Genomic DNA, 114626 nt, shown 5'->3' with positions numbered 1-114626 from the left:
GGGCTTCACGATCCACTACGTCTCGGATGTTCCGCTGACCACCCGCAGTGTGCTCGATCTGAAGAACGGGCGGCTCTACCTTTCGAGCACGATTGCGAGCAAGCGGGATGCCCGCACCGCCGTGCTGCAGTCGTTGGCGAGCCGTATTCTCGGCCACGACGAGCCCGCCAGTTACGGTGACTTCCTGCGCCAGCGCGTGGAGATCAACTACCTCACGGGTGCGCTCCTGATGCCCGAAGATGACGTTGTGCCCTTTCTGCGGGAGGCCAAGACGCGCCGGGCTCTCTCGATCGAGGACCTCCGCGACGCGTACTCCGTCTCGTACGAGACGGCGGCGCACCGCTTCACGAACCTCGCCACCGTGCACCTGGACCTACCCGTGCACTTCCTGAAGGTCCACGAGTCCGGCACGATCACGAAGGCGTACGAGAACGACGACGTGAACTTCCCCACCGACCGGTTCGGTTCCATTGAAGGCCAGATGTGCTGCCGGAAGTGGACCAGCCGCGTCGTGTTCGACATCCCCGACCGGTTCAACCCCTACTTCCAGTACACCGACACCGGCAACGGCACCTACTGGTGCACGGCCCGCGTCGAACCGTCATCCGAGGGGCTGCACTCGATCAGCGTGGGCGTGCGCTTCGATGACACCAAGTGGTTCATCGGGCGCGAGACCACGAACCGCGGGGTGTCGCGCCACTCGGTCGAGGTGTGCTGCCGCCGCGCGCCGGCAGATCTCGAGTCATCCTGGCGCGGTCACTCCTGGCCGAACGTGCGTACCCCCGCACCCTGCTGGCCACGCTCCCCACCGGGGCGTTCCCGGGTGTTGACACGACGGATGTCTACGAGTTTCTTGAGGCCCACGCACCCGACTGAGCCCGCGGCCACGTGTCGAGGTCAGCGACCGGCGATGAGGTCGGCGACCCGGGCGAGCGCCGACGTTCTTGCCCCACCCCGCGCCTCGATCCGGTCGGCGCTGCGGTAGGCGGTGTAGATGGCATTCACGGCGCTCCAGCGCAGGGGCTCGATTTCCCAGCGCCTGGCGCGATGGTCCACCCAGGGCAGCCGGGCGAGGTCGGTGTCGCGGCGCAGCACGAGGTCAGCCAGGGTCCGTCCCGCGAGGTTCGTCGCCGTTACTCCCGTCCCGACGTAACCTCCGGCCCACCCGAGCCCGGTTGCGAGGTCGAAACCGACGGTCGCTGACCAGTCGCGCGGCACACCGAGGACGCCCGCCCACGCGTGGGCGAGAGGTACACCGCGCGTCGCGGGGAAGAAGTCGTGCAAGAGACCCGCGAGCGAACGGATCGTGCGCTCCTGCGTCCGACCATCCGTGTCGACGCGAGACCCGTAGCGATACGGAACCCCTCTGCCGCCGAACGCGATGCGATCGTCCGCGGTGCGCTGCGCGTACATGTAGACGTGCGCCGCGTCGCCGAGGGTGTCTCTCCCCGCCCAGCCGATCGTGTCCCACACCCCGCTCGGCAGCGGCTCGGTGACGATCATCGACGAGTTCATCGGCAGCCATGTGCGGTGCTCGCCGCGTAGGTTCGCCGTGAAACCCTCGGTGGCGCGGATGACGGCATCCGCGCGCACGGTACCGCGATCCGTCTCCACGCGTCCGGGCTCGATGGACCGAGCCGTCGTGTTCTCGACGATCGTGACGCCGGACCGCTCGACCGTGTCGGCGAGACCGGCAGCGAGCTTTGCCGGGTGGATGCGGGCGCAGTGCGGATGCCAGAGGCCGCCCAGGACCCCGGCAACCTCGACGCGGTCGCGCGTGGCTGCGGCATCCAGTTCTGTCACGTCAGTGTGCGGCCACGACAGCTCTTCGGCCGCGGTCGTCCGGAGCCTGGCGAGCTGCGCCGGCGTGCGGGCGATCTCAAGCTCGCCGCCCTTGACGATGTCGGCGCCAATTCCTTCGCGCCGCGCGACCTCGATGACCTCGTCCACGGTGTCATTGAGTGCTCGTTGCTGAGCGATCGCCGCGTCTCGACCGTGACGAGCGACGTACTGCGCGCGTCCGCCCGTCACGGAGTTCGTGAGCCAACCGCCGTTGCGACCGGATGCCCCGAAGCCGGCGAATCTCTGCTCGACGATGCAGATCCGCAGGTCGGGCTGTGCCCGCTTGAGGTAGTACGCCGTCCACAGTCCGGTGTAGCCGGCGCCGACGATGCAGACGTCGACGGCGAGGTCGCCGGAAAGCGACGCGCGCAGGGGTGGGGTGCCGCCGAGGTCTCGCCACCACCACGACACGTCGCCATTGATCACCCGACGATTCTCCCACGACGGGAGCCGTCGCGTCAGTGGCAGTCGACGACGGATTCCGACGTTCAGGTCGCGCGGGTCGCGCGCGATCGATCGTCCAGCTATTCTCACGACATGAGCCAACTCGATAGCCCCACGGTTCCGCTCGGCGGCCCCACACTCCCGCAGGAGCGGCGTCTAGTCACGCCCATTCCGGGACCGCGCTCGCAGGAGCTGATGGCGCGCAAGGCTGCTGCCGTGTCGGCAGGCGTGGGGCACACGGCTCCGCTGTCGATCGTGGCTGCAGGCGGAGGCATCCTGCTGGACGCCGACGGCAACTCGATTGTCGACCTGGGCTCGGGCATCGCCGTCACCTCCGTCGGCAACGCGCACCCCGCCGTGGTGGCTGCCGTCCAGGAGCAGGTTGCTCAGTTCACGCACACGTGTTTCATGGTCGCGCCGTATGAGCCCTACGTCGCCGTCGCCGAGGCTCTCAATCGCATCACTCCGGGCGAGCACGACAAGAAGACTGCGCTGTTCAATTCGGGAGCCGAGGCCGTCGAGAACGCGGTCAAGATCGCGCGCAAGCACACCGGGCGTCAGGCCGTCGTCGCCTTCGACCACGGCTACCATGGCCGGACCAACCTGACGATGGCCCTCACCGCCAAGCACATGCCCTACAAGGCGGGGTTTGGGCCGTTTGCCCCGGAGATCTACCGGGCTCCGATGTCCTATCCCTATCGCGACGGGCTCGACGGTGCCGCGGCCGCCAAGAGGGCGATCGGTGTCATCGAGAAGCACGTCGGCGTGACGGATGTCGCGGCGATCATCATCGAACCCATCCAGGGTGAGGGCGGGTTCATCGTCCCCGCCGACGGCTTCCTTCCCGCCCTGCAGGAGTGGGCGAACGCCAACGGTGTCGTCCTGATCGCCGACGAAATCCAGACCGGCTTCGCCCGCACCGGAGCCATGTTCGCCAGCGACCTGTTCGGTATCGTCCCCGACCTCATCACGACCGCCAAGGGGATCGCCGGCGGACTGCCGCTTGCTGCCGTCACCGGTCGAGCCGAGATCATGGATGCCTCGCACACGGGTGGCCTCGGCGGCACCTACGGCGGCAACCCCGTCGCGTGCGCCGCCGCGCTCGCCGCCATCGAGGTCTACGAGACCGAGGATCTGTCGGCCCGGGCCCGGCACATCGGTGAGGTTCTCGAGGGGCGCCTGCGGGAGATTCAGGCATCCGACCCGCGCCTGGGCGACATCCGGGGGAGGGGAGCCATGATGGCTGTCGAGTTCATCGACCCCGCCACCGGTGACCCGGATGCCGCCCTCACCTCCCGCGTTGTTCGCGCAGCCCTCGACGAGGGCGTGCTGATGCTCACCTGCGGGACCTATGGCAACGTCATTCGTTTCCTGCCGCCCCTGGTCATCGGTGATGACCTGCTCGATGATGCTCTGGACGTGTTGGCGCACGTGCTGACATCGTCGTGATCAACCGACCACCGTTCGCTGCCGACCGAGGAGGACCCATGAGTACCTACGCCGTCGTTAACCCCGCCACCGGGGAGACGCTTGCCACCTACCCCACCGCGACGGATGCCGAGGTCGACGCGGCGATCACGTCGGCCGAGGAGGCGTACCGCACCTGGGGCCGCACCTCGACAGCCGCCGAGCGTGCCGCCCTCGTGCGCCGCGCGGCGGAGCTGCACCGCGAACGGCGCGACGAACTGGCCGAGATCATCGTGCGCGAGATGGGAAAGCCGTTGTCGGCGGCCATCGGTGAAGTCGACTTCGCGGCCGACATCACCGAGTATTACGCCGACAACTACGAGAAGATCACCGGCGATACGCCGATCGACATCCTCGGTGAGGGAACCGCCGTCATCCGTCGTTCGCCGCTGGGTGTGCTGCTGGGCATCATGCCCTGGAACTTCCCCTACTACCAGGTGGCCCGGTTCGCGGCCCCGAACCTCGTGATCGGCAACACGATCCTGCTCAAGCACGCCCCGCAGTGTCCCGAGTCGGCAGCGGCGATTGCCGCGATCTACCGGGATGCCGGCTTCCCGGAGGGGGCCTACGTCGATGTGCGCCTGACTAACGAGCAGGCAGCGACAGTCATCGCCGACCCGCGGGTGCAGGGAGTTTCGGTCACCGGTTCGGAGCGCGCGGGTGCCGCTGTGGCCGAGATCGCTGGTCGCAACCTCAAGAAGGTCGCGCTGGAACTCGGTGGCTCGGATCCCTTCATCGTGCTCTCCACCGATGACCTCGATGCGACGGTGCAGATGGCTGTCGATGCGCGGCTCGACAACAACGGGCAATCCTGTAATGCGCCCAAGCGCTTCATCATCATCGACGAGCTCTACGACGCGTTCCTCGAGAAGTTCGTGGCCGCCATGGCGGCTGCGCCGCTGGGGATCCGTTCGCCGAGGACACGGTGATCGGACCGCTCTCGTCGCTCGCGGCTGCCGAGCGGCTCGAAGAGCAGGTGAACCGTGCCGTCGCGCAGGGCGCCACTGTCGAGCTCGGCGGGGCCCGAGACGGGGCGTTCTACCCCGCGACGGTGCTCACCGGTGTGTCAGCCGACAACGACATCTACCGCGAGGAGCTCTTCGGTCCTGCGGGTGTCGTCTACCGGGTGGGCGATGAGACGGAGGCTGTCACGGTCGCTAACGCAACCAGCTACGGACTCGGGTCGTACGTCTTCACGACCGACCCGGCACAGGCCGAGCGGGTGGCCGATGCCGTCGATGCTGGAATGGTGTACGTCAACATCGCCCTCGCCGACAGCCCCGAGCTTCCCTTCGGGGGCGTCAAGCGCTCCGGTACCTCGCGCGAGATGGGGTTGCTGGCTGCAGACGAGTTCGTGAACAAGAAGCTCATCCGCGTCGCCTGAGCCTGAGATCTCTGACGGCGTATCGCGGGCGGCGCCAGGGCCAAGGGTCCCTAGCGGCGCCCGCGACGCGCCCCCACAATGAGGGCATGGAAGAGATGATGGACGATGTCGTCGCCACTCTCAGCGATGCCGAGTGCTGGCAGCTTCTGGCGGGCGAAGAACTCGGCCGCCTGGTCACCCGGGTCGGAGATGTCCTGGACATCTTCCCGGTCAACTACGTGATCGATCGCGAGAGCGTCGTGTTCCGCACCGCCGAGGGAAGCAAGCTTGTCGAGCTCACCGTCAACGACGAGGTGCTCTTCGAGGTCGATCACTACACCGAGACAATGGCCTGGAGCGTGATCGTCCGCGGGCGCGCTCATCGGCTCGCGAGCGAAGAAGAGGTCGAGGCTGCTGACGAGCTTCCGCTGCGCCCGTGGCTTCCCACGTTGAAGTACCAGTACGTCCGCGTGCGCGCCGAGTCCATGTCGGGTCGTCGCTTTCGCCGCGGACCGGAGCCGGATCGGTACGGCATCGCCGACTATTGAGTCCGGCCTCAGGCATCCGCCCGGTCAGATGCCCGATCATGGTGAGGTGAACCCCGCACGCCTGTGGATTCCGGTGCTGGCCGGAGCGCTCACGGTCGCGCTCGGAATCACGGCGGTCGTCGGGGTCGAGTGGCTCACCGCTGACCGTCGACCCAGCGCGATCACCGCGTCCCAGGCGGGAGTCATCGCCGACGTCCTCGCCGAGAACCGGGCCTTCGCCGCTGACATCCGCGGAGCCCGAGGGGAGTACGTCGAGGCAGCAGCGGCCTGGGAAGCCGACGCGACCTGGATCCTGCACTGGCTGGACGAGGATGCGGCTCCTCAGCCCGCGGTCGCCAATCCCGGCGGACAGAGCTTCCCCGGAGATGACCCGCAGGGCCGGGCGTTCCTGGACTCGATCGGAGCGACCGATGTCCAGGTGATCTTCGACGCGGGCGCCGAGAACTGCGGCTATGCCAGCCAGGACGATGGCCCCGGACGCTCGTGGTCGGCGGCTGCTACCAGACCGCCTACCCCGACTGGCTCTTCGTTGCGTGGGAGCCGGGCATCGAACGGCTGGTCTGGCCGATGTTCGTTCACGAAGCCATGCACTGGTACCAGTATCAGAACTACTTCCCGTATCTGCTCGCGGCCGAACGAGCTGGCGTTTCGGACGAGGACTACGAACGGGCGCTCGAGACGGATGCCAGTTGCCGAGCCGTCTACCAGCACGGCATCGACCGCTCCGCGTTCGCGAATTCCTCGTCGCCGTGCGACCTCGAGGACTGGTACGAGGGGTGGTTTGTCGACCAGCTCGCCGCGCTCGGCGTGCGCACGAGCGCCCCGACACCGGAAGAGTTCGAAGTGAGCGGCGTGGTGCGCCCGTGATCGGTGAGCGGCGGTCGAGACCGGCGCGGAGAGCGACACTGCTCGCCGTGTGCCTGGTGTCGGCATCCGTGATGCTCGCTGCCTGTGCCGGTCCCAGCATCGATGAGCTCGAGACGGATGCCGAGAGAGCGTTTCGGGCCCTCGTCGCAGCCGCCGACGGGGTCGAGGAGGGTGTGCTGCGCACGCTCGAGGTGACGGGCCCAGACGAGCAGACCTGCGGCGACCAGGGACGCGGGCTACAGCGAACGTACGTCGCGGTCGGTTCCGTTTCGGTGGGGGCAGACTATGCCGCCGAGGATGCGCTCGTCGATGCCGTTACCGCGGTGATCGATCCCGAGGAGTGGACGCCCATCGCCGCCGACGGGATTGCGGGCCGGGATGGCGCCTGGGTCGATGAGAACGGCGTCGTCGCGACCGTCACCTATGACTCGCCACTTCTCGTGATCGCAACCTTCACGCCGTGTCGCGACGCATCGTGACGCTCGGGGGCGGTTCGCCCGCCCGGAGGGCATGCCGTACACTTGACCTGCAGTAGAAATCTGCATTCTTTCGCCGTGCCCGCGATCGGGTAGCCTCCCTTCTTCGGTGTCACGGCAGAAGACTGTAGAGACCTCGAGGTCTTCGGGCCTTTAGGGCGGTAGCTCAATTGGCAGAGCAGCGGTCTCCAAAACCGCAGGTTGCAGGTTCGATTCCTGTCCGCCCTGCGCGTCAGCGCAAGCTGGCACAACAGAAGCAACCAGGTGGGATACATGGTCCAGGATGACGCCAAGGGCGAGATCGTTGCCGGCGGCAACGCTCCTCGCGAGAAGAAGCTGAACGTCTTCGCGCGGATCGCCCTGTTCATCCGTCAGGTGTTTGCCGAACTCCGCAAGGTCGTCACTCCGACGCGTCAGGAGCTCGTCAAGTACACGCTTGTCGTGCTCGGGTTCGTCGTCATCATGATGGCTCTCGTGTGGGGAATGGATTACGTGTCCTCGTGGCTGACGACACAGGTCTTCGGCGTTCCCGCCTGATCTGTTCGTCCTCCCGGCGCGGAGCCTTCGGCTATGTCGCGCCCGATCAAATGGAAGTGAACGAAATACGTGTCTGAACGATTTCTCGACGATGCCGACTGGGCGCCCTCGGCCGAGCAGTCCTCCGAGGAGGACGAGGCCCAGGAGGGCAACGAGCTCGCGCGTGAAGAGCACCAGAGCGATGCGGCCGAACATGTCGCGATCCACATCGAGGATCAGGACGGCGATGTGGACTACTCGGACGACGACGACGTCGAGGTGAGCGACCCGGAGGCTGATGCGATCGTGAACGATGCACTCGAGATCGACGAGGCGGCAGAGGCACAGGCCGCTGCCGAGGTCCTGACGGACGACCTCGCCGAAGAGGAAGCCGAGCGCGCGGCGCACGCTGCCGACGAGGTGGCTCCGTACGACGGGCCCGAACTCGGTGACGATGAGGCCGACAAGGACGAGACCGACGAGGACGAGACCGAGGAAGACCCGTACGAGGCCTTCCGTGCCGAGCTGCGGTCTCTGCCGGGCAAGTGGTACGTCATCCACTCGTACGCCGGCTTCGAGCGCAAGGTCAAGGCCAACATCGAGCAGCGCAAGTCGACGCTCGAGGTCGAAGAGGACATCTACCAGATCGAAGTTCCGATGGAAGATGTCGTCGAGATCAAGAACGGCCAGCGCAAGATGGTCACCCGCGTGCGCATCCCGGGCTACGTGCTCGTGCGCATGGAGCTGAACGAAGACACCTGGTCGGTCGTTCGTCACACCCCGGGTGTCACCGGATTCGTCGGCAACGCCCACAACCCGACGCCGCTGCGCTTCGAAGAGGCCTTCACGATGCTGAAGTCCCTCGTCGAGGTCAAGGAGGCGGCTCCGGTCAAGGGCGGCGCCAGCGGAGCCAAGGGTCAGCCCGTTGCACGCAGCATCGTCACCGAAGTCGACTTCGAGATCGGTGAGACCATCACGATCAAGGAAGGCTCGTTCGCGGGCCTGCCCGGCTCGATCAGCGAGATCAAGCCCGAGAGCGGCAAGCTCACGGTTCTCGTTTCCCTGTTCGAGCGCGAGACCCCGGTCGAGCTCAGCTTCGACCAGGTCACCAAGCAGTAACAGTCACCAAGCAGTAGCGTCACCGCGCTTCAGCGCGACACAGACCACCGCTCCCGGAACGGCCGGGCTGCGGGAGAGCGGATGCCGACAGCATCAGCTCGATGAAAGGAAAGAAACATGGCACCGAAGAAGAAGGTGACCGGCCTGATCAAGCTTCAGATCAACGCCGGTGCCGCCAACCCGGCGCCGCCGATCGGGCCCGCGCTCGGTCAGCACGGCGTCAACATCATGGAGTTCTGCAAGGCGTACAACGCCGCGACCGAGTCGCAGCGCGGCAACGTCATCCCCGTCGAGATCACCGTCTACGAGGACCGCAGCTTCACGTTCATCCTCAAGACCCCGCCGGCCGCCGAGCTCATCAAGAAGGCTGCGGGCGTGCAGAAGGGCTCGAAGACGCCGCACACGGCCAAGGTGGGCAAGCTCACCAAGGACCAGGTGCGTCAGATCGCCGAGACCAAGATGCCCGACCTGAACGCGAACGACATCGAGGCTGCCTCGCTGATCATCGCCGGCACCGCCCGTTCCATGGGCATCACGGTCGAGGACTGAGGGGGAGAAGAGTCATGGCTACCAAGTCCAAGTCCTACAACGAAGCCGCCGCGAAGATCGAGGCCGGCAAGTTCTATTCGCCCACCGAAGCGGTGAGCCTCGCGAAGGAGACGGGATCGAAGAAGTTCGATTCCACCGTGGAGGTCGCCCTCAAGCTCTCGGTCGACCCGCGGAAGGCAGACCAGATGGTGCGTGGCACCGTCATCCTGCCCCACGGCACGGGAAAGACCGCGCGCGTCATCGTGTTCGCGACCGGTCCCGCCGCTGAGGCAGCTATCGCTGCCGGTGCGGATGAGGTCGGCGGCGCCGAGCTGATCGAGAAGGTCGCCGGCGGCTACACCTCCTTCGACGCTGCAGTGTCGACCCCGGAGCTCATGGGCCAGGTCGGGCGCCTCGGTAAGGTGCTCGGTCCCCGCGGTCTCATGCCGAACCCCAAGACCGGCACCGTCACTCCGAACCCTGCCAAGGCGGTCGAGGAGATCAAGGGCGGAAAGATCGAGTTCCGTGTCGACAAGCACGCCAACGTGCACTTCGTCGTCGGCAAGGCCTCGTTCTCGGCCGACCAGCTCGATGAGAACCTGAAGGCCGCGCTCGACGAGATCGTGCGTCTGAAGCCTTCGAGCTCGAAGGGTCGCTACATCCAGAAGGGTGCGGTCTCGACGACGTTCGGCCCCGGCATCCCGCTGGACGTGAACAGCATCGCCTGATCAGGACGAACCAGCACAACGGCCTCCGCCTCGGCGGGGGCCGTTGTCGTTCATCCGCCGACGACGAGGCTCACGCTCAGGGCGATCATGACGACCGCGATGACCGCGTCCAGGATGCGCCATGCCCGTGGTGTCGCGAGCCAGCGTCCGAGGTATCGTGCGCCGAACCCGAGCACGCTGAACCAGACAACGCTGGCGATGACGGCGCCGAGCGCGAAGATCCAGCGGCTATCGCCGTACGTGGTGGACACGCTCCCGAGCAGGAACACCGTGTCGAGGTACACGTGCGGGTTGAGCCACGTGAGCGCGAGGACCGTGAGAACAGTCCCCGCTAGCCGTGTGGGGGCGACGGCAATGCTCTGCGGGGTACCCGCCGAGGGACGGGTGTCAACGCCGGCGGAGTTCGCGTGGTCGTCCGTGACCGCGAGCACCCCGGACGGGCGCCACGCGCGCCTGGCCGCCAGGAGACCGTATCCCCCGAGGAACGCTGCGCCGGCCCACCGCACCGCCGTCACCAGCCACGGCAACGCCGTGAGGGCGAGCCCGACTCCCGAGACGCCGAGCGCGATGAGGATGGCATCCGAGGTGGCGCACACCACAACCACCGCCAGGACGTGCTCCCGGCGGATCCCCTGGCGGAGCACGAAGAGGTTCTGTGCTCCGATCGCGACGATCAACGACAGCCCGAGTCCGAGGCCGGCCAGGAGGGGAGTGAGCACGACTCGACGTTAGTTGTCGGGCGTCATTCACTCCAGCTCATTATTCTGCTCGAGCATTAGCATTGCTTCATATGAAGATCGACTTCGAACTGGCCGACACCGTGGCGATCATCGCCGAGGAGGGGACGCTGGAGGCTGCAGCCCGACGAATGCAGATCACCCCGAGCGCCGTCAGCCAGCGACTGCGCACGATCGAAGATGAGGTCGGACGTGTGCTGCTCGTGCGCTCGAAGCCCGTTCATCCCACGGATGCCGGGGATGCGGTCATCCGGCTGGCCCGTCAAGCACGTGTCCTGGAACACGACGCACTCGCGGGCATCGGCAGTGCCAGCAGCGCCGGCGACAGCACGAGCGGCGCGCCGGAGCCCGTGTCGGTGCCGCTGGCGGTCAATGCTGACTCGCTCGCCACCTGGTTTCTGACGCCGCTCGCGCGCCTGAGTGCGCGGCATCCGATCGTGTTCGATCTCCATCGCGATGACCAGGACTTCACGGCGGCTCTCCTGGAGGGCGGCACCGTCATGGGCGCTGTGACCTCCCGCGCGGAGCCCGTCGCCGGGTGTCGCGTCACCGCCCTGGGCGTCATGCGGTACGAGGCTGTCGCAACACCGGCGTTCATCGATCGATACCTTCCCGCCTCGCTCGATGACCTCGTCGCGCTGGCTGCGGCCCCGGTCGTCCAGTTCGATCGTCGCGACGACCTGCAGGACAAATGGGTCAGAGAGCGGGGGATTTCCGGCTCTCGCGCGCCGCGGCACTACGTGCCTGCATCCCATGACTTCGCCCAGGCGGTGAAGCTCGGGTTCGGCTGGGGGCTGCTTCCGAGCTTCCAGTCGGCTGCCGAACTCGAGCACGGAGCGCTCAGACACCTCGGTGGTCCGCCGATCGATGTTCCGCTGTATTGGCAGCAGTGGAACCTGCGCTCGCCCCTGCTGGACGCGGTTGCCGCCGAGATCGTCGAGGAGGGCCGTCGCGTGCTTCGGCCCGAGCCCAGCGTCAGTCGTCGCTGACGCGCAGGACGATCTTGCCGCGGGTGTGTCCGCCCTCGATGTCGCTGTGAGCTTTTGCCGCATCGGACAGATCCAGGACGTGGTCGATGTACACCTGGATCGACCGGGAATCCAGCAGGCGGGCGATCGTCGCCAGGGTCGCGCCTTCCGGAATCACCTTGTAGCTGGTCGCACGCACGCCGGCCGCTGCCGCAGCCTCCTGATAGTCCGGCCACGATCCCGTGGGCACCAGGATGTAGATCCCGCCGGGGCGCAGCACCGACATCGATCGCGAGCCGATCGAGTCCGTCACGTTGCCCACGAGGTCGATGACGACATCCATATCGTTCACGACCTCTTCGAAGCGCGTCGAGGTGTGGTCGATGACGACCGAGGCGCCGAGGTCACGGAGCCACGGAGCGTTGGCTCCGGATGCCGTCGCGGTCACGTGAGCTCCGAAGTAGGCCGCGAACTGCACGGCGAAGTGCCCCACACCCCCGCTACCGGCGTGGATGAGGATGCGCTGCCCTTCGTGGGCATGAGCGGTCTCGACGACCAGGCCCCAGGCTGTGAGCGCTGCAACCGGAACGCCCGCCGCCTCGACGTGCGAGAGCGAGGCAGGCTTACGCGCGATCGACAGGGTCGGTGCGACGACGTACTCGGCGTAGCTTCCCGGGGTTCGGGGGAAACCGGCCATGCCGAACACCTCAGTGCCGACGGGGAACGGATGCGTCTCGAAGGGCGACTCGACCACGACGCCGCTGAAGTCGAAACCGAGAATCTCCGGCAGCGCGTCGACGGCGGGAGCGAGCCCCTTGCCCGCCCGGGTTTTGGCGTCGATCGGGTTCACCCCGGCCGCGACGACCCGCACCAGGACCTCGCTGAGAACCGGGCGCGGCACGGGAACGCTGGCTTCGGTCAGAACACGGGGAGCACCCCACTGCGCGACGGTGATCGCCCGCATCACCTCGGGGACCTGCGACGGTTCCGTCGAGAATGCCCGGGTTTCCGGGGATGGGCGTAGCGGCCGGAATCGCATCGGTCGCTCCTTCCGCGAATTCGTCGTCAGCGGACCGTGCACATCGGCATCGATGTGGCACATGACGACCAGTGGAACCCCGCCCTCCGCGAGGTGTTCTCAGTCAATCGCGCGATTGTCTCGCTCGTGTTACGCCGGTGTCACCGGACCGATAAGACCCGCTCGTCAGCGCTGGGGGATCTCGCCCGACGCGAAGGCGGTGAGCAGGTCGGTGAGTTGATCTATCGACGCAGTAGGCCACTCCGCGAGAGTCTGGGAGAGCATCTGCTCGTAGGGTCCTCGTGCAGCATCCAAACGCTCCCGCCCGCGCGGGGTGAGGGAGATCAGCCGCGAGCGACGGTCGTCAGGATCTGCGGTGCGCTCGATGAGGCCGAGTTTTTCCAGGTCGGTGATCTGCCGGCTGATCATGCCCTTGTCGGCGGTGAGTCGGTGCGCGAGGGCAGAGGACGTCGTGGGTCCGATGCGACCGATCGTCGCGAGGAGCTTGAACGTCCCGGGCAGCATCCCGGGGCTCACCTCGTCAGCGATCTGGGCATAGAAGCGCCGGATGCGTGAGATGAGTTCAGCGATGGCGCCCTCGAGCCGGTCGACAGCCGCGCGGTGATCGCGGGCCTCGGCGTCGACCGGTTCGGGTGCGTCAGTCTCGCTCACCGTGGCGACTCCGGGCGGGAAGCCGCGCGGGACTCATCCGAGTGGCGGTGGCGGTCGGAATCCACCGGAGACGCGGCCGTCGCCGTGAGTGTGTCCATGCCTTCGCTCACTGACACGGTAGCCAGGTCGGCTTCGCCCGCTTCCAGTCTTTCGCGGTTCGTCATCCGGGTGAGAGGAACGTTTGGCAGGAACACGATAGCGATAAGGCTCATGATCGCGAACGGGACGAGGATCAGGAAGGAATGCGAGATCCCCTGGGCATAGACGTCTTCGAAGATGACGCGCAGCGCATCCGGCATGGCGGAAACCTGGGGGAGCGAGCCCGACTGCAGCTGTTGAGCCCACGTCGGTGCCTGATCGCCCAGCGTGGCCAAGGCTGCCGTGATGTCAGCCTTGCGTCCGCCCAGGAGGTCAGTGACCTGACTCGCGAGCGCCGCACCCATAACCGAGACGCCGATACTGCCGCCGAGGCTGCGGAAGAAGGTGACCCCGGAACTTGCGACGCCGATCTTGGTGGGCTCCGTCGTGTTCTGCACGATCAGCACGAGGTTCTGCATCGTCATGCCGACGCCCGCGCCCAGCAGGAACATGTACACCGACACGAGCGCGAAGTTGGTGTCGTAGTGGATGGTCGTGAGCAGCCACGATCCTGCGATCAGGGACACACCGCCGCCGATGAGGTAGGGCTTCCAGTGGCCGAAACGGGTGATGAGTTGTCCCACGCCCACCGACGCGACGAGGAGCCCGCCGATCATCGGGATCGTCATGAGGCCCGCCTGGGTGGGAGTCGCGCCCCTGGCCAACTGCATGTACTGGCTCAGGAACACTGACGCACCGAACATCGCGATACCGGTCGCGATCGAGGCGAGGACGGCGAGGGTGAAGGTCCGGTTGCGGAACATCGACAGGGGAACCAGCGGCTCGCGAGAGCGGAGCTCGACGAGGATGAACAGCGCCGCGGCGACGATGGCGCCGCCGACCATGAGGAGGGTGGGAATGCTCCACCAGTCGAAGGAGTCGCCGGCGAGTGTCACCCAGATGAGCAGCAACGACACCGCGGTGGAAAGAAGGATGATCCCGACGTAGTCGATCGACACCTTGCGAGCCGTGAACGGCTTCAGATGAAGTGTGCGCTGCACGATGATCAGGGCGGCGATGGCAAACGGGAGCGCGACGTAGAAGTTCCACCGCCAGCCGAGGCTGTCGGTGATGAGGCCTCCCACGAGAGGCCCGCCGATTGTCGCCAGCGCCATGACCGCGCCGAACAGACCCATGTAGCGTCCGCGTTCGCGCGGGCTGATGATGTCGGCCATGATGACCTGGCTGAGTGCCGCAAGACCGCCGGCGCCGAGGCCCTGCACCGCGCGCATGGCGATGAGCCACTCGGGGTTCTGGGCGAACCCTGCCGCAGCGGTTGCGACGACGAAGATGCCGATCGCCAGCTGGAACAGCAACTTGCGGTTGACCAGGTCGGCGAGCTTTCCCCAGACCGGTGTCGAGATCGCTGTGGTGAGCAGGGTCGCGGTGACGACCCAGGTGAACGCTGCTTGGTCGCCGCCCAGGTCGTGGATGATCACGGGGAGCGAGGTGGAGACGACGGTCGATGCCAGCATCGACACGAACATGCCGAGGAGCAGGCCCGAGAGAGCCTCGAGAACCTGTCGGTGCGTCATGCCGGACTCGGTGAGCGCGGCGGGCGCGGGGGAAGAGGAGGATGCCATGGGTGCCTTCACAACGACGGAGATGCGGCTGCGCTCGTCATCGCGCAGTCATTGACAAATGTCAACCATACGCCGACTAGTTGACAAGAGTCAAGTAGTTAGCGGGTGCGCGGTTCAGCGCGACTCCCGCGGTGGCGGAGTCGACGAGCCGTGCCCGTCACCGTGCGGTCAGTCCGAGAGTGCCAGGGCGCGGTACGGCTCGCGGGAAGCGGCGGCGGTGACCGGCGCGGCGGGCAGGCTTCGCGTGCGCTGCGTGCGCATATACAGTTCGTCGATCAGGGCCGTTGCCAGGCCGACCAGCCGCGCGATCTCGGTATCGTCGCGGTCGACCCACGCGCATTGCGGCTCGTCGCCGACGGGAACGAAGCCGTCGTGCTCCTCCCAGGCGACGAGAGTCCGCTCCGCGCCCAGGACGTGCTGCTGCCACCACACCTGCCGTAGGTACGACCGGGGAATGGAGCGCCACGCCTTCTTCGTCGTCTTGATCTCCGCGAGGATCACGCGGCCCTGGCTGTCGACCATCAGTCCGTCGGGGGTTGCGAGGTGGCGTTTCTCGACCTCGGCATGGAAGAGCGCGGACGACGGGAGGATGCCGTGCGTTGCAGCGACCCAGCGGGCGATCTCGGGTTCGCGCAGTCGCCCGTGGGCCGTGTATGCGTTGCCGGAGAACCCCGAGCCCATGAGCTTCGCGTCGGCGGCGCGGGGAATCACGCGCTCGGACGTGAGCGCCGCGACATCCGTTGCCGTGATCCCTCGTGATCGGGCCCGAACCCAGGCCACCCGGTCGCGCGAATCGGCGACGATGCGCGCTTGGAGTTCGGGGGTCACCCCTCGACCCTAAGCGCGGGCGCCGACGCCCGCTGCCCGTACACGCGAGGAATCGCGATCACCCCGACGCCGATTTGTCGCGGCATCGAACAGGCGCGTACACTTGTCGAAGCCAAAGACCGCCGGTCATTGGCGTGTGCGCAAGCACTCGTCAATCGAAGCACTGCATCGCAGGGGCCCGCGCAGGTGTCACAGAACGATTCTCCGGAATTCCGGATCACTCAGCTCCGTGCGCTTGCGCCGGAGCTTTTTTGTGTTCCGGGGGTGTGAGGCTCACGGCCCGCCACCGCGGACCGTGGACAAGACACAAGGAGTGGCCATGGCGCAGAAGGAAGCGACGGTTGCCGAGCTCACGAAGAACTTCGAGGACTCGACCGCTGTTTTGCTCACCGAGTACCGCGGCCTGACGGTTGCCGAGCTCAAGGAGCTCCGCAACAGCATCCGTCAGGACGCTGAGTACGCCGTGGTGAAGAACACGCTCTCCAAGATCGCCGCGAACAACGCGGGGATCACGTCGATGGATGAAGACCTCAAGGGGCCTTCGGCTATCGCGTTCGTGCACGGTGACCCGGTCACCGTCGCGAAGGGATTGCGCGCCTTCGCCAAGGCACACCCTCTTCTCGTGATCAAGGGCGGATACTTCGACGGTTCCCCCCTGAGCGCGGAAGAGGTCAACAAGCTCGCCGACCTCGAGAGCCGTGAAGTCCTGCTGGCGAAGCTCGCCGGCGCGATGAAGGCAACGATGACCAAGGCAGCATTCGTCTTCAACGCGCTGCCGTCGAAGGCCGTTCGCACGGTCGACGCGCTGCGCGAGAAGCAGGAGTCCGCGGCCTGAGACGGGCCCCGGCAATAACCACACCCATCAAGGAGAATCATCATGGCAAAGCTCAGCACTGAAGAGCTGCTCGACGCGTTCAAGGAGCTCACCCTCATCGAGCTCTCCGAGTTCGTCAAGGCGTTCGAGGAGACCTTCGACGTCACCGCCGCCGCGCCGGTCGCGGTTGCCGCTGCGGGTGCCCCCGCCGGTGGCGCGCCCGCCGAAGAGGCCGAGGAGAAGGACGCGTTCGACGTCATCCTCGAGGCCGCTGGAGACAAGAAGATCCAGGTCATCAAGGTCGTCCGCGAGCTCACCTCGCTCGGCCTCGGCGAGGCCAAGGCCGTCGTCGACGGTGCTCCCAAGGCTGTCCTCGAGGGCGCCAACAAGGAGACCGCCGAGAAGGCGAAGGCTGCTCTGGAAGAGGCTGGCGCCAGCGTCACCCTCAAGTAAGTCCCTGCGACTTTCCCCGAAGGCTCCGGATGCTGCGGCATCCGGAGCCTTCGTCGTTTCTGCGCCGGGCGGTCGTATTCGCCTCGCTGCCGGGGCGCGGCGGCCCGCTAGGGTGAACGCATGACCAGCGCCACCGACGCGGCGATGCAGCCCGGGCCAGAGCCGGCCCGGAGCGCCGAGGAGATCACCGGGTTGACAACGGCGGAGGTCGCGCAGCGCGTGGCCGATGGCCGCACCAACGACTATCAGGCCGACTCCAGTCGGAGCATCGGCAGCATCATCCGCGCCAACGTCTTCACGATCTTCAACGCGATCGTCGGGTCGTGCTTCGCCGTGCTCCTTCTGCTCGGCAGGTGGCAGGACGCGATCTTCGGACTGAGCGCCCTGGCCAACACGATCATCGGGGCCTGGCAGGAGTTCCGGGCCAAGGCAGCGCTCGACCGCCTCGCACTGCTCAACGCGCCGACCGCACGCGTCCTGCGAGACGGTATCGAGGCCGAGATCCACCCGACCGACGTCGTGATCGACGACATCCTCGTGCTCCGCGCCGGCGACCAGATCGCCGCCGATGCCGAGGTCGTGAACGCGCGCGGCCTGCAGGTCGACGAGTCGATGCTCACGGGCGAGTCGGACGCCGTCGACAAGCGGCCCGGTGATGACGGCGGGAGTGGCTCCGAAGCGCTGTCGGGATCGATCGTCGTTGCGGGGGAGGGCCTGGCGCGCGTCATCCGTGTCGGTGCCGATTCCTACGCCAACCGCTTCGCCGCCGAGGCCAAGCGGTTCTCGCTCGTCTCGAGCGAGTTGCGCTCCTCGATCAACCTCGTGCTCCGCGTCGTCGGCTGGGCGATCGGGCCCATGGCGCTTCTGGTTCTGAACGCGCAGATGATGGTGTTCGGCGGATGGGTCGCAGCCTGGGAGAACGGCGACTGGGTGCAGGCCGCTGTCAACACCATCGCCGCGGTCACCGCGATGATCCCGCTCGGGCTCGTGCTTATGACGAGCATCGCCTTTGCGGTGGGTGCGGCAAAGCTCGCCTCTCGCCAGGTTCTCGTGAACGAACTGCCTGCCGTCGAGGGATTGGCCCGCGTCGATGTCGTCTGCCTCGACAAGACCGGCACTCTCACCGCCGGGGAGATCGAGTTCGATGCCGTCCACCCCGTCGGCGCCGAATCGGCTCCCGGGTGGGGCGAGGCGCTCGCCTGGTACGGCGCTGACCCCGCGGCAAATGCAACGGCGCGGTGCTTGCGTGACCCGTATCCCCTCGAGCGTCCCCTCGCGCCGGGAGCTGTCATCCCGTTCTCGTCGGCACGCAAGTGGAGCGCCGTGTCCTTCGTCGACGGCCCGGGTGGGGCGTGGGTGCTCGGCGCTCCGGAGATGGTCTTTCCCGACACATCCGGACCAGGGACCGAACTCGGATCGCTGGTCGCAGAGCTCGCCGCGACGGGGCGGCGCACCCTCGTGCTCGGTCACTCGCCGCATCAGATCTCGGATGAGCAGGCGGAGGCGGAGCGCATCCCCGAGGACCTCGTGCCGATCGTCGTGCTCACCTTCCGCGAGCAGGTGAGGCCGGATGCCGCGCAGACGCTGGCGTACTTCCGGGAGCAGGGCGTCGGCATCCGTGTCATCTCCGGAGACAATCCCCGCACCGTCGCGGCCATTGCCCGCGAGGTCGGGGTCGATACGCCGGAGGGGTTCGACGCCCGAGAGCTCCCCGACGACGACGAGGCGCTCGCGGATGTGCTCGAGCAGTACCACGTGTTCGGTCGGGTCACGCCGGAGCAGAAGAAGCGGATGGTGACGGCCCTGCAGTCACGTGGCCACACCGTGGCGATGACCGGTGACGGGGTGAACGATGCGCTCGCGATCAAGACCGCCGACATCGGTATCGCGATGAACTCGGGGGCCGCGGCCACGAAGGCCGTCGCGCGCCTCGTGCTGCTGGATGGCCAGTTCTCGCACCTGCCCGACGTCGTCGCCGAGGGCCGTCAGGTGATCGCCAACATCGAGCGCGTATCGATGCTCTTCCTCACCAAGACCGCCTACATCTTCGTGCTCTCGATCGTCTTCGGCATCCTGGTGCTGCAGTTTCCGTTCCTGCCCCGGCAGCTCTCGATCACCGACGGCCTCACGATCGGCATCCCGGCGTTCTTCCTGGCCCTCATGCCCAACCGGCAGCGCTACATCCCCGGGTTCCTGCGGCGCTCGCTGAGCTTCGCGATCCCCGCCGGTGTCGTCGTCGGAGCGGGGCTCACGCTCTATACGCTCGGTGCGCAATCCCTCGGTGTCACGGAGGAGCAGATGCGCACCGGCGCCACGATCATCCTCGCGATCGTCGGCATCTGGATACTCACGGTGCTCTCGCGCCCGATCAACCGCTACAAAGGGCTCGTGATCGGCGCGATGTTCATCGGACTGGTGCTGATCTTCTCGGTGCCCCTGGCGACGGATTTCTTCCAGCTCGTGGACCCGGGTGAGGGAGCCGCGTATTTGCTCACCGCGGTGATCGTCGCGACGATCGGGGGCGTCGAGGTCGTGCGCTTCATCCACCGCCGCTTCGTGGCGCGAGACACCGCTGCCCGAACGGCGGGGGGAGTGGGTGTTAGCGCCCGGCGCCCGCGGCGGCGCGGAAAAAGCGATTCGTCGGTGGAAGCCACAACACCACGAGGGTGAAGACCTCCAGCGCGAGCTGCACCGTGGCGATCCAGTCGAAATCGGCGGTGGCGATGGCCAGGACGTGCAACGGCACCTGAATCGCCAGATAGACCGTCAGGGTGATCCGTGACAGCCGGCTGCCGCGCGCGACGCCCGAGGCGATCCCGATGATCAGAAGTCCGAGAAGGATGATGGCCGCCCCGATGAGCGACACCGCGAGCACCTCGCCCGAGGTGGACTGGTCGTAGCGGCTCAGCAACACCAGGATGCCGAGCAGGATGCTCAGCAGTCCCGTGACGTACACGAAAGCGACAGCCACCGACACCACGATGGGCCGGCGGGCGGCATCCGTCGTCGCGGTGACCGCGTCCGCGCCGGTCGTCGTGTCGTCCACGGCACCAACTGTAGCGGGATGCCCCCGCGCCGGATGCAGAACCTGCGGACGCGGCGCAGGGACGGCCCGCAGCGCGAGACACCGCGCTCCCAGTGAGACACCGCGCGCCGGGTGAGACACCGCGCGCCGCAGGGTGCCTCACCGGCTGCGGGGTGTCTCGGGGAGAGTGAGGTGCCCCTAGGGCACGCCGACTCCGACTGTCACTGAGGGCGTCCCGGGCGGCGGGGCTGTCGAGCTGCGCACGATCAGGCGGGCCTGGATGCTGACATCCTGGGGAACCTGGCCGGGATTCGCGAGCTGCTCCAGCAGCATCCGCGCCGCCTGGGCGCCCTGATTGCGCGGCGACTGCTCGAGCGTCGTGAGGGCGAACATCTCCGCGAACTCGTGATTGTCGATCCCGACGACGCTCAAGGAGCCCGGCACCGGGATGCCGAGGCGACGGGCGGCGATGATGGCGCCGATCGCGACCTCGTCGCAGGTGGCCACGAGCGCGGTGGGGCGGCGCTCGGCGTCTCCGAGCAGATCGACCGCCGCCGCGTAGCCGCCCGGGAGGGTCACCTCAGACCTGACGTGCGTCTCGGGCAGGCCTGCCTCGGCCATCGTCGCCCGGTAGCCCGCCAGGCGCGCCCGGTCGACGTGGGGGCCTTGGGAGACCGAGATGCCGCCGACGAAGGCGATCTTGGTGTGCCCGAGCTCGATGAGATGGGCTGTCGCGCGCCGGGCGGCGTGCTCGTCATCCAATCGCACGACGCCCGCGCTGTCACCGATGGCGACCACACTCACGACCGGACGGCCGATGGCGACGAGTCTCTCGAGCTCGTGATGGTCGGGCTCCAGGCCGACGGCGATCAACCCGTCGAATCTCTTCCTGGCCAGGAAGTCGTCGAAGACACGTCGCCGGCCCTCCGTCCCCGGCTTGGCGTCGTAGAGGGTGAGGTCATAGCCGGACTCGAGCAGCACCTCTTGAATGCCCTCGAGAACCTCGGCGAAGAACCACCTGTTCAGGTAGGGCATGACGACACCGATGTTGCGCGTGCGTCCTGTCGCGAGGCTCGCAGCGCTCGAAGACGGAACGTATCCCAGCTCCTGGGCGACGCGAGCTACGCGCTCCCGGGTGGCCGCCGAAACGTACCCGTGCCCGGTGAGAGCACGACTTGCCGTCGCTTTCGAGACTCCCGCAGCGCGGGCTACGTCCTCGATGCCGCTCACGTCCTTGTACCTTCCGGCAGTTCTCTGCGGTTACCGACACCGCATGTCCGATCGATCGTCGATCTGTTGTAGGGACAGGCTAAACGACATCGACCAAAAAGCGGAACCGGTTCCACAGGATTGCTGTGTCGTCAATGCCTATCTATGTAGGCAAAGGAGCGCTCCCAACCGCAGTTATCGGCTCGTAATGGTTCATCTGTTGTGTCCGGGGGAAGAGGGCGATACGGTGTCATGGAAACGGTTCCGGAGAGGCTCTTACGAAGGAACCATGTTTGCGCTCAACGAGGAGGAATCATTCATATGGGCATGACACAGCGTCACAAGGTGCTCGGTGCCGTGGCTATCGCCGGCGTCGCGGGCATTGCGCTCGCGGGCTGTAGCGGTGACGGCGGCGGTGGCACTGACGGTGGTGGCGGCGACGTCGACAACGTCGTCACGATCTACGGCACGATTTCAGACACTGAGGCGGAGCTGCTCGACCAGTCGTGGGCCGACTTCGAAGAGGAGTCGGGAATCGACATCAAGTACGAGGCATCGAAGGAGTTCGAGTCTCAGATCGGCATCCGCGCCCAGGGTGGCAACCCGCCCGACATCGCGATCTTCCCCCAGCCCGGTCTGCTCGCCGACCTCGCGTCGCGCGGCTACCTGGTTCCGGCTCCCGAGGCCGTGCAGCAGAACGTCGCCGACTACTGGTCGGACGACTGGGCTGCCTACGGCACCGTCGACGGTACGCTCTACGGTGCGCCGCTGATGGCATCCGTCAAGGGCTTCATCTGGTACCAGCCGGCGAAGTTCGCCGAGTGGGGCCTCGAGGTTCCGACGACGCTCGATGAGCTCATGCAGGTCACCCAGACGATCCAGTCCACGACCGGCAAGGCGCCGTGGTGCGCCGGCTTCGGCTCGGGCGACGCGACCGGCTGGCCGGGCACCGACTGGGTCGAAGACATGGTGCTTCGCGACTCGGGACCCCAGGTCTATGACCAGTGGGTTGCCAACGAGGTCAAGTTCACCGACCAGCCGATCATCGACGCGTTCGACGCGACCGGTGAGTACCTGCTGAACCCCGACTACGTGAACGCCGGCTTCGGTGACGTGCAGTCCATCAATTCGACCGAGTTCGGCGACCCTGCGGCCGCCCTCGTCTCGGGCGACTGCGCACTGCACCACCAGGCATCGTTCTTCACCGGGTTCATCGAGGATGCCGGTGGCACCGTCGCTGAGGACGGCGACGTGTGGGCGTTCATCATGCCCGGTCAGACTGCCGGTGCTCCGGCCGTCACCGGCGGTGGCGAGATCGTCGGTGCGTTCAATGACGAGTCCGACACCCAGGCTGTGCTCGAGTACCTCTCGAGCCCGGAGTGGGCGAACAACCGCGTCTCGCTCGGTGGCGTCATCTCGGCCAACACGGGCCTCGACCCGGCGAACGCCTCGTCGGGCATCCTGACCCAGGCGATCGAGATCCTGCAGGACCCGAACACCACGTTCCGGTTCGATGCATCCGACCTCATGCCCAGCGCCGTCGGCGCCGGGACCTTCTGGAAGGGCATGGTCTCGTGGATCAGCGGTACCCCGGTCGACGAGGTCACCGCACAGATCGAAGCCGGCTGGCCCGCCAGCTGACAGTGACAGCAGAGGGCCGCCTCGCTCAGGCGGGGCGGCCCCTTCGCCGTCTTCCTGGCTAGGATTCCAGCGAGTCCGCTGACGTACTCGAAAGGAGCGACGTGACCGCTTTCTTCAACTGGGTCGGCACGATGCACCCGATTCTGCAAGCGATCGTCGTGGTCGTTGCATTCCTCGCGGTGATCGGCCTGATCCTCTTCCTCGTCGACATTGCGCCCCGGTCGGGGCCCGTCTATACCTGGATCCGGCTCGCAATGTGCGTGCTCATCCCGGTCGTGACGGTCGTTCTCTTCAATTCCGTCTGGTGGGCCGCGATCGTTGCGGCGCTCATCGGTGCACTCTTCTTCCTGATCGACTTCCGATCACGAAACGGCAAGGGCTATTTCATCCAGCTGGTGGCCTTCATGACGCCAGCAGCGCTGCTGTTGCTCATCGGCCTCATCCTCCCGTCGATTCAGACCTTCGTGGCGTCGTTCATGAACGCTGCGGGCAACAGCTTCGTCGGTCTGGACAACTTCGTCTGGATCTTCACGCAGCCGGACGGTATCCGCACGGTGGTCAACACGATCATCTGGGTTCTGATCGCGCCTACGGTCTCGACAGTCGTCGGACTTGCCTACGCCGTGTTCATCGACAAGACACGGGGTGAGAAGGTCTACAAGGTTCTGGTGTTCATGCCGATGGCGATCTCGTTCGTCGGTGCGAGCATCATCTGGAACTTCGTATACGCCTACCGCGGCCCGGAGTTCACACAGATCGGCCTCCTCAACCAGATCGTGGTGTGGTTCGGCGGGGACCCCGTCCAATGGCTGCTCAACGAGCCCTGGAACACGCTGTTCCTGATCGTCGTGCTGATCTGGGTGCAGACCGGTTTCGCCATGGTGATCCTGTCTGCGGCGATCAAGGGCGTCCCGACTGAGCAGCTCGAGGCGGCGCAGTTGGACGGGACGAACGCGTGGCAGCGTTTCATCAACGTCACCGTTCCCGCGATCGCCCCCGCCATCATCGTCGTGCTCACCACGATCTCGATCGCTTCGCTGAAGGTCTTCGACATCGTGCGCACGATGACCGGCGGAAACTTCGGGACCTCGGTCATCGCGAACGAGATGTACACCCAGTTCACGAAGTTCGAGGCCGGCCGAAGTGCCGCGTTTGCCGTCATCCTGTTCCTCCTGGTGCTGCCGATCGTCATCTACAACGCCCGGCAAATCCGCAAGCAGAAGGAGATCCGATGAGTATGCGGTACGCATCCGGCGCGCTTGCGTGCGCTGATCGCCGGAAGGGGGCGATCCGATGAGTGAGGTCATGCCGGTCGATCTCCCGCTGGACAAGGAGACCGAAGAAGAACTCGAGCGGGGGATGCGCCGCAGCCAAGGCGGCGGTTCCCGCCGGGCGGGGCGCGTCCGTCGGGTGCTCTCGAAGCCGTGGGCGACGGTCGCGTCGATCATCATCGCGCTCGCGTGGACGATCCCGACCTTCGGCCTGTTCATCTCGTCGTTCCGCCCGGAACAGCAGATCAAGACCACTGGCTGGTGGACGTTCTTCGCCGACCCGCAGGTAACGCTGGAGAACTACATCCAGGTCCTGCAGGCGGGCAATACCCAGCTCACGATGGCCGAGGCGTTCATCAACTCGATCGCCATCACCATCCCGGCCACGATCGTGCCGTTGACCCTCGCGGCGTTCGCTGCCTACGCGTTCTCGTGGATCGACTTCAAGGGCCGGGACTGGCTGTTCATCTTCGTGTTCGCGCTGCAGATCGTCCCGATCCAGATGGCGTTGATCCCGCTGCTGAGCTCGTTCTCTCGTGGGCTCAACATCTTCGGGGTTCAGATCACGGGACCACTGGGAGCTGCCGGCGGATATGCGCAGGTGTGGATCGCGCACTCGATGTTCGCGTTGCCGCTGGCGATCTATCTGCTGCACAACTTCATGTCGCAGATTCCCGCTGACATCATCGAGGCGGCGCGGGTGGATGGCGCGTCACGCGGACAGATCTTCTTCCGGATCGTCCTGCCGCTGACGATGCCGGCGCTGGCATCGTTCGCGATCTTCCAGTTCCTGTGGGTGTGGAACGACCTGCTCGTCGCGTTGATCTTCGCTGACGGGCCGGTCGCGCCGATCACGAAGCTGCTGGCGGAGATCACGGGAACGCGTGGCAACGAGTGGCAGCTGCTCACAGCAGGTGCGTTCGTTGCGATCATCGTTCCGCTGATCGTGTTCTTCTCGCTCCAGCGCTACTTCGTCCGGGGTCTGCTCGCAGGCTCCACGAAGGGCTGATCGCGAGAGCACCAGCTCGAAGGGGCGTCCCGGGAGGGGCGCCCCTTCGTTGTCGTCCGTCCCTGGGCGAGCATCGGATATCATGGAGGTCGAATCGATTCGACGCCGATCGGGGTGTCGATCCCCGAGCGCCGAGAATCCTCCTCTTTCGACTCCCCCTGAACGGAACCCGTGCTCGACACTGCCTCCATCCCCGCCACGTCCGCAGCGGATTCCGCTGCCGATCGGCCCGACAGCACGACCTCGACGGGATCGGTGCGACTTCGCACCGCGACCGGCGCGATCCGGACCCTCGGACCCAACCCGGCCACCGCGCCGGTCATGCTGCACCCGGGCGATGCCCTGCCCGCGCGCCGCCGCGTGCTGTACATCATCTTGCTCGGTGCGCTTACGGCGCTCGGCCCGTTCACGATCGACCTCTACCTTCCGGCGTTCCCGGTGCTCGAGGCGGACTTCCAAACGACCTCGGCGGCTATTCAGCTCACCCTTACGGGAACGATGATCGGATTCGCGGTCGGGCAGCTTGTCGTGGGTCCCCTCAGCGACAAGGTCGGCCGCCGGATGCCGTTGATCGCCGTGACGGCGCTGCACGTGCTGGCCAGCGCCGCAGCGGCACTGGCGCCGACACTCGTCACGCTCGGCGCCGCTCGGTTCTTCATGGGGGTCGGGGCTGCTGCCGGTGGCGTCGTCGCCATGGCGATCGTGCGCGACCTGTTCGGCGGCAAGCGGCTCGTCGTCATGCTCAGCCGCCTCGCGCTGGTGAGCGGCGTCGCCCCCGTCATCGCGCCGCTGATCGGGTCGGCGCTCCTGATCGTCATGCCCTGGCAGGGGATCTTCGTCGTCCTGGCCGTCTACGGCATCGTGATGCTCGCCAGCACCGTCTTCCTCATCCCCGAGACACTCCCGCCCGCGCGCCGCCACGACCGCGGCAGCACGACGACCTGGCAGCGCTACCGCTCGGTGCTCAGCGACCGTGTCTTCCTCGGCGTTCTCGTGATCGGCGGGATGAACTTCAGCGGACTGTTCTCCTACCTCTCAGCCTCGCCGTTCCTGTTCCAGGACGGCTACGGGTTCGATCCGCAGGCCTACGGTCTGCTGTTCGCTGTCAACTCCCTCGGCATCGTCTTCGGTGTGCAGACCGCGTCGCGGCTCGCCGCCCGGTTCGGCCCCCAGTGGGTTCTCGCGTTCTCGACGGCCGGCACCGTGGTGTTCGGTACCGGGATCGTCGTCGCCGACAGCATGGGACTCGGTCTGTGGGGGACGATGGTTCCCCTGTTCCTGTTCATCACCTCGGTCGGATTCGGCTTCCCGTGCGTGCAGGTGCTCGCCCTCGACCGTCACGGCAAGGCGGCGGGAACGGCGGCATCCATCCTCGGCGCTGTCAACTTCGGTGTCGCCGGCGCGGTCTCACCCCTCGTCGGATGGCTCTCTGCCAGCGCCGGCATCACGGCCACCACGATGGCCTCGGTGATGGTCGGATGCGGCGTCATCGCCGTTCTCGCGCTGTGGCTGATCGTGCGGCCACGCACCGTGCAGGCACTTACGCCGTAGGGGGACGATCGGTATTCGCCGCCGCGGACGAGTGCGCGCGCACCGGCTGCAGGCGAAACAACCGCACCGTGCGGTGGGACTCGCGCTCGTAGGCGCGGTAGCCAGGCCATTGCGACTCGATGCGCGCCCACACGGCGTCGCGCTCGTCCTCGGCGATGACCGTCGCATGGACCAGCATCCGGTTCCCCCGCACCGTGATGGCGGCATCTGGATGCGCCAAGAGATTCGTCGTCCACGCCGGGTGGCGCTCGCCGGCGAAGTTGGTCCCCGCGACGATCGCGCGTCCCTGCCCGTCGGGGGTGTACATCAGGGGGACGTCGCGGGCCAGGCCGCTCTTGGCTCCGGTCGTGTGAAGCACGAGCGACGGCACGAGCACCGCGCTGAGTTGGAGCCGGCCGCCGCTCAGGGCGGCGAAGACCCGCTCGACAGGGGGGAGGATGCGTGGCCCAGCGCGGCGGAAGAGTCGCGTGCGTGTGAGCGGGGCGAGCAGGGCGCGAAGCAGATCACGCAGGGGTCTGGCGACGCGGTGCGGGACCTTCGCGGCTCCGCCCGCGGTCATCGGCACGTGTTCGTCCCTCACGCGATCATCCTCGCAGCCTCATCGCCGATCGGCCAGCCCGCGTCTACGATCGGTGCGTGGCCCAGATACGACCTTTTCGCGACGAGGATGAGTCGGCGCTCGCGTCGGTGTGTATTCGGACCGCGGATGCCGGACGCGACGCCACCGGCCTGCTCATTGACGACGAGATCTGGCCCGCGGTGTTTCTTCGCCCGTACCTCGTGCGACACCCCCGCTACGCCTTCGTCGTCGACGCCGACGGGTCGCCGGCTGGCTACGTGGTCTGCGCACCCGACACTCGGTCTTTCGAGGAGTGGTTCAGCACGGCCTGGTGGCCCGAGCGCGCCGCACGGTGGTCTGTTGAGGCTGACAGTGTCGATCCCCGTGCACCGCGGACAGCCGGCATCCTTCGCTACGCCTCGAGTCGGCGTGCAGGCGCCGAGCCCTACGGGGACACCTATCCCGCGCATCTGCACATCGATCTGCTGCCGCAGCTGCAGGGACAGGGGTGGGGGCGGCGCCTGATCGACACGCTCATCGAGCTGCTTCGCGCGCAGGGGGTATCGGGCATGCATCTGGTCGCCGACGCGTCCAACGCGGCGGCGCTCGCGTTCTACGATCGCCTCGGATTCGTGCGGCTCCCCTCGCACGAGGGCGTCCAGGCCTTCGGAATGTCGCTCAACGGCCCGGCGAGCTCAGGGCCGGGATAGCCTGCCGGTGTGGATGACCTCACCGCTCCCACGGGACGCGAACCCGCTCTCGTCGCACAGCCGCGTACGGGCGGCGAGAAGCCGCGAGCGCTCGTGCTCGGCGCCACCGGGTACCTCGGCGGACGCCTCGTGCCGCGGTTGCTGAGCGCGGGATACCGCGTGCGCGTCCTCGCCCGGCATCCGGAGCGCGTCGCCGCCTTCGCCTGGGGAGACCGTGTCGAGGTTGTCGCCGGCGACGCGAAGGACCCGGATGCCGTCTCGGATGCGGTGCGCGACGTCGATGTGCTCTACTACCTCATCCACTCGATGATGTCCGGTCGCGCCTTCGAACAGACCGACCGCGACGTCGCCACCACGGTGGCTCACGCCGCAGCGGAGGCATCCGTGGCTCGCATCGTGTATCTCGGCGGGCTCCACCCGGATGACGCCCCGCTGTCGCCGCACCTTCGCAGTCGCGTCGAGGTCGGGCGCATTCTGCTGGACTCGGGTGTGCCGACCCTCGTCCTGCAGGCCGGTGTCGTCATCGGATCGGGTTCCGCGTCGTTCGAGATGGTGCGGCACCTCACCGATGTTCTGCCGTACATGCCGGCGCCCAAGTGGGTGCGGAACCGGATCCAGCCGATCGCGGTGCGCGACGTGCTGCACTACCTGCTCGGTGCCGCGCATGTGCCGGCGACGGTCACCACGGCCGTCGACATCGGTGGTCCGGACGTGCTGCGGTACGGGCAGATGATGAACGGGTACGCGGTTGTCGCGGGGCTCCGGCAACGAGCGATCGCCGCCTTGCCGGTGCTCACGCCGCGCCTCGCCTCGCTCTGGGTCAACCTCGTCACCCCGATCCCGGCAGCGATCGCGCGCCCCCTGGTCGAGTCGCTGCAGGTGGACTGTGTCGTGCGGTCATGGGAGGTCGACGACCTCATTCCCCGCCCGAGGACGGGCTCATGCGGTATCGGGATGCGGTAGCGCTGGCCCTCAGCCGCGAGAAGGACGACACCGTCGAGACGAGCTGGGCCGACACCGAGATTCTCGATGTGCCCTCGAGTCCATTACCGAGCGACCCGGACTGGGCAGGGCAGGTCGTGTTCGTGGACGCGCGTTCCGCGACAACGTCCGCTCCGGCATCCGCGCTGTGGCGGGTCATCGAGGGCATCGGCGGCCAGAACGGCTGGTACTCGTCGCCGTTGCTGTGGGCGGTTCGCGGCTGGATGGACCGGATCGTCGGTGGCGTGGGGCTTCAACGCGGGCGCCGGAGCAAGGGCCGGCTCTCGGCCGGGGACGCACTCGACTTCTGGCGCGTCGAAGCGATCGAGCATGGCAGCTTCCTGCGTCTGCGGGCAGAGATGAAGGTGCCGGGTCTTGCCTGGCTCGAGTTGCGGGCTACCCCGACCGAGACCGGATCGCGGTACGAGCAGCGGGCCGTGTTCTTCCCGCACGGGTTGGCCGGACGCCTTTACTGGTTCGCGGTGCTGCCCTTCCACGGGTTCATCTTCAGCGGAATGGCCAATCGAATCGCCGCGACCGCCGAGACCTTCGCAGACGACGCGGAACCCGCGACCGCCTAGACCAGGGCGCCGCGTTCGAGGCGCACGACGCGGTCGACCAACCCGTCGGGCACGGTGACGTGGGAAATCAGCACGACGCACTGGTGCGGCTCGACGGCGGAGAGCAGGTCGGTGAGCAGCGCATCGGATGCCGCGGGATCCACACCGGCTGTGGGCTCATCGAGGACGAGCACGGGGAACCGATGCAGCAGGGCGCGAGCGAGGGCGATGCGCTGCGCCTGACCACCGGAGACCAGCTGGCCGCGCTCGCCCACGCGCGCATCCAGGCCGCCGCGTTCACGCAGCCACGGTCCCAGGCCAACGCGTTCGAGTGCGGCCTCAAGGTCGGCATCCGTGGCATCCTCGCGCGCGAACAGCAGGTTCTGCCGGATGTTCTCGTCGAACAGCATGGGGTCCTGCTCGCACAATCCGACAGTTCTGCGCAGGTCGTCGGAGGCGATGCCGTGCGCGTCAGTCTGCCCGATGCGGTACTCACCGGCGCTGTCGAGGAAGCGCACCAGCGCATGCGCGAGGGTCGACTTTCCCGCGCCGGACGAACCGACGACCAGCAGCCTCTCGCCGGGACGGATCTCCAGGGTGACCTCCCGCAGCGCCGCGCTGTCAGTGTGCGGCCACGTGGCGGACAGATCGCGCAGGACGATACCGTCGCCGAGCGCCGGGGCGACCCCGGTCGCGGCCGGCTCGTCCCGAACGATCCCCGCCGGCGGCTCGGCGGGAAGGGCCTCAGCGATGCGCTGGGCCGAGGCGTGCACCTGGCGCCAGGAGGCGGCCGCCAGGGGGATCGCGGCGAAGACCTCGAACACCGCCATGGGAACGAGCGCCGCGACCGCGAGGTCGGGGCCCGTGAGGGTTCCTGCCGCCGCAGACGGAGCAGTGACGAGGATCGCGGCGAGCGAGGCGGCCCCGGCGAGCAGGGAGATGATTCCCGCGGCCCCGGCCTGAGCCCCTGCCCTGCGGACCACTGCCCGGCGCAGCGTCCGGTCAGCCTCGCGGATCCGGGTTCTGCTGGCCTCCTCGGCGCCATAGGCCAGGAGGACGTCGAGGCTGCCGAGGTGGTCGAGGAGGGCATCGGCGAGCCGGGACCGCAGTGGCGCGATCGCGCGCTCGGCTCGGGCTCCGGCCGCCCAGCCCCAGCCGACGGCGACGAGGGCGGCGACGACGAGGGAGGCAAGCAGTGTCAGCCCCGCGGGCCACGAGATGATCGTCACGAGGATCACGGCGGCCAGGGCCACGGTCGCTGATGCGACGAGGGGCTGCACGACCCGCAGGGGCAGATTCTGGAGGTCGTCGACGTCGTCCACGAGGGCGCCGAGGACCGATCCGCGCTTGGTGCGCGTGAGTCCGTCGGGTGCGAGCGGGATGAGTCGGCGGACCATGTCGGTGCGGGTGGCGGCGAGCTGGCGCAGGGCAGCATCGTGGCCGGCGAGCCGGTCGAGATAGCGGAAGACCGATCGCGTCAGCGCGAAGAAGCGCACGCCCACGACGGCGACAGAGATATAGAGCACCGGCACCATCTCGCTGGACCGTACGATCAGCCAGGCGCTCGTCGCAAGGAGACCCACCGCTGATGCCTCGGAGATGAAGGCGGATGCCGCGCCCGGCCAGAACCGGCGCACCGGCGGCATTGCGCCGCGGAGGACCTCGCGCGCCGTGGTCATGCCATCACCTCGCTCGCCCGGAGAGCCACGACCTCGTCGGCGATCTGCCGGGCGCTCTCGCGATGGGAGACCAGGATGACCCCGGCGCCGTCGTCGGCGACCTTTCGCACTGACGCCCACAGTCGCGCTTCGGTCTCGGCATCCAGGGCGGCGCTCGGTTCGTCGAGAGCGATGACCGTGGCCTGTCCGCGCAGATGACGGTAGAACGCGCGCGCCACCGCGACGCGCTGCGCCTGGCCGCCCGAGAGTCCCGCCCCCTGTGTTCCCAGTTCGCGAGTCGGGGTGATCTCATCGGCACACGCCAGACGCAGGGATGCTTCGATCAGTGCCGCGTCGGGGTTCGCGTCTCCCAGCGCAACGTTGTCGGCTACCGTGCCCGAGATGAGACCCGCGCTCTGCCCCGCCCATGCAAGCCAGCTCGCTGATGAGATCCCTCGGACATCTGCGCCGTGGATCGTCGCCGACCCCTCGAAGGGGGCAGCGCCGCGCAGTGCGGCCAGGATGCTGGACTTGCCCGCGCCGCTCGGTCCTTCCAGGAGGATGACCCGGCCCGGTTCGAGTTCAAACGAAACGGGCGGCAGGACACTGTCCCCGCGCCGCACGCGGAGCTCGCGGGCAACAAGCCGTGCGCCGGACCCTCGTGACACCGCCGTGGGCGTTGCAGGCTTCGGAGCGGATGCCGCGGCATCCAGCACCGCGAAGATGTCTTCGGTTGCGGCTACCCCTTCGGCTGCCGCATGGAACTGGACTCCGACCTGGCGCAGGGGGAGGTAGGCCTCGGGCGCGAGGAGCAGAACGAACAGACCCACCGTGAGAGCCAGGGAACCGTCGAGGAGTCGGAACCCGATCGTGACGGCCACGATCGCGACGGCGATCGAGGCGAGGAACTCGAGCATGAAGCCAGAGAGGAAAGAGACGCGCAGGACTTTCATGGTCTCGCGCCGATAGCGCGTCGTGACGCTCTCGATCGAGTCGGCGGCGCGGTGCTGGCGTCCGAAGACTTTGAGTGTTGAGAGTCCTTGCACCGTGTCGCTGAAGCGCGCGGCGAGCTGACCGAGGGTTCTCCACTGCCGCTGCTGCACGGCGCGGGTGGCCAGCCCGATCAGCACCATGAAGATCGGGATGAGGGGGAGGGTCAGCAGCACGATGAGGCCGCTCAACCAGTCCTGCCACCACATGATCGCCACGAGGATCGGTGTCGCGATCGCGGTGAGGACCAGCTGGGGCAGGTAGCGGCCGAAGTAGGCATCCAGCGCTTCCAGTCCGCGGCCGGCGGTAACGGCGAGCTGCGCCGTGTTCCGGGTGGAAATCCACTCCGGGCCGAGCGTGCCGACGGCGCCCACGAGGTTCTCACGCAGCTCGCTCTCGACGCGGGCTGCTGCTCGGGAAGCAGCTGCCTCGCGTGCCCAGATCAGCACAGCTCGAACGGCGATGGTGGCGCCGAGCGCCGCCAGTGTCGGGGCGAGTTCGTTGAGCGATCGTCCGTCGATTGCGCCGACGATCCCGGTCGTGAGGAACCAGGCGAACGCGATGATGGTCAGCGTTTGGGCGAGGCCGACGGCGGCAATGAGAGCGAAGAAGCCGCGGGAGCTCCGCGCGTAGCGCAGGAGGCGCGGATCGACAGGTCCCCGACGCGCGGGTCGATCCTGCTCGGCGGGCATGAATCGAGTCTGCCTCATTTCCGCAGGGCGACGCCCCGGCGAACCGTGCCAAAGGTCCCGGTCCGTGGGTGTCAGACTTCGACGCATCAGCGGGGGAAAGGCGGATACGCATCCGCTTGAGCGGAACACACGATCGATAATGACCGCATATGCGGATGCTAAAGTTCGAGCATGCGCACCTATCGCATTGCGGATGCCGCCCGACTGCTCGGCGTCAGTGACGACACCGTCCGGCGATGGATCGAGGCCGGCCTGCTCGCGACGACCGGAGCCTCACCGGCAGAGATACCCGGCGACGCGCTCGCCCAGCGTGCCGTGGAGCGCGCGCAACAGGGGTCAGACGCCGCTGACGTGCTCTCGAGCGCGCGCAATCGCTTCGTCGGTCTGGTCACGCGCGTGCAGGTCGACGGCGTCATGGCCCAGGTCGACATCCAGTCCGGCCCGCACCGCGTTGTCTCCCTGATGTCGGCCGAGGCCGTGCGCGACCTGGACCTGCAGGTCGGTTCTCTTGCCGCCGCGGTCATCAAGGCGACCACCGTCATCGTCGAAGCTCCGAAGGACTGATCGGTGATGCGCGCCGCCGTGCCCCGCGTCGTTCTCGTCGCCGCATCCGCCCTCGCCCTGTCCCTCGCCGGATGCTCAGCCGGTGCCACCGACGCCTCGCCCAGCACAGCGGTGACCGGTGCCTCGGCTCCGGCCGTATCGGGAGAGGTGACGATCTTCGCCGCTGCGTCGCTGAAAGCGGCCTTCGATGAGATCGCCGTGGGCTTCGAGGCCTCCTACCCCGACGTCGACGTCCGGCCCATCACCTATGACGGTTCGTCGACCCTGGCCACGCAGATCATCGAGGGCGCGCCGGTGGACGTCTTCGCGGCTGCGAACGAATCGACGATGGCCACGGTGGTGGATGCCGGGCTCGCCGAGACGCCGCAGCTGTTCGCCTCCAACACGCTTGTGATCGTCGTCCCGGCCGGCAACCCTGCGGGGGTGTCGCGTCTCGCGGACCTCGCCGATCCGGATCTTTCTGTCGTGCTGTGTGCGCCGGAGGTGCCGTGCGGGTCCGCGTCGCAGAAGCTCCTCACGGGCGCGGGCGTCGCGGTCACTCCCGCGAGCCTGGAGCAGAACGTCGCGGCCGTGCTCACGAAGGTCGCCGCCGGGGAAGCCGACGCCGGTCTGGTGTACCGAACGGATGTCGCGGGCCGTGCCGATGTCGAATCGATCGTGCCCGAGGGTGCAGCGCTCGTGGTCAACCTCTACCCCATTGCCGCGCTGCGTTCGGCTACCACGCCCGCGGCGGCGGCAGCGTTCATCTCCTATGTGCGGGGGCCCGACGGGCAGGACGTGCTCGCATCCTTCGGGTTCGGAGCGCCGTGAGCCCGCGCCCCGGGACGCTCCTGCCGCGCTCGCTCCTCGTTCCGGCGCTGCTCGGACTGGCGTTTCTCGTCGTACCGCTGCTGGCGCTGATCGCCCGAGTGCAGTGGGACACCTTCTGGGTCGACATCTCCTCGCCGCAGGCCGTGCAGGCTCTCGTGCTGTCACTCGGAACCGGTCTTGCCGCGACCGGACTGTGCGTTCTTCTGGGTGTGCCACTGGCGCTGCTGATCGCTCGGTCGGCGCCACGGACCGCTGCCGTGCTGCGAGCGCTTGTCACGGTGCCGCTGGTGCTTCCCCCGATGGTGGGGGGAGTGGCGCTGCTCTTTCTGTTCGGGCGACGCGGATGGGCGGGGGGTCTGCTCGCCGAAGCCGGGCTCACGCTGCCGTTCACGACGACAGCGGTCGTCATGGCCCAGACCTTCGTCGCGCTGCCGTTTCTGGTTCTTGCCGTGGAGGGTTCCCTCCGGGCCACGGGCACCGATCTCGAAGAGGTCGCTGCGGGGCTCGGCGCCCGGCGTTGGCTGATCCTGCGGCGCGTGACGCTCCCGCTCGCAGCCCCGGGGCTGATCGCCGGCGTCGTGCTGAGTTTCGCGCGCGCGATCGGCGAGTTCGGCGCGACGGCGCTGTTCGCGGGCAACGCACCGGGAGTGACCCAGACGATGCCGCTGGCCATCTACACCGCCTTCAACGGAGCCGGCGTCACGCAAGGAACTGCCGTTGCCCTCTCGCTCCTGCTGTTGGTCGCCGCGCTGGCTATTTTGCTGCTTGTCCGTGGCTGGCGCGCCGAGGGACCGAGGCGGGGGGTTCCCGGATGACGGCGGCACTGTCAGCACAGATGCGGGTTGTCCGCTCCGCGACCTTCGACCTCGACATCGACCTCGACCTGGCGTCCGGCGAGCGCGTTGCGGTGATGGGGCCGAGCGGTGCGGGCAAGTCCACGCTGTTGGCGGCGCTCGCCGGGTTCCTCCGTCTGGATGCCGGACGCATCGAGCTCGACGGCACTGTTCTCTCGGATGCCCCCGCGGGCGGCATCCGTCCGAGACGAGGCATCCACGTGGCGCCGATGGATCGCGGCGTCATGCTTCTCGGCCAGGATGCCCGCCTCTTCCCGCACCTGAGCGCACGCGAGAATGTCGCGTTCGGACCCCGCGCCCGCGGCGCCTCCCGCCTCGAGGCTGAACGCGTCGCCGAGGAGTGGCTCGACCGGGTCGGGCTGGCCGGGTTCGCAGAACGGATGCCCGCGCACCTGTCCGGCGGTCAACAACAGCGCGTGGCGCTGGCTCGGGCGCTCGCGGTGGACCCGCGTCTCGTGTTGCTGGATGAGCCGCTGACCTCACTGGACCTGCAGACGGCGGCGGAGATCCGGATGCTGCTGGCCGACCACCTGCGCAGCACCGCCGTCGTCATCACTCACGACCCCGTGGATGCCGTCGCCGTGGCCGATCGCCTTCTCGTCCTCGAACGGGGGCGGGTGGCGCAGCAGGGCGCGGTCCGTGATGTGCTGCGCCACCCGGCCACGCCGTTTGCGGAAGCGCTGGCAGGCCACGTGCGGATCGCCGGGCAGGTCAGCGAGGACGGATAAACACGGTACCCGGCGGGCTCAGTGCCCGCCGGGTACCGTGTCTGACACGCTCAGTGATTGACGAGTTCGGCCTTCTCGATCCGTGACCGGGTGACGCGCTTGCGGAAGACCCAGTAGGTCCAACCCTGGTAGGCGAGGACGAGGGGGAGGAAGATGAGCGCTGCCCACGACATGATCGTGAGGGTGTAGTCGGTGCTCGAGGCGTTCTCGATCGTCAGGCTGAACGCGACATCCGTCGACGAGCGCATGACGTTCGGGAACATCGACATCCACAGCGTCAGCACCGCGAGAGCGACGGTGAAGATCCCCGCCGTGAACGCCCACCCTTCGCGCTCCTTCACGTGGAAGAACATCGACAGCAGGAGGGCGACGGCCGCGAGAGCTGCTGCCGCGATGACGAACGGCAGGAGCGGAGCCTCGTGGGCGGCGGCGATGAAGATCGTCCAGATCAGGAACGCGGCAGCGACCACGACGGTGATGAACCCGACCCGGGTCGCGAGGCGCTTGGCATCCTCGTGTACCTGACCGTCGGTCTTGAGTCCGATGAAGTACAGGCCGTGCAGGAACAAGACCAGGACGAGCGTGATTCCGCCGAGCAGCCCGTAGGGGTTGAGCAGCGTGAGCAGCGACCCGGTGTACTCGTGGTTCTCATCCAGCGGCACGCCCTGGACGAGGTTCGCGACGGCCACGCCCCACAGCAGCGCGGGGAGCACCGACCCGATGACGATCATCGTGTCGAAGCCCTTCTTCCAGCGCAGACCCTCGCGCTGGTGGCGGTACTCGAACGAAACGCCGCGCAGGATGAGGGCGAGCAGGATCAGCAGCAGCGCGAGGTAGAAGCCGCTGAACAGCGAGGCGTACCACTCGGGGTAGGCAGCGAACAGGCACGCGCCGGCGACGATCAGCCATGTCTCGTTGAAGTCCCAGACGGGACCGATCGTGTTGATGATCTGACGCTTGCCGACCTCATCCTTGCCGAGGAAGGGCAGCGACATTCCCACGCCGAAGTCGAAGCCGTCGAGAACGAAGTAGCCGACGAACAGGACTCCGACGATCCAGAACCAGAGGTATGCGAGATCCATGATGATCAGCTCCTAGTAGACCGTCGTCGGGGTGTCTTCGCGGGAGGTCGGCTCGGCATCCGTGCTGCCGGGCTCGGGGAGTGGGTCTGGCCCCTTGTGCACGGTCTTGAGGATGAGGCCGAACTCAACGACCGCGAGGGAGGCGTAGATCGCGGTGAAGGCGACCAGCGAGATCAGCACCGACCAGCCGGGGACGCTCGGTGAGACGCCATCCTCGGTCAGCATGAGGCTGAACACGATCCACGGCTGACGCCCCATCTCGGTGAACACCCAGCCCACGAGCGAGGCCACCAGCGCGATCGGTGCGGTCCAGATCGCGACGCTCCAGGCCCACCGGGGCACATCGCGCTTGGCGTTCTTGCGGGTCAGCCACAGGCCGACGATCGCAATGAAGGTCGCGAGGAAGCCCAGGCCCATCATCCAGCGGAAGGACCAGTAGGTGATCCACAGCACCGGGTTGAAGACGCCGTCGACCTGCGCGGCAAGGTCCGGCCACTGCGCTGCATACTGCGCGTTGAGGTCGTTGATGCCTTCGACGCATCCGTCGAGAGTATGGGTCGACAGCAGCGACAGGAGATAGGGGACGCGGATCGACCAGATCTCGCCCGTGCCGTCGGGCGTTCCGATCGAGAAAATCGAGAAGGACGCGTTAGCACCGCACGCCGAGTTGTAGAGCGCCTCCGCGGCAGCCATCTTCATCGGCTGGGTGCTGACCATCACCAGACCCAGCTGGTCACCGGCGAGGAACGTGCCGGCGAACGCGATGATCATGCCCCACAGACCGAACTTCAGGGCGGGGCGCATCATCTCGATGTTGCGCTTGCGAGCCATGTGCCAGGCTGCTGCCGCGATCACGACGCCCGACGAGAACATGAAGGCCGCGAAGATCGTATGTGGGAACGCCGCCAAGGCGATCGGGTTCGTTACCACCGCAAGGAAGTCGTTCATCTCGGCGCGACTGCCGTCTTCGGCCATCTGGTAGCCGACCGGGTTCTGCATGAACGCGTTGGCCGCGATGATGATGTAGGCCGACAGGAGCGCGCCGATCGAGGCGATCCAGATGGATGCCAGATGCAACCCCTTCGGGAGCTTGTCCCAGCCGAAGATCCAGAGGCCGATGAAGGTCGCTTCGAAGAAGAAGGCCATGAGCCCTTCGAAGGCGAGGGGTGCTCCGAAGACGTCGCCGACGAACCGCGAGTAGGACGACCAGTTCATACCGAACTGGAACTCCTGCACGATGCCGGTGACCACGCCCATCGCGAAGTTGATCAGGAAGATCTTCCCGAAGAACCGCGTCAGGTGCAGCCACTTCACATCGCCGGTGCGATACCAGACGGTCTGGAAGATGGCGACGGTGACCGACATGCCGAGCGTCAGTGGCACGAACAGGAAGTGGTACAGCGTCGTGAGGCCGAACTGCCAACGGGCTAGCAGCAGCGGATCGAGCAGATCCATGATCATTTCCCCCCACATCGAGGTTGTCTACTGGTGGTCACGCTACTCTCGGCCCCATCAGTCGGGGTGAAAGTTGAGGCCGTGAATAACAGCCTCGGGTTCGGCATTGTCAAATGACGTCCGCCACTCCACCTGCTTGGCGCTCATCACGGTACCGCGGCGGTCGCGGTACTCGCGCGGGACCTTGGTCCGTCATCGCAGCCCTCGCTCGGCCGGCGATCACTGTGGCTGCTCCTCATGCTGGAGCGATGATGCCGAGCGGCGGCGCCGCAGCAGGAGAAGCAGCCCGGCGCCGACAATGACCGACGCGGCGACGGCGATGGGGGCCGGGCTCTCTGCCCCACCCTCGGCGAGGGTAGCGCCGCCGGCCGCCGCCGTGGGCTCGGGTGTCGGTGCGGGAGCGGGATGTACGGCATCGATGAAGGCGACCGGTGCGATGAACCCGGCGCCGGCAGCGGACGCGCGTGTCACACCGTTCCACGGCATGGGTGCGGCCCGATCGCTCGCCGTTTCCTGCAGGGCAGCCACCAGGTCTCCGACGCGCGCGTCCGGCGCCGCCTGCATTCCGAGGGCCAACACGCCGCCTGCGGTTGGCGTCGCAGCAGAGGTGCCGTAGAAGAGCCACTGGCCACCGACGTCCATACCGAAGAAGGTCGTGGGGATGCCGTCGTACGCCGTGATCGTCGGCCCCACGCGGGTCTCGGGTGCCGGCAGGGGAGCAGGCGGCACCTGGGCGAGGTTCAGCGCACCCCAGTAGCGAGTCTGCGGGCCCGTGGAGCTGAAGCACTCGAGGCCGAAGACGCTCGGATCCAGCGGGGGACAGATGACATCCAGGGCCGGGAACAGCGGTCGTGCCGCGATCGTGATGGAGCTCGGGTTGGCCGAGCGGCCGACAATGGTGCTCCCGAACGTGTCGGTCGTCGTGGAGGTGAACCACTCGGCGGCGGCGACGACACGGGGACTGTTGTTGGACCAGAACTCGAAGCGGATCGGCAGATCACCGGTCAGCGCTGTGTCGGCTTCGCGCACGATCAGCAGGTCCCGGCCCGGGTAGATCGCTGCGGGCGGTCCGGTGTAGCCGAGTGCGCCGAACACGGTCCCGGTCGAGAGGGGTGCGCCCGCAGCTTCTGTCGTGCCGGGAATCAGAAGGTCCGTGAGCGCGCCGGTCGAGGCATCCGTGAACGCACCGTACAGCGTGTTCGACAGGTTGTACGGCTGGTCCCCCATTCGACGAGCGCGTACAGCTCGGGAGACCGATCGCTCTGCACCTCCAGCGTGTAGCTCTGCGTCGTATCGACGCCAGGCCCCGGGTCGAAGTCGTGGCACTCCACGGGCATCGGAGCAGCGTCGGCGATGATCTCCGCTGGGCACGGAGCCCCGCGAAACGCGGTGCTTGTGTAGCTGGCGATCTGGTATCCGCCGCTCGGTGCGGGGCTGGTATCGACAGTGCTCGCCCCGACGAATCCCAGATTGCCGGCCAGGACGACGTACGCGATGCCCGCCTCGCTTGCGCGGCGAGCTGCTGCCGCCGACAGACCCTCGGAGAAGGCGGTGTCGTAGACCTCCATCATGTCGTCGACGATGATGTCGACACCTGCCGCAATCATGGAGTCGATCGCGTCGGCTATGGACTGATCAGAGGAGACGGTGGCGCTCTCGGTGACGTCTGCGGTTGCGAAGTACAGCTCGGCCGCGGGTGCGATGGCGTGCACGATCTGCAGCATCGCGCGCCCCTCATCATCGTTGGGGGAGTTGTCGCTGAGGACGGTGACGGGACGCTCCCACCCGCAGGGGTTTCCCGGACCGGGAAGCGCCCCCGCGGCGATATCTTGCGACTCCGTCGTCGGCTGCGGCGTGGTGGCGTTGTCGAAGGAGGTCGAGATCACGCCGATCTTCACACCGGCACCGGTCAGTCCACGGGCGTGCAACTCATCGATATCGAGCGCGTCCACCACGGCGGCAGCAGGCGGTGGTGTGCAGGCAGCTGCGGCGGGTTCCGGCGAGAGCGCGGACAGGCTGGCGAGGGAGACGGTTGCGAGGGCGGACGAGAGCGCGATGACGATGATGCGCTGCATCCGTCGGGGATCGGTCACTCGGCCACGCTATCGCGCGTGCCGCGACCTTTCACAGCGCGGCGGGGGCGCCGTCAGCTCGCAGCGAGCGCAGCCAGCACCGAGGCCCGCCGGGGCAGGAGTTTGACCACGCACCGCTCCGGATTCCGCGACGCTGCCATGCCGTCGACCCGCAACGGCCCCCGGCCTGAGAGAGCACCCCGTCCATCAAACCCAGATGCACCGCGCACAGGGTTTCGCGGTCGCGAGCGCTCGCTGACGCGTGGGGGCACGGCGACAGGTCCACGGTGAGCGTCGACTCGTCGACGATCGGCTCGAATCCGGCATCCCCGAGGTCCTCCACCAGTGCGTCGAGCTGATGAACGGCATCCGTCGGCAGATCGTCGACATCGGTCCATGGCATCACGCGACGCATGAGATCCCCGCGCCGGGCGGCGGCCGCCGCCTTGTGGCGGGCGACAGAGCTGGTCGAGTCGCGGTCCCGACCCGTTGCTGCCGAATAGAGCACCCGCGGGCGGCCCCGGGTTGTGCGATGCTCGGTCTCAGCGACGACATACCCGCCGTCCACGAGACGCTGAAGGTGCTCGCGGATGGTGTTCGCGTGCAGGCCTGTCGCCTCACACAGTTCGGTGACGGTGCGTTCGGGCCGCTCCTGCAACAGGAACAGGATGCGCACGCGGGAGAAGCTCGAGATCGCACTGTAGGTGACGCGGGTCATAGCAGGATTATGGGTCGGCGAGCGGGCCGCCTAACCGGGAATAAGGTCCCATGCGCGGGCGACGCGTCGATGTTTGCGACAATGGGTCCATGTCCCGATCGCGAGCGACCCGCGTCATCCGCGCGTCAGTTGCCGCATCGATCGCGACGTTCGTCGCCCTGTTCTCGCATGTGGCGGCGGGCGGGGCGATGCCCCAGTGGCTCGGGATTGCCGTGCCGTGGGTGCTCTCGCTTGCCGTGTGCACGGTTCTCGTGGGTCGCGCGCTCTCGCTGGTCCGACTGAGTGCCGCGGTGCTGGTGAGCCAGCTGCTGTTCCATCTGCTGTTCGTGCTCGGCGCCGACACGGGAGCGGCCGGAGCGACAACGGCGACGGGGCACGTTCACGGTCTTCCCGGTCTCGACCTGTCGACCAACACGGTGGTCGTCGCCGCAGACCTGTCCATGTGGCTCGCTCACCTCGTCGCCGCTGCACTGACGGTTGCCGTGCTGTACCGAGGCGAACGACTCGTCATCCGTCTCGGGGTCTTGGCCCGCGAGATCCTCTCCTGGGTGCGCCGTCGCATCCTCACGGGCGACATCACGCTGCCCGCTGTCGCGGGGCGACCGGGCCTCGTCTCGGCTTGCGCCGCACCGATCCGTTCCGCTCGCGTTGCCACGTTCGTGCGCAGGCGTGGGCCGCCCCTGTCTTTCGTGGTCTGACTCTCTGTCTCGACTCCCGCGGCTGCCGGTCGGCGCCGGGGGAGGCGTATCGACGTTCACTCACGAAAGGCGTTTCCATGTCGTTGTCTCTCCGCGCGCGCGCCGGGGCTCTCGCGGCCTCGGTCGCGGTTGCCACCGTCGCCCTGTCGCTCGTCGCCGCACCCGCCTGGGCGCACGACGAACTCGTCGCGAGCTCTCCGCAGCAGAACGAGCAGCTTGCAACGGCCCCCACCGCGGTCGAACTCACGTTCTCAGCCGAGATCATGCAGATCGGTGCGGCGGTGATCGTTGCGGATGCTGACGAGAACGACTGGGTCGCGGGCGACATCCAGATCGACTTCGACACCCTGACGGTTCCCCTCGCCGAGGGGATGCCGAACGGGGCATACGAAGTGCGCTGGCGGGTCGTCTCGTCGGACGGGCATCCGATCTCCGGTCTCATCCCCTTCACGGTGGATGACCCGGCAGCGGTGTCGACGCCGACGGCGACTCCGACCGCGGTGAGTTCATCCACGCCGACAGCAGATCAGACCACCGGTGGTCCTTCGGACGAAGCGACCACCCTGCCGCACGAGTCAGCGGCAGAGGACGGCGGCATCCCGCGCGTCGTTCTGATCGGCGCGATCGGGGCAGCGTCAGCGCTCGCCCTATTCGCGCTGGTTCTCTTCTTCCTTCGCGGTCGCGCTCGGCGCGCCCGCCGGGGCTCCGATGAGGAGCCCCCGAAGCCCTGAAAGGGACACCTGTGAACACCCGTATTTCCACCCGATTCGGCGTCCTGCTGGTCGCCGCCGCTCTCGGACTCGCCGGCTGTGCGTCCACGGACACCAGCACGACGACCGCCGCTGAAGCGGACTCCGTCACGATCACCGATGCCTGGGTCAAGGCAGCCGACAGCGGCATGTCGGCAGCTTTTGGAGAGCTCGAGAACGACGGCGACTCCGACGCAACGATCGTCTCGATCACCTCGGACGCTTCCTCGATGATGGAACTGCACGAAGTCGTGGACGACGGCAGCGGCAGCATGGTCATGCAAGAAAAGGACGGCGGTTTCGTCGTGCCCGCCGGTGGCAGCCTGACGCTCGAGCCCGGTGGCTACCACTTCATGCTCATGGACCTCACGGCGCCTCTCGTCGCGGGCGACGAGGCGACGTTCACCGTCACGTTCGAGGACGGCTCGACGATGGAGTTCACGGCTCCTGTGAAGGACTTCACCGGCGCTGACGAGAACTACAACGACGGTGGCATGGACATGGGCGACGACCATTCCGGCATGGACATGGGCGGCGACGACCAGTAATGACCGCTGATCGGAATCGTTCCGATCGCCCCGGGTCGACCCGGCGACAGTTCCTCGTAGGAGGAGCTGTCGCCGGCGTCGGCGCGGCCGCAGCGATCGGCATCGACCTCGCCCTCACCGCCGAGAAGGATGCTGCTCCCGTGGCATCCGGGTCCACCCCGCTGGACGGGGCGGAGATCGTCCCCTTCTACGGCATCCACCAGGCCGGCATCGACACGGCAGCTCAGACTTACGGGACATTCGTCGCTCTCGACCTGCTGCCCGAGGTGCAGCGCGAGGGTCAACGGCGCATGATGAAGGTCCTCACCGACGACGCCGCCCGTCTGACCCGCGGCGAGCCGGCGCTCGCTGACTCGGAGCCCGAGCTCGCGATCGCCAAGGCCCGGCTCACTGTCACGTTCGGCTTCGGGCCGCAGTTCGTCGCGCGCGCAGGTGGCGTCGGACCGAGCTGGCTGAAGCCCCTCCCCGCGTTCTCCATCGACAGGCTCGACCCCGCGTACACGGGGGGCGACCTGCTGATCCAGATCGCCGCCGATGACCCGCTCGTCGTCGCCCATGCGACGCGGATGCTGCTCAAGGACTCGCGCTCGTTCACGACGGTGCGGTGGGTGCAGCAGGGCTTCCGGCGCTCCGCGGGCGCCTATCCCGAGCGCAGCATGCGGAACCTCTTCGGGCAGGTCGACGGCACCGTCAACCCCGAGGCAGGAACAGTCGACTTCGATGAGGTCGTCTGGAGCTCGGACGGTTGGCTCGCCGGCGGCACCGGGATGGTGGTTCGGCGCATCCGGATGACCCTCGATACGTGGGACAAACTCGATCGCTCGGGTCGTGAGCAATCGGTCGGCCGCACACTGGACAACGGAGCGCCGCTCACGGGAACCCAGGAGACTGACGACCCGGACTTCGACGCACGCAACGCTCTCGGTTTCCCGGTGATCCCGGAGTTCTCTCACATCCGCCGTGCCCGCAGCGAGAATCCGCGGGAGCGCATCCTGCGTCGTCCGTATAACTACGACGATGCTCCGACGGGTGGCGACCTGTCGGACTCGGGCCTCATTTTCGCCGCCTTCCAAGCTGACGTCGATGAGCAGTTCGTGCCGATGCAGCGCCGACTCGACGAGTTGGACCTGCTCAACGAGTGGACCATCCCGATCGGTTCGGCGGTCTTCGCGGTGCCCCCGGGATGCGCGGAGGGCGGCTTCATCGGAGAGACCCTCCTCGCGTAGCGTCGCGCCCGCTACAGTGATGCCGACGGGACGGATGCCGCGCCGTGCGGCCGTCGCGCTGGGGAGGGAACATGGCAGGTAGACGACCTTTCGGAGTCACCCTGGTAGCGATCATCGCCTGGATCACGGGTGCGCTGCAGATCATCGCGGGAGTTCTCCTGATGATCGGCGGAGAGATCACCCTGGGAATCGTGGCGATGCTCATCGGATTCATCACGATTCTGGTGAGCCTGGGGCTGTTCGGCGGGAGCAACGGCGCGCGCATCCTGACGGCGATCGTCTTCGTCTTGAACATCGCGGGGTCGGTCTACCTCATGATCACGGAGCCGGCACAGCTGTGGTCAGCGATCGGTTCGGCGGTGCTGCCGCTGATCGGTCTGCTGCTGTTGTTCACGTCCCGCGCGAACAGCTTCTTCCGCTGAGTGCCGTGTCGCGCCTGACCGAAGCGCTCATCCCCCCGTCGCAGCGACTGACGCCCGACGAGCTCCACGATGCGTTGAACCTCGGCGCGGGTGAGGTGGGACGCAAGCGTTCCGCGTTCCTGATCATGCTCGTCCTCTCGGCGATCATCGCCGCGGCGGGCGTCCTCGGAGACTCGACGGCCACCGTGATCGGGGCGATGATCATTGCGCCGTTGGCGACCCCCATCCTCGGGATCGCGCTCGGGATCGTCGTCGGCCAACTGCGACTCGTGGTGACCTCGCTGCTATGGGTCGTGATCGGCGTGGTCGTCGTGATCGCGATCGGTGCGATGTTCGCCGTCTTCGTCGCTGATCCGACCGCGTTGCAGAGCAACTCCCAGATCACCGGACGGACATCGCCGGGGTTGCTCGACCTCGCGGCAGCCCTGGCGACGGGAACCGCCGGGGCTTTCGCGATGTCGCGGCGCGACCTGAGCACGGTGCTTCCCGGTGTCGCGATCGCGATTTCGCTCGTCCCGCCGCTGGGGGTCGTCGGCGTGTGCGCCGGTGTGGGCGAGTGGGATGAGGCGATGGGCGCCCTCTGGCTCTTCCTCTCCAATGTCGTGGCACTGATCATCGCGGGCAGCATCGTGTTCACCCTCGCCGGGTACGCCCGCGAACCGAGCTCGCTGCCGACGGCACGTCGCCGCCGCGCCTACGTCATCGTCGGAATCGCCGCCGTCATCGTCGTCATTCCGCTGGCGTTCAACACCGCAGTGTCCTTCGCGTTGACCTCCTGGGGGCTGACGATTCGGGACGCGGCGCAGGACTGGGTGAGTTCCGATTCGTCGGCATCCGTCACCGGGGTCCATTGGGTGGGCGTGAACGCGACGATCGACGTCGTCACCGATGACGGGAACATCCCCGACACGGGGGATCTCGCGACGGCGCTGGACGGGCTGCCCGATTTCGTCGGCGTCTCAGTCCGGGTCCAAACCGAGGCCGACTACGTGATCCGCTAGATGCACCCGGGCGGATCGTCGCCGGCGGTCAGATCCGGATCGGGAAGGTCGAGAGGATGACGACCCCGACGGCGCCGAGGGCCGTCGCTCCGATCAGCAGGAACCGTCGCGCCCACGGCGCGAGGTCGCGCTGGGACATTGCGGTGAGGAAGAGGACGAGGGCGAACAGCACCGTGAGGAGCGAGTAGTTGTCGCCGCGCTGGTTGTTGGTCAGCGCCTCCTGGAACTTGGCATCGGCGCGTTCGGTCAATTCCGCAGCCTCGACCGTGCCTGGGGGAACATACTCTGGCACGGCGAACGGACCGGCTTCGACGCGGCCCCCTGCAGTCCACGCGTCGAACGCGATGGTGAACTCCGGGGTGAACCGCTCCTGGATGTACTCGGCGAGATCCTGCTCGCCGTTGTAGGTTGCCCGCACCCACTCGGCGTACACGCTGAGGTCGAACTGGCGCGCATCGCGGGCCTCGCCTTCAGCGCTGGTCGCTTGCACGCGAGCGCTGGATGCCTGGCTGAACGCGATCGACATCTCGCCTCCCCACTTGGAGGCTTCGAACCCGCACCACGCGGTGAGTACCGCGGTGATCGAGAGAACGAACACCGCCATGATGTCCAGCCAGTCACGTCGTCGTCGCGGCACGGAGGAATCTTCACTCACGCGGTCATCATATGGCTCTCTAGACTGCGAGTGAGTCTCTTCTCGCTGATACCAGCGCCGCTCGACACCGACAAGGTTAGGAATCGAACATGCAGCTCGGAATGGTCGGACTTGGACGAATGGGCGCGAACATCGTGCGCCGCCTGATGAATGACGGACATGAGTGCGTCGTCTACGACGTGAACCCGGATGCCGTCACCGCCCTCGCCGGCGAAGGCGCCACCGGCGCCTCGTCTTTCGCCGACATGGCCAGCAAGCTGGAGGCGCCGCGCGCGATCTGGCTCATGATCCCCGCAGGTCTGACCGGCCAGGTCGTCGACCAGGTCGCCGAGGTGCTCGAGCCCGGCGACATCATCATCGATGGTGGCAACTCCAACTACCGCGACGACGTGCGTCGTGCGGCGAAGCTCAAGCCGAAGGGCATCCATTACGTGGATGCCGGGACCAGCGGCGGTGTCTTCGGTCTCGAGCGCGGCTACTGCCTCATGGTCGGTGGTCCGAACGAGGCGTTCGACCGCATCGAGCCGATCCTCAAGACCATCGCGCCGGGCAAGGGCGACATCGAGCGCACGCCGGGACGCACCGGCGACTTCGCCCCCGAGGAGCTCGGATACCTGCACTGCGGTCCGTCGGGTGCCGGCCACTTCGTCAAGATGGTGCACAACGGCATTGAGTACGGAATCATGGCCGCGCTCGCGGAAGGCATGAACATTCTCAAGAACGCCGACGCGGGCGTGCGCGAAGCCGAGCACTCCGCTGAGATCGCACCGCTGGAAGAGCCGGAGTTCTATCAGTTCACGATCGACACACCCAAGGTCGCGGAGTTGTGGCGCCGTGGATCGGTGATCTCGTCGTGGCTGCTCGACCTGACGGCTGCCGCCCTCGAAGAGAACCCCACGCTGGATGGGCTTGCCGGTCGGGTCTCCGACTCGGGAGAAGGTCGCTGGACCGTCAAGGCTGCTGTCGACACGGGGGTTCCGGCTCCCGTGCTTGCCGCCGCACTGTTCGAGCGGTTCGCGTCCCGGGACGAGGATCACTACGCCAACCAGCTGCTGTCGGCGATGCGCCTGCAGTTCGGTGGACACCACGAGCTCCCGACCGGGGATGTGCTGGAGGCCGGCGCCCGCAAGTCCGATCAGGCCGGCTGAACGTCCAGCGCGGGAAGACTCGCTTCGAACGTCGTGCCCTGACCCGGCGTGCTCGTCACCCGCAGGATGCCGCCGTGCGCGCTCACCAGGGCATGAGCGATCGCGAGCCCGAGGCCTGAGCCCGCGGAATGGCGGGAGCTGTCGCCGCGCCAGAAACGTTCGAACACGCGCGGCAGCTGCTCGGACGGAATACCCGGGCCGGTGTCGTGCACGCGCAGGATGACGCGACCGTCGCTCGATCGGATGCTGACGGTGACGTCGGCATCCGGAGGTGTGTGCTGCAACGCATTCCCGACGAGGTTGCGCGCGACCTGTGTCAGGCGTGGCTCGTCGCCGAGCACCACCGCGGGACCGTCAGTTTGGACGGTGAGTCGTCGCTCGGGATGCAGCACGCGGGCATCGGACACGACTTCGGCGGCGACCGCCGCTAGATCGACTGGCGCATTCTCGAGGGGCCGACCTGCGTCGGTGCGCGCGAGCAGAGACAGTTCGTCGGTGAGGAGTCTCATGCGCCCCAGCTGTCGTTCCACGCGCGCCATCGCCTCCGCGAGCGCCTCGGGGTCGGTCAGACCGCCTCGCAAGTACAGCTCGACCCAGCCGCTCGCGGTGGTCAGCGGCGTGCGCAGCTCGTGCGAGGCATCGGCGACGAACGAGCGCATGCGGTTTTCGGCGTCCTCTTGCACGTCGAAGGCCAGGTTCACGGTGCTCGCCATGCGTGCGATCGCCGGATCCCCGCTGCTCTCAACCGGAAGGCGCAGGGTGCGGTCGCCCTCGGCGATGCGTTCGGCGTGCTCGGCCATCGCCGTGAGCGGGCGAAGTCCGCGCCCCACGACAAGGGCCGCCGCGATGATGAGGATGATCGTCGTGGCAACCGCGGTCACCGATAGCGCCGTGATCAGCAGGACGCCGTTGGCCTCGCGATCGGCGGTGCGCACCACGAGCACTGCCGAGGTCACCGGAACCTCGGTCCCGTCTGCGCTGAATGTCAGCGAGAGCCCCGACGTGTCGATCGTCTCGGCGAGGTATCGACCGTCGATGTCGGTCGGAGAGTCCTCAGCGCGAGCGAGGACCGTGGCGACGTCCTCATCGGGGATGCCGGCAGCGGCGAGGATACCGGTGTCGTTGCTCAAGATGACGCCGATCGCGTCCGCCGCAATGCGCTGAATATTCTCGTCGGAGGTGACGGCACCGCCGGTCGCGTCCAGACCGGCTGTCAACCGCTGCGCCGTGTTCTCCAGTTGGCTGAGGTCTTGCTGACCCAGCAGCGGGAAGATCGCGAGCGAGAGAATTGTCGCGCCGCCCAGCACGACAGCCACCATGACGGCGGCAAGAGTGAGGGTCAGTCGCGCCTGGAGTGATCGCACGTCAGCGACCGGCATCCGTGCGCAGGACGTAGCCGAAGCCGCGCACCGTCTCGATCAGCGGATCGCCGTGGGCATCGAGCTTGCGCCGCAGGCTCGAGATGAACCGCTCGACGACGTTCGCTTCACCGCCGAAGTCGTAGAGCCACACTTCCCGCAGGATCTGGCTCTTGGACAGGACGTGGTCGGCGTTGTCCATCAGCATCCGGAGCAACCGGAATTCCGTCGGCGAGAGGTCGATGCGCGTTCCACCGCGCTCGACCAGATGGCGCTGTTCATCGAGCACGACATCGGCGACCCGGATGGCGGCGTCGTCGCTCGGTGCTTCGGTCGGCGCAGCGCGGCGTAGGAGCGTCTCGATGCGTGCCACGACCTCGACGGCGCTGAAGGGTTTGGTGACGTAGTCGTCACCACCCAGCCGCAACCCTCGCACGCGGTCTTCCACAGCATCACGGGCCGAGAGAAACAGGACGGGAAGGGTCGCGTCTCGTCGGCGGATCAGCTGCACGACCTCGAACCCGTCGACGCCCGGCATCATGACATCGAGCACCACGACGTCGGGAGGCGCGGCGGCGAGGGCGGCGATCGCGTCGGCCCCGGTGGAGGCCTGGGTGACCTCGAAGCCGCTGAATCGCAGCGTCGAGTCCAACATCGCACGGATCTCGTCGTCGTCATCGACCACGAGGATGCGGGCGCTCATGCCGTCATCCTGCCACGGGCTGCGCGGCAACAGCCCCACCGGCCACCGTGATGGCACTCCGGCGGCTCCCGGTGAGGGCACGCCGGCGACGGATGCCCCACCTCACGCCCACGGCGCCCAGGACGCTCCACACCAGCAGCACCGTGATGGCGCCGAGTGCCGAAGACCCGTCGGGGTCGCCAGCGAGGCTTGCCGCGAGCGACGTGAACGCGGTGCCGGGAAGCAGCTGGTTCAGTGTCCCGAAGACCGGCGGAGCGGTCTGCAGCGGGAGCACCGCGGAGCTGGCAGCTTGAGCGGCCGTGAGGATGCCGAATCCGACGAGTCCCCACCGTCCCCAGGCTCCGTCGAGTGCGGAGGCCAGCAGGGTGAAGCATCCGGCGGCCAGAAGTGCCACGCCCGTGAAGCCGACCGCGGCAGTGAGCGGGAGCCCGAACATCCCGATCACGCCCACTGTTACGAGAGCTTGGATGCCCGCGATCGCCAGCCGGGGACGAAGGAGCAGCCAAGACAGCCTGCCGGTGGAGGCCGGGGAATCCAGGGATGCGCGCGAGTACACGCGTCGGCCGGCAACGAGGGTGGCAAGCGACCCGAGCCACAGGACGAGCGCGGCGATGGTCGCGGCGAGCCATCCGTCTGCCGAACTCGTCGCGTCTGTGGCGACAGTGACGGGGGTGGTCACGACCGAGGCCAGAGTCTCGGCATCCTCGTCGGAGGTCACCGGCACCTGGGCTGCGCCCTCGGCGAGACCGTCGGCCAGGCTCTCGGTTCCACCGGCCAGTTCTGTCGCCGCCCCCGCGAGAGTGTCGGCCCCGCCGGCCAGCTGAGAGGCTCCGGACGCTGCCGATGAGACACCAGCTGCGGCTTGCGCTGCCCCGTCTGCGACCTGGGCTGCGCCACCGGCGAGCTGGGCCGTCCCCGCGGCAAGCTGCGAGGCTCCCGACGCGAGGGATGCAGCAGCGCTCGCGGCGGTCGCGGCGCCGCCCGCGGTCTGCGTGGCAGAGCTCGCAAGGGTCGCCGCTGCCTGCGCGCTCGCCGACAGCGAGGCGCAGAACTGGGGGGAACTCGACACGGCTGGGCAGGTCGCGGCAAGACTGGCGAGACTCGACGAGAGCTGCTGACTGCCCCCGGCCACTCCCGATGCCGCCGCGCTGACGCTGCTCGAGCCGGAGGCCAGCTGGGAGGCTCCGCCTGCTAGCTGTCCTGCGGAGGATGCGAGAGTCGACGATGCCGACGCCGTCTGTTGTGTTCCTGTCGCAAGGCTCTGAGTACCGGTGGCCGCCTGCGACAGACCGCTCGCCAGTTGCGCGCTGGAGTCGGCGAGCGTTGCCGTACCGTCGGCAAGCTGCCCCGCCCCGGAGGCGAGCTGTTCGGCGCCGTCGGCGGCGTCGGTCAGCGACTGAGAAATGCTGTTCATACCCGCGATCGTTTGGGTGACGAAGGCGTCAGTGACCTGTTCTCCCAGCGTCTGGGTCGCCGCCAGCGTGACAGCCTCTGCCGCCAGCGCCCCCACCGCCGATGCCGCCGGGTTGGTCTCGAGGGTGACCTCGGCGCTGGTCGGCGCGTCGGTGCCCACCGAGAGTACGGACTGCGAGAAGTCCTCGGGGATGGTCAGGACCGCGTAGTACTCGCCCGCGGCGAGGCCGTCCGCGGCATCCTCGGCGCTCGTGAGCGTCCAGCCGAGTCCGAACGTGTCATCCTCCGGATGCACGAGTGCGCTCGAGAGTGCCCGCCCCGCGGCCATAGGGGTGTCGCCGGTGACGATCTCGTCGTCGTTGACGATCGCCACCGGAACCTCTCCCACGCGATCCGCGCGGTCGGTGACACTCCAGCTCAGGAGCGCGGCAGCTCCCAACGGAATGACCAGAGCGGCGATGAGAAACAGGGTGAGGGCGCGGGGCGTGACGCGCTCATGCGGGGGCTCCGATCGAGGCGAGGGGGGCGGATGCTGTCAGGGCTGCGGGCGCGACGGTGAACATGACGACCGTGGCGCCCGCGCTGCGGAGGGTCTCGGCGAGACCTCGGTCATCGCACCCGGGAAGGAAGACGATCTGTGCGCCGCAGGCTAGGGCGACGGCGGCCGCGAGCTGTCGCCGAGCGGCCAGATCGAGGCGCGCGATCGGCGCGTCGGCTGCGGGCGCAAGGCTCACGGCGCGAGCCAGGCGCGCAGCGCGATCTTGTCGTCGTCCTCCGACCGTCTCGAGCGTCGCGGCGAGGTAGTCGGCTACCGCCCCATCGCTGGGGCTCACGTCGTCGGCCGTGACGATCGCCGTCACGCGACGAACGGCCTCGGCGCGCTCAGGCAGCACCTGACCGTTCACGGCGAGTGTTCCCGAGACCGGACGGGTTCTGCCGGCGAGAACATGCGCGAGCGTCATCTCGTCGATACCGCCGGGAACGGGGACGCTCACCACCTCGGCGGTGCCGATCGCGAGGCTGAGAGGAGCCGCTCCGGGTTCGACAACGAGATCATGCGCGCTGATGGCAAGGGTGCTGCGCCCGCTCTCGTCTAGCGCAACCTGACGTCCGAGAGCGTCACCCTCGATGTCGACGGCTGGCAGTATCCGCTCCAGCCAGGCGGGGATCCACCAGGCGCGGTCGCCGAGCAACGTCATGACGGCGGGCACCAGCGTCATCCGGACGAGGAACGCGTCGACGAACACACCGACGGCCAGGCCGAAGGCGATCGGTTTGATCGTCGCGCTGCCGGCGGGGATGAACGCGACGAACACCGCGATCATGATCAGCGCCGCCGCCGTCACCACGGGGGCGGAGTGCCGGAACCCGCTCATGACGGCGCCACGGGCATCATGGCCCTGGCTGAAGTCCTCCCGCATCCGGCTCACCAGGAACATCTCGTAGTCCATCGCCAGGCCGAACAAGACGCCCATCACCAGGATCGGCAGGAAGCTCACCAACGGCCCCGGGAGGGCATCGCCGAGCACGGCGGGAAACCACCCCCACTGGAAGACCGCCACGATTGCTCCGAACGCGGCTCCGACCGACAGGAGGAAGCCGGCCGTGGCCTTGATCGGCACCCAGATCGAGCGGAAGACGATCATCAGCAGCACGATCGACAGCCCCGCGACGGTGAGGGCGAACGGCAGCAGGGCGGCTGCCAGGCGCTCCGAGGTGTCGATGTTGATGGCCGTGGTTCCGGTCACCCGGATGTCGCTGACCCCGTACTGCTCCTCCAGGTCGGGAGCGCGCTCGCGCAACTCATGGACGAGCTCCGTCGTAGCCGGATCGTTCTGCCCTCCCTCGGGAATGACGCGCAGCAGGCCCGTGTCGGCTCCCTCGTTGGGCGATGCGAGCGGTACCGCCGCAACACCCGGGATCTCCGCGACCGCTGCTGACAGGTCGTCCATCGTCTCGACGGGATTGGCGGACTCCAGGATGTCGACGGTCACCAGCAGCGGGGCGTTCCAGCCGGGGCCGAACGTTTCAGCAACAGCATCGAAGTGGTCACGGCTGTTGGTGCCGACCGGCTTGGTGCTGGCATCCGGCAGGGCGAGCGTCATCTGGGCGGCGGGGATCGCGAGCGCGCCGACACCGAGAACCACGATCACGACCGTCAACGCGGGCACACGTGTGACCAGCCGCAACCACCGGCTCGAGAGGGAGTTTCGGCTGTCGGGCGCCGGGGACGCGGCACGTCGCCGAGCACGGCGAGGGCGGGGTGTCAGTCGCGTGCCGGCGAGCAAGGCGATTGCCGGCAGCAGCGTCAGGGCGACGAGCACAGCTGTGGTCACCGCGAGCGACCCGCCGAAGGCCATGACGGTGAGAACGGGAATTCCGACCACCGAGAGCCCGAGGAGCGAGATGATCACCGTCAGCCCTGCGAACACGACGGCGCCGCCCGCCGTTCCCAGCGCGCGGGACATCGCCTCGCGCGGCTCCAGGCCGGCTGCCAGTTCCTGCCGATGTCGCGACAGGATGAACAGGGAGTAGTCGATCGCGACGGCAAGACCCAGCATCGTCGAAAAGGACGGGGTCGCCGTCGATATGTCAGCGACGTGGGACGCCAGGCCCAGGACGCTGATCGTCGCCCCCACCCCTGCGATGGCGGCGAGGATCGGCATCCCGGCAGCCAGGAACGATCCGAACGTCACGAACAGAACCAGAAGCGCGACCGCGATGCCGATGACCTCGGACAGGTGCGCCATCTCGGGTTACCTTCGCCGTAGGCCGATCCTCCGATGGTCGAGGTCACGCCGGCTTCGTCGACAATGGCTGTCTCATACACGGCATCCAGCGCTTCGTCGCTGGGTTTCTCGTCCTCGAACTGCACGCTGGCCAGCGCCGCATCGCCGTTCTCGTCGATCTGCAGGCGGTCCATGCTGCTGACGTTTGCCACGCCGGGGATCGCCTCGATCTCGGCCAGGGTGTCTTCGATGACCGCCGTGGCTCCGGCATCCTCGATGGACCCGGAGTCCGTCCGGAAGAGCAGCTGCGCGCTCGCGCCCGCTGCAGTCGAGCCGAAGCGTTCCTCCAGGACGGTCTGCCCAACCTGAGACTCGGTGCCGGGAACGGAGAAGTTGTCGGCGTAGGCGGTTCCGGCGACGCGGCTGGCCCCGAGCAGAGCGAGAATGACGACCAGCCAGCCGATGATGACGAGCAGGCGATGGCGAGCGACCAGGTGGCCGAGCCGGTGAAGGGCGAGTGACATGGGGGCCTTCCGGGCGAGCGGATGCGATAGCCACCAGTCGATCTGGTCGACCTGACCGCCCGAGCTCACCGAACCTGACGGGAAGCTGACGGTTCAGTCGACACAGCCGTTCACGGGTCCGGCATGACCACGCGCGCCGGATGCCGAAGCCGGTGCCGTCAGCGACATCTCTAGCTCGTCCTCGGCCAGCGAAACGGAGGTCACGGCGATCGACTCGGGGTCGTGGGGGTGCGCAATTCCGCGACATTTCGGGTCGCGAACCGTGCGCTGACGGGTGACTGACATCGCGCTGCCAGGCCAGACCTATGCCCCGCGCGTGCTCGGCTAGAGTGCCAGAATGCGGAGCAGGTGCACGTGAGCGGAGGCATCCGTTTCGCCCTGCGCCGGGCCTCGGCGGCGCGCGCGCCGCTTGTCGCGATGGCGGTCTTCGCCGCGGTATCAGGCGGTCTGGTCACTGCGGCGACCACGGTGGATGCCGCTCGGGCCGCACGTTCGGCAGCTGACGGGCTGGCCAGCGACGGGTCAGCCGGGATTGCCGCCGTCGCGGTCGGGTTGCTCGCGCTTGCTGTCGCGGTGGCCGCGGTGGTCTCGGCAGCCGAGGTGACGCGGTCCCGCACCGGCGAGACGAGGCTGCTTCTGGCTCGTGGCATGGCGCCGCGCCGGCTGGTGACGATGGCGGTGATCGAGACCGCCCTCATCGCGACAGTGGCTGGCCTTGCCGGCGCAGCCGGGGTCGCCGCGTCCCTGGGGACGCTGATGGCGGCGGCTCCGCCGATGACCGTGGCGGCCGCGGGTGTTGCGGTGATTGTCGTCGTCACCTCGGGCGCCGCCGGTGTGCTCGCCGCGCGCGAGGGTGCGTCGACCAGGGTCATGGCGGTCTCCGTGGCCGCGATCATTGTCGGTGCCGTCATCACGGGCGTGGCAACGTGGCGACTTCTGACGTTCGGTCTTGATCCGATCTCGTTCCTCGCCCCTGCGCTGCTCCTGCTGACGGTCGCCGCAGCATCGACAGTCCTCGCTCTTGCCGCGCTTCGGGCGCTGAGCCGTTCCGCTGCCCGGGCCCGGGGCCTTGTGGTCGTGACGGCATTGCGGCGGCTCTCCCGCCGGCCCGGGCCCTCCGCAGCCTCGATGATCGCTGTCGCCATTGCCGTGGGAATGAGTGTCGTGGCAGCCTCGTACACCTCGAGTGCTGACGGTCTGGGAGAGGGTCCGGAGTCGTTGCGGGTCGGCGCGGACCTTCGCGTCGTGACCATCCCCGCCGATGTCCCGCCCTCCGCCCTTGTTGCCGCGGCTCACGCCGGCGCGGCGATGGAAGCCCGCCAACTGGTCGCCAGCATGCCCTCCACGCGTTCGGACCGTGACCGTGTTCCGATCCTGGCGCTGGAGTCGCAGAACATGCCTGCGGTGATGACAGAGATCCCCGGTGTCGTCGAGCCCGACGCGTGGTCCGAACTCCTCAGTCGACGGTCCGATCCAGGTCGGATTCCCGCTCTCGTGTCGCAAGACGTCGCCGACGACCTCGGGCTCCGGGAAGGCGACACTGTGGCGCTGGATGCCTCCTCGCCCTCGCTCACGGCAGACCTGGTGATCGCTGGCGTGGTCCCCGTTATCCCGGGCACACCCGGCTCCCGGGTTTCCTTGTAGACCTCGCGCGGCTGGCTGTCGTGTCGGGGGAACCGGTCGAGCCCAACCAGGTCTGGCTCACCTCCGACGACCCCGGCGCCTCCGGCGCCTCCGCTGCTCTGATCGAACGGGACTACCCGCAGGTCGTGGTACTCACCCCAGACCCGGCGATCGCCGCAGACCGCGTCGCGCAGGGAACAACCCTGCAGGTCTCGGCGATCGGGTCCGTCCTCATCGCGCTGATACTTCTCATGCTGCGCGCAGGCGTCAGCGGCACGGAGGCGCGGGAGGCAGCGCTGCTTGCGCTCGTGGGGGCGGGGCGCCGCACCGCGACCAGGACGGTGGCCGTCGAGAACACGACGGCGCTCGTCGTTGGCTTTGTTGCCGGGATCGTCGGGGGAGCGGTCACGGCGGTGGTGATCGTCCCGCCTGCCGTCAGGTGGGCATCCGGCGAGCTCCCCGGCGCCTACCCGGTGGGCATCCACGCCGACGTCCCTCTCCTCCTGGCCCTTCTGGCTGTGTTGCTGATCGGCGGGCTCGTGGTGGCGTGGTCCGTGCGTCTTCCGCGAGCTCTGGCGCGGCTGGTCCGAGAGGACGAGTGAGGGATGTCGCCTGATCGTGTCTCGCTTCTCCGCCTGCTGCGGCGGCGCTTCGGCGTGCCCCGTGGTGCGGCGACCGTCATCATCGTGCTCGCAGCGATGACGGCCTTGCTCGTGTCAGCCAGTCCACGACTGCTCGTGCAGGTCACTCGGGAAGAGGTCGCGCACCAGGCGGGTCAGCTCGCCCCGACGACGCGGGATCTGACGGGATCGGTGGTGTCGACGTTCATCCCCGACGGAGGCGTGAGCGGTCTCGAGCGAGCGCTGGCGACTGCCCGTGAGCAGTGGCCGCCGCTCGTCCACGGTCTCGTCGGTGAGGGACAGGTCGCTGTCTACACCGTCCCGTTGCGGGTTGCGCCCGAGGCGTTGCCGCCCACCTCGCCCGACACCGACATCCAGCTTCTGGTCGAACCCGACGCGCAAGAGCATCTGGAGATCGTCGGCGGAACATGGCCGCGTGAGTGGTCGGGTTCCGGGCCGATCGGGATCGCGCTGACCGAAGATGCCGCGGCCACCATGGAGTGGCCGCTCGGGCAACGCCGCTCGATCACGGCGACCGACGTCGTTGAGGTCCAACTGACGGCGATCGTTCGCCCGACCGAGCCGGATGATCCGCGCTGGCTGCATCTGCCGACCGCGCTCACGGCATCCGTCTTCGACGACGGGAACCGGCGGCCGGTCGCAACCTCGGCGGCGTGGGTGAACCCCGCCACCTGGGAGGTTCTCGACCCGCCCGGGACGATCGTCGCGTGGTATCCCGTCGACGGGGCGGCCCCCGAGGGCCTCGATGTCGCGCAGGTGCTTCCCGCGATGCGCGCGATCGTCACCTCGCCACTCTCGCTGGACCCCGCCGGGAGCGTTCGCGTCTCGCTCGAGTCCGGCCTGGTGACCGCGCTCGGTGTCGCTGTCGGGCGCACCGAGGCCACGCGCGCGATCCTGACTGTGGCCGCGGTGGGCCCGATCGTGGTCGCCTTCTCGCTCGAAGTTCTCGCCGCAGCACTCATGGTTCGTCGACGCCGTCCGCAGTTGGCGCTGCTCTCGGCCCGAGGTACGCCGTCAGCGCAGTTGCGCCGCCTGCTCGCTCTCGAGGGTCTCCTCCTCGGCGTCCCCGTGAGCGTGATCGCCGCGGCGGTTGGCGTGGCGGTCACACCCGCGGATGCCGGTTGGCTCCCCGTTCTGGTTGCCGTTCTCGCGGGCACGGTCCCGGCTGCCGCGCTCGCCCTCGCGCTGCCGCGCGATCTTCTGGCCGTGCGCCGGGAGGATCTCGACCATCGGCGTCGGAGCCTGTCGATGGCGGCGACGCAGATCCTCGTCGTCGTGCTCGCCGCCGTCGCCGTGACCGTCTTGCTGGTGCGCGGCGCCGGTGAGGGAACTCTGGACCCTCTCGCTGTGGCGGCGCCGCTGCTTCTGACCGTGGCGCTCGCGCTGGTGGTCGTGCGGCTGCATCCGATCCCCCTCGCCCTCGCGTTGCGCCTGCAGCGGCGTCGCCGCGGGGTGACAGGCCTCGTGGGCGCTGCCCGCGCCGTGCGAGAGCCCGTCGCAGGCACGGCGGCGGTACTCGCGATGCTGGTCGCTGTCGCGATCGCGGTCTTCTCGTCGATCGTCCTCGCCACCGTCGACCGGGGAGCGGTGGTGGCCGCCCAGCGCGCGGTCGGGGCAGACATCCAGATCTCCGGCCCCTACGTAGATGCCGATCGGCTCGACGAGATCCGCGGGATCGAGGGCGTTGCAGCGGTCGCGGGTCTGCTGCGGGGCGACTACCTCCCCGTCGTGGGACCCGGTGGGCGGATCACCGCTGAGGTGATCGCGACCGATCCGACGGCCCTCTCCGCCGTCCAGCAGGGGATGGTCGGAGCCTTTCCCGCGGGCATCGCCGACGCGGCATTGCCCCTGGATGTCGTCCCGTCGACGTCGTTGGAGGTGCAGCTGGGCGGTACGGTGAGCGACATCGCGGGTACTCCCGCCGTCGGTGCAGAACCCCTCGAGCAGATCCTGGGTCTGACGGTTTCCCCGGAGTTCGTCGTCGTCGGAGCAGACGCCTACACCTCGCTCACCGGCAAGGGGTTCTTTCCTCGGACAGTCTTGATCGACCTCGCGCCCGGCTCGGACGCTGCCCCCGTGGTCGAGCGCATCGGCCAGATCATCGACGGCGCGTACTCGGTGAGTCTGCTGGATGCGTCGACCGACGAGATCCGCAGCTCGCCGGCGGTCACGGCGTTGCGGATCGCGTTGCTGAGCGCCGTCGTCATCGCCATCGCGCTCTCGGCGGTGGCTCTCCTCCTGGTGGCCGGGGTGACTCGCGACGCGCGGTCCCGGGTCATCGCGCTGCTGCGCACGATGGGGATGAGTCGGCGCGCGACGCGCGGCATCGTGGCGTGGGATTTCGTTCCGCTGGGAGTCACTGCGCTGGTGGGAGGAGGCGTTCTCGGCATCCTGCTGCCCCTCCTGATCGTGTTCTCGATCGATCTGCGGCCCTTCACCGGTGGCGGTGACCAGCCCTCGCTCTTCGTCGATCCCGTCTTGAGCGCTACGCTCGTCGCGATCGTGCTGGCCGCTCTGGCCCTCGCTGTCGTCGGCGGTGTGCTGGGAGCCCGCGCCACCTCGATGGCGGCAGTACTGAGAACAGGGGAGGACTGACATGACGCCAGTGCCCTCGGGTGAGCCCGACATCCAGTGCGAAGGCCTCGTGCGGATCTTCGCCGTTGCCGACATCGAAGTTCAGGCACTGCAGGGACTTGATCTGTTCGTCAGTCGCGGCGAACTGGTCGCGCTCGTGGGAGCGTCCGGCTCGGGAAAGTCGACGTTGCTGGCGATCCTGTCCGGACTCGACATGCCCACAGCAGGAAAGGCCGTGGTCGCTGGCCGCGATCTTCCCTCCCTGACGAGTCGGGATCGTGTCACATATCGGCGCGATGTGGTCGGCTTCGTCTGGCAGCAGACTGCCCGAAACCTCCTTCCCTACCTCTCTGCTCTGGAGAACGTCGAGCTCGCTGCCGCCATCGGACGGCGGCCTCGGGCGCACGAGCGGGCGCGGCGCATGCTCGAGCTGGTCGGCGCGGCCGAGCTCGCCGAGCGTCACCCCGCAGAGCTCTCGGGCGGGCAGCAGCAGCGCGTGGCGATCGCGGTCGCGCTGGTCAACGAGCCTCGGGTGCTGCTGGCGGATGAACCGACCGGTGATCTCGACGAAGAGGCATCCGTGGAGGTGTTGCGCACCTTCGAGCGGGTCAATGCTGAGCTGGGCACCACCGCGCTGATCGTCACGCACGATCCGGCAGTGTCCGAGCATGTGCAGCGCACGGTCCAGATCCGCGACGGGCGCACCTCGAGCGAGGTGCTGCGCTGGACGCACACGGACGACGAAGGGCGTCAGCACGCCATGGCCGAAGAGTTCGTCGTGCTGGACCGGGTCGGGCGGATGCAGTTGCCGGCCGGCTATATGACGAGTCTCGACCTCAGAGATCGCGTGCGTCTGCAACTCCAGGTCGACCACGTCGCCGTGCGACCGGGCCACGAGGGCGGCGCCTCGCGTCCGTCCTCCGTCGGGGAGGAGGGCGCCGATGGCTGAGCGCTTCGCGGATGCCGTCGTGACCGCATCCGATCTCTCGGTGACCCATGTCACCCCTGCCGGCGACGTCCATGCGCTTGTGGATGCGTCTTTGAAGCTCTATCCGGGAGAGCTGGTCGTGCTCATCGGCCCCTCGGGTGCGGGAAAGACCACTCTCTTGCACGTGCTCGGCGGCATCGAGGCGGCCTCGAGTGGTTCCGCGCGGGTCGGAGACGTCGTCATCACGGATGCCTCGGAGCGCGAACTCGACCGCCTGAGGCGCGAGGACGTCGCCTTCATCTTTCAGTCGTTCGGTCTGCTTGACGCACTCACCGCCGCCGAGAACGTGGAGATTCCGCTGCGGATCGCGCGTGCCGAGCCTCTCGTTCGTGACGAGCGGGTACGGATGCTGCTCGAGCGGGTGGGTCTGGACGGACACGCCAGCCAGCGCCCGGCAGAGCTCTCCGGTGGGCAGCGCCAGCGCGTCGCGATCGCGCGAGCTTTGGCGGCATCCCCGCGAGTGCTGCTGGCCGACGAACCGACGGGTCAGCTCGATTCACACACGGCCGAGGCGATGATCGAACTCATCGTCTCGATCGCGCACGAGGACGGTGTCGCGGTCCTGCTTTCGACTCACGACCCGTCGATCGTGGCGCGCGCCGACCGGGTGCTCGAGATCCACGACGGCGTGCTCACCGCGCGGATGCCACATCCGCAGGCCGCGGCATCCGAGTGATCAGCGTCGCCATAACGAGCCGTCGACGGCACCGCGGACCGTCTTGTACGCGAGCCAGACGATCAGGAGCAGGAGCGCAATCCACAGTGCGATGACGACCGGTGTGAGCCACGCGATCGCCCAGAGCCGGCCGACTTCCAGGGTGAGGGTCGCGAAGGCCGCGGTCGGGAATCCGAAGCCCCACCAGCCGATGTGAAAGTGCAGACTCCGGCGCTCCCGGAAGAGCACACGGATCGCCAGCAGCATCCACCAGGCGGCGAACGCCCACATGATGCTCGCCAGGGGACTGCGACCGCGGCCAAGCCCGAGACTGCCTCCACGGAGGATCCCATGCGGGCCAGGGCGATGACGCCGAGCCCGCCGGCTCCCAGTGGCGCGAGCCACACCCACCAGCTCGGCGCGAGATGCGGTGGCGGCGGGGCGGCAAGCAGCAGACGGCTGCCGATGATCGCCGCCAGGAGCAGGAAGAGCCCGAAGCCGATTCCCCATCCGGCCAGTGCTGCGAAGGTCCACTGCGCGGGGTCGCCTCCCAAGCCCAACGCGAGCGCGCGCACGAGAATGCTCGGCACCAGCACCAGGGGCACGACGGGGACGAACCAGTTGCCCGACATGGCGGGAAGCGGAACGTCAGCGATACCGATCACCCGCGAGTAGAACATGTACCCGAGCGCGAGAGTGCCCAGCAGGCCCGGGACGAAGAGGATCATCGCCGTGACGAGCGCCGTGGTCCCGTCGGCGGCACCGGACGTCCCCGCCTCGAGGGCCGCGAGCGCGAGAACCATGAGCCCCGCCGGCCACGACGCGATCATCGCTCCGATACCCGGGTTGTCGAGGTCGGCGCGAAATGCCGCCGGATGCCGCGCCAGTCGCGCCAGCGAGGCCACCGTCAGTCCGGCGCCGACGAGTTCGGCGAGCACCAAGAGAACGAGACCCGCTGCGGTATCGACATCCGTTGCTGCGAGGGGGTCCCGCAGGGCCAGGAGGGATGCCCCGGAGAGGGTCATCAGAACCGCACCCCACGCGGGGTGCAGTGTCGCGAGAGGACTGCCGGACGGGGTATTCATGCTCTCATGATACCCCTGGGGGTATAAATGGTCGACAGCGCTGAGGAGGGCCGACCCGGGCGCGTACGGCAGCGAACTCACGCGGGCGCTGCGAGTTCCCCGGGGTCGAGGAGGCGGCCGATGCCGTCGAGGGTGAGGGTGAGGCCAACCTCGAAAGAGTCGGCGAAGCGGTAGCCGTCGGACATGACATGCTGCGTGGTTATTTCCGCGAGGTGTGGAAAGAGCGCGGGGTTGATGGCGGCGGCGAAATCTGGGGCGATCTCGGTGATCTCGACGATGTCGAGCATGGTCTCCTGGAGGACGAACCCGTAGACGAACGCATCGAGGATGGCGAACGCATGGGCGGTCGCTGGGATGGAGAAGCCTGCTGCGCGCAGCACGCCGAGAACGGCTTCGTGCCCGGCGAGATTCGCGGGGCCCGGGGTTCCCCTCGTCTCCATGAGGCCGACGGCCCAGGGGTGGCGGCGGAGGGCCTCCCGCATCGACCGGCACCGGCGCGCCAGCTCGTCTCGCCATGGCCCGGAGATTGCCGGAGCCTCAACCTCGCTGAAGACCAGATCGATCAGCTCGTCGAGGATCTCGTCTTTGTTTGTGACGTGGTGGTACACGGCCATCGCTTTGACGCCGAGCTCTGCGGCGATGCGACGGATCGTGACCGCATCGAGCCCCTCGTCATCCGCGATCTTCTTCGCGGCGGCGATGATGCGATCGCGGCTGAGAGTGTTACGCGGCGCGCGGGCGGGGGGAGACGTCACGCGGGCAGTCTACGCCGCATGGTCGCTATAGTACGTTGTACTGTACGCTGTACGGTACAACGTACGAACACAAGGAGATCTCATGTCCACTCAACGAAGAACCGCGCTGGTGGTTGGTGTCGCTCTGGCGATGATGACGGTGCTCGGGCCGATGGCTGCCGGGGCAGCGCTTCCCGCCGGTGCGCTCGGCATCGCCGCGCTCATCTTCACCGTCGTCGCGATACTCGACGTCGTCATCGCGCTCGGGCTCTATCCCTTCCTCTCAGGAGCGGGTGCGCTCCTTGCCTGGACCGCGGTGGTCCTGCGCATCACCTATGCGGCCGTGCTCGTGGCAGCCGCTGGCATTCTCGTGAGTGCCTCTGACGAGGCACTTTTCGCGGCCATCTGGCAGCTCGGACTGTTCGTGTTCGGGGTTCACCTCGTTCTCGTGGGAGCCACCGCATTCGTCGGGGAGCGATTCCCCGGTGGATCGGGGTGCTGGTCGGCATCGCCGGACTTGGATACGTCATCGACGGGACGCTGACGGCGCTCGCCGTCGAACTCGGGCTCTCCGTGGCAATGGCGACCTTCGTCGGTGAGCTGGTGTTGATGGTGTGGCTGCTGGGGTGGGCAGGCCGGGCTCGCATGGAGCACGGCGAGGCTGTTGCGAGCGCTCTGCGAGAAGAATCGGCCGTGCGCTGACGGCCGCCGGAATGCCGTTCGCCGCCAGTGGCGTAATACTGTGGGCGAACGGGAGCCACGCGGCGTGCGCCGCGGACAGCCGAGAGGGGGAGACTCGTGAACACGTCGACGACCCTCGAGTCCTTCCCCGTCATCGGTATCGCCCTCGCGGTGGTCTCGGCTGCCCTGCTCACCGTCGGCAACTTTCTCCAAGCCCGCGGCGTCGCCTCCCGCCCGCAGGCGCACCAAGCCGGGCTCGGGGTCTCGCAGATTCTCTCGTTGCTACGCACCCCCGTCTGGCTTGCGGGGTCGGTCGTGTTCGGCGTGGCGATCCTCGCGCAGCTGGCAGCCCTCGCGTTTGCGCCGCTCATCGTGGTGCAACCGGTCGGCGTGGTGGCGCTCGTCTTTGCGTCGATCCTCACGGCGATCGTCACCCGCCAGGCGCCGAACCTCCGCGAGATCCTCGCGATCGTGCTCTGTGTGGGAAGCCTGACCGTCTTCGTTTCGGTCGCCGCTTCCGTGAGCGTGCAGAAAGCGATCAGTGACCGCGAGTTGATCGCCGTTCTGATCGTCCTGCTCTCGGTGCTGCTGGTCACCTTCGTCGGATTGCTGTTCACACGGCGCCGCGGCACGCCGGCATTCGCCTACGTGCTCTTGGGTGGCCTGTATGCCGCATTCGTGGCGACGCTGGGCAAGACGGTGCTGCTACGCATCCAGACGGCGTTGCACTCCGACAACCTGGGTCTGGACAACACCAATCTCCTCACGATCGCCTGCGTCGTCGGTATCGGCGTGGCCGGTGCGCTCTCCATCTACTTCGTGCAGACCGCTCACACCAACAACAACCCGCAGACAGTCGTGGCCGGGCTCACCGTGGTCGATCCGTGCGTCGCCGTGGCTCTCGGCATCCTGCTGCTGAATGAGGCAGCGGGAGCGCCCGCGTGGAGCTTCGTCGTCTTCGCGATCGCCGGGGCAGGCGCGATCTGGGGTGTTCGGTTGCTCGCGCGGGCTCAGCGCGAGCCCGAGGCTGCGCACTGACGCAGATCCGCCCGGCGGGCGGTGCGGCCCGGGCTCATCCGCGAGGCGGGTTCGGGGAGAATATCCCCGTGTCCACCTACGAGTTCTCCGCCGATCCCCGTCGAGTTGATCGGGTCACGGTTCACCACTGGCTGAGCGACCTGTCGTACTGGGCCCGGGGCCGCACGCGCGAGCAGCAGGATGTCGCGATCGATAACTCTCGCAACTACGGCGTCTACGACACCGAGACCGGTGCGCAGCTGGGATACGCGCGGATCGTGACGGATGGCGCAACCTTTGCCTGGTTGTGCGATGTGTTCGTCTCTCCCGAGGTCCGAGGCAGCGGTGTCGGAAAGACGCTCATGGCCGGCGTGGTCGCAGATGTCGAACCGCTCGGCGTGCGCCGGGTGATGCTTGCCACAGCTGACGCTCATGGTCTGTACGCGCAGTTCGGATTCGAGGGCGTGCGCTCGCCGGAGAAGTACATGGTTCTCGGCGCTCACTGAGCCCGCCGCGGCGCTCGTGCCCCCGAGGAGGGCGGTGCTCGCGATCGTGACGAGGGACGATGATGTCGGCGGCGCGGAGTACGCTCGCGACATGCATCGCCTCAGTCGGGACGAGGCGCGCCGGATCGCGGTGCGTGCCCAGTTGCTGGATGCCGACCGTCCAGGCGATGTCGTCGAAGTCGCCGAGCAGCTCGGCAGTATCAAGATCGATCCGACAGCGACGATCACAACCGCCGAACAGGCGGCGTTCTGGTCTCGCATCGGGTGGGGCTACGAACCCGGCCAGCTGAAGAAGGCGGTCGAAGACGATCGGACGCTGTTTGAGTTCGACGGCCACTTCTACGCCTCGAGCCTCATGCCGCACATGGTCCCCCTGATGCGTGCGCGACAGCTGCGGGCCGCCTCGCGCGAGTACCTTGCCGCGAACGACGCGTTCCGTCGTGATGTCATCGCGCGACTTCGCGCGGAGGGGCCGCTGCTGGCATCCGCGATCCCCGACACCAGCGTCGTGCAGCGCGGCACCGAAAGCGGCTGGTACGGCTCGAATCAGGTACCGCGGATGCTGGAACTGCTCGGTGTTCTGGGCGAGGTGGCCGTTGTCGGTCGCGAGGGCAGACTGCGGGTCTGGGATCTCGGGGAGCGGCTGTACGGCAAGGATGCTGGCGTCGTGTCGGTCGAGGAAGCCGAACTCCGTCTTCAGGAGCGACGCCTGCAAGCAGCGGGGATTGCGCGGCAGAAGTCGTCGTGGACGCCCGTCGGAACCGTCGGCGAATCTGCCGAGGTGGAGGGCAGTGCATGGAGGTGGCGCGTCGATCCTGAGGCGCTCGCCGCGCTCGATGACGATCCGGGGGTCGGGTCGCGATCCTCAACCCCTACGACCGGATGCTCACCGACCGGCCGCGGCTTGTGGAACTGTTCGACTTCGAGTTCATCCTCGAACAGTTCAAGCCGAAGGCGCAGCGCATCTACGGCTACTTCGTGTATCCGATTCTCATCGGTGACCGCTTTGCCGGTCTGCTGGATGCCGAGCTCGACAAGAAGAAGGAGAGCCTCGTCGTGGCGGCGGTCCATGAACTGATCCCGTTCGACGACGAGGAGCGGGAGATGGTGGATGCAGAGATTCGCGACCTCGGGGAATGGCTCGGCGTTCCCGTCGTCTTCTCCTCGGGACGCCGGTAGCCGAGCGTCTACGATCTGACCATGCACCGCATCTTCACGACGAGTTTCGCCTCGGTCTACCCCCTCTATGTCGCGAAGGCCGAACGCAAAGGACGCACGAAGGCGGAGGTCGACGAGATCATCGAGTGGCTCACCGGCTTCGACGAGGGCGAGCTGGAGCGCCACCGCGACGAGCAGACGACGTTCGAGGAGTTCTTTGCGGATGCCGAGCTCAACCCTCGTGTCTCGGCGATCACCGGCGTCGTGTGCGGTGTGCGTGTCGAAGAGATCGAGGATCCGTTGATGCAGAAGATCCGATACCTCGACAAGCTCATCGACGAACTCGCCAAGGGCAAGGCGATGTCGAAGATCCTCCGGGAGGCGTGATCATGCCGCTGCTTGACCACATCGCCCTGACTGTCGACGATGTCCCCGCCGCGGCGAGCCAGTTCGAGCCCGTGCTGCTCGCGCTCGGGTACACCCGATCGGATGCCGACAGCATCGTGTTCTGGACGTGCCCGGGCGAGTCCGAGCTCATCTTCTACCCGGCGCGCGAGCCCGGTACGGGTCCGCACCGCCACGGCCGGGTCGGCTGGCAGCATCTGGCGTTTGCGGTGGCCTCCCGAGACGAGGTCGACCGCCTCCACGAGATCGCAGTCGGCGCCGGCTGGACGCCCGTGCGCGACCCGAAGACCTATCCACGGTTCACCGACCGCTACTACGCATCCTTCGTCGAGGACGCCAACGGCATCCGCATCGAGTTCATGCACAATCCGCCGCGCGACGCGCAGCGCTGACGCGGGAACGGGCTAGGTTCGAGGCATGGCCGCGCACAATCCGCTCCTCCCCGCCGCATATGACATCGCGTGGTCGGCGATCGCGGCCGTTGCCCTCGCGCTGACAGTCGTGGCGCTGATTGCGCTTGTCCGCTCCGCCGGGCGGCTGCCGGCCGGACTGCTGCTGCTCTGGGCCCTCCTGATCCTCTTCGTTCCGGTCGTCGGCCCCGCGCTCTGGCTGACTGCGGGGCGTCGGACCAACTCCACGACGAGCGGCAACCAGCCAGAGCGGATCAGGTCGGAGTCCTAGGTTCTTGCCACGTGGCGCGGGCGAGACGGTCAGGACTGGTCGAGGATCGCGTATGTCTCGCGGAGCCGGCTGAGTGCCCGTGAGTAGCGGGTTCGTGCTGTTCCCGGGCGGATGCCGAGCGCTCGGCCGGCATCCGCGACGGAGAGTTCCTCCCACACGACGAGGCGCACCAGTTCCTGGTCACGCGGTGTGAGCAGAGTGAGTGCCTCCGCGGCCGTGAAGGCTTCATCGGGCACGGGGGCAACCGGTACGGCTGCCGCGGCGCGAAGTGCATCGTCTGCGATTGCGCGTCGGACGCGGCCACGCTGGTGGTTGGCGAGCACCTTTCGGGCGATCCCGTAAGCCCACGCGCGGCGTTCTTCCTCGGACTGTGGCAGCCGTGAGCGGTGGCGCCACAGGGCCAGAAGCGTTTCCGACGTGCAGTCGGCTGCGTCGTCGGCGGGTGTGACGCGGCGCGTGAAGTAGCGCAGTAGGAGGGGAACGAGCGGGGTGATCGCCGCTTCGAAGGCACGGTCAGCGTTGTGTGCGGTCGCTTCGAACACGGTGGCCGGGAGATTATCGGCCGATGCGGGGATGCTGCCGGTGATGGCGTCTGCGGAGCTCACTTGTTCTCTCCGAGGACGGTGTTGTAGATCTCATCCCCGAGCGCGGAGCGGTCGTTGCCGTCCCATCCGGGAGCGTTCTCGATCTGGGCGAGAGCCTGCGCGGCTTCGGCGTCTCCCGCGGCGATCCGCTCCGCGAAGGCCCGCATGATGTCAGTGACGCCGCCGCCGTCGGTCTCGACCATCGCGGGCCAGCCGGCGGCATCTGTGAGGACGGCGGCAGCCTTGGCCTGTCCCGCGGTGTCTCCGGTGTCGTAAGCGGTGATCCACGCTCCGATCCAGTCCCGGTAGGCCAGGTATTCGTAGGTGCGGCGGACCAGGGTCTCTTGAGCGAGTGCATTTTGTTGCGCCATGGTGTCGGTAACGCGAGCAGTGAGCGCGTCCGCGCTGACGCCGGGCGCGAGTGGTAGCCACGCGGGATAGAGCGAGGCGACGACGTCTGGGAGGTCGTCGGCGCCCAGGTCGAGCCACTCCGTGTCGTCAGACTCAGTGCTTACGACGGTCCCGCGGTCATCGCCGGGATTGGGCGATCCAAACCAGCCAGTACGCGCGGATAGCCCCATAGCGACCGCTCCAACGGGAATCCCGACGACGGCGACGGCGGCGAGGGCCGTCGCCCAGATCAGCCGTCGGCGACGTTCCGGCCGCCCTGGGCGGGACCGGTGAACGGCTGCTGTCGCATCGGCGCCTGTCAGCGTGACCTGTGCCGCAGGGTCCGCTGCGCGCAAGGCGTCGAGAAGGTCGGTTTCGGACACGGTCTTCATCGGTGCTCCTATCTTGGTCCCAACACGTCGTTCATGTCCGCGGAGGGGCGAACCGTTACACGTCCCTCGCGTCTGTGCTGGTCTGGGCGGGAGAAGGGCATCGGGTACGATGGACAGGCTGTTCTGGTGACGTGTCTGAGCGGCCTAAGGAGCACGATTGGAAGTCGTGTGTGCGTGCAAGCGCACCGTGGGTTCAAATCCCACCGTCACCGCCATGGTCCTGAGTCGCGACACCGCCTACGGGCGGGCCGCGGCTCAGGACCTTTTCGTAGGGTTCCCTCGGCCGCCGTGGCGCCGCGTTCGCTATCTCTGTCTGACGACGAGGCCGAACACCAGCGAACGGGGCGCAATCAGGGCGAGCGAGCGGCGTCCCGGCGTCGCTGCGAGCATCAGCTGAGTTCGGGTGTCGCGGGCCGCGGTAGCGAGCTCGCGAGACTCTGACCCGGCAGGGTCAGCAGCGGTACCGACCGCTGTCTCCGACGTGCGAGCCACCACGCCGACCCCCGCGGGAGCATACGAGGCACGTTCGATCGCCGACACCACGAGATTCATCGCGTCCGCGTCGACATCGTGTTCCCGGACCAGCCGCTCGCCGAGCATGCGTGGCGTGTCACTCCCCGAGACACGGATGCCGAGATCGACCGCCGTGTCGCGAACGACGGTCCACGCCGCGACCGAATCGCCTGCTGCCGCCGCCGCGAGAAGCCGCCGACGCCGCAGCTCCGCGACGATACCGGGCGCCGCCAGCAGAGCGAGCAGCCCCACCGCGACGGCTCCCCACCCGAGCGCGACGAGGTTGCGCTGCGCGGGGAGGGCCGCCGAGGCATCCGAGGTGTCGAGATTGTCGGTAGGCGCCGACCGCGTGGGCTGCGGCGTCGCCGAGGGAGCAGACGTGGCGGTCGGGGTGGGATCAGTCGCGTCATTCTCTGCCGTATCCGTGGCCGAGCCGAATCGCGTGGCAGTGCCGAGACTGTTGGTGGGTTCGAACGCCACCCAACCGATCCCGTCGAAGTACACCTCGGGCCACGCGTGAAGCTGACCGCTGAGCACCGAGCGCACGGTCTGCCCCTCGACGACGGTGCTGGTGTTCACGCCCGGCAGGTAGCCCACCACGATCCGGGAGGGCATGTCGAGAGTCCGCGCCATCAGCGCGAACGCCGAGGCATAGTGCACGCAGTACCCGGACTTCACCTCGAGGAAGGCGGCGACAGCATCCGCGCCCGAGCCGTCGAACCCCTGCTCGACGGGAGCGTCCAGGGAGTAGCGGAAGTCCGATCCTCGGAACCAGGACTGCAGGGCGATGAGCGCGTCATAGTCGTTCGTGGTTCCTGCCGTGATCTCTTCGGCAGTGCTGGCGATGATCTCGGGCAGATTCTCGGGCAGGGCGGATGCCGTGTCCCGGACCCGGTTGGGGTTGGCATCCGCGCCACGGATCTGGTCGAGCGTCGGCTCGGGGACGCTGGTCTCAACGACGTACGACTGTCCCTGCGTCGCGCCGTTCTCACCCACGACCGTCCGGTTCAACGGCATCGCGTTCCACGATCCCGACAGGCCGTCCACTCCCACAGCCGGGAAAGGCACGGGCAGCCAGGATGACGAGAGGTCGGTGATCTCCACCGTGGTGAGATAGTCGGCCACCTCGATACCCGGAGTTGTCTCGACATCGCCGAACACCCCGCCGCTGTCCAGCGGGAGTGCCCACGTGCGATCGGGTTGCCACACGGCGCCCGTGAACTCGCTGAGGGTCGCGACCCGCAGGTACGGGGGCAGGGGCGCGCTCGAGCGCATCCGCAGCACCTCGATCTGCTCGGGGCGGCGCAGATCCTGACCGAGCGACAGCGACGCATCGATCCCCGCGGTGCCGCTTCCCGAGGCGACCCGAGGCGCCGGTTGGGGGAGCGAGGGTGTGATGATCAGGGTCGCAATCAGCGCGAGCGCGCCGATCCCCGCAGCGACGGCGGAGGCGCCGCTGGCTCGCCCGACCCGCGGCTCCCGGCCCCGGGTTTCGGCGCGAAGCAACAACAGGATCGCCGCCGCGAGCAGCCCGAATGACCACAGATTGACGGCACTGGGAACGGCAAGCGCGGGAATGAGCGACACGGTGAAGAGGGCAACACCGGCCAGCAGCGGCATCCGTGCTGTGAGCGCGATGTGGTCAACGGCAATCGTGAACAGACCCGCCGCTCCCACGATCATGAAACTCAACGCCGGGGTGGGCACCATGGGGGCCGCGCTGTAAAAGATCTCCTCGGATGCTGTGACGACCAGGTTCGCTGCCTGATCGACGCTCGCAAAGACCGGGAGGACTCCCCACAGTGCGGTGTCGCGCAAGAACACGACAGTGACCACACCGACCGTGAGCGCCAGCTCGATGGCACTGATGCCGATGGCCGACATCCGGGTGCGGCGCAGCAGGAATCCTGTCACCATGATTGCCGCCGACAGCCCGAGCGTGCCCCAGACCCACGCGCCGGGCGAAACGACGCGCGTGACCGGCAGAAGCGCCGCGATGATTCCGATCATGACGCCGACGGTCAGTAGCGCATCGGCGCGTCCGCTTCGCGCTCCTCGGCGACGGGTTCTCTGGGCAGCCCGCCCTCGCGTCGACCAGCTCATCGCGCGACACCCTGATCGCGCGCATCGTCCCACCAGCCGGGCATCTCCGGTCCGACGCGGACGGCCTGAACACGCCACCCCAACTCCGCCGCCCGATCGAAGGCTTCCGGGCTGGCATCCGTGGCCAGCAGAACCGGCAGCGTCGTGTGCGCGCCGAGGGGAGCGAGAGCAGCGACGTCGGCCTCCGACACGGTGCCGGTGATCATCACGATCGGACCGCTTCCGACACGAGCGAAAGCGCGCGGCAGGTCATGGATGCTGTGCCCAGCCCCCGCGACGATCGTGGCGCAGTGCGCGGCGAACGCATCCAGGAGCGCTCTCTCGCCCGGCTCAATCGGCTCGTGCAGGGGTGTGCCGTCGCTATCGAGCACGCTGACCGTATAGCCGTCGTGCGAAAGCTGCGCGACAGCCGAGACGGTGGTCGCGACGGCTGCCTCGAAGGCGGGGTCCTGCCCGGGCGCCGTCGCGGCTCCCTCGCCCCAGCGTGCCTGGTCCAGGTCGATGACGACGACGGCATCCGGGGCCGCTTCGTTCTCTTCCTGGCGAACCATGAGCCCGTCATGATGAGCAGAAGCACGCCAATGGATGCGGCGCATCGAGTCTCCGGCCTGGTACGGGCGGGCCAGCAGATTGTCGACGCCGTGCCCCCGCTGCGTGTGGGTGGCGTGGATCGCGCCGCCGGCGGTCGCGGTCATCGCCCGCAGTGCCGGAACCTCGACCTGCGCAGGCGCGACCCGCACCGGGACCGCATCGAGCACGCGGACCGCGCGACGGGCAAGTCCGAACGGGTCCTCGGTGACGACCCGCAACGGACCCAGGGAGTAGATGCCCCGTGTGCTGGGTATCACGCTGTAGGTGACCGTCGCGGCACGATCAGCGCCGTTCCAGGACAGGTCGCCCTCGAGTTCGCCGATGAACACCGCGTCGGCGTCCTCGCGCCACTGTCCCGACCTGCCCAGCATCCGCGACGGCGGTCGCAGCGTGACTGTCACTGTCGTGGGTTTGCCCGCTGTCGAGACGTCGGGCACGACTCTTCGCGGCGTCGCGGTCGGCGCCCCGCGGAACCACAGCGACGCGAGACTGGCGGCGACCAGGACCGCCATGAGGACGCCGAAGAACATCAGCTCGACGACTCCCGTCTCGCCCGCGATCACGAACGAGGCGATGGCGAGCGTCAGGGCGCCGGTGCCCCGAAGCGTGAATGGCCACCTGCGCATGTCACCGCCGGGAGGCGAGGGGGACCCGGGCGTTGGCCGCTATCTGGTCGAGGGCGGCTGCCACGGCTGCCTCGCCGTGATGGGCGCCGCCTGCCGCCCGGGTCGCGATCAGGCGATGGGCGAACACGGGGTGCAAGAGTCCGGTGATGTCATCGGGAATGACGAAGGAGCGCCCCTCCAGAGCTGCCGCGACCTTGGCGGCACGCACCAATTGCAGTGTCGCTCGCGGGCTTGCGCCGAGCTTCAGGTCGGAGTGGCTGCGGGTCGCCTGGGCAAGAGAGACCGTGTACTCCTCGATCGCCGGCGCCACGTGGACGTGTCGAGCCGTCACGATCAGATCGGCCACCTCGTGGGTGGTGACCACTGGTCGCACCGACTCGAGCGGGTTGACCGTCTCGCGCTGGCGAAGCATCAGTGTCTCGGCGCGCGCATCCGGATAGCCCATCGAGATTCTCATCGTGAACCTGTCGCGCTGGGCTTCCGGCAGCGCGTAGGTCCCCTCCATCTCCAACGGGTTCTGGGTTGCCACGACCAAGAACGGATGCGGGACGAGGTGCGTGTGCCCGTCGACGGTCACCTGCCGCTCTTCCATCGCCTCCAGCAGCGCGGACTGGGTCTTGGGGGAGGAGCGGTTGATCTCGTCGGCGATGACGATGTTCGCGAAGACGGCGCCGGGCTTGAACTCGAATTCGCGCTCGACGGGGTTGAACGCCGAGACACCGGTGACGTCGCCGGGAAGGAGGTCGGGGGTGAATTGGATGCGGCGCACCGCGGCGTCGATGGATGCTGCGAGGGCCCGCGCGAGCATCGTCTTTCCGACGCCGGGGACGTCTTCGATGAGGAGGTGCCCCTCTGCCAGGAGGCAGATGAGTGCACTGCGTGCCGCGTCGGGCTTGCCATCGATGACGGAGGTGATCGCGCCCAGAACCGCGTCGGTGATCTCGGCGAAGCGCTCCACAGCCAGAGGTGTTGGTGCGTGTGGGGCCTGTGCGGTAGCCCGGTCCTCGCTGATGACGCTCTCGGTCATGCCGACCCCCTCCGCCTGTGCGCGCGCCGCCTCGTCGGATACACGGCGCATCGTCGGTCGTTGCACAATCGTAACCTTGGCCGAGTGGGTGCGGCTCTGGGAGGAAGCCGCGAATCCCCGCCGGGCGAATGGGTAGACTGGGGGCAGCTCTCCGCGCGGCGGCATCCAGGCCAACTCCCCCAGGACGGAAACGTAGCAAGGGTAACCAGGCTCTGCCGGGTGCGCGGAGAGTCTTTTCATGCCCACGCGACCGCAGCGAGACGGCGGCACGACCATCCCCGGGCCCACGGGTTTTCCCCGGGATGTGCCCTGCGGGGTCCCGGCGGACGCGCCTAGGCTGAAGTCGTGGCGCAGAGCATCTTCATCACCTCAGCAGAAGGTCACTCCGGCAAGTCCACCATCGCTCTCGGCGTGCTCGATGCACTGAGCCACGCCACACCGCGCGTTGGTGTCTTCCGAGCGATCGCCCGCTCGACGGTCGAACCCGACTACGTCCTCGAGATGCTTCTCGCGCACGATGGTGTCGACCTCCCGTACGAGGACTGCATCGGGGTGACCTACGACGAGGTGCGTGCGGATCCCGACGCGGCCCTCGGCACGATCGTGGAGCGGTACAAGGCCGTCGAAGCGCAGTGCGATGCCGTCGTGATCATTGGAAGCGACTACACGGATGTCGGCTCTCCCGCAGAGCTCGGGTACAACGCCCGGATCGCGGCGAACCTCGGCGCGCCCGTCCTGCTCGTGATGAGCGGGCGATCCGGCGAGGCGGAGAAGCTCGGATCCTCGCCCGCGCGCACCCCCGAGGAAATCGGGCAGATCACCGCGCTCGCGCTGGCGGAGCTCGCGCACGGGCGGGCAGGGCTGCTGGCGGTGATCGTCAATCGCGCCGAACCGGAGCGCGTCGACGACGTCACCGCGGCGGTGCGCGGGGTCATCGACCACGCGCGTGAGCCCGAGCATGTGACGTCCGACGGGGTCGTCCCGGTGTGGGCCATTCCCGAAGACACGTTCCTCGTGGCCCCCACGATGCGCGAGGTCATGGCGGCGATCGACGGCACGCTGATCAAGGGCGATGAGGAACTCCTCTCGCGCGAGGTCTTGGGTGTCGTGATCGCGGGGATGTCGATGGTCAACGTCTTGCCGCGGCTGAGCGAGAGCGCCATCGTGATGATCCCCGCCGACCGCACCGAGGTTCTCTTGGCGACGCTGCTCGCTCACACCTCGGGCACGTTCCCGTCAATTTCGGGCATCCTGCTCAACGGACCGTTCCCGCTGCCCGAGCAGATCGACAGGCTCATGGACGGCGTTGCCTCCAACCTGCCGATCATCGCGACCGACGAGGGCACCTTCGAGACCGCCGTTAAAGTGATCAACACACGGGGGCGCTTCGCTGCGGCATCCCAGCGGCGCTACGACACCGCGCTGGCGATGTTCGAGCAGTACGTCGATACCGCGATGCTGAGCAGGTCTCTCGGTCTCGCCCGCTCGACGGTCGTCACCCCGCTGATGTTCGAGTACCAGCTGGTGGAGCGCTCGCGCTCGGATCGGCGGCGGATCGTGCTTCCCGAGGGCAGCGACGATCGCGTCATCCGGGCCGCCGCGACAGTTCTGGCTCGCGGCATCGCCGACCTCGTGATCCTCGGCGACGAGGGTGAGATCCGCACCCGAGCTGCCGAGCTCGGCGTCGACGTGTCAGCCGCGCAGATCATCAGCCCCTTCGATCCCACCTACGTCGAGCAGTTCGCGCAGGAATACGCGCGCCTGCGGGCCCACAAGGGGATCTCACTCGATCAGGCAGCCGACACGGTCACGGACGTGTCGTACTTCGGAACCCTGATGGTCCACCTCGGGTTGGCTGACGGCATGGTCTCGGGCGCAGCTCACACGACAGCGCACACCATCCGTCCGGCGTTCGAGATCATCAAGACCAAGCCGGGGGTCTCTGTCGTTTCGAGCGTGTTCCTTATGGCGCTCGCCGACCGGGTGCTCGTCTACGGCGACTGCGCCGTGATCCCCGATCCGACAGCCGAGCAACTCGCCGACATCGCCGTCTCTTCCGCAGCGACTGCTGCCCAGTTCGGCATCGACCCCCGTGTCGCGATGCTGTCGTACTCCACCGGGGAGTCGGGCTCGGGGGCGGATGTCGAGAAGGTGCGCGCTGCCACGGCGTTCGTTCGCGACCGGGCGCCTGAACTGCTCGTGGAAGGCCCCATCCAGTACGACGCTGCAGCGGATGCGGCAGTTGCCGCGGCGAAGATGCCCGGTTCGCGCGTCGCCGGGCGAGCAACAGTGTTCGTCTTTCCCGACCTCAACACCGGCAACAACACCTACAAGGCAGTGCAACGCTCGGCGGGCGCCGTCGCGATCGGGCCGGTGTTGCAGGGGCTCAACAAGCCCATCAACGACCTGTCGCGCGGCGCGCTCGTCGACGACATCGTCAACACCATCGCGATCACCGCGATTCAGGCCCAGGCTGACGCGGACCTCGCAGCTCCGGCATCCAGCGAACAGGAAGGGACCACCGCATGAGCGTTGTCCTCGTCGTGAACAGCGGCTCTTCGTCGTTCAAGTACCAGTTGATCGACATGGACAATGAGGCGGTGCTTGCGTCGGGTCTGGTGGAACGGATCGGCCAGGAGGGCGGCCACTCTCGTCACACCGTCACCGCAGCGGAGTTCTCCCCGGATGAGCCCGCCCCGACGTTCGTGAGCGCGACCTCCGAGCGGGACCTGCCGATTCCCGATCACACTGCCGGGTTCCAGGTGATGCTCGACGCCTTCGCCGCACACGGTCCTTCCCTGCAGAACAACCCGCCGGTGGCCGTGGGGCACCGTGTCGTGCACGGTGGCGCGAGGTTCTTCGAGCCGACGCTGGTCACCCCGCTCGTACTCATCAACATCGAGGACCTGTCGCTTCTCGCGCCCCTGCACAACCCGGGGGCCGTGCAGGGCATCCGCGCCGCACAGGAAGCGTTCGAGACGATTCCGCACGTTGCCGTCTTCGACACCGCGTTCCACCAAACGCTGGCCCCCGCTGCTTACACCTACGCGATCGATAGGGAACTTGCAGAACAGCACCGCCTGCGCCGGTACGGATTCCACGGCACCTCGCACAAGTTCGTCAGCGAAGCGGCAGCCGCCTTCGTGGGCCGTCCGCTCGGTGAGCTCAAACAGATCGTGTTCCACCTCGGAAACGGCGCCTCCGCCGCGGCGATCGAGGGTGGTCGGTCCGTGGACACGTCCATGGGACTCACGCCCCTCGAGGGCCTTGTCATGGGCACCCGTTCGGGTGATGTCGACCCGGCCATCGTGTTTCAGCTCGCGCGGCGCGCGGGGCTCTCGATCGACGATCTTGATGATCTGCTCAACAAGCGCTCGGGAATGCTGGGTCTCGCGGGAGCCTCCGATATGCGCGACATCGAACAGCGCCGCGAGGATGGCGATGAGGCGGCAACGCTTGCGTTCGATGTCTACATTCACCGGCTGCGCACCTATGCCGGGGCATACCTCGCGCAGCTCGGCGGCGTGGACGTCATCTCCTTCACCGCCGGTGTCGGCGAGAATTCGCCCGTGATTCGCGCGGCAGCCCTCGAGACCCTCGGCTTTGCGGGGGTCGAGATCGATCCCGAGCGCAATGAGCGGCGCGAACGTGGCATCCGTCGCATCTCGACCGATGCGTCGGACGTGACGGTGCTCGTGGTGCCGACGAATGAAGAACTCGAGATCGCCCGGCAAACTCTCGGCGTTGCGCAGCGCTGAGCGCTCGCAAACCAGCGTTGGGGCACGGCCGAACTACTACGCTTGCACCACGGCGTCAGCCGTACCCGACCCTGCGCGCTCGCTTCGTGCAAACGCTTGTGACACCCCCACCCGCCAGGAGGTTTCCTGTGGCCGACGCTCTTCCCGATCTCACCGCCTTCGATGCGGTGCTCTTCGATCTGGACGGGGTGCTGACCCCGACCGCCGAAGTGCACATGCACGCGTGGCAGGTGATGTTCGAGAAGCTCTTCGCGGCGTGGGACATCACGCCCGCATATACCGAGCGCGACTACTTCGAGCACCTCGACGGCAAGAAGCGCTACGACGGCGTCGCGAGCCTGCTGTGGAGCCGCGACGTCGAGGTTCCCTGGGGCGAGCCCACTGACGCGCCGGAGCTCGATACCGTGTGCGGCATTGGCAACCGCAAGAACGCAGTCTTCGAGAGCGTGCTGCGCAGCGAAGGCATCGCGCCCTATCCGGGTTCGCTCGCACTGCTTGACGTGCTGCGGGATGCCGGGACCCGGATCGCCGTGGTCTCCAGTTCCAAGAACGCGCGGGAGGTCCTCACCGCCGCGGGGATCATCGACCGTTTCGAGGTGATCATGGACGGCGTCATCGCCGAGCGCGACGGGCTGGCATCCAAACCGGCCCCCGACGTGTTCGTCGAGGCCGCCGCGATGCTCGGCGTCGAGCCTGCATCCAGTGCGGCAGTCGAAGACGCCCTGTCGGGAGTGCGTTCGGCGGCGGCGGGAGGCTTCGCCCTCGTCGTCGGCGTCGACCGCGGCGTCGGGGCTGAGGTTCTCCGAGACGCAGGCGCGCACGTCGTCGTCGCTGACCTCGACGAGTTCCTGGCCGGCGATGGTGCCGGCATCCGTACCGCTGCTCCCGCGCCCGAAAAGGAGGAGTCCGCGTGATCGATCGCGACCGCTATCCCGTCGACCCGTGGCGGCTTGTCGAGACGAGCTATTCGCACGACGAGGTCGGTGTCTCCGAGACGCTCTTCGCCGTCGGCAACGGCTATCTCGGACTGCGTGGCAACAATCCCGAAGGCCGGCACGCGCACGAGCACGGCACCTTCATCAACGGCTTCCACGAGGTCTTCCCGATTCGGCATGCCGAGCAGGCGTTCGGCTTCGCCGAGGTCGGCCAGACCATCATCAACGCCCCGGATGCCAAGATCATGCGGGTCTACGTCGACGACGAGCCGCTCTCGCTCGATATCGCCGACGTGCGCGAGTACGAGCGCGTGCTCGACATGCGCGACGGCGTCATGCGTCGCCGCATCCACTGGGTCACCCCGTCGGGCAAGGAGGTCCTCGTCGAGGATGAGCGCCTCGTCTCGTTCGAAGAGAAGCACCTCGCGATCCTGCGGCAGACCGTCACGGTGCTCAACTCCGACGCTCCCGTCACGATCAGCTGCCAGATCATCAACCGGCAAGATGGCGAAGACGTCTACGGCGGCACGCCGGTGGCCCCCAAGAAGGCGGGGTTCGACCCGCGCCGCGCGGAGCGGATCAACGAACGTGTCCTGCAACCTCAGGAGTACTGGCAGGACGGTATGCGGTCCGCGCTCGCGTACAAGGCGACCTCGTCCGAGATGACGATCGCGGTCGTGGCCGATCACATCATCGACACCGACAACGAGTACGACCCGCGCACCCTCATCGAGCCCGACATCGCCAAGAACGTGTTCCGCGTCCGGGCCAAAGCGGGTAAGCCGGTCACGGTCACCAAGCTCGTGAGCTACCACACCTCGCGAGGCGTTCCGTCGCGCGAGCTCGTGGACCGTTGTCGGCGGACCCTCGACCGGGCTCGAGCCGAGGGTGTCGATACGTTCTTCGTGCGGCAGCGTGAGTGGCTCGATGCGTTCTGGGAGCGTTCGGACGTCCGCATCGGCGGGCACGAAGACCTGCAGCAGGCGACGCACTGGTGTCTGTTCCAGCTGGCACAGGCCGCCGCGCGCGCTGACGGACTCGGGGTTCCCGCCAAAGGTGTATCGGGATCGGGGTACTCAGGTCACTACTTCTGGGACACCGAGATCTACGTCCTGCCCTTCCTCGCGTACACAACCCCGCAGTGGGCGCGAAACGCGCTGCGGATGCGGTACCTCATGCTTCCGGCGGCGCGACGGAGGGCTCGGCAGCTCAACGAGGCCGGGGTGCTGTTCCCGTGGCGCACGATCAACGGCGAAGAGGCCTCGGCCTACTACGCCGCCGGTACCGCGCAGTACCACATCAATGCCGACGTGAGCTTTGCGCTGGCGAAGTATGTGCGCTCCTCCGGAGACACCGAGTTCCTCTACCGCGAGGGGGTCGACATCGCCGTCGAGACCGCCCGGATGTGGGCGAGCCTCGGGTTCTGGCGTGAGAACGAGGTGGACTCGGAGCGTTCGTTCCACATCCACGGGGTCACCGGCCCCGACGAGTACACCACGGTTGTCAACGACAACCTCTTCACGAACGTCATGGCGCGGTTCAACCTGCGCTTTGCCGCTCACACCCTCCGGGACATGGCCCTGGACGCTCCGGAGGAGTACCGCCTCATGGTGGATCGCCTCGGTCTGGGGAGCACGAGGTCGAAGACTGGGAGGCCGCTGCCGAGGCGATGAACATCCCGTTCAGCGATGCGTTCGGCATCCATCCGCAGGATGCTGTCTTCCTCGAGAAGGAAGTCTGGGACCTCGAGAACACCTCGTCCGATCAGCGGCCACTGCTGCTGCACTTCCACCCGCTCGTGATCTACCGCTACCAGGTGCTCAAGCAAGCGGATGTCGTGCTGGCGCTGTTTCTGCAGGGCAATCACTTCACGACCGAAGAGAAGCTCGCCGACTTCGAGTACTACGATCCGCTGACGACGGGTGACTCCACGCTGTCAGCCGTCGTGCAGTCGATCCTTGCCGCAGAGGTCGGCTACCAGGATCTCGCGCTGAAGTACTTCCTCGAGTCGATCTACGTTGACCTCGGCGACCTGCACCATAACGCCTCGGACGGCGTTCACGTCGCCTCGGCCGGTGGTGTCTGGACGGCGTTGGTCAGCGGGTTCGGCGGAATGCGTGACCATTTCGGTGAGCTGACGTTCGATCCGCGGTTGCCCGTCGACTGGCCGGAGCTGTCGTTCACTCTCCACTGGAAGGGCACCCGGCTCCAGGTCACGATTGGCCGGGATCGGATGTGGGTTGCCGCAGGCCCGGGCGAGGCCGTCGAGTTCGCCGTGCGCGGTGCTCGGTACGTCGTGGACCCCGAGCAGGAGCTCATGATCCCGCTTGCCGATCAGGGCCCCGTGATTCCCGGACGTCCCTCGATTCGCCAGTTCGCGGACGTCACTCGTGACGACGGGTCGCTGCTGTCGGCATCCGTGCCGGTTGTCACCACCTCGATCCCGATCGTGGGTTCCCCTGAGGCCTCGGAGAACGTGCCCGAGCAGCTGCCGCAGGCCGCTGACCCGATGTCGTGACCACGCTCTAGGCTGGGTGAATGACCACCGCCCTGTACCGCCGGTACCGCCCCGAGGCGTTCGGCGAGATGATCGGGCAGAGTCAGGTCACCGAGCCGCTCATGACCGCGCTGCGGGGCGATCGCGTCGGGCACGCCTACCTGTTCTCCGGACCCCGTGGGTGCGGCAAGACGACCTCGGCGCGCATTCTCGCCCGGTGCCTGAATTGTGCCCAGGGACCGACGGATACGCCGTGCGGCGAGTGCGAAAGCTGCATCGAGCTCGGACGCGGCGGCGGGGGGTCGTTGGATGTCGTCGAGATCGACGCGGCCAGCCACAACGGTGTCGATGACGCGCGCGATCTGCGCGAGCGTGCGGTCTTCGCTCCCGCGCGCGACCGGTTCAAGATCTTCATCCTCGACGAAGCGCACATGGTGACGCCCCAGGGCTTCAACGCGCTGCTCAAGCTCGTCGAAGAGCCGCCCGATCACGTCAAGTTCATCTTCGCGACGACCGAGCCCGAGAAGGTCATCGGCACGATCCGTTCGCGGACGCACCACTATCCGTTCCGCCTGGTGCCGCCGGCAGCGATGCTCGAATACGTCGGGTCGTTGTGCGAGAGCGAGGGCGTTGTTGTCGACCCCGGCGTGCTGCCCCTGGTTGTGCGCGCCGGCGGCGGTTCTCCGAGGGACACGCTGTCGCTGCTCGATCAGCTCATCGCGGGCTCGGAGGGCGCTGTCACCTATGAGCGCGCTGTTGCGCTTCTCGGGTACACGCACGCCGAGCTTCTCGACGAGATCGTCGACGCCCTCGCGACATCCGACGCGGGTGCCGTGTTCGCCGCTGTGGACCGTGTCGTGCAGACCGGTCAGGACCCACGCCGGTTCGTCGATGATCTCCTCGAGCGCCTGCGCGATCTCATCGTCGTGGCCGCGACCGGGGACGGTGCCGCGGCAGTCTTGCGCGGTGCCTCACCCGAGGACCTGCAGCGCATGGCCGCGCAGGCCGACCGGTTCGGCGCGCAGCGACTCTCTCGCTCAGCGGATGTCGTCGTCGCCGCGCTCGACGAGATGACCGGAGCCACGTCACCGCGACTGCAGCTCGAGCTGATGTGCGCGCGCGTTCTCGCGCTGGAGCCCGCGGCGCCGGTTGCCAGCGGAGCGCCGGTTGCCGTTGCTGCTCCTGCTTCGGCCGCCACGGCTGCTGCGACCACTCCCGGTCCGGCTGCCGCGACCACTCCGGCTCCCACGCCTCCCGCCGCTGCTCCGGCTCCCGCCGCCGTGAGCACTCCCGCTCCTGCCCCGGAGGCCAGTGCTCCGGCTGCCGAGCCGGTGCCCGAGCCGCCGACCGAGCCCGTGACGCTCGATCTCGTGCGTGAGCGGTGGGCCGCGGTGCTCGCCGCGCTTGAGGGCATCAGCCGCTCGTCGTGGCTGCTGGTGTCGGTCGCGACAGTTGCCGATTTCTCCGGTGATGTCCTAACCCTCACCTTTGCGAACGCGTCCGACGTCGCCAAGTTCAAGCATCTTCTTGCCGGCGCCGGACCGAGCGAGGATCTTCGCACGGCGATCAAGCGGGTTCTCGGGATCCGGGTGAAGTATCTCGCGAAGCACGACCCCGCGTCTGGCGCCCCGGGCTCGGCGGACCCCTCGGACGACGGACCGGGCGGCGGATCGGGTCCTGCCGGACCACCCCCCGCGCCCCAGTCTCGCGGAGGCGCGGCTGCAGGGAGCGGGAGCGCAGATGCACAGCCCCGCGGGAGCGCAGATGCACAGCCCCGCGGGAGCGCAGGTACGCAGCCCCGCGGTAGCGCAGGTACGCAGCCGCGTGGGGGAACGACAGCCGCGTCCGCGGCTCCCGCCGTGACGGACTGGGCGGTTGCCCCGATCCCGTCATCCGAGGCTCCGACCGCGGTTCTCGCGCCCTCTCTCGCTGTCGACGACGAACCCGAAGATGCGCCGGCCGGTTTCGGCGCACATCTTCCGACTCCCCGCGAGGGGGAAGTCATCACCGCCGACGAGCCGCCAGCCGACGACGATGACGCCGAGCCCATGGATCTGGATGTCGCTCCCGATCAGGCGCCGGTCATCGCGCAGCGGATCGCGCGTGCCCCCGACGGGGCCCAGCGCTACGGCGAGGCGGTTGTACGGCAGCTGCTGGGGGCGCGATTCATCCGTGAGGAACCGCACGCGTCTGCCACGAGGTTCGGCTGAGCATGTACGACGGCATCGTCCAAGACCTCATCGACGAGTTCGGTCGCCTTCCCGGGATCGGACCCAAGTCGGCGCAGCGGATCACCTTCCACATCCTGCAGACCCCGACTTTCGATGTGTCGCGACTCTCGCAACTGCTCGCCGAGGTACGCGAGAAGGTTCGGTTCTGCGAGATCTGCGGCAACGTGTCGGAGCAGGATCGGTGCGCAATCTGCCGCGACCCCCGCCGCAACCAGACGCTGATCTGCGTCGTGGAGGATGCGAAGGACGTCTCGGCGATCGAGCGGACCCGTGAGTTCCGTGGTCTGTACCACGTCCTCGGCGGTGCGATCAGCCCCATCGCGGGCATCGGCCCCGACGACCTGCGCATCGCTCCGCTCATGCAGCGCTTGGCCGACGGCACCGTGCAGGAAGTCATCCTCGCCACCAACCCCAACCTCGAGGGTGAGGCAACCGCGACCTACCTGTCACGCCTGTTGCACACTCTGCAGATCACGGTGACCAGACTCGCCTCGGGTCTGCCGGTCGGCGGTGACCTCGAGTACGCCGACGAAGTCACGCTCGGCCGTGCGTTCGAGGGGCGCCGCTCGGTCTGAGCCCGGGGCGGCGCCGTGCACGGGAGCAGTCAGAGGCGGAAGCGTGCGCGAGCGTTCATGACGCTGGTGAGCGTCGCCCGCACCGGTTGGCCGAGATAGATACCCAGTGACGCGCCAACGGCGAGGGCCACACCGATCACCCCTGCGTTCACGAGAGTTCCGAAGCCGATGAGCATGTGAGCCGGGTCCTCACCCGACTGCACGAGCGTGAGCAGGCCGCGGAAGACCATGGCGCCGGGGACCATCGGCAGGATGGCCGCCGCGGTCACGGCGACCGACGGCACGTGCAGCCGGTAGGCCAGCAGGATTCCGATGAAGCTGCCCGCGAGGGCCCCGACGCCGCTCGCTGCCGCGGTGTCCAGACCGATGAGCGTGGCGAGAAGGTAGGCCGTCCACGCCGCCACGCTCAGCGCCGCACTGACAAGGATGATCCGCATCCCCGAGCCGTTGATGACCGCGACCGAGACAGCGATCAGTGCCGCTCCCAGGAACTGCAGCGGGACGGCGCCCAGGGGGAGGGCCTCGCTGGGGGATCGACGGCGAGGCCCACGAGGCTCGCGACCTGGAGTCCCACCAGAATGCCGATGACAACGCCGAGGGTCTGGGTCATCAGCTCGAGGATGCGTCCAGAGGCCGTCAGTGCGAACCCGTCGATCGCGTCCTGGGCGGCGCCGACGACGGTGAGCCCCGCGAGCATCAGGACGATCGCCGAGGCGACGACGACCGAGGGGCGTGCCTCGGCGGCCCCCGGCAGCCCGGTTGCCGCGAGGGCGGGGGCGAGTGAGGCGAACAGGGTGAGGACTGCCGCGGCGGTGATCTGACTGAAAAAGAACGGCACGCGCGCCCGAGAGAGGCCGAGTTGCGTGAGCGCGGCCAGGGCGGCGGCGAAGAACGCGAGCACCGTCACGACGGGGTTGCCGCCGAACATGACGGCGACGCCGACGGCGAGCAGGCCCTGCGCCGCGATGACGACGATCGGTCGATGAGAGAAGGGCGTGCGTCTGATCTCGGTGAGGCGGGCGCGGGCGTCCGTCAGCGGAAGTCCGGCCGTGATCTCGCTCAACAGGGCCTGCAGGCGCAGCAACTTCTCGTAGTCGGGGGCTGCAGCTCGCACGACGCGCAGCAGGGTGATCGGTCGATCTTCGCCGCTGCGGTGGTAGGCCGCCGTGATCGAGTTGTAGGTGACGTCGATGTGCACGGGGTGGAGCCCGAACGCTTCGGCTGCGCGCACGATTGCGAAGGTCACTTCGGATGCCGGGGCTCCCGTGACCAGCATCGTCTCGCCCAGGCGCACGGCAAGGTCGAGGATGCGCACGGCGGTCGCGTCGTCGACGATCGGCAGCGCCTCGGTGCCCGGATGCGGGTCAGAGGGGGCGCGCAGCAATCGGCCGAACGGATTCGGTAGGCGGCGCCGGCGTGGCATGGCGAGAGGCTCCCAGATCGTCACGGATGGCTCCCTCCACCCTATGCGGGCGCGGCGGCGCGTTCGCTGTGCGCTGCTCATGGCGTGGTCGGCATGAGCGGCTCCGTAGAATGGGTCGCTGGGTTCGGCATCCGAGCCTGTCATCCCGGGAGTTGCATGTGGCGCTGATCGTCCAGAAGTACGGCGGATCGTCGGTTGCCGACGCCGAGAGCATCAAGCGCGTCGCCAAGCGGATCGTCGACACCCGCCGCGCCGGCCACGACGTCGTCGTCGCTGTCAGCGCGATGGGCGACACGACCGACGAGCTTCTCGATCTCGCTAGCCAGGTCGCACCGATTCCCGCGCCGCGCGAACTTGACATGCTCCTCTCGAGCGGCGAACGGATTTCGATGGCGCTGCTGGCGATGGCGATCTCGTCGATGGGATTCGAAGCGCGCTCCTTCACGGGGAGCCAGGCGGGCATGATCACGGATGCCACGCACGGCGCCGCCCGCATCGTCGATGTCACACCGATCCGACTGCGTGAGGCGCTCGACGAGGGAGCGATCGTCATCGTTGCGGGCTTCCAGGGCTTCAACCGCGACACCCGCGACATCACGACCCTCGGCCGCGGCGGATCGGATACGACAGCCGTTGCGCTCGCCGCCGCCCTCGAAGCAGACGTCTGCGAGATCTACAGCGACGTGGACGGCATCTTCACCGCGGATCCGCGCGTGGTTCCGATGGCGCGCAAGCTCGATGTCGTCTCCAGCGAAGAGATGCTGGAGCTCGCGGCCAACGGGGCGAAGGTGCTCTACATTCGCGCGGTCGAATATGCGCGCCGTCACGGCGTGCTCATCCACGCCCGCTCGACGTTCAGCTCGAGCGAAGGCACCTACGTCCTGGGTCCGGGTCAGTCCCGTCCCGATGCTCCGGAGGGAGTCACCATGGAAGAACCCATCGTCGCGGGGGTTGCCACCGACCTCGGCCAGGCCAAGATCACTGTCATCGGCGTTCCGGATGTTCCCGGTAAGGCCGCCGAGATCTTCAAGATCGTCGCCAAGTCGGGGGCGAACGTCGACATGATCGTGCAGAACGTGTCGGCGGCCGCGACCGGGCGCACCGACATTTCCTTCACGCTTCCCAAGCAGGATGCCGCTCCGGCGCTGAAGGCGCTCGCTGCCGATCAGAGCGAGGTCGGGTTCGAGAGCCTCGTTCACGACGACCAGATCGGGAAGCTCTCGGTGGTTGGCGCCGGGATGCGGACCCATTCCGGAGTCTCAGCGACGCTGTTCGAGGCACTGAGCGTTTCCGGAATCAACATCGAGATGATCTCGACCTCCGAGATCCGAATCTCGGTCGTTCTCCGCGGTTCCGATATCGCCGAGGCTGCCCGCGTCGTGCACACCGCCTACGGGCTCGATGGCGACAGCGCCGCCACCGTCTACGCCGGCACTGGCCGCTAGCGCGCTCGATCAGAAGGTCACGATCGGGCTCACCGGCGTACCTACTCCGCCCGTTACCTGCAACGTGGCGCAGGATAGATGGAATTCTGCCCGGCCGAGTCGGTGCGCCATCGTGCCGAGCTCGTCGAGGACGAACATCTCTCCGAGCGGCATTCCCAGGTCGCGGATAAGGACACAGTGGAGCGGCATCGTGTCGCCGGACCTCGAGGGTGCGACCTCCACTCCCCAGGTGTCGGCGCCGACGAACGCGATGTCCCGCTCGTGAAGCCAGCGCGCGGTCTCCAGCGCCAGCCCCGGCTCGGATGAAAAGAACGTCTCTCGGTCGCGGCGGTCCGTGAACGTCGCGAGCCAGCCGGTGCGGATCAGGAGCAGGTCTCCGGGACCCACCGTCACCCCCGCGTATGCTTCAGCCCGTTCGAGGTCCTCACTCGTGATCGGCTCGTGCGGATCGAGCGCGGTCCGTCGCTGCGAGCGCGGAATGTCGAGGAGTACGCCCCTGCCGGTGATATGCCCCGCAAGGTTCTGCACGCCCAGCCTCGACGCACCCGCCGCGGTGATGGAGTCCAGCGTCACTCCGTTGTACAGCATCCCGTCGTAGGCGACGTGGGCCAGCGCATCTACCTGCGTCGCTGCCTGAAGGTGGAGGAACATGGCGTCGTCGACGTACTGGAAGCCGCCGGGGAACGCCGGTGCGCCGGGTAGCCGTGTCATCACGTGAACGGGATTGCCGCGAGCGCCGACCGCGCGTTGGGGACCGTTCTCGTCGAGTGGCAGCGACAGATCGAGCGTGATGCCGTGACGGATGCTGCGCGCGGCGGCGATGCGTCGCTCAGGGGTCACGAGGTTGAGTGTTCCGAGCTCGTCGTCCGTGCCCCACCGACCCCAGTTGGACAGTTCGCGTCCGAGGTCCCGATAGCTCACGTCGTCCATCCTCCCGGCGCTCGGTAGAATCGTCGGGTTCGGCGCTCCGCCCGCACAGGCTTTCATCTCCGAGGAACCTCCATGACCCGCATCTCCGATTCAGGACTCTCCGTCGCCGTCGTCGGCGCCACCGGCCAGGTCGGGACCGTCATGCGCGAGATTCTCGCGGAGCGCTCGTTCCCGATCGGTGAGCTTCGACTGTTCGCTACCGCGCGATCCGCGGGCAGCGCGGTCGAGTTCGGCGGTCACACCGTCATCATCGAGGATGTGGCGACGGCCGACCCCGCGGGCATCGACATCGCCCTGTTCTCGGCCGGTGCGACGGGAAGCCGCGCACATGCGCCGCGTTTCGCCGCCGCCGGCGCAACCGTGATCGACAACTCCAGCGCGTGGCGGATGGACCCCGAGGTTCCGCTGGTCGTGAGCGAGGTCAACCCGCACGCGATCGGCGAGGCTGTCAAGGGCATCATCGCCAACCCCAACTGCACGACGATGGCTGCGATGCCGGTGCTGAAGGTGCTGGATGCCGACGCCGGGCTCGAGCGCCTCATCGTCTCGACGTACCAGGCTGTCAGCGGCTCGGGACTTGCCGGTGCGCAGGAACTGCTCGGCCAGGTGGAGGGCGTCCTCGCGCAGGGCGACACGTTGCGCCTCGTCCACGACGGATCCGCGGTGGACTTCCCGCAGCCCGAAAAGTACGTCGCACCGATCGCGTTCGATGTCATCCCCTTCGCCGGCAACCTCATCGATGACGGTCTCAACGAGACTGACGAAGAGAAGAAGCTTCGTAACGAGAGCCGCAAGATCCTCGAGCTGCCCGAACTCCGGGTGGCGGGCACCTGTGTGCGCGTCCCCGTGTTCACCGGCCACTCGCTGAGCATCAACGCCGAGTTCGCGCGTGAGATCACGCCCGAGCGCGCTCGCGAGCTCCTGGCCGCCGCTCCCGGTGTCCGGCTCGACGAGGTGCCGACCCCCCTGCAGGCCGCCGGTAAGGACCCGAGTTTTGTGGGACGCATCCGTGCCGACCAGTCGGCTCCCGAGGGCAAGGGCCTCGTGCTGTTCATCAGCAACGACAACCTCCGCAAGGGGGCTGCGCTCAACGCCGTGCAGATCGCCGAGCTCGTCGCTGCGCGCCTGGGCGCCGGCGTCTGAGCATCGGCGGGCGTCCGCGCTCGCAGGTTTGAGGTACCGAGATCTCTTGACGTCGAGACGTCTGCTCGGTCGCCCGTAGACTTATCCGGTGACCGAACCCGTCGACGTCCTGCTGATCGGTGGCGGTGTGATGAGCGCCACCCTGGGCACCTTCATCTCCGAACTCGAACCCGACTGGACCATCGAGGTGTATGAGCGCCTGGGCGATGTCGCCCTCGAGAGCTCGAACGCCTGGAACAACGCCGGCACGGGCCACGCCGCTCTGTGTGAGCTCAACTACATGCCGGCAGCGGCCGACGGCAGCGTCGACCCCGCCAAGGCGATCTCGATCAACGAGCAGTTCCAGCTCAGCCGCCAGTTCTGGGCATCGCTGGTCGAGCGCGGCATCCTGGACGAACCGTCGACTTTCATCAACTCGACCCCGCACATGACCTTCGTGCGCGGCGAGAAGGATGTCGCATACCTGAAGAGTCGCTACGAGGCCCTGAAGACGCAGCCGCTCTTTGCCGGGATCGAGTACAGCGAGGACTCCCGCGTCATCAACCAGTGGGCGCCGCTGCTCATGCAGAAGCGACTCGCGAGCGACGAGCCGTTCGCGGCGACCCGCGTTCCCGCAGGCACGGATGTCGACTTCGGCGCCCTCACGCGGCAACTGTTCGACAACCTGCAGCATCGGGGCGGACGGGTCGTGACCGACCGACAGGTGACCGGCTTGAAGAAGCTCAAGGACGGCACCTGGGAGGTGTCGTGGCGCAACCAGGTCGGTCGTACGCCGGGTAAGACGCGAGCGCGTTTCGTGTTCGTCGGCGCGGGAGGATGGGCGATCAAGCTCCTGCAGAAGTCCGGCATCCCCGAGATCAAGGGTTACGGGGTCTTCCCCATCGGCGGGCAGTGGCTGAAGACGAGCAACCCGAGCCTCGTCGCGCAGCATCGCGCGAAGGTGTACTCGCAGGCATCCGTGGGTGCGCCGCCCATGTCGGTGCCGCACCTGGATACCCGCGTCGTCGACGGCGAGACCTCGCTGCTGTTCGGCCCGTTCGCGACGTTCAGTCCCAAGTTCCTCAAGCGCGGCTCAATCTTCGACATCATTGCCCAGGTTCGCCCCGGCAACCTGTGGCCGATGCTGAAGGTCGCGATCGATAACCCGAGCCTCATCCGGTACCTCGTCGGGGAGTTGCTGAAGAGCAAGAAGCGCAAGGTCGACAGCCTCCGCACCTTCATGCCCACCGCCAAGGACGATGACTGGATCCTGCTGAACGCCGGTCAGCGGGCGCAGGTCATGAAGAAGGATCCCGACAAGGGTGGCGTGCTGCAGTTCGGCACCGAAGTCGTCAGCTCGGCCGACGGCACGATCGCCGGTCTTCTCGGCGCCTCCCCGGGTGCCTCGACGGCGGTGTCGATCATGCTGAACATCCTGAAGTCGAGCTTCCCCGACCGCATCGGGGACTGGGAGGGCACGCTTCGTGAGCTCATTCCGAGCTACGGGGGGCATCTCAACGGCGACCCGGATGCCGCGCGGCAGAGCCTCGCCCACACCGCGAGCAGTCTCGCCCTGAAGGCGTAATCGCCGCCCCTCCGCTGAGCTGAGATCGATCGTGGCCAAGCTGTACTTCCGCTACGGAGCGATGAACTCCGGAAAGTCGACTGCTCTCCTGCAGGCGGCGTATAACTACGAGGAGCGCGGTCAGCACGTGCTGTTGGCCAAGCCCGCGATCGACACGAAGGAAGCCGATCACATCTCGAGCCGGCTCGGCGTGACCCGTTCGGTGGACTTCCTCATCCCGCCGGTTGCGGATCTTCGGGCGTTGTTCGCGCACCACCGCGGTGAGCTGGTGCGCCGGGAGAACGAAGCGCTCGTGCCCGAAGCCGATGGCCGTCGTACGGATGTCGCCTGCTTGCTCATCGATGAGGCGCAGTTTCTCACCCCCGAGCAGGTCGATGATCTGTTGCGAATCGTGGTGCTCGACGGGGTCCCGGTGCTCGCCTACGGCATCCGGACCGACTTCCGCACGCAGGCGTTCCCGGGCTCGAGACGTCTCCTCGAACTCGCGCACTCGCTCGAGGAACTCAAGACCATCTGCCGCTGCGGCCGCAAAGCGATCTTCAATGCGCGTCTGGTCGGTGGGCGGTTTGTCTTCAGCGGCGATCAGGTAGCCATCGACGAACTGTCCACCGAGCGGGTCACGTACGAGTCCATGTGCGCGGAGTGCTACCTCCGCGAATCCGGCGGCCGGATCGACGGTCGCTGAGTCGCTGAGGCGCCGGCGTAGGCCACGCCTCAGGCGTTAGCCTCCGCAGCGCGCTGCCGGGTCGGCAGCGGCACGAGCATTGACGTCGTGCGCTGATACTGCGTGTAGGCCGGGTACTTGGATGCCGAGATCGACTCGGTGAACACGGTCGAGCCGATGAACAGCACGGTCAGCAGCGCCGCTCCGATGACCGTCCAGTTGACGACACCGCCCCACAGGCCCGCGCCCGCCGTGACGGCGGCTGTCGCGCCCAGCCCGTAGAGGGCCCACCACTGCGCCTGCTCGAAGAAGAAGTTCGGGTGACGGCTGTAGCGCCACAGGCCGGTCGTGAGGAAGCCCGGCTCGAGTGTCCCGCCGGCTGCCTGCTTGGCCTTGTGGAAGTCCCACTGCTGCTGATCGGCGATGAACTCTCCGATCAGGAACAGGGCGAACAGCACGGCGAACGCGGCATCCCACCCGGTGAAGGGGGTCGGGTTCTGCCACGCGATGAGCGCCGGCAGCGAGATCAGCACGAGCAGCGCGTTCTGGTACAGCACGATGAAGAAGATGTTGAACAGCTGGAACTGCCAGGGTGCCATCCGGCCCCGCAGGATCGCCCAGCGATAGTCCTCCATGCCGGTGTAGCCGCCCTTACGGGCGAAGTTGAAGGTCAGGCGGGCACCCCACGCGGTGACGAGGATCGCCATGACGATCAGCCGCGTCGCTTCTTCGCCGGACACGAGTGCCGCGATCGCGAACACCCAGACGTAGACCGCCGGAACGACCGACCACAGCCGGTCGACCCACGACGTGTCCTTCGTGATGAGCGAAGCGACCCAGCAGAAGACCGAGACGGCGGCGGCGATGCCGAGGACGATGAGCAGGGGATCCATGCCCCCACGCTAGCGTCGGAGGCACGGTTTCGCGCAGTCATCCCGCGCGCGCGTTTGGCGGTGGTCAGACCACTCGGTAGCCTGAGGCGGACGAAGGAGTGCCTGTGACGGATGCCCGGCCAAGGCCTGGCGGATCGTGCTCGATCGGATCGAGAGTGATCTGATGAGCGGAGAACTCGGTCCCGGCGACCGCCTGCCGCCCGAGCGCGAGTTGGCGACGACCCTCGGTGTCGGCAGGTCCAGCGTTCGTGAGGCGCTGCGGGTGCTCGAAGTCATGGGACTGATCCGTACCGGCACGGGTTCGGGACCCACCGCCGGTGCCATCATCATCGGCACCCCGACCGGCGGGATGTCGGCCCTGCTACGGCTGCAGCTGGCGGCGCAGAGTTTCGCGATCGACGATGTCGTCGACACCCGTATCGCGCTCGAGTCGGCGGTCGTGTCAGACCTCGCCGCCGCAGACGACGCCGACCTCGCTGACGTGCACCGCGTGCTGGGGGCGATGGATGACGAGTCGCTGACACCGGCGGAGTTCGTCGCCCTCGACGCCCAGCTTCACCTGGCGCTCGCCGAGGCCGCGGGCAACGGCGTCACCGTGGCCATGATGGGCGGACTGCGCGACGCGATCGAAGGATATGTGGCGCGCGGCATCCGTCGAATCACCGACTGGGATGGCGCGGCGGCCCGCCTGCGGCACGAGCATCACCGCATCGTCGACCTCATCGGGCAGGGACAGGCTGACGCCGCCCGCGCGGCCGTGAACGACCACATCCGCGGGTATTACGCGACGGTCACCGCTCCGACGGAGTAGGCAGCGTCGGGATGAACCCCTCGAGGAACTCGGCGGTGTCTTCCCAGCCCTCGACAGCGTGGCAGGCGACGCCGATCGCCAAGACCGGGTAGTCGTTCCCGTCCGGATCGAGGCGGTCGCCGACAAAGAGCATGTCATCGAGCGGGATGCCGGTCTGATCGGCGAGCTGGCGCATCCCGTAGGCCTTGTCGATCCCCCGCGCGGTGATGTCGACCGAGGTCGACCCGCCGGAGCGCACCTCGAGGTCGGGCAGGCGAGCGGCGACCGCCGCCCGGAGCGTGTTCTTCTTCTCGCCGGTCGGGTCCCAGGTCATCTTGGCGTCAACGGGCGCCTGCTGACCGAGCGCTGAGAACGTGATCTGCGAGCCGCGGTCTTCGAGGATCTCACCCCAGGGCTCGGACTCCCAGAGCCCGAGACGCTTGGCTTCTTCCTCGACGGCGGTGAGGGCACGCTGCTTCTGGTCGTCGGTCAGGGAGTGCGCGTAGACCGTGTCGATGCCGTCCGCCCCGAGCCGGTAGTACTGCGTCCCGCAGGTCGGAAGCAGGTGCAGCCGCGCGAGTGTGTCGGCGGAGGTCTCGGGAAGACGGTCGACGACCTGCATCGTGAACTGCGCGAGCTGCCCGCCCGAGATGATCGCCACATCGACGCGCTCGGCGAGGGCCACGAGCAGATCGCCCATACGCGGGTCGATCGAGCTCTTGGAGGGTGCCAGGGTGTCGTCGAGGTCGAACGCGACCAGGCGGGGAGGGGTGGCCATCAGGATCCTTCCGGGAGGGGGCGACGACACCGTCAGATCTACATGGTCGATCTTGCTACATGGTCGGGGTGCGCCCCATCGCGCATTGTCGGGGTGCGCCCCAGGGCCACTCCACACGCCGCTTCGCGTCGTGCGGAGCCTCGGGCGCTGGGGGCCCGGTAGCCACCGCGATCATTGTCTTGCGGGAGCCGACCTGTAGTCGACTCCCGCAAGACAATGCGTCGGGGTGACAGGATTTGAACCTGCGGCCTCGTCGTCCCGAACGACGCGCGCTACCAAGCTGCGCCACACCCCGTGGCAACCCTCCGAGTCTACCCGATCAGCGCTCGCTGCCCGAACCGCCGTCGGGTGCGATCTGGGTATCAACCGCGGTAAGGGTGAGCAGCGACACCTCGGGGCGGCACGCGAAGCGCACCGGGGCGTAGATCGAGTGGCCCACCCCGGCACTGACGTTCAGCGGCACAGAGCGGCCGTCTGCCGTCCAGGTGCTCAGGCCCCGCGCCTGGTCGAGGGGAATGTCGCAGTTGGCGACCAGAGCGCCGAATCCCGGCATCCGCACCTGGCCGCCGTGCGTGTGGCCGGCGAAGATCATGTCGGCGCCGAGCCCTGTGAACGTGTCGAGCACGCGCCGGTACGGGGCGTGGCTGACGCCGAACGTGAGCGCGGGGGACTGCGCGGCCAGGTCGGCAACGAGGGGCGGGAGCACGTCGAGCCGATCCCAGTGGCGGTGGGCGTCGCTGACGCCGAACGCGGCAATCAGCCGGTCGTCCGCCGTGAAGGACGCTGCCGCGTTGTTGAGTTCGTGCCAGCCCAGCTCGCTCTGCAGATAATCGTCGAGCGCTCCGACGTCGAGGCGTTCGGGCTTGGGTACCGAGGTAGAAGGGCCGGAGAAATACAAGAGGGGATTGCGGGGGAGCGGGGCATCGTGATCGTTCGAACCGTGCACGTAGACGCCCGGGATACCGCGCAGCGGGTCCAAGGCGGCGCGCACACCGGTCAGCCCCTCAGCGTGCCCCAGGTTGTCGCCGGTGTTCACGATCAGGTCAGGACGGAGCTCCTCAGCGAGTCCCGCGAGCCAACGCTGCTTGCGATGCTGCCACGGCGCCATATGGATGTCGGAGATGTGCAGGATCCGCAGCGGAGTTGACCCGGCCGGCAGAATGCGCACGTCATGACGGCGCACCGTGTAGAGGTAACGCTCGATACCGATGCCCCAGACGGCGGTGCCGACGCCGACCGCCCCCACAACCCCGAGGGTCGTGAGGGCGGTGCGTCCGAGCGGTGAACTCACGGCGTGGGCGCCGGTGTGGGAGCCGGTGGCGCCGCGCAATTCACGTTGATGTTCACGGTAGAACCACGCCCGACCATGGTGCCCGCGCCGGGACTCGTGCCCGTCACGGTGGCCGTTGCCGCCGGGTTATTGCACGTGCCGCCGGTGACGTTCAACCCCGCGCCCTGCAACGTGTTTCGTGCCTGCTCGACCGAACCGCTGACGGCGGGGATGATCACGCCTTGGCCATTGCTCGGCCGGATCGTGACGGTTGTGCCGCCCGGGACCTTGCCGCCGGCGGGGTCCTGCTGAGCGACGATTCCGGCACCCTCGGTGGAGTCGACGGCGTCGCCGACGATGACTTCGAATCCGGCATCCTCGAGCACCTTGGTTGCTTCGTCGATGCTCTTACCGAGGACGCTCGGAAGGTCGTAGAGCACGGTCTTGGTGAGGTTCGGATCCGGAGCGGGGAACCCGTCGCCACCGTACAGTGCGTCGGCGGCAGCCAGGATCGGTCGTGCTACCGAGTGTCGCGTGTAGAGGTGGTTCCACGGCCACCGGTCGACGTTCGCGTAGCCCTGCGAGTTGCCAACCCAGACAGCGGTCGTGACGTTCGTGCTCGATGCGACAAGCCACGTCTGCTTTGCCTCGTGGGTACCTGTCTTGCCGAGCAGCGGTGTTCCGTCGTACGGGTTGGATGCGCGGCCCGAACCGTTGTTCATGACGCCCTGCAGCGCGTAGGCGGCTGTTGCGGCGATATTCGGTTCGAGCACCTGCGTGCAGGATGCCTCGGGAAGGGCGACCTCGTTGCCGTTGGCGTCAGTGATGCGATCGATAGCCTTCGGCGTGCAGTAGACGCCGTTGTTCGCGATCGTCGCGTACGCAGCGGCGACATCGATCGGCGGAATAGCGTTCGACCCGAGAATCTGGAACGGCACCTCGACCGGAACCACACTGCCGTCTCCGAGTCGGACACCCATCTTCTCGGCGGTGTTCTGGATACCGCAGAGATCCAGCTTCGAGGCCATCGCGAGGAAGCCCGTGTTCAGGGAGTCTGAGGTGAACCGCATCGGCGTTCCCACATAGCCGGGGTTCTTCGCGAAGTTCTGAATGAGCGCATTGTTGGAGATATCGCCGGTGCAGCTGTTGCGGAAGTTCTTGAAGATCTGCGCGCGCCCGTTGATCACCTCGTTGACGGAGTGGCCCTCCTGGAGCCACTCGAGCAGGGTGAAGACCTTGAAGGTCGACCCGCCCTCGAATCCGTTGGAGCCGCCGTACTTTATGTTGCCGGCGTACACGAGCGACGAGAAGTTCGGGTCGTCCTTGATCGTCTCGCTGAAGTTGGTGTTCTGCGTGATCTCGAGGATGCGGCCGGTCTTCGTCTCGATACTGGTGGTCGCAGCGCCCAGGCGCCCCGTGTCGTCATTCGTGTACCCGTCGATGGACGAGGGCACGTTGTCAACCATGGCCTGTTCGGCGGCTTGTTGCAGGCGCTTGTCGATCGTCAGGTAGACGTTGAGGCCGCCCTGCTTGAGGAGCTTCGTGCGGTCCTCCCGGGTCGCGCCGAAGGCCTCGTCGTTCTCCATGATTCCGCGCACGTACTGGCAGAAGTACGCGGCTTTTCCAGGCACGATGCCGCAGCCGGTGTCAGCGGGGGTGATGACCGGCGTGATCGGTTCAGCGATGGCAGCGTCGTACTCTTCCTGGGTGATCTTGCCGTCGGTGAGCATCCGGCCGAGAACGTATTCCTGACGTTCCTTCGTCAGGGAGTATCCGTCGGCCGCGCCGTTGATCGGGTTGCCGTCTTTGTCGGTCCACGAGCCGTCCGGTCGGTCGATGCGGTAGAGGTTCGGTGTCTGCACCATGCCGGCGAGCGCTGCGGCCTGTCCGAGGGTCAGGTTCGCGGCGTCGACGCCGAAGTAGTAGTGCGCAGCGGCGCCGATGCCGTAGTTCTGACCGCCGAAGTTGGCGATATTGAGGTAGCCCAGCAGGATCTCGTCCTTCGAGTACTTCTGCTCGAGGGCGATCGCGTACCGCATCTCCTGCAGCTTCCGCTGGTACCCCTCGGTGCCGCTGGCGACGGTCGCGTCCGTGAAACACGCGTCCTTCGCGGCATCCTTCTCTTCCTGCGTCATGTCGGCGGTCTCGCCGGTTCCGACCTCGGCCTCACACTTCTGGATGAGGATGTTCTTGACGTACTGCTGGCTGATGGAGGATCCACCACCCTGCGAGCCACCCCCGATGACGGCTCGGGCGGTGCCGACGAGGTCGATTCCGCCGTGCGAGTAGAAGTTCTTGTCTTCGCTCGAGAGGATCGCGTCGTACATGACGGGGGCAACCTCATCGAAGGCCACCGGATCGCGGTTCTGATCGTAGAACTGCGTCATGACCTCGTACTCACCCGTGTCGGGGTTCATCCAATAGAAGGTCGTCGGCAGCATCAGCTCGTCGATCTCGAGCGCGCTGGGAAGATTGTCGAAGAGCGTGATCGCGCTGGATGCCGCGGCGCCAGACAGTGCGATCGCCGGCGTCACGGTGGCAGCGACGAGGACTCCCGCAACGGTGCTGAGGCCGACCACGCCGAGGAGGCCGCCGAGCACGCCGCCCGCCGTTCGTTTCGTTTCAGGCATAGGCTTGATGCTAAGGGAGCTTCCTGTGCGAAGGCTCGACAGCCTCGCGCGCGCCCGCGAGATCGCGGCGCGAGGGAAGCACCCGTTCCCTCGCCCTCACCGACCACTCCGGGAGCCCCGATGATCACGTGGGAGTACATGACCACGCCGCTGCTGATCCACAACACGGCAGCCATCCTCAACAACTGGGGCAAGCAGGGGTGGGAGCTCGTGCAGGTCGTGCCCGGCCCCGAGGGTGGCCTCGTCGGATACTTCAAACGTCCCACCGGCGGCGGTGCAGCCAACGCCGGTCTCGATGCGGCAGCCACTGCCGCCCAACAGTTCGGAGAATGACTCGATGAGCCTTTCCGCCCGCCTCGCAGAGCTCGGTATTGACCTTCCGGAGATTGCACCGCCGGTTGCCGCATACATCCCGGCAAAGGTCCACGGTGACCTCGTCTACACCGCCGGACAGTTGCCGTTCGTGTCGGGCGCGCTGCCGGCCACCGGCAAGGTCGGCGACGGCCACGGTCTCGTACCGGCGGCGGATGCCGCATCCTATGCACGGCAGTGTGCGCTCAACGCGATCGCTGCCGCCGCGGATGCCGCGGGCGGCGTGGACAAGCTCACCGGCGTGCTCAAGGTGACCGGATTCGTGGCATCCGTTCCGGAGTTCACGGGCCAGCCGGGCGTCATCAACGGGGCGAGCGAGGTGCTCGGCGAGGTCTTCGGCGACGCCGGCCGCCACGCGCGCTCCGCGGTCGGTGTTCCCGTGCTGCCGCTGGACAGCCCCGTCGAGGTCGAGGTCATCTTCACCCTCGCCTGAGGCGTACGAGCGAGCGCTCTCGCGCGGCGCGCTGACCTCACGAGCGTAGGAACTATCCGCGGGGTAGGACGATTCGGTTTTGAAGCGTCCTACCCCGCGGATTTTGCGTACCTTGCGAACACGGTCTCAGGGCGCCGCCTCGGCGGGAGCAGGGTGCTCGTCCACGTCCCGTGAGTTCGTCAGCGTGAGAGATCCCCAGATGGACAGGATGCCGACTGCCACGGCGAGCACGATGAAGATCGTGCGCTCGCCGGCGAAGTAGGAGGCCACGAGTTCCGGGCTCCACACGCCGTCCGGCAGCATTGTCGTCACCAGCACGGCGATGAGCGTCCCGACGACCGCTGTTCCGACGCTCGTCCCGACCTCCTGGGCGGTGTCGTTGAGCGCGGCGCCCATGGAGGTCCGGTTCTCGGGCATGGCTCCGACGAGCGCTACCGCGCAGATCGTCATGACGGTGCGCAGGCCTATCGTCATGACGACCATCGCGACCGCGATGGCAAGGTAGCCGTGCTCCACGCCCCACGCCATCGCCAGCAGGCCGATGACGATGAAGATCGCTCCGACGAAGGCAGCGATGCGGTGGCCGAATCGGCTGGCAAGGCCTTCCGAGATCGGTGTTGCCGCGAACATCGTGGTGATGATCGGGAGGTTGGCGAACCCTGCTTGCATGGGGCTCCATCCCCACGCGTATTGGAAGTGCAGGATGAGCGTGAACATCACACCGGTCATCGCGATGGATGTGCCGACCTGCGCAATGGTCGAGCCCCGGACGGTTCCGTTGCGAAACAGCGACAGGTCGAGCATCGGGGCGGTAGCGGTGCGTTCACGCCAGATGAAGCCGACCAGTCCGAGAGCCGCTCCGACGATCGCACCGATCGTGAGCGGCGAGGACCACCCGTTCTCTACGGCGCTCGTGAACGTGTAGCAGGCGAGCCCGATCGTGAGGATGCTGAGCACCGCGCCGGCGATGTCCAGCCGGTCGCGGGTGAGTCCGTCGGCGCGGTCGGGGGCAACCCCGAAATGCACGCCGATCGCGGCGAGTAGCGCGATCGGCGCGTTCACCAACAGCAGCCAGTGCCAGGAGAAGTGGGTGAGCACCGTTCCGCCGAGGAGGGGTCCGAGCACGAAGCCCGACATGCCGACAACGATCATGATCGTCATCGCCCGCATGCGCAGCGTGTCATCGTCGAAGAGCCGGAAGACAAGGGAGTTGGTGATGGGTGCCATGGCGGCTGCCGCGATGCCCAGCGCCGCGCGGAGCGCAATGAGTTGGCCCGTCGTGCTCACCACGAGGACGCCGAGACTCAGGATGCCGAATGCCGCCAGTCCGATCTGCAGCACGCGTCGTCGCCCGAACCGGTCGGCGATGGAGCCGGCGGTGAGAAGGAGCCCTCCGAATGTGAGTGAGTAGGCTCCGCTGACCCATTGCAGAGAAGTGGTGTCGCCGCCGAGATCTCGACCGATCGTCGGGAGCGCAATGGACATCAGGGTGTTGTCGACCATCTCGACGAAGAACGCGAGGCAGAGCGCGCCCAGCGGCAGCCACGCCGCCGTGAGCGACGGATAGACGCGACGCCGAGCTGGAGCAATCGACGTACTCATGTCGGGATCCTTCCTCGAACGATGTTCGATTACCGAACAACGTTCGATACGATAGAACAATGTTCGATGTTCCGCAAGATGTGCGGCCGCTGTGGTCTGATGGGGGCATGCCGACTCGCAACGAACCGATCGCCGATCCCGGTGCGGCACCTGGTCGGGGCCGGACGCGGGCTTCTCATTCACTGGACTCCGTGCTCGCAGAGGCGGTAGCGCTTCTTGATGAGTCAGGAGTCGCGGGTCTCACGATTCGTGCCCTCGCGGCGCGACTCGGCGGCGGGCCGGCGAGCATTTACTGGTACGTTTCCGGCCGGGATGAGCTTCTGGATATGGCGGCCGACTCCGTGCTGGCGGGAGTGTTCGCATCCGTCCAGGACGTGGGTGACGAAGATCCGATCGATGACATCCGCGCGATCGCCATCGCCTTGTTCGACGCCATTGTCGATCGCCCGTGGCTTGGCGCCTATGCGCTCCGGGACACCGGGACGCAACCGCATTCGCTCCGGCTCTACGAGAAGATCGGGGAACAGACGCTGCGATTGCCGCTCACTGCGACGCAGAGGTTCAATGCGACATCCGCCATCGTGGGCTTCGTCATCGGCGTCGCGGCTGACATGGGCCACGAACTACCCGAGGAGGTCCTGTCGGGTGAGCTGACTCGGCAGGAGTATCTCGAACGCGCGACCGCGGACTGGCGCGCACTGGATGAGGGCGAGTTCCCCTTCATCCACCACATCGTCGACGAGTTTGCCGAGCACACCGACCGCGTTCAGTTTCGCGCGGGACTGGATCTGTTGCTGGCCGGCATCCGGCTGCAGGCGGGCGTCTAGGCATCCGTCTCGACCGCACGCCGCGCGCACGAGCGTAGGAACTCTCCGCGGGGGAGGACGATTCGGTTCTGAAGCGTCCTACCGCGCGGATTTTGCCTACAGGACGGATGCCGACGGATGCCGGAACTCAGCGCACCTGCGCGGAGATCACCGACATGACCGCAGTGTCGGCGAGGGTTGTGGTGTCACCGACCTCGCGACCCTCCGCGACATCGCGCAGCAGGCGCCGCATGATCTTGCCCGAGCGGGTCTTCGGAAGCTCGCCGACGATGTAGATGTCGCGCGGGCGGGCGATCGGGCCGATCTGTTCGGCAACCCAGCTCCGCAGCTGCGCCGCAAGTCCCTCCGGAGAGTGCGCCTTCAGGAAGCTCTCTTTGAGGATGACGAACGCAACCACAGCCTGGCCGGTGGTCTCATCGGATGCCCCGACGACGGCGGCTTCGGCTGTCGCCTCGTGCGCGACGAGCGCCGACTCGATCTCGGCGGTCGAGAGTCGGTGACCCGAGACGTTCATGACGTCATCCACGCGGCCGAGCAGCCACACGTCGCCGTCCTCGTCCAGTCGTGCGCCGTCGCCGGCGAAGTAGTAGCCCTGGTCGCGGAACTTCTCCCAATAGGTCTCGACGAAACGCTCGGGATCGCCCCAGATTCCCCGCAGCATGCTCGGCCACGGCTCGGTGAGCACGAGCAGTCCGCCGTTGCCGTTGCCGACGTGTTCGCCGGCCTCGTCGACGACATCCACGCCGATCCCGGGAAGGGGGACCTGCGCGCTGCCGGGCTTGGTCTCGGTGACCCCGGGCAGCGCCGAGATCATGATCGCGCCGGTCTCGGTCTGCCACCACGTGTCCACGATCGGTGCGGCATCCCCGCCGATGACCTCGCGGTACCACATCCAGGCCTCGGGGTTGATGGGCTCACCGACCGAACCGAGCAGGCGGATGCTGGACAGATCGAACTTCTGCACCGCGGTGCGACCGATCTTCATGAACGACCGGATGGCGGTGGGCGCTGTATAGAGGATCGTCACGCCGTACTTCTCGACAAGCTCCCACCAGCGGGCCGGATGCGGGCTGTCGGGGGTTCCTTCATAGAGCACCTGCGTCGCACCGTTGGCCAGCGGCCCGTAGGTGACGTAGCTGTGGCCGGTGATCCATCCGATGTCGGCCGTGCACCAGTACACGTCGGTTTCGGGGTGCAGATCGTGGACGACGCGGTTCGTGAACGCTGTCTGCGTGAGGTAGCCGCCGGAGGTGTGCAGGATCCCCTTGGGCTTTCCGGTCGTGCCGGACGTATAGAGGATGAAGAGGGGATTTTCGGCCGGGAACGGCTTGGCTTCGTGGTCGACGGATGCCGCCGGCACCGCCTCATGCCACCAGATGTCGCGGCCGTCGGTCCAGTCGACGGTGTTCTCGCCGCGGCGGACGACCAGCACGTGCTCGACCGTCTCCTGTTCTCCGGCCCCGCGGTCACTGAGCGCGGCATCCACCGCGGGCTTGAGGGCTGACACCTTGCCCTTGCGGTAGCCGCCGTCAGCGGTGATGACGACCTTTGCCCCGGCGTCGTCGATCCGCGCCCGCAGGCTGTCGGCTGAGAAGCCGCCGAAGACGACAGAGTGGATCGCGCCGATCCTCGCCACGGCGAGCATCGCGGCTACCGCCTCGGGGATCATCGGCAGGTAGATCGCGACGCGGTCGCCCTCGCCGACCCCGAGACCCTCGAGGACGTTGGCGACGCGCTTGACCTCGTCGGTCAGTTCGGCGTACGTGACGCGGCGCGAGTCGCCGGGTTCACCCTCCCACAGCAGCGCGACGCGGTCGCCGTTGCCCGCCTCGACATGGCGATCGAGGCAGTTGTAAGCCACGTTGAGCTCGCCATCCGCGAACCACTTCGCGAACGGGGGAGTGGACCAATCGAGCACCTCGGTGAACGGTGTGTGCCAGTGCAGCTCGCGAGCCTGCTCGGCCCAGAAGCCTTCACGATCGTCGGCGGCGCGCTGGTAGAGCTCGGCGCGGCCGACCGCGCTCTCGGCAAACGCGTCAGACGGCGCGAACCGCCGGGTCTCGTTCAGCAGGTGGTCGATCTGACTGCTCATACGGCTCGCTCCTTCGCGGGCTGGAGGGTGTTCTCGTGATTCGTCTCGTCTCGAGAGCTAGCGAAAGGCTAGCCAGCACCGCATCGGCACACTACCTCCGGAAGTGGGGATGTAGATTCTCCACAACGGATTGTGACGGCCCCTTTCGTTGCGTATGCTGGTGCGCGGCCGAACATCTGATTCTGGCATCGCGACACCGACCACCCCCGATAACGGTGTCGCACGGCGGCATCCCTCTCCCCCGATGGGATGCCGCCTTCTTTTGTGCCGGGGGCTCTCGAGCTCGCTCCGGGCTGTTCCTCCCCAGCCCGCCAGAGCGCCGCATTGCGCGCGCAGGGCGGGCATCAGCGCCGCCGGCTGGGAACGGAGGCCTAGCGTCGAGACATGCCGAACCTCTTCGTCCCGCTTCCGCCCTCCGCCACGGGGCGCGCAGAGAGCAGGATGCCTGCCGCGGGCGCAGGCGGGGCTCTGCGTCACGCCGAGTGGGTACGGCATCCGTCGCTGGATCAGCTGCGCCCGCACCTGGAAGATCCCGCGACCACCGACGTCTTCGTGAACGGGGCCGCCGTGTTCGTCGACCGGGGCCAGGGCCCGCGTCGTGCGGCGGGCATCGAGCTCGCGGAGGCTGAGGCGCGCGAGCTGGCGATCACCCTGATCGCTGCAGGCGGCCGCCACATCGACGAATCGCATCCGTGCGTGGACGTCAGGTTGGATGGCGGCGCTCGCGTGCACGCCGTCCTTCCGCCCGTGTCGGTCAGCGGCACCCTCGTGTCCATTCGTGTCCCGCGCCTGGAGTCGGTCACGCTGACAGAGCTTGGTCGACGCGGGATGTTCACTGCCGCTGTCGCTGAGCGCCTTCGTGGTTTCGTGAGTGCTCGAGAGAACCTCCTTGTCACGGGAGCCGCGGGGGCGGGAAAGACGACCCTGCTCTCTGCGCTGCTCGCCGAAGCGGGCCACGACGAGCGCATCCTGACGATCGAGGATGTCGCCGAACTGCGTCTGGACCACCCCCACCACGTGCGACTCGAAGCGCGACAGCCGAACCTCGAGGGAGCCGGCGGGATCAGCCTTGCCCGCCTCGTGCGCGAAGCGCTCCGGATGCGGCCCGACAGGCTGGTGGTGGGTGAGTGTCGCGGCGAAGAGATCCGCGAGCTGCTCTCGGCGCTGAACACCGGTCACGACGGTGGCGCAGGAACCGTGCACGCCAACAGCCTCGGCGATGTTCCGGCCCGGCTCGAGGCGCTCGGGGCGCTCGCCGGTCTCACCGACCACGCGTTGGCGCGACAGGTCACGAGCGCGATCGGGGTTGTCATCCACGTCACGCGTGATCGCGACGGAACTCGCCACATCGGCGCCCTCGGCCGGCCTGCGCTCGCCGCCGATGGGCGCCTGCATATAGAGGAGGTGTCATGACGGCCGCCGTCGCCGAGACCGTGCTGCGTGTCGCCGTGCTGCTGGAGGCCGGGGTGACCCCGACCCGAGCGTGGGAGCACCTCGCGCGACAGGGAGATGAGCAGGCAGCGCGGGTCCAGCTCGCCGTCGGGGACGGAACGCGGCTGGAGACCGCGATCGCAGGCTTGGCCGCGGAACCTGCGCCCCCGAGGCGGTCCCGCGGACTCCGTCTCGCGAGAGCCGATGCGGTGGGGGAGTCGGTCCAGGCGCGAGAACGGCGCATGTGGGCAGAGGTCGCCGCAGCATGGTCGATCGCGACCACGGTCGGAGCGCCGCTCGCGCCCACGCTCCGCTCTTTCGCTGACGTTGTGCGCGACGCTGCGGAATCCGCCGATGAGATCCGTATCGCCCTGGCCGAGCCGACGTCGACGGCGCGGCTGCTGGGCTGGTTGCCGGCGGTCGGCATCGGCCTCGCTCTGGCCCTCGGCTTCGACCCGGTCGGAACCCTGGTGCGCGAGCCGGTCGGATGGGTCTGCGCCGTCTTCGGCATCGGTCTTCTCGTTGCGGGGCGTCGCTGGACCTCCCGCCTGGCGCTGTCCGCCCACCGGGACACCCTGATGCCGGGAATGGATGCCGACCTCACCGCGATCGCCCTCAGCGGCGGCGTATCCGTCTCCCGAGCACGAGATCTCGTGCGCATCACGCGGGGGCAGGATGCCGAGGCCTCGGCGGCCATTCACGACACCCTCGTGCTCTCGGAGGCGGCAGGAGTCCCGGCGGTCGAGCTGCTGCGCTCGGCTGCCGCGCTGGACCGGCACCGCGCCCGCGTCGACGGACGCCTGCGGGCTGCCCGGCTGTCGACGAAGCTGCTCCTGCCGCTGGGTGTGTGCACGCTCCCGGCCTTTCTGTGCCTGGGCGTCGCGCCGATGTTCCTCAGCATCCTGCCCTCGGTGTCTCTTCCGCTTCCCTGACCGTGCCCACCCTGTGCCCGTCCGCCACAACCGATTGGAGAACCCATGTCCCCGCTGCCCCGCTTGACCTCGCGTGCTGCGCGCGAGCTGTTTCTGGACGAGACCGGTGCTGCCACCGCTGAATACGCGATCGCGACGATGGCCGCCGTCGCCTTCGCTGGATTGCTCGTGGTGATCATGCGCTCGGACGAGGTGCGCGGCATCCTCACCGATCTGGTGCGCCGCGCGCTCAGCGTCGAATGATCCGCGACGGACTTGGCGGTGACCGTGGGTCGGTCGCCGCCGAGTTCGCGATCGCGATGACGGCGGTCGCGGTGGTCGTTCTCGTCGCGGTCGGGCTGCTCGGAGCGGCCGGGCGGCACATCCTGCTGCAGGACGCCGTCGCCGACGCAGCCCGCCTTGCCTCCCGCGGTGAGAGTTCCGCGCGCGTGAGCGCGGTCGTGCAGAACGCCGTGCCCGGTGCATCGGTCGATATCAGCGACGCGGGCGATCTGGTGTGCGTGACGGCTGCCCGCACGGTCTCCGGGATTCCGGTCAGCGCGCGCGGCTGCGCCCTTGCGGACGGTTGGTGATGGCCGGCACTGTCGCCTCGGTCGGGATCGCTGCCGTCAGCGCCGCGGTGATCGTGGCGGCCGCAGGTGTGGGGGCGGCTTCTGTCGTCGCGCAGCGTGCCGCCGGGGCAGCGGATGCGGCTGCCCTCGCGGCAGCGGATGCAGCATCCGGCGCGGTCGTCGGAGTGCCCTGCGACCGCGCCGACGAGCTTGCCGCGGCGGCGGGGGCACGGGTGCTTTCGTGCGAGCTCGCCGAGCTCATCGCGACGGTCTCGGTGACCGTTCCGTTCGGCGCATGGGAGGTTACGGTGGCGGCACGTGCCGGCCCGCCGCCGTGACCTCGGGTGACCCCGCGCGCTGGCATCGGTTCGCTCCTCCCAGCCTTCGCTGTGTCGCCGTATGTGTATGGTGTGCAACGAAGAAAGGAAGCTTCCGTTGGCCACAGGCAAGAAGCTCGTCATCGTCGAGTCCCCGACGAAGATGAAGTCGATCCAGGGATACCTGGGCGACGGGTACGAAGTGCTCAGCTCGGTGGGACACATCCGCGACCTCGCGAGCAAGAAGGACATCCCGGCCGAGAAAAAGCAGGCCTACGGGAAGTACTCGATCGACGTCGATAACGACTTCGACCCCTATTACGTCATCAGCGATCGCAAGACGAAGACCGTTGCCGAGCTCAAGCGCGCCCTCAAGGATGCCGACGAGGTGCTGCTCGCAACAGATGAAGACCGCGAGGGCGAGGCCATCGCGTGGCACCTGCTCGAGGTGCTCAAGCCCAAGGTCCCGGTCAAGCGCATGGTCTTCCACGAGATCACGAAGGACGCGATCCGCGCCGCCGTCGACAAGACCCGAGACCTCGATCTCGCCCTGGTCGATGCGCAGGAGACCCGGCGCGTCCTCGACCGGCTCTATGGGTGGGATGTCTCGCCGGTGTTGTGGCGCAAGGTCGGCTCGGGCCGCGAAGGAGCCGCGCTCTCTGCCGGCCGCGTGCAGTCCGCTGCCACCCGCATGGTCGTCGAGCGCGAACGGGAGCGGATGGCGTTCGTCACCGCCGACTACTGGGACGTCGAGGCGCTCGCCGGCAAGGACGGATCCTCATTCACGACGCGTCTCGCGCGCCTTGACGGCGCCTCTCTCGCTCGCGGAACGGACTTCGATGACCAGGGGCAGCTGAAGAAAGCCGTCGTCGTCCTCGACGAAGCTGCCGCGCGAGCACTGGCCACTGCCGTCGAGACGGCGGCCGAGGCATCCGTCACGGCTCTTGACGCAAAGCCCGGTACGCGCAGCCCCAAGCCGCCGTTCACGACCTCGACCCTGCAGCAAGAGGCCGGCCGCAAGCTCTCGATGAGCGCGAAGCACGCGATGAGCGTCGCGCAGCGCTTGTACGAGAAGGGGTACATCACGTACATGCGCACCGACTCGACAGCTCTGTCGACGCAGGCGGTCACCGCCGCGCGCACCCAGGCCGTCGATCTCTACGGCGACAAGGCCGTGCCGCTGAATCCCCGCACGTACCGCAATAACAGCAAGAACGCGCAAGAGGCGCACGAGGCTATCCGTCCGTCGGGCGAGTTCTTCCGGCGCCCCACCGAGGTGACCGGTCAGCTCGACCGTGATGAAGAGCGGATGTACGACCTCATCTGGAAGCGAACGATCGCCAGCCAGATGTCGGATGCGAAGTACGAGACCACGACGGTCACGCTCGCTATCGAGGCCGACGGGAAGAAGGCCGAGTTCACGGCATCCGGCACCGTCTACACCTTCAAGGGGTTCCTCGAGGCGTACGAGGAGGGCCGCGACGAGAAGCGCAGCGACGCCGATCGCTCCGACGACCAGTCGCTGCCGGCGCTTGCCGTCGGCGATGTGCTGAGCCTGACGGATGTCGAGCCCAAGGGCCACAGCACGAGCCCCAAGCCCCGCTACACCGAGGCGAGCCTGGTGAAGGCGCTCGAAGAGAAGGGCATCGGGCGCCCGTCGACCTTCGCGAGCATCATCGACGTCATCCTCGATCGGGGATACGTCACCAAGCGTGGTCAGGCACTCGTGCCCAGCTGGGTTGCGTTCAGCGTCGTGCGTCTGCTCGAGGAGCACTTCTCGGAACTCGTCGACTACGACTTCACGGCGGCGCTGGAAGACGACCTCGACGCCATCGCGCGCGGCGAGCAGAAGCGCATCGAGTGGCTCAAGGAGTTCTACTACGGTTCGGATGCCCATGTCGGCCTGCGCAACATCGTCGACAACCTCGGCGACATCGACGCGCGAGAGCTCAACGCTCGCCCGATCAGCGACACCGTGACGCTCCGTGTGGGCAAGTACGGGCCGTACCTCGAGATCGTCGACCCCGACAAGCCCGAGGACACGCCGCGGCGCGTCAATATCCCCGACGACCTCGCGCCCGATGAGCTCACGCCCGAGAAGGCGCAGGAACTGATCGATGCGCCGGTCGCGGGGAACCGCGTGCTCGGCGAGAATCCCGCAAACAACAAGCTCGTCGTGGTCAAGGACGGCCGTTTCGGTCCCTATATCGAAGAGACCGATCCCGAGACTGTCGCTGCTGTGGACCCCGATACCGGCGAGGTTCTCGAGACGGCACCGGCCGCCGAGGCGCCGGCGACCACGGGGAAGAAGTCCAAGGCGAAGACTGCAGCGCCCAAGAACCGCACCGCGTCGCTGTTCCGTTCCATGTCGGTCGACACGATCGACCTCGAGACGGCGCTGCGTCTGCTGGATCTTCCCCGTGTCGTCGGGGAGGACCCGGCAACGGGCGAGCAGATCACCGCCCAGAACGGCCGGTTCGGTCCGTACCTGAAGAAGGGCACCGACTCGCGCTCGTTGGAGAGTGAAGCCCAGATCTTCGACGTCACCCTCGAGCAGGCGCTCGAGCTCTACGCGCAGCCGAAGTACGGCGCTCGCCGCGCGTCGAGCGCGCTCAAGGAGTTCGACGCTGACCCGACCAGCGGAAAGCCGATCCGTCTGAAGGACGGTCGGTTTGGACCCTATGTCACCGACGGTGAGACCAACGCGACCATTCCGCGGGGCGAGCAGGTCGATGACGTGACGTTCGAGCGGGCCGTGCAGCTGCTGGCCGACAAGCGGGCCAAGGGACCGGCGCCCAAGCGGACGACCAAGCGCAGCACGACGACGCGCAAGACAACGGCCAAGAAGTGACGGCACCGGGACTGTTCATCACCCTCGAGGGCGGTGACGGGTCGGGAAAGACGACGCAGGCGAGCCTGCTCCGTGAATGGCTCGAGTCCGAGGGGCGCGTCGTGGTGCGCACTCGCGAGCCCGGCGGGACCGAGGTCGGTGTTCTCGTCCGCGACATCGTGCTGCACCATCGGGGCGAGGTATCGCCGCGGGCCGAAGCTCTGCTCTATGCCGCAGATCGCGCTCACCACATCGCCACCGTCGTGCGTCCGGCCCTGGAACGCGGCGAGGTCGTCATCCAGGACCGCTACCTGGATTCGTCAGTCGCGTACCAGGGGGCTGGCCGTGTGCTCGGCCGGGACGAGATTCGCGACCTGTCGCTGTGGGCGACCGAGGGGTTGCTCCCGGAGCTGACGGTGCTGCTCGACCTCGATCCGGCGACCGCCCGCACGCGGCTGGATGCCGCAGACAAGCCGTTCGACCGGCTCGAGGCTGAACGCGACGAATTCCATGAGCGGGTGCGCGCCGAGTACCTTGCGCTCGCGGCAGCCGAGCCCGAGCGCTTCCTCGTGCTGGATGCGTCGCTTCCGGCCGAGCAGATCGCCGGCGAGGTCCGCGCCAGGGTCACAGCTCTGCTCAGTCAGTGATGCCGCCCACGGGCTCGACGGCTCACGGCTCATCGTCGGATGCCGCGGCTACGCTGGTCTCCATGCAACCAGCGGCCCCCGAACAGGTGCTCCCGTGGGGCGCCGTGTGGGGGCAGCCGGATGCCGTCGCGCAATTCCAGGCCGCAGCATCCGACCCGGACTCGCTTGCGCACGCCTGGCTCATCACAGGGCCGCCCGGCTCGGGGCGCTCGACGCTGGCCGCAGCGTTCGCGGCAGCCCTCATCGCCGAGCCCGGCGACGAGGCGACGATGCGGCAGGTGATCGCGCGTACGCACCCCGACGTCACGGTGCTGCGAACCGAGCAGGTCATCATCCGCATCGACGAAGCTCGCCAGCTGGTCGAGCGCGCCTACTTCTCCCCCTCGCTCGGGCGGTATCGGGTGATCATCGTCGAGGATGCCGACCGCATGGCCGAGCGCACCTCTAACGTTCTTCTCAAGGCGCTCGAAGAGCCGCCTGAACGCACCGTGTGGGTGCTGTGCGCCCCGAGCGACGCTGACCTTCTTCCGACGATCCGGTCTCGGGTGCGCGTCGTGCGCCTGCGGGAGCCGGATGTCGCGGATGTCGCGGCGCTCATCGCTCAGCGCACGGGAGCAGATCCGGTAACCGCCGAGCAGTCAGCCCGGCACGCGCAACGGCATATCGGGATGGCGCAGCGCCTCGCAACGGATGCCGAGGCTCGAGCCCGTCGCGACCTCACGCTGCGGGCGGCGATCGGCGTTCGCAGCGTCGGGGACGCTGTCGACGTGGCGGGCCGGATCGTCCAGGCGGCTACTGATGATGCCAAGGCGCTCACTGTCGAGCGAGATGAAGCTGAGCGCCAGAGCCTGCTGCGCACGCTCGGGATCACCGAGGGCGCGGCGGTTCCCCCCGCCGTCCGGGCGCAGGTCAACGCGCTCGAAGAAGATCAGAAGCGCCGCGCGACCCGGAGCCTGCGCGACGGGATCGACCGCGTTCTCACGGATCTGCAGTCCCTGTACCGGGACGTGCTGATGATTCAGTTCGGCAGGACCGACGGGGCCGGAGACAGCATCCTGATCAATCGGGAACTGGATTCCGACCTGCGCGCCCTCGCGGGGGCCTGGTCGCCGCAACGCACACTGGTTGTGCTCGACGAGATCGCCCGCACGCGTCGCAACCTCGAGCAAAACGTCGCACCGACCCTCGCGCTGGAGAGTCTGCTCATCACCGTCTCGACGGGAAGGACACCATGACTGCACGCCTCGCTCGGCGCATCCTGACCGTGAGCGCCATGGTTTCGGCAGCGGCGGTGGCCCTCGCCGGCTGCTTCCTGCTGCCGAGGCCCGACCAGAGCGCTGCCCCGCATCGTTCCCCGGCGCCGATCACCGACGGTGTTGCCGAAGACCTGCTGCCGTTCTACCAGCAGACGCTCGACTGGACCGACTGCGGGGAGGGCTTCGATTGCACCACCGTCACGGCGCCCCTGAACTGGAGCGATCCGGATGCCGGCACGATCGATCTGTCGGTCATCCGCCACGCAGCCACCGGAGGTGAGCCCCTCGGTTCGCTCCTGACCAACCCCGGTGGGCCAGGATCAAGCGGGGTTGCCCTGGTGCGCGACTCGCTCGGCTTCGCGGTCGGGCAGGCGCTGCAGGAGAACTACGACGTCATCGGTTTCGACCCCCGCGGTGTTGGCGACTCCAGCGCCGTCGCGTGTCTGGACGCCGCCGGCATGGACTCGTTCGTCTTCGACATCCCGCCGGGGCAACGTCGATCTGCGGAGTGGGACGCCTTCGTTGTCGAGCAGCAGCAGAAGTTCGCCGCAGCCTGCGAGCAGAACAGCGACGGCATCCTGCCGTTCATCACCACGGAGAGTGCGGCGCAGGACATGGACCTGCTGCGTGCCGTGCTCGGTGACGAGAAGCTCAACTACCTCGGCTACTCCTATGGCACCTTCCTCGGGGCGACCTACGCGAAGCACTACCCCGATCGCGTCGGACGGCTCGTGCTCGATGGCGCGCTTGACCCGTCGCTGAGCAGCCAGGATGTCTCGGCGCAACAGGCGATCGGGTTCGAGAATGCGCTGCGGGCCTACATGGCCTCGTGCGTCGGGCAGAGCGAGTGCCCGTTCAGCGGATCCGTCGACGAGGCGATGGGCGACCTCGCGATCCTGCTCGCCAGCGTGGATCGTGACCCGATCCGCAACGTCGATGGCCGGATGCTGGGTGCCGATTCCCTGGTGACGGCCATCGTCGCAGCGCTGTACTCCGAAGACAGCTGGCCGTTCCTGACCCAGGCGCTCACGGACGTGCTGCAGGGAGATGCGCGCAACGCCTTCCTGCTCGCCGACTTCTACTACAACCGGCAGGACGGCGCGTACCTCGACAACTCGACCGAGGCATTCCTGACGTACAACTGCATGGACTACCCCGGCGGCGAAACGGATGCCGAGAAGGCCGCCTCTTCGGCGGCTATCGCCGAGCAGGCTCCGACCGTCGCTCCCTACTGGGAAGGCGTCGACCTGTGCGAGGTCTGGCCGTATGCGCCTACCGGTGTGCGCGAACCGATCGCGGCAGCAGGAGCCGATCCGATCGTGGTGATCGGGACGACGGGCGACCCCGCGACCCCGTATGACTGGTCGGTGGCGCTCGCCGATCAGCTCGAGTCGGGAGTGCTCATTACGCGCGTGGGCGAGGGGCACACCGGTTACAACAAGGGCAACGCCTGCGTGGACGATGCCGTCGAGGCCTATTTCATCTCGGGGGTCGTGTCGCCTGACGGCCTCGTCTGCGAGTAACGACCGATGGTCACGAGCTGGATGCGGACACGGTAAGATCGTTGATCGTGCATCGCGCAAGCGATCACGCCACCTTAGCTCAGACGGCAGAGCGATTCACTCGTAATGAATAGGTCAAGGGTTCGATTCCCTTAGGTGGCTCCAAACGAAAGAGACCGTCCGGAGGGCGGTCTCTTTCGTTTGTCCCGGCGGGAAGCGAACCCTTGGGTGGGCCCACGCCGCCGGAGGCTCCGGGCGCCGCGCAGCGCCGGCTGGAGTGGCGGTGGGGACGATTCCCTGAGGTGGCTCCAAACGAAAGAGACCGTCCGTTAGGGCGGTCTCTTGTCGTTTGTCCCGGTGGGAAGCGAACCCTGGTCATGCTGGATATCACGCCCGCGGTGGCGCGAGCAGTGCTCCGCTGATCACCGCGCCGCGGAAGGTGCGAACTGCAGCGATGACCCACGCGGCGAGCAGGCCGAGGTAGAGCACCATCGCGATCCCAGCGAAGGCGACCGAACCGGTGTGCGCGGCGAGTGCGCTCGCGCCCGTCACACACGTGCCCACAGGGAACGTGAACGACCACCAGGTGAGCGAGAAAGGCAGTCCCTCCCGGATCGTCCGGATCGTCACGGCGATGACGATTCCCATCCACATGAGCGCGAACCCGAAGACGGGGACGCCGTAGAGGATGCCGAACATCTCCAGCGCGTGCGCCCAGGCGCCGTCCACGACTAGGTGGGCATTGGCGCCGAGGAGTCCCGCTGCGGTGACAGATTGGCCGAGCGGGCCGAGAACGATCCAGAGGGTGGGAACCGCCGCTGCGGCGCCTACCTTATGGCGCGCTAGGCCGTGTTGATCAAGAGGTTTCGTTCCTCGGTGGGCAAGTCTTGAACGGTGACGCGACAGGAGATCTCTGACGAGGTGTGGGCCGTGATGGAGCCGTTGATGCCGACGGCGACCGGGAGGTCGCGGCCGTGGACAGATCACCGACTCACTGTTGAGGGGATGGCGTGGAAGTACCGGACCGGGGCGCCGTGGCGGGACGTGCCGGATCGGTTCGGGAAGTGGAACTCGATCTACAAGCGGTTCAACCGGTGGGCCGAGGACGGCACCTGGGAGCGACTGCTCGCCGAGGTGCAGAAGCAGGCTGACGCTGCCGGGAAGATCGACTGGGTCGTCTCGATCGACTCCACGATCGCGCGTGTGCATCAGCACGGCGCGACCCTCGCCCGGGACACAGGGGGCTCTGCCGAATCACAAGAATCCGTGGTTCGAGCCGCCTGATCACGGGATCGGCCGCTCCCGGGGCGGGCTCACGACCAAGCTGCACCTGGTCTGCGACGGTCGCGGCCGGCCGCTGGGGATGATGATCACCGGCGGGAACATCAACGACACCACGATGATGACCGCCGTGCTCGAGGACATCCGCGTGCCCCGCGACGGGAAGGGCCGGCCCCGCACCCGCCCCGACCGGGTACTCGCCGATAAGGGCTACCCATCGAAGGCGAACCGGGCATGGCTGCGCGACCGCGGTATCGCCGCGACCATCCCGGAGCGTGACGATCAGATCGCGCACCGCCGCAAGAAGCCGGGCCGGCCGATCGACTTCGGCGACCAGCAGCAGGAGCGATACAAGGGCCGCAACGTCGTCGAACGCTGCTTCAACAGGCTCAAGCAGTGGCGTGGCATCGCGATGCGCTCCGACAAGCTCGTCCGCACCTACCGCGCCGCCGTCAGCCTCGCCGCCACGCTGATCTGGATCAAATCAGACTTGATCAACACGGCCTAGTCGGCCCCAGATCAGAGTGATGATCACGAAGGACGAGATCGCGGTCAGGCCGAACATGGCATAGCACGCGAGTAGGAGCGTCAAACGGGCTTGGCCCTCGGGAGCGTAGGGGAGGAGCAGAGCACCGGTTGCGGCCGACACCATGGGTGGAACGACCGGCATGAGCCATCCCCCGAAGGCTGACTGATCCGACACCTCGTGTCGCGTGAAGGTGAGGTACGGGATCGTGACGGCGGAGATGACGCCCAGGATGGTCCCGAGTATCCACAGGACGGGTGTCGAGTCCGACGGCCGCCGACTCCCCGATGAGGTCTGTGCCCACGAGCATGGCGCCGGCCCCGACGGTGAGCGCGGCCATCGCGGGGGCGCCGTAGAAGTGCGCGATCACGGGATTGGCCAGGTGGCCGCGCGCGACCTGGCCGAACCAGAGCCAGTGCAGGATCGTCGCGATCGTGAGCACGACCAACAGGAGTGCCGCGATCACCCACACGATCTCAGCGAACAGCCGGAGCCCGGGGACCTGCACCGGCAACGTCGCAGCGGCGGTCGCGACGATGCCCGTCCCCATGACCGACGCGAACCAGTTCGGTGTGATGTTCGAGACAATCATCCGCGGCGATTCGAGCTCTCGGAAGAAGCGTCGCGGGGCGCCAGTCGGCGCTGCAGAGGTGGCTGAGGCGGTCTCGGGAGGCATGGTGAGAGTCTTCCCGTGCGTCCGCGGCGGGAGAAGCGCTCTAGAGTTGGCGAGGAACAAACAAAGGTTGTGACTGGATGGCGGATCTCGACGCGTTGCGCACGCTCGTGGCGGTGGGGCAGACAGGGAGCCTCAGTGCCGCAGCGCGCGAACTCGGGGTGACGCAGCAGGCTGTCTCGGCGCGGCTGCGCACGCTTGAGTCGTCGCTATCCTCGGTCCTGGTCCAGCGCAGCGCCCGCGGTTCTCTTCTCACACCGACCGGAGTCATCGTCGCGGGGTGGGCACGAGAGGTGCTGGCGGCGGCTGACCGGTTCGATCAGTCAGCTCTCACCCTCACCGGAGGGCGCGACAAAACGTTGCGGCTCGCCGCCAGCCTCACCATCGCTGAGCACCTCGTCCCCCGCTGGCTGAATATCTGGCGGGCCAGGG

The 114626-nt window shown here is 67.6% G+C and carries 105 protein-coding genes, 4 tRNA genes, 1 other RNA gene and 6 pseudogenes (2 of these 116 only partly in view); 73 read left to right on the top strand and 43 right to left on the bottom strand.

Going from position 1 to position 114626, the window contains the following annotated elements; genetic code table 11:
• Positions 1-876 (top strand): annotated as a pseudogene (locus tag IT882_RS12765) (helix-turn-helix domain-containing protein) (it extends 584 nt beyond the left edge of the window).
• A gap of 21 nt (positions 877-897) precedes the next feature.
• Here IT882_RS12765 and IT882_RS12760 read toward each other — a convergent pair.
• Positions 898-2268, bottom strand: coding sequence for an NAD(P)/FAD-dependent oxidoreductase (locus tag IT882_RS12760; RefSeq protein WP_195692162.1), 1371 nt, complete (start codon positions 2266-2268; stop codon positions 898-900).
• 111 nt (positions 2269-2379) lie between these two features.
• On the opposite strand from IT882_RS12760, the gene gabT reads away from it, so the two are divergent.
• From gabT to rplA, 10 genes and pseudogenes are all read left to right on the top strand, one after another.
• Positions 2380-3735 carry a 4-aminobutyrate--2-oxoglutarate transaminase gene (gene gabT, locus IT882_RS12755; protein ID WP_195692161.1) on the top strand — a complete coding sequence of 452 codons (1356 nt, stop codon included), beginning with the start codon at positions 2380-2382 and terminating at the stop codon, positions 3733-3735.
• Positions 3736-3773: 38 nt separating this feature from the next.
• A pseudogene (locus IT882_RS12750) lies at positions 3774-5137 on the top strand (NAD-dependent succinate-semialdehyde dehydrogenase).
• A gap of 86 nt (positions 5138-5223) precedes the next feature.
• Positions 5224-5664, top strand: coding sequence for a pyridoxamine 5'-phosphate oxidase family protein (locus IT882_RS12745; RefSeq protein WP_229382121.1), 441 nt, complete (start codon positions 5224-5226; stop codon positions 5662-5664).
• A 483-nt stretch (positions 5665-6147) separates the two neighbouring features.
• Positions 6148-6531 (top strand): hypothetical protein, encoded by a 384-nt coding sequence (locus IT882_RS12740; protein WP_195692160.1) that lies wholly within the window; start codon positions 6148-6150, stop codon positions 6529-6531.
• A complete protein-coding gene (locus IT882_RS12735; protein ID WP_195692159.1) occupies positions 6528-7010 on the top strand; it encodes a hypothetical protein in 483 nt (160 codons plus the stop codon). Before IT882_RS12740 ends, IT882_RS12735 begins: the two co-directional genes overlap by 4 nt.
• Positions 7011-7162: 152 nt before the next feature.
• A tRNA-Trp gene (locus IT882_RS12730) sits at positions 7163-7235 on the top strand.
• Between the two features lie 45 nt (positions 7236-7280).
• The gene (secE, locus tag IT882_RS12725; RefSeq protein WP_195692158.1) at positions 7281-7544 is read left to right on the top strand and encodes a preprotein translocase subunit SecE; all 264 of its coding nucleotides are present in this window, start codon (positions 7281-7283) and stop codon (positions 7542-7544) included.
• Positions 7545-7613: 69 nt separating this feature from the next.
• Positions 7614-8642 (top strand): transcription termination/antitermination protein NusG, encoded by a 1029-nt coding sequence (gene nusG / locus IT882_RS12720; RefSeq protein ID WP_195692157.1) that lies wholly within the window; start codon positions 7614-7616, stop codon positions 8640-8642.
• 117 nt (positions 8643-8759) lie between these two features.
• A complete protein-coding gene (rplK, locus tag IT882_RS12715) occupies positions 8760-9191 on the top strand; it encodes a 50S ribosomal protein L11 (RefSeq protein WP_195692156.1) in 432 nt (143 codons plus the stop codon).
• A gap of 14 nt (positions 9192-9205) precedes the next feature.
• Positions 9206-9898, top strand: a complete 693-nt coding sequence (gene rplA / locus IT882_RS12710; RefSeq protein WP_195692155.1) for a 50S ribosomal protein L1 — start codon at positions 9206-9208, stop codon at positions 9896-9898.
• A 50-nt stretch (positions 9899-9948) separates the two neighbouring features.
• Here the strand turns inward: rplA and IT882_RS12705 are convergent, their stop codons facing one another.
• A complete protein-coding gene (locus IT882_RS12705) occupies positions 9949-10617 on the bottom strand; it encodes a LysE/ArgO family amino acid transporter (RefSeq protein WP_195692154.1) in 669 nt (222 codons plus the stop codon).
• 71 nt (positions 10618-10688) lie between these two features.
• On the opposite strand from IT882_RS12705, the gene IT882_RS12700 reads away from it, so the two are divergent.
• Positions 10689-11624 (top strand): LysR family transcriptional regulator ArgP, encoded by a 936-nt coding sequence (locus tag IT882_RS12700; protein WP_195692153.1) that lies wholly within the window; start codon positions 10689-10691, stop codon positions 11622-11624.
• Here the strand turns inward: IT882_RS12700 and IT882_RS12695 are convergent.
• From IT882_RS12695 to IT882_RS12680, 4 genes are all read right to left on the bottom strand, one after another.
• Positions 11611-12642, bottom strand: coding sequence for an NADP-dependent oxidoreductase (locus IT882_RS12695; RefSeq protein ID WP_195692152.1), 1032 nt, complete (start codon positions 12640-12642; stop codon positions 11611-11613). The two genes, IT882_RS12700 and IT882_RS12695, sit on opposite strands and share 14 nt — an antisense overlap.
• A gap of 165 nt (positions 12643-12807) precedes the next feature.
• Positions 12808-13293, bottom strand: a complete 486-nt coding sequence (locus IT882_RS12690; RefSeq protein WP_195692151.1) for a MarR family winged helix-turn-helix transcriptional regulator — start codon at positions 13291-13293, stop codon at positions 12808-12810.
• On the bottom strand, positions 13290-15014 hold the full coding sequence (locus tag IT882_RS12685; RefSeq protein WP_195692150.1) for an MDR family MFS transporter: 1725 nt from the start codon (positions 15012-15014) through the stop codon (positions 13290-13292). Before IT882_RS12685 ends, IT882_RS12690 begins: the two co-directional genes overlap by 4 nt.
• Positions 15015-15182: 168 nt before the next feature.
• A complete protein-coding gene (locus IT882_RS12680; RefSeq protein WP_195692149.1) occupies positions 15183-15842 on the bottom strand; it encodes a YqaJ viral recombinase family protein in 660 nt (219 codons plus the stop codon).
• A gap of 319 nt (positions 15843-16161) precedes the next feature.
• Between IT882_RS12680 and rplJ the strand changes: the two genes are divergently transcribed.
• The 3 genes from rplJ to IT882_RS12665 all read left to right on the top strand — a co-directional run bounded on the left by rplJ (position 16162) and on the right by IT882_RS12665 (position 19779).
• The gene (gene rplJ / locus IT882_RS12675) at positions 16162-16677 is read left to right on the top strand and encodes a 50S ribosomal protein L10 (RefSeq protein WP_195692148.1); all 516 of its coding nucleotides are present in this window, start codon (positions 16162-16164) and stop codon (positions 16675-16677) included.
• Positions 16678-16719: 42 nt separating this feature from the next.
• Entirely contained in the window at positions 16720-17109 is a 390-nt protein-coding gene (rplL, locus tag IT882_RS12670) for a 50S ribosomal protein L7/L12 (RefSeq protein ID WP_195692147.1), read from the top strand.
• A 120-nt stretch (positions 17110-17229) separates the two neighbouring features.
• Positions 17230-19779 carry an HAD-IC family P-type ATPase gene (locus tag IT882_RS12665; protein WP_418887754.1) on the top strand — a complete coding sequence of 850 codons (2550 nt, stop codon included), beginning with the start codon at positions 17230-17232 and terminating at the stop codon, positions 19777-19779.
• Here IT882_RS12665 and IT882_RS12660 read toward each other — a convergent pair.
• Positions 19709-20155: a hypothetical protein gene (locus tag IT882_RS12660; protein ID WP_195692146.1), complete on the bottom strand. Its 447-nt coding sequence runs from the start codon at positions 20153-20155 to the stop codon at positions 19709-19711. The two genes, IT882_RS12665 and IT882_RS12660, sit on opposite strands and share 71 nt — an antisense overlap.
• Positions 20156-20332: 177 nt before the next feature.
• Positions 20333-21364, bottom strand: a complete 1032-nt coding sequence (locus IT882_RS12655; protein ID WP_195692145.1) for a LacI family DNA-binding transcriptional regulator — start codon at positions 21362-21364, stop codon at positions 20333-20335.
• Between the two features lie 300 nt (positions 21365-21664).
• On the opposite strand from IT882_RS12655, the gene IT882_RS12650 reads away from it, so the two are divergent.
• The 4 genes from IT882_RS12650 (at position 21665) to IT882_RS12635 (ending at position 26815) form a co-directional block, all read left to right on the top strand.
• Positions 21665-22984, top strand: coding sequence for an ABC transporter substrate-binding protein (locus IT882_RS12650; RefSeq protein WP_195692144.1), 1320 nt, complete (start codon positions 21665-21667; stop codon positions 22982-22984).
• A 101-nt stretch (positions 22985-23085) separates the two neighbouring features.
• Complete coding sequence (locus IT882_RS12645) at positions 23086-24219, top strand: carbohydrate ABC transporter permease (protein ID WP_195692143.1); 1134 nt, start codon at positions 23086-23088, stop codon at positions 24217-24219.
• A gap of 58 nt (positions 24220-24277) precedes the next feature.
• Positions 24278-25264, top strand: a complete 987-nt coding sequence (locus IT882_RS12640) for a carbohydrate ABC transporter permease (RefSeq protein ID WP_195692142.1) — start codon at positions 24278-24280, stop codon at positions 25262-25264.
• A 321-nt stretch (positions 25265-25585) separates the two neighbouring features.
• Positions 25586-26815 carry a multidrug effflux MFS transporter gene (locus IT882_RS12635; RefSeq protein ID WP_195694378.1) on the top strand — a complete coding sequence of 410 codons (1230 nt, stop codon included), beginning with the start codon at positions 25586-25588 and terminating at the stop codon, positions 26813-26815.
• Here the strand turns inward: IT882_RS12635 and IT882_RS12630 are convergent.
• Positions 26805-27395 (bottom strand): nitroreductase family deazaflavin-dependent oxidoreductase, encoded by a 591-nt coding sequence (locus tag IT882_RS12630; protein WP_229382120.1) that lies wholly within the window; start codon positions 27393-27395, stop codon positions 26805-26807. The genes IT882_RS12635 and IT882_RS12630 overlap by 11 nt on opposite strands.
• 56 nt (positions 27396-27451) lie before the next feature.
• On the opposite strand from IT882_RS12630, the gene IT882_RS12625 reads away from it, so the two are divergent.
• Both IT882_RS12625 and IT882_RS12620 read left to right on the top strand, forming a co-directional pair.
• Positions 27452-28084 carry a GNAT family N-acetyltransferase gene (locus IT882_RS12625; protein ID WP_195692141.1) on the top strand — a complete coding sequence of 211 codons (633 nt, stop codon included), beginning with the start codon at positions 27452-27454 and terminating at the stop codon, positions 28082-28084.
• Between the two features lie 9 nt (positions 28085-28093).
• Positions 28094-29646, top strand: a pseudogene (locus IT882_RS12620) (SDR family oxidoreductase).
• Here the strand turns inward: IT882_RS12620 and cydC are convergent.
• Together cydC and cydD are read right to left on the bottom strand one after the other, a co-directional pair.
• The gene (gene cydC / locus IT882_RS12615) at positions 29643-31304 is read right to left on the bottom strand and encodes a thiol reductant ABC exporter subunit CydC (RefSeq protein ID WP_195692140.1); all 1662 of its coding nucleotides are present in this window, start codon (positions 31302-31304) and stop codon (positions 29643-29645) included. The pseudogene IT882_RS12620 and the gene cydC overlap by 4 nt on opposite strands.
• Positions 31301-32965, bottom strand: coding sequence for a thiol reductant ABC exporter subunit CydD (gene cydD / locus IT882_RS12610; RefSeq protein ID WP_195692139.1), 1665 nt, complete (start codon positions 32963-32965; stop codon positions 31301-31303). Before cydD ends, cydC begins: the two co-directional genes overlap by 4 nt.
• A 171-nt stretch (positions 32966-33136) precedes the next feature.
• On the opposite strand from cydD, the gene IT882_RS12605 reads away from it, so the two are divergent.
• Genes IT882_RS12605 through IT882_RS12590 form a run of 4 tightly spaced genes read left to right on the top strand, consistent with a single transcriptional unit; the run spans position 33137 to position 35921 of the window.
• Complete coding sequence (locus IT882_RS12605; RefSeq protein WP_195692138.1) at positions 33137-33529, top strand: TOBE domain-containing protein; 393 nt, start codon at positions 33137-33139, stop codon at positions 33527-33529.
• 6 nt (positions 33530-33535) lie between these two features.
• The gene (gene modA / locus IT882_RS12600) at positions 33536-34339 is read left to right on the top strand and encodes a molybdate ABC transporter substrate-binding protein (protein ID WP_195694373.1); all 804 of its coding nucleotides are present in this window, start codon (positions 33536-33538) and stop codon (positions 34337-34339) included.
• Positions 34336-35154 (top strand): ABC transporter permease, encoded by an 819-nt coding sequence (locus IT882_RS12595; protein WP_229382119.1) that lies wholly within the window; start codon positions 34336-34338, stop codon positions 35152-35154. The genes modA and IT882_RS12595 overlap by 4 nt, the downstream gene beginning before the upstream one ends.
• Entirely contained in the window at positions 35151-35921 is a 771-nt protein-coding gene (locus IT882_RS12590; protein ID WP_195692137.1) for an ABC transporter ATP-binding protein, read from the top strand. Before IT882_RS12595 ends, IT882_RS12590 begins: the two co-directional genes overlap by 4 nt.
• Positions 35922-35971: 50 nt before the next feature.
• Here the strand turns inward: IT882_RS12590 and cydB are convergent, their stop codons facing one another.
• From cydB to IT882_RS12565, 5 genes are all read right to left on the bottom strand, one after another.
• On the bottom strand, positions 35972-37003 hold the full coding sequence (gene cydB / locus IT882_RS12585; RefSeq protein ID WP_195692136.1) for a cytochrome d ubiquinol oxidase subunit II: 1032 nt from the start codon (positions 37001-37003) through the stop codon (positions 35972-35974).
• A 12-nt stretch (positions 37004-37015) separates the two neighbouring features.
• Positions 37016-38458 (bottom strand): cytochrome ubiquinol oxidase subunit I, encoded by a 1443-nt coding sequence (locus IT882_RS12580; protein WP_195694371.1) that lies wholly within the window; start codon positions 38456-38458, stop codon positions 37016-37018.
• Positions 38459-38677: 219 nt separating this feature from the next.
• Complete coding sequence (locus IT882_RS12575) at positions 38678-39685, bottom strand: S8 family serine peptidase (RefSeq protein ID WP_195692135.1); 1008 nt, start codon at positions 39683-39685, stop codon at positions 38678-38680.
• A complete protein-coding gene (locus IT882_RS12570) occupies positions 39601-40551 on the bottom strand; it encodes a hypothetical protein (protein ID WP_195692134.1) in 951 nt (316 codons plus the stop codon). Before IT882_RS12570 ends, IT882_RS12575 begins: the two co-directional genes overlap by 85 nt.
• A 31-nt stretch (positions 40552-40582) precedes the next feature.
• A complete protein-coding gene (locus IT882_RS12565) occupies positions 40583-41248 on the bottom strand; it encodes a helix-turn-helix transcriptional regulator (RefSeq protein WP_229382118.1) in 666 nt (221 codons plus the stop codon).
• Positions 41249-41337: 89 nt separating this feature from the next.
• Between IT882_RS12565 and IT882_RS12560 the strand changes: the two genes are divergently transcribed.
• The 6 genes from IT882_RS12560 to IT882_RS12535 all read left to right on the top strand — a co-directional run bounded on the left by IT882_RS12560 (position 41338) and on the right by IT882_RS12535 (position 45892).
• Positions 41338-41946, top strand: coding sequence for a hypothetical protein (locus IT882_RS12560; protein WP_195692133.1), 609 nt, complete (start codon positions 41338-41340; stop codon positions 41944-41946).
• Between the two features lie 77 nt (positions 41947-42023).
• Entirely contained in the window at positions 42024-42677 is a 654-nt protein-coding gene (locus IT882_RS12555) for a copper resistance CopC family protein (RefSeq protein ID WP_195692132.1), read from the top strand.
• An 11-nt stretch (positions 42678-42688) separates the two neighbouring features.
• Entirely contained in the window at positions 42689-43243 is a 555-nt protein-coding gene (locus IT882_RS12550) for a copper chaperone PCu(A)C (protein WP_195692131.1), read from the top strand.
• Positions 43243-44469 carry a Dyp-type peroxidase gene (locus IT882_RS12545; protein WP_195692130.1) on the top strand — a complete coding sequence of 409 codons (1227 nt, stop codon included), beginning with the start codon at positions 43243-43245 and terminating at the stop codon, positions 44467-44469. Before IT882_RS12550 ends, IT882_RS12545 begins: the two co-directional genes overlap by 1 nt.
• Positions 44470-44540: 71 nt before the next feature.
• The gene (locus IT882_RS12540; protein WP_195692129.1) at positions 44541-44891 is read left to right on the top strand and encodes a hypothetical protein; all 351 of its coding nucleotides are present in this window, start codon (positions 44541-44543) and stop codon (positions 44889-44891) included.
• Positions 44892-44896: 5 nt separating this feature from the next.
• Positions 44897-45892, top strand: a complete 996-nt coding sequence (locus IT882_RS12535; RefSeq protein ID WP_195692128.1) for a TIGR00341 family protein — start codon at positions 44897-44899, stop codon at positions 45890-45892.
• A gap of 28 nt (positions 45893-45920) precedes the next feature.
• Here IT882_RS12535 and IT882_RS12530 read toward each other — a convergent pair whose 3' ends face one another.
• On the bottom strand, positions 45921-46547 hold the full coding sequence (locus IT882_RS12530; protein ID WP_229382117.1) for a hypothetical protein: 627 nt from the start codon (positions 46545-46547) through the stop codon (positions 45921-45923).
• Between the two features lie 89 nt (positions 46548-46636).
• On the opposite strand from IT882_RS12530, the gene gnd reads away from it, so the two are divergent.
• The gene (gene gnd / locus IT882_RS12525) at positions 46637-47695 is read left to right on the top strand and encodes a phosphogluconate dehydrogenase (NAD(+)-dependent, decarboxylating) (RefSeq protein WP_195692127.1); all 1059 of its coding nucleotides are present in this window, start codon (positions 46637-46639) and stop codon (positions 47693-47695) included.
• On the opposite strand, the gene IT882_RS16665 is transcribed toward gnd, so the two are convergent.
• From IT882_RS16665 to IT882_RS12500, 5 genes are read right to left on the bottom strand one after another with little or no spacing between them, the layout of a single operon-like run.
• Positions 47683-49074 (bottom strand): sensor histidine kinase, encoded by a 1392-nt coding sequence (locus IT882_RS16665; protein WP_229382116.1) that lies wholly within the window; start codon positions 49072-49074, stop codon positions 47683-47685. The two genes, gnd and IT882_RS16665, sit on opposite strands and share 13 nt — an antisense overlap.
• Positions 49061-49756, bottom strand: a complete 696-nt coding sequence (locus IT882_RS12515) for a response regulator transcription factor (RefSeq protein WP_195692126.1) — start codon at positions 49754-49756, stop codon at positions 49061-49063. Before IT882_RS12515 ends, IT882_RS16665 begins: the two co-directional genes overlap by 14 nt.
• A 4-nt stretch (positions 49757-49760) precedes the next feature.
• Positions 49761-51638, bottom strand: coding sequence for a YhgE/Pip family protein (locus tag IT882_RS12510; RefSeq protein WP_267490555.1), 1878 nt, complete (start codon positions 51636-51638; stop codon positions 49761-49763).
• A 25-nt stretch (positions 51639-51663) separates the two neighbouring features.
• Positions 51664-53919: an MMPL family transporter gene (locus tag IT882_RS12505; RefSeq protein WP_195692124.1), complete on the bottom strand. Its 2256-nt coding sequence runs from the start codon at positions 53917-53919 to the stop codon at positions 51664-51666.
• On the bottom strand, positions 53862-54422 hold the full coding sequence (locus tag IT882_RS12500; RefSeq protein ID WP_195692123.1) for a hypothetical protein: 561 nt from the start codon (positions 54420-54422) through the stop codon (positions 53862-53864). The genes IT882_RS12505 and IT882_RS12500 overlap by 58 nt, the downstream gene beginning before the upstream one ends.
• A 354-nt stretch (positions 54423-54776) precedes the next feature.
• Here IT882_RS12500 and IT882_RS12495 point away from each other — a divergent pair, with 354 nt between their 5' ends.
• From IT882_RS12495 to IT882_RS12475, 5 genes are read left to right on the top strand one after another with little or no spacing between them, the layout of a single operon-like run.
• Complete coding sequence (locus IT882_RS12495; protein WP_195692122.1) at positions 54777-56066, top strand: hypothetical protein; 1290 nt, start codon at positions 54777-54779, stop codon at positions 56064-56066.
• Between the two features lie 20 nt (positions 56067-56086).
• Complete coding sequence (locus IT882_RS12490; protein WP_195692121.1) at positions 56087-56647, top strand: FtsX-like permease family protein; 561 nt, start codon at positions 56087-56089, stop codon at positions 56645-56647.
• Between the two features lie 3 nt (positions 56648-56650).
• Positions 56651-59281: an FtsX-like permease family protein gene (locus IT882_RS12485; protein ID WP_195692120.1), complete on the top strand. Its 2631-nt coding sequence runs from the start codon at positions 56651-56653 to the stop codon at positions 59279-59281.
• Position 59282: 1 nt separating this feature from the next.
• Positions 59283-60209 (top strand): ABC transporter ATP-binding protein, encoded by a 927-nt coding sequence (locus IT882_RS12480; RefSeq protein ID WP_195692119.1) that lies wholly within the window; start codon positions 59283-59285, stop codon positions 60207-60209.
• Positions 60202-60924 (top strand): ABC transporter ATP-binding protein, encoded by a 723-nt coding sequence (locus IT882_RS12475; RefSeq protein WP_195692118.1) that lies wholly within the window; start codon positions 60202-60204, stop codon positions 60922-60924. The genes IT882_RS12480 and IT882_RS12475 overlap by 8 nt, the downstream gene beginning before the upstream one ends.
• On the opposite strand, the gene IT882_RS17400 is transcribed toward IT882_RS12475, so the two are convergent.
• From IT882_RS17400 to IT882_RS12465, 3 genes and pseudogenes are all read right to left on the bottom strand, one after another.
• On the bottom strand, positions 60925-61170 hold the full coding sequence (locus IT882_RS17400) for a hypothetical protein (RefSeq protein WP_418887753.1): 246 nt from the start codon (positions 61168-61170) through the stop codon (positions 60925-60927).
• Between the two features lie 86 nt (positions 61171-61256).
• Positions 61257-61988 (bottom strand): annotated as a pseudogene (locus tag IT882_RS12470) (hypothetical protein); the annotation flags it as partial.
• Between the two features lie 77 nt (positions 61989-62065).
• Positions 62066-62743, bottom strand: coding sequence for a TetR/AcrR family transcriptional regulator (locus IT882_RS12465; protein ID WP_195692116.1), 678 nt, complete (start codon positions 62741-62743; stop codon positions 62066-62068).
• Positions 62744-62825: 82 nt separating this feature from the next.
• On the opposite strand from IT882_RS12465, the gene IT882_RS12460 reads away from it, so the two are divergent.
• The 8 genes from IT882_RS12460 to IT882_RS12425 all read left to right on the top strand — a co-directional run bounded on the left by IT882_RS12460 (position 62826) and on the right by IT882_RS12425 (position 67170).
• Positions 62826-63266 (top strand): hypothetical protein, encoded by a 441-nt coding sequence (locus IT882_RS12460; protein ID WP_195692115.1) that lies wholly within the window; start codon positions 62826-62828, stop codon positions 63264-63266.
• Positions 63218-63424 carry a hypothetical protein gene (locus IT882_RS12455; RefSeq protein ID WP_229382115.1) on the top strand — a complete coding sequence of 69 codons (207 nt, stop codon included), beginning with the start codon at positions 63218-63220 and terminating at the stop codon, positions 63422-63424. The genes IT882_RS12460 and IT882_RS12455 overlap by 49 nt, the downstream gene beginning before the upstream one ends.
• A 96-nt stretch (positions 63425-63520) precedes the next feature.
• Positions 63521-64441, top strand: coding sequence for a DMT family transporter (locus IT882_RS12450; protein ID WP_195692114.1), 921 nt, complete (start codon positions 63521-63523; stop codon positions 64439-64441).
• 68 nt (positions 64442-64509) lie between these two features.
• Positions 64510-64926: a GNAT family N-acetyltransferase gene (locus tag IT882_RS12445; protein WP_229382114.1), complete on the top strand. Its 417-nt coding sequence runs from the start codon at positions 64510-64512 to the stop codon at positions 64924-64926.
• Between the two features lie 882 nt (positions 64927-65808).
• Complete coding sequence (locus tag IT882_RS16660) at positions 65809-66105, top strand: DNA glycosylase AlkZ-like family protein (RefSeq protein ID WP_229382113.1); 297 nt, start codon at positions 65809-65811, stop codon at positions 66103-66105.
• 21 nt (positions 66106-66126) lie between these two features.
• Complete coding sequence (locus IT882_RS12435) at positions 66127-66471, top strand: DUF2200 domain-containing protein (RefSeq protein ID WP_195692113.1); 345 nt, start codon at positions 66127-66129, stop codon at positions 66469-66471.
• 2 nt (positions 66472-66473) lie between these two features.
• Positions 66474-66881, top strand: coding sequence for a VOC family protein (locus IT882_RS12430; protein WP_195692112.1), 408 nt, complete (start codon positions 66474-66476; stop codon positions 66879-66881).
• Positions 66882-66906: 25 nt separating this feature from the next.
• The gene (locus IT882_RS12425; RefSeq protein ID WP_195692111.1) at positions 66907-67170 is read left to right on the top strand and encodes a PLDc N-terminal domain-containing protein; all 264 of its coding nucleotides are present in this window, start codon (positions 66907-66909) and stop codon (positions 67168-67170) included.
• A gap of 29 nt (positions 67171-67199) precedes the next feature.
• Here IT882_RS12425 and IT882_RS12420 read toward each other — a convergent pair whose 3' ends face one another.
• Positions 67200-67775 carry an RNA polymerase sigma factor gene (locus IT882_RS12420; RefSeq protein ID WP_195692110.1) on the bottom strand — a complete coding sequence of 192 codons (576 nt, stop codon included), beginning with the start codon at positions 67773-67775 and terminating at the stop codon, positions 67200-67202.
• The gene (locus IT882_RS12415; protein ID WP_195692109.1) at positions 67772-68536 is read right to left on the bottom strand and encodes a hypothetical protein; all 765 of its coding nucleotides are present in this window, start codon (positions 68534-68536) and stop codon (positions 67772-67774) included. The genes IT882_RS12420 and IT882_RS12415 overlap by 4 nt, the downstream gene beginning before the upstream one ends.
• Before the next feature lie 125 nt (positions 68537-68661).
• On the opposite strand from IT882_RS12415, the gene IT882_RS12410 reads away from it, so the two are divergent.
• A tRNA-Ser gene (locus tag IT882_RS12410) sits at positions 68662-68751 on the top strand.
• Positions 68752-68839: 88 nt separating this feature from the next.
• Here the strand turns inward: IT882_RS12410 and IT882_RS12405 are convergent.
• The 3 genes from IT882_RS12405 to IT882_RS12395 all read right to left on the bottom strand — a co-directional run bounded on the left by IT882_RS12405 (position 68840) and on the right by IT882_RS12395 (position 73396).
• Complete coding sequence (locus IT882_RS12405; protein ID WP_195692108.1) at positions 68840-71059, bottom strand: transglutaminaseTgpA domain-containing protein; 2220 nt, start codon at positions 71057-71059, stop codon at positions 68840-68842.
• A gap of 89 nt (positions 71060-71148) precedes the next feature.
• Positions 71149-72369 (bottom strand): DUF58 domain-containing protein, encoded by a 1221-nt coding sequence (locus tag IT882_RS12400; protein ID WP_195692107.1) that lies wholly within the window; start codon positions 72367-72369, stop codon positions 71149-71151.
• Between the two features lies 1 nt (position 72370).
• A complete protein-coding gene (locus tag IT882_RS12395) occupies positions 72371-73396 on the bottom strand; it encodes an AAA family ATPase (RefSeq protein ID WP_195694362.1) in 1026 nt (341 codons plus the stop codon).
• A gap of 142 nt (positions 73397-73538) precedes the next feature.
• Here IT882_RS12395 and ffs point away from each other — a divergent pair.
• The 7 genes and pseudogenes from ffs to recR all read left to right on the top strand — a co-directional run bounded on the left by ffs (position 73539) and on the right by recR (position 83392).
• An RNA gene (gene ffs, locus IT882_RS12390) (signal recognition particle sRNA small type) lies at positions 73539-73635 on the top strand.
• Positions 73636-73741: 106 nt separating this feature from the next.
• A complete protein-coding gene (pta, locus tag IT882_RS12385; RefSeq protein WP_195692106.1) occupies positions 73742-75925 on the top strand; it encodes a phosphate acetyltransferase in 2184 nt (727 codons plus the stop codon).
• Positions 75922-77154: an acetate kinase gene (locus tag IT882_RS12380; RefSeq protein ID WP_195692105.1), complete on the top strand. Its 1233-nt coding sequence runs from the start codon at positions 75922-75924 to the stop codon at positions 77152-77154. Before pta ends, IT882_RS12380 begins: the two co-directional genes overlap by 4 nt.
• A 128-nt stretch (positions 77155-77282) precedes the next feature.
• Positions 77283-78068, top strand: coding sequence for an HAD family hydrolase (locus IT882_RS12375; RefSeq protein WP_195692104.1), 786 nt, complete (start codon positions 77283-77285; stop codon positions 78066-78068).
• A pseudogene (locus IT882_RS12370) lies at positions 78065-80607 on the top strand (glycoside hydrolase family 65 protein). Before IT882_RS12375 ends, IT882_RS12370 begins: the two are co-directional and overlap by 4 nt.
• Positions 80608-80627: 20 nt before the next feature.
• The gene (locus IT882_RS12365) at positions 80628-82796 is read left to right on the top strand and encodes a DNA polymerase III subunit gamma and tau (protein WP_195692103.1); all 2169 of its coding nucleotides are present in this window, start codon (positions 80628-80630) and stop codon (positions 82794-82796) included.
• A gap of 2 nt (positions 82797-82798) precedes the next feature.
• Positions 82799-83392: a recombination mediator RecR gene (gene recR / locus IT882_RS12360; RefSeq protein WP_195692102.1), complete on the top strand. Its 594-nt coding sequence runs from the start codon at positions 82799-82801 to the stop codon at positions 83390-83392.
• Positions 83393-83421: 29 nt separating this feature from the next.
• Here the strand turns inward: recR and IT882_RS16655 are convergent, their stop codons facing one another.
• Positions 83422-83829, bottom strand: coding sequence for a threonine/serine exporter family protein (locus tag IT882_RS16655; protein WP_229382111.1), 408 nt, complete (start codon positions 83827-83829; stop codon positions 83422-83424).
• Between the two features lie 35 nt (positions 83830-83864).
• Positions 83865-84839 carry a threonine/serine ThrE exporter family protein gene (locus IT882_RS12355; RefSeq protein WP_229382110.1) on the bottom strand — a complete coding sequence of 325 codons (975 nt, stop codon included), beginning with the start codon at positions 84837-84839 and terminating at the stop codon, positions 83865-83867.
• Positions 84840-84973: 134 nt separating this feature from the next.
• On the opposite strand from IT882_RS12355, the gene IT882_RS12350 reads away from it, so the two are divergent.
• On the top strand, positions 84974-86260 hold the full coding sequence (locus IT882_RS12350; RefSeq protein ID WP_195692101.1) for an aspartate kinase: 1287 nt from the start codon (positions 84974-84976) through the stop codon (positions 86258-86260).
• 9 nt (positions 86261-86269) lie between these two features.
• Here IT882_RS12350 and IT882_RS12345 read toward each other — a convergent pair whose 3' ends face one another.
• Positions 86270-87181, bottom strand: coding sequence for a cyclase family protein (locus IT882_RS12345; protein ID WP_229382109.1), 912 nt, complete (start codon positions 87179-87181; stop codon positions 86270-86272).
• A gap of 81 nt (positions 87182-87262) precedes the next feature.
• Here IT882_RS12345 and IT882_RS12340 point away from each other — a divergent pair, with 81 nt between their 5' ends.
• The 3 genes from IT882_RS12340 (at position 87263) to IT882_RS12330 (ending at position 90582) form a co-directional block, all read left to right on the top strand.
• Positions 87263-88333 carry an aspartate-semialdehyde dehydrogenase gene (locus IT882_RS12340; RefSeq protein ID WP_195692099.1) on the top strand — a complete coding sequence of 357 codons (1071 nt, stop codon included), beginning with the start codon at positions 87263-87265 and terminating at the stop codon, positions 88331-88333.
• Positions 88334-88421: 88 nt separating this feature from the next.
• Positions 88422-89897, top strand: coding sequence for a malate dehydrogenase (quinone) (gene mqo / locus IT882_RS12335; protein WP_195692098.1), 1476 nt, complete (start codon positions 88422-88424; stop codon positions 89895-89897).
• Positions 89898-89928: 31 nt separating this feature from the next.
• A complete protein-coding gene (locus tag IT882_RS12330) occupies positions 89929-90582 on the top strand; it encodes a thymidine kinase (protein ID WP_195692097.1) in 654 nt (217 codons plus the stop codon).
• 29 nt (positions 90583-90611) lie between these two features.
• Here IT882_RS12330 and IT882_RS12325 read toward each other — a convergent pair whose 3' ends face one another.
• A complete protein-coding gene (locus IT882_RS12325; protein ID WP_195692096.1) occupies positions 90612-91454 on the bottom strand; it encodes a DUF1295 domain-containing protein in 843 nt (280 codons plus the stop codon).
• Positions 91455-91590: 136 nt separating this feature from the next.
• Here IT882_RS12325 and IT882_RS12320 point away from each other — a divergent pair, with 136 nt between their 5' ends.
• Complete coding sequence (locus IT882_RS12320; protein WP_324253887.1) at positions 91591-92265, top strand: FadR/GntR family transcriptional regulator; 675 nt, start codon at positions 91591-91593, stop codon at positions 92263-92265.
• On the opposite strand, the gene IT882_RS12315 is transcribed toward IT882_RS12320, so the two are convergent.
• The 4 genes from IT882_RS12315 to IT882_RS12300 form a co-directional block, all read right to left on the bottom strand.
• Entirely contained in the window at positions 92246-93022 is a 777-nt protein-coding gene (locus tag IT882_RS12315) for an HAD-IIB family hydrolase (protein WP_195692094.1), read from the bottom strand. The two genes, IT882_RS12320 and IT882_RS12315, sit on opposite strands and share 20 nt — an antisense overlap.
• A gap of 221 nt (positions 93023-93243) precedes the next feature.
• A tRNA-Pro gene (locus IT882_RS12310) sits at positions 93244-93317 on the bottom strand.
• A gap of 24 nt (positions 93318-93341) precedes the next feature.
• Positions 93342-94352: a metallophosphoesterase gene (locus IT882_RS12305; RefSeq protein WP_229382108.1), complete on the bottom strand. Its 1011-nt coding sequence runs from the start codon at positions 94350-94352 to the stop codon at positions 93342-93344.
• Positions 94310-96922, bottom strand: coding sequence for a transglycosylase domain-containing protein (locus IT882_RS12300; protein WP_195692093.1), 2613 nt, complete (start codon positions 96920-96922; stop codon positions 94310-94312). The genes IT882_RS12305 and IT882_RS12300 overlap by 43 nt, the downstream gene beginning before the upstream one ends.
• 120 nt (positions 96923-97042) lie before the next feature.
• Here IT882_RS12300 and IT882_RS12295 point away from each other — a divergent pair, with 120 nt between their 5' ends.
• Together IT882_RS12295 and IT882_RS12290 are read left to right on the top strand one after the other, a co-directional pair.
• Positions 97043-97255, top strand: a complete 213-nt coding sequence (locus tag IT882_RS12295) for a DUF4177 domain-containing protein (RefSeq protein ID WP_195692092.1) — start codon at positions 97043-97045, stop codon at positions 97253-97255.
• Positions 97256-97259: 4 nt separating this feature from the next.
• Positions 97260-97727: a RidA family protein gene (locus tag IT882_RS12290; protein ID WP_195692091.1), complete on the top strand. Its 468-nt coding sequence runs from the start codon at positions 97260-97262 to the stop codon at positions 97725-97727.
• A 126-nt stretch (positions 97728-97853) separates the two neighbouring features.
• On the opposite strand, the gene IT882_RS12285 is transcribed toward IT882_RS12290, so the two are convergent.
• On the bottom strand, positions 97854-99329 hold the full coding sequence (locus tag IT882_RS12285) for an MFS transporter (RefSeq protein WP_195692090.1): 1476 nt from the start codon (positions 99327-99329) through the stop codon (positions 97854-97856).
• Positions 99330-99436: 107 nt separating this feature from the next.
• Here IT882_RS12285 and IT882_RS12280 point away from each other — a divergent pair, with 107 nt between their 5' ends.
• A complete protein-coding gene (locus IT882_RS12280) occupies positions 99437-100156 on the top strand; it encodes a TetR/AcrR family transcriptional regulator (protein WP_195692089.1) in 720 nt (239 codons plus the stop codon).
• Positions 100157-100283: 127 nt separating this feature from the next.
• Here IT882_RS12280 and acs read toward each other — a convergent pair whose 3' ends face one another.
• Positions 100284-102248, bottom strand: a complete 1965-nt coding sequence (gene acs / locus IT882_RS12275) for an acetate--CoA ligase (protein WP_195692088.1) — start codon at positions 102246-102248, stop codon at positions 100284-100286.
• A gap of 384 nt (positions 102249-102632) precedes the next feature.
• Between acs and IT882_RS12270 the strand changes: the two genes are divergently transcribed.
• The 10 genes from IT882_RS12270 (at position 102633) to IT882_RS12225 (ending at position 111879) form a co-directional block, all read left to right on the top strand.
• Complete coding sequence (locus IT882_RS12270; RefSeq protein WP_418887752.1) at positions 102633-103661, top strand: TadA family conjugal transfer-associated ATPase; 1029 nt, start codon at positions 102633-102635, stop codon at positions 103659-103661.
• Entirely contained in the window at positions 103658-104611 is a 954-nt protein-coding gene (locus tag IT882_RS12265) for a type II secretion system F family protein (protein ID WP_195692087.1), read from the top strand. Before IT882_RS12270 ends, IT882_RS12265 begins: the two co-directional genes overlap by 4 nt.
• Before the next feature lie 45 nt (positions 104612-104656).
• A complete protein-coding gene (locus IT882_RS12260) occupies positions 104657-104854 on the top strand; it encodes a DUF4244 domain-containing protein (RefSeq protein ID WP_195692086.1) in 198 nt (65 codons plus the stop codon).
• Positions 104851-105183 carry a TadE family type IV pilus minor pilin gene (locus IT882_RS12255; RefSeq protein WP_195692085.1) on the top strand — a complete coding sequence of 111 codons (333 nt, stop codon included), beginning with the start codon at positions 104851-104853 and terminating at the stop codon, positions 105181-105183. The genes IT882_RS12260 and IT882_RS12255 overlap by 4 nt, the downstream gene beginning before the upstream one ends.
• A complete protein-coding gene (locus tag IT882_RS12250) occupies positions 105183-105500 on the top strand; it encodes an Rv3654c family TadE-like protein (protein ID WP_195692084.1) in 318 nt (105 codons plus the stop codon). Before IT882_RS12255 ends, IT882_RS12250 begins: the two co-directional genes overlap by 1 nt.
• 97 nt (positions 105501-105597) lie before the next feature.
• Complete coding sequence (gene topA, locus IT882_RS12245; RefSeq protein ID WP_195692083.1) at positions 105598-108330, top strand: type I DNA topoisomerase; 2733 nt, start codon at positions 105598-105600, stop codon at positions 108328-108330.
• Positions 108327-108956: a dTMP kinase gene (gene tmk, locus IT882_RS12240; protein WP_195692082.1), complete on the top strand. Its 630-nt coding sequence runs from the start codon at positions 108327-108329 to the stop codon at positions 108954-108956. The genes topA and tmk overlap by 4 nt, the downstream gene beginning before the upstream one ends.
• Positions 108957-109018: 62 nt before the next feature.
• A complete protein-coding gene (locus tag IT882_RS12235; protein ID WP_195692081.1) occupies positions 109019-110191 on the top strand; it encodes a DNA polymerase III subunit delta' in 1173 nt (390 codons plus the stop codon).
• Complete coding sequence (locus IT882_RS12230) at positions 110188-111735, top strand: alpha/beta hydrolase (RefSeq protein WP_195692080.1); 1548 nt, start codon at positions 110188-110190, stop codon at positions 111733-111735. Before IT882_RS12235 ends, IT882_RS12230 begins: the two co-directional genes overlap by 4 nt.
• 68 nt (positions 111736-111803) lie before the next feature.
• Positions 111804-111879: transfer RNA gene (locus tag IT882_RS12225), tRNA-Thr, on the top strand.
• Between the two features lie 222 nt (positions 111880-112101).
• On the opposite strand, the gene IT882_RS12220 is transcribed toward IT882_RS12225, so the two are convergent.
• Positions 112102-112701, bottom strand: coding sequence for a hypothetical protein (locus IT882_RS12220; RefSeq protein ID WP_195692079.1), 600 nt, complete (start codon positions 112699-112701; stop codon positions 112102-112104).
• On the opposite strand from IT882_RS12220, the gene IT882_RS12215 reads away from it, so the two are divergent.
• Positions 112648-113503, top strand: a protein-coding gene (locus IT882_RS12215) for an IS5 family transposase (protein ID WP_418887790.1) whose coding sequence is annotated in 2 segments (ribosomal slippage) — positions 112648-112965 and positions 112967-113503 — 855 coding nt in all. Because the reading frame shifts where the segments join, the coding sequence is not laid out codon by codon here. The genes IT882_RS12220 and IT882_RS12215 overlap by 54 nt on opposite strands.
• Here the strand turns inward: IT882_RS12215 and IT882_RS16650 are convergent.
• Complete coding sequence (locus IT882_RS16650; RefSeq protein WP_229382403.1) at positions 113480-113728, bottom strand: hypothetical protein; 249 nt, start codon at positions 113726-113728, stop codon at positions 113480-113482. The two genes, IT882_RS12215 and IT882_RS16650, sit on opposite strands and share 24 nt — an antisense overlap.
• A gap of 148 nt (positions 113729-113876) precedes the next feature.
• Positions 113877-114071, bottom strand: a pseudogene (locus IT882_RS16645) (C4-dicarboxylate ABC transporter); the annotation flags it as partial.
• 203 nt (positions 114072-114274) lie between these two features.
• Here IT882_RS16645 and IT882_RS12200 point away from each other — a divergent pair.
• A protein-coding gene (locus IT882_RS12200; protein WP_195692078.1) for a LysR family transcriptional regulator crosses the window boundary here: on the top strand, positions 114275-114626 show its beginning. Its footprint extends 536 nt past the window's final position; 352 of the gene's 888 nt are visible here — the first part of the coding sequence; it begins with the start codon at positions 114275-114277; the stop codon falls past the right edge of the window.

The organism is Microbacterium schleiferi (assembly GCF_015565955.1).
Lineage (GTDB): Bacteria > Actinomycetota > Actinomycetes > Actinomycetales > Microbacteriaceae > Microbacterium > Microbacterium schleiferi_A.
Note: the sequence above shows the minus strand (reverse complement) of the source record. Positions and strands in the feature narration are given on the sequence as shown.

Excerpts from the sequence above, each read along its gene's own strand:
- gabT (WP_195692161.1), top strand. The coding sequence starts at position 2,380 with ATGAGCCAACTCGATAGCCCCACGGTTCCGCTCGGCGGCCCCACACTC.
- IT882_RS12745 (WP_229382121.1), top strand. The coding sequence starts at position 5,224 with ATGGAAGAGATGATGGACGATGTCGTCGCCACTCTCAGCGATGCCGAG.
- secE (WP_195692158.1), top strand. The coding sequence starts at position 7,281 with ATGGTCCAGGATGACGCCAAGGGCGAGATCGTTGCCGGCGGCAACGCT.
- rplK (WP_195692156.1), top strand. The coding sequence starts at position 8,760 with ATGGCACCGAAGAAGAAGGTGACCGGCCTGATCAAGCTTCAGATCAAC.
- rplA (WP_195692155.1), top strand. The coding sequence starts at position 9,206 with ATGGCTACCAAGTCCAAGTCCTACAACGAAGCCGCCGCGAAGATCGAG.
- IT882_RS12700 (WP_195692153.1), top strand. The coding sequence starts at position 10,689 with ATGAAGATCGACTTCGAACTGGCCGACACCGTGGCGATCATCGCCGAG.
- IT882_RS12695 (WP_195692152.1), bottom strand. The coding sequence starts at position 12,642 with ATGCGATTCCGGCCGCTACGCCCATCCCCGGAAACCCGGGCATTCTCG.
- IT882_RS12685 (WP_195692150.1), bottom strand. The coding sequence starts at position 15,014 with ATGGCATCCTCCTCTTCCCCCGCGCCCGCCGCGCTCACCGAGTCCGGC.
- rplJ (WP_195692148.1), top strand. The coding sequence starts at position 16,162 with ATGGCGCAGAAGGAAGCGACGGTTGCCGAGCTCACGAAGAACTTCGAG.
- rplL (WP_195692147.1), top strand. The coding sequence starts at position 16,720 with ATGGCAAAGCTCAGCACTGAAGAGCTGCTCGACGCGTTCAAGGAGCTC.
- IT882_RS12665 (WP_418887754.1), top strand. The coding sequence starts at position 17,230 with ATGACCAGCGCCACCGACGCGGCGATGCAGCCCGGGCCAGAGCCGGCC.
- IT882_RS12650 (WP_195692144.1), top strand. The coding sequence starts at position 21,665 with ATGGGCATGACACAGCGTCACAAGGTGCTCGGTGCCGTGGCTATCGCC.
- IT882_RS12640 (WP_195692142.1), top strand. The coding sequence starts at position 24,278 with ATGAGTGAGGTCATGCCGGTCGATCTCCCGCTGGACAAGGAGACCGAA.
- IT882_RS12635 (WP_195694378.1), top strand. The coding sequence starts at position 25,586 with ATGCTGCACCCGGGCGATGCCCTGCCCGCGCGCCGCCGCGTGCTGTAC.
- cydC (WP_195692140.1), bottom strand. The coding sequence starts at position 31,304 with ATGACCACGGCGCGCGAGGTCCTCCGCGGCGCAATGCCGCCGGTGCGC.
- cydD (WP_195692139.1), bottom strand. The coding sequence starts at position 32,965 with ATGCCCGCCGAGCAGGATCGACCCGCGCGTCGGGGACCTGTCGATCCG.
- IT882_RS12605 (WP_195692138.1), top strand. The coding sequence starts at position 33,137 with ATGCGCACCTATCGCATTGCGGATGCCGCCCGACTGCTCGGCGTCAGT.
- modA (WP_195694373.1), top strand. The coding sequence starts at position 33,536 with ATGCGCGCCGCCGTGCCCCGCGTCGTTCTCGTCGCCGCATCCGCCCTC.
- IT882_RS12590 (WP_195692137.1), top strand. The coding sequence starts at position 35,151 with ATGACGGCGGCACTGTCAGCACAGATGCGGGTTGTCCGCTCCGCGACC.
- cydB (WP_195692136.1), bottom strand. The coding sequence starts at position 37,003 with ATGGATCTCGCATACCTCTGGTTCTGGATCGTCGGAGTCCTGTTCGTC.
- IT882_RS12580 (WP_195694371.1), bottom strand. The coding sequence starts at position 38,458 with ATGGATCTGCTCGATCCGCTGCTGCTAGCCCGTTGGCAGTTCGGCCTC.
- IT882_RS12575 (WP_195692135.1), bottom strand. The coding sequence starts at position 39,685 with ATGGGGGACCAGCCGTACAACCTGTCGAACACGCTGTACGGTGCGTTC.
- IT882_RS12565 (WP_229382118.1), bottom strand. The coding sequence starts at position 41,248 with ATGACCCGCGTCACCTACAGTGCGATCTCGAGCTTCTCCCGCGTGCGC.
- IT882_RS12560 (WP_195692133.1), top strand. The coding sequence starts at position 41,338 with ATGTCCCGATCGCGAGCGACCCGCGTCATCCGCGCGTCAGTTGCCGCA.
- IT882_RS12555 (WP_195692132.1), top strand. The coding sequence starts at position 42,024 with ATGTCGTTGTCTCTCCGCGCGCGCGCCGGGGCTCTCGCGGCCTCGGTC.
- IT882_RS12545 (WP_195692130.1), top strand. The coding sequence starts at position 43,243 with ATGACCGCTGATCGGAATCGTTCCGATCGCCCCGGGTCGACCCGGCGA.
- IT882_RS12540 (WP_195692129.1), top strand. The coding sequence starts at position 44,541 with ATGGCAGGTAGACGACCTTTCGGAGTCACCCTGGTAGCGATCATCGCC.
- gnd (WP_195692127.1), top strand. The coding sequence starts at position 46,637 with ATGCAGCTCGGAATGGTCGGACTTGGACGAATGGGCGCGAACATCGTG.
- IT882_RS16665 (WP_229382116.1), bottom strand. The coding sequence starts at position 49,074 with ATGCCGGTCGCTGACGTGCGATCACTCCAGGCGCGACTGACCCTCACT.
- IT882_RS12515 (WP_195692126.1), bottom strand. The coding sequence starts at position 49,756 with ATGAGCGCCCGCATCCTCGTGGTCGATGACGACGACGAGATCCGTGCG.
- IT882_RS12505 (WP_195692124.1), bottom strand. The coding sequence starts at position 53,919 with ATGGCGCACCTGTCCGAGGTCATCGGCATCGCGGTCGCGCTTCTGGTT.
- IT882_RS12500 (WP_195692123.1), bottom strand. The coding sequence starts at position 54,422 with ATGTCACTCGCCCTTCACCGGCTCGGCCACCTGGTCGCTCGCCATCGC.
- IT882_RS12485 (WP_195692120.1), top strand. The coding sequence starts at position 56,651 with ATGTCGCCTGATCGTGTCTCGCTTCTCCGCCTGCTGCGGCGGCGCTTC.
- IT882_RS12480 (WP_195692119.1), top strand. The coding sequence starts at position 59,283 with ATGACGCCAGTGCCCTCGGGTGAGCCCGACATCCAGTGCGAAGGCCTC.
- IT882_RS12475 (WP_195692118.1), top strand. The coding sequence starts at position 60,202 with ATGGCTGAGCGCTTCGCGGATGCCGTCGTGACCGCATCCGATCTCTCG.
- IT882_RS17400 (WP_418887753.1), bottom strand. The coding sequence starts at position 61,170 with ATGCTGCTGGCGATCCGTGTGCTCTTCCGGGAGCGCCGGAGTCTGCAC.
- IT882_RS12460 (WP_195692115.1), top strand. The coding sequence starts at position 62,826 with ATGTCCACTCAACGAAGAACCGCGCTGGTGGTTGGTGTCGCTCTGGCG.
- IT882_RS16660 (WP_229382113.1), top strand. The coding sequence starts at position 65,809 with ATGCTCACCGACCGGCCGCGGCTTGTGGAACTGTTCGACTTCGAGTTC.
- IT882_RS12435 (WP_195692113.1), top strand. The coding sequence starts at position 66,127 with ATGCACCGCATCTTCACGACGAGTTTCGCCTCGGTCTACCCCCTCTAT.
- IT882_RS12430 (WP_195692112.1), top strand. The coding sequence starts at position 66,474 with ATGCCGCTGCTTGACCACATCGCCCTGACTGTCGACGATGTCCCCGCC.
- IT882_RS12425 (WP_195692111.1), top strand. The coding sequence starts at position 66,907 with ATGGCCGCGCACAATCCGCTCCTCCCCGCCGCATATGACATCGCGTGG.
- IT882_RS12415 (WP_195692109.1), bottom strand. The coding sequence starts at position 68,536 with ATGAAGACCGTGTCCGAAACCGACCTTCTCGACGCCTTGCGCGCAGCG.
- IT882_RS12405 (WP_195692108.1), bottom strand. The coding sequence starts at position 71,059 with ATGATCGGAATCATCGCGGCGCTTCTGCCGGTCACGCGCGTCGTTTCG.
- IT882_RS12400 (WP_195692107.1), bottom strand. The coding sequence starts at position 72,369 with ATGCGCAGGTGGCCATTCACGCTTCGGGGCACCGGCGCCCTGACGCTC.
- IT882_RS12395 (WP_195694362.1), bottom strand. The coding sequence starts at position 73,396 with ATGACCGAGAGCGTCATCAGCGAGGACCGGGCTACCGCACAGGCCCCA.
- IT882_RS12380 (WP_195692105.1), top strand. The coding sequence starts at position 75,922 with ATGAGCGTTGTCCTCGTCGTGAACAGCGGCTCTTCGTCGTTCAAGTAC.
- IT882_RS12365 (WP_195692103.1), top strand. The coding sequence starts at position 80,628 with ATGACCACCGCCCTGTACCGCCGGTACCGCCCCGAGGCGTTCGGCGAG.
- recR (WP_195692102.1), top strand. The coding sequence starts at position 82,799 with ATGTACGACGGCATCGTCCAAGACCTCATCGACGAGTTCGGTCGCCTT.
- IT882_RS16655 (WP_229382111.1), bottom strand. The coding sequence starts at position 83,829 with ATGCGGATCATCCTTGTCAGTGCGGCGCTGAGCGTGGCGGCGTGGACG.
- IT882_RS12340 (WP_195692099.1), top strand. The coding sequence starts at position 87,263 with ATGACCCGCATCTCCGATTCAGGACTCTCCGTCGCCGTCGTCGGCGCC.
- IT882_RS12325 (WP_195692096.1), bottom strand. The coding sequence starts at position 91,454 with ATGGATCCCCTGCTCATCGTCCTCGGCATCGCCGCCGCCGTCTCGGTC.
- IT882_RS12315 (WP_195692094.1), bottom strand. The coding sequence starts at position 93,022 with ATGGCCACCCCTCCCCGCCTGGTCGCGTTCGACCTCGACGACACCCTG.
- IT882_RS12300 (WP_195692093.1), bottom strand. The coding sequence starts at position 96,922 with ATGCCTGAAACGAAACGAACGGCGGGCGGCGTGCTCGGCGGCCTCCTC.
- IT882_RS12295 (WP_195692092.1), top strand. The coding sequence starts at position 97,043 with ATGATCACGTGGGAGTACATGACCACGCCGCTGCTGATCCACAACACG.
- IT882_RS12290 (WP_195692091.1), top strand. The coding sequence starts at position 97,260 with ATGAGCCTTTCCGCCCGCCTCGCAGAGCTCGGTATTGACCTTCCGGAG.
- IT882_RS12285 (WP_195692090.1), bottom strand. The coding sequence starts at position 99,329 with ATGAGTACGTCGATTGCTCCAGCTCGGCGTCGCGTCTATCCGTCGCTC.
- IT882_RS12280 (WP_195692089.1), top strand. The coding sequence starts at position 99,437 with ATGCCGACTCGCAACGAACCGATCGCCGATCCCGGTGCGGCACCTGGT.
- acs (WP_195692088.1), bottom strand. The coding sequence starts at position 102,248 with ATGAGCAGTCAGATCGACCACCTGCTGAACGAGACCCGGCGGTTCGCG.
- IT882_RS12270 (WP_418887752.1), top strand. The coding sequence starts at position 102,633 with ATGCCGAACCTCTTCGTCCCGCTTCCGCCCTCCGCCACGGGGCGCGCA.
- IT882_RS12265 (WP_195692087.1), top strand. The coding sequence starts at position 103,658 with ATGACGGCCGCCGTCGCCGAGACCGTGCTGCGTGTCGCCGTGCTGCTG.
- IT882_RS12260 (WP_195692086.1), top strand. The coding sequence starts at position 104,657 with ATGTCCCCGCTGCCCCGCTTGACCTCGCGTGCTGCGCGCGAGCTGTTT.
- IT882_RS12255 (WP_195692085.1), top strand. The coding sequence starts at position 104,851 with ATGATCCGCGACGGACTTGGCGGTGACCGTGGGTCGGTCGCCGCCGAG.
- IT882_RS12250 (WP_195692084.1), top strand. The coding sequence starts at position 105,183 with ATGGCCGGCACTGTCGCCTCGGTCGGGATCGCTGCCGTCAGCGCCGCG.
- IT882_RS12235 (WP_195692081.1), top strand. The coding sequence starts at position 109,019 with ATGCAACCAGCGGCCCCCGAACAGGTGCTCCCGTGGGGCGCCGTGTGG.
- IT882_RS12230 (WP_195692080.1), top strand. The coding sequence starts at position 110,188 with ATGACTGCACGCCTCGCTCGGCGCATCCTGACCGTGAGCGCCATGGTT.